This window comes from Streptomyces sp. NPDC025721 (assembly GCF_055558595.1).
In genome coordinates, this window is record NZ_JBVHMF010000009.1 from 57,672 (window position 1) to 171,241 (window position 113,570).

Annotated in this window: 96 protein-coding genes and 1 tRNA gene (2 of these 97 cut by a window edge); 40 read left to right on the forward strand and 57 right to left on the reverse strand. The window is 71.5% G+C overall.

Features of this window, described 5'->3' with window-relative positions:
• A protein-coding gene (locus ACZ4EF_RS15265) for a hypothetical protein (RefSeq protein WP_467504806.1) crosses the window boundary here: on the reverse strand, positions 1-30 show its 5' portion. 1,173 nt of this gene lie to the left of the window's left edge; 30 of the gene's 1,203 nt are visible here — the first part of the coding sequence; its start codon is at positions 28-30; the stop codon falls past the left edge of the window.
• Positions 31-51: 21 nt separating this feature from the next.
• Positions 52-1,134 (reverse strand): phosphatase PAP2 family protein, encoded by a 1,083-nt coding sequence (locus ACZ4EF_RS15270; protein ID WP_467346955.1) that lies wholly within the window; start codon positions 1,132-1,134, stop codon positions 52-54.
• Between the two features lie 325 nt (positions 1,135-1,459).
• On the opposite strand from ACZ4EF_RS15270, the gene ACZ4EF_RS15275 reads away from it, so the two are divergent.
• Both ACZ4EF_RS15275 and ACZ4EF_RS15280 read left to right on the forward strand, forming a co-directional pair.
• The gene (locus ACZ4EF_RS15275) at positions 1,460-2,149 is read left to right on the forward strand and encodes a TetR/AcrR family transcriptional regulator (RefSeq protein ID WP_355343253.1); all 690 of its coding nucleotides are present in this window, start codon (positions 1,460-1,462) and stop codon (positions 2,147-2,149) included.
• A gap of 86 nt (positions 2,150-2,235) precedes the next feature.
• Positions 2,236-2,829 (forward strand): histidine phosphatase family protein, encoded by a 594-nt coding sequence (locus ACZ4EF_RS15280; RefSeq protein ID WP_391047011.1) that lies wholly within the window; start codon positions 2,236-2,238, stop codon positions 2,827-2,829.
• A gap of 64 nt (positions 2,830-2,893) precedes the next feature.
• On the opposite strand, the gene ACZ4EF_RS15285 is transcribed toward ACZ4EF_RS15280, so the two are convergent.
• The 4 genes from ACZ4EF_RS15285 to ACZ4EF_RS15300 all read right to left on the reverse strand — a co-directional run bounded on the left by ACZ4EF_RS15285 (position 2,894) and on the right by ACZ4EF_RS15300 (position 9,320).
• Complete coding sequence (locus ACZ4EF_RS15285) at positions 2,894-4,177, reverse strand: alpha/beta hydrolase (protein ID WP_467504809.1); 1,284 nt, start codon at positions 4,175-4,177, stop codon at positions 2,894-2,896.
• Between the two features lie 281 nt (positions 4,178-4,458).
• Positions 4,459-5,103, reverse strand: a complete 645-nt coding sequence (locus ACZ4EF_RS15290; protein ID WP_467504811.1) for a response regulator — start codon at positions 5,101-5,103, stop codon at positions 4,459-4,461.
• Entirely contained in the window at positions 5,100-7,085 is a 1,986-nt protein-coding gene (locus tag ACZ4EF_RS15295) for an ATP-binding protein (RefSeq protein ID WP_467504813.1), read from the reverse strand. The genes ACZ4EF_RS15290 and ACZ4EF_RS15295 overlap by 4 nt, the downstream gene beginning before the upstream one ends.
• Before the next feature lie 843 nt (positions 7,086-7,928).
• Positions 7,929-9,320 (reverse strand): tetratricopeptide repeat protein, encoded by a 1,392-nt coding sequence (locus ACZ4EF_RS15300; protein ID WP_467504815.1) that lies wholly within the window; start codon positions 9,318-9,320, stop codon positions 7,929-7,931.
• Between the two features lie 219 nt (positions 9,321-9,539).
• Here ACZ4EF_RS15300 and ACZ4EF_RS15305 point away from each other — a divergent pair, with 219 nt between their 5' ends.
• Together ACZ4EF_RS15305 and ACZ4EF_RS15310 are read left to right on the forward strand one after the other, a co-directional pair.
• Positions 9,540-10,007, forward strand: coding sequence for a hypothetical protein (locus tag ACZ4EF_RS15305; protein ID WP_391117175.1), 468 nt, complete (start codon positions 9,540-9,542; stop codon positions 10,005-10,007).
• A gap of 85 nt (positions 10,008-10,092) precedes the next feature.
• Positions 10,093-10,962 (forward strand): spermidine synthase, encoded by an 870-nt coding sequence (locus ACZ4EF_RS15310; protein ID WP_391117173.1) that lies wholly within the window; start codon positions 10,093-10,095, stop codon positions 10,960-10,962.
• A 34-nt stretch (positions 10,963-10,996) separates the two neighbouring features.
• Here the strand turns inward: ACZ4EF_RS15310 and ACZ4EF_RS15315 are convergent, their stop codons facing one another.
• Positions 10,997-11,539, reverse strand: a complete 543-nt coding sequence (locus tag ACZ4EF_RS15315) for a hypothetical protein (protein WP_355336930.1) — start codon at positions 11,537-11,539, stop codon at positions 10,997-10,999.
• A gap of 261 nt (positions 11,540-11,800) precedes the next feature.
• On the opposite strand from ACZ4EF_RS15315, the gene ACZ4EF_RS15320 reads away from it, so the two are divergent.
• The 3 genes from ACZ4EF_RS15320 to ACZ4EF_RS15330 all read left to right on the forward strand — a co-directional run bounded on the left by ACZ4EF_RS15320 (position 11,801) and on the right by ACZ4EF_RS15330 (position 15,628).
• Entirely contained in the window at positions 11,801-12,538 is a 738-nt protein-coding gene (locus ACZ4EF_RS15320; RefSeq protein ID WP_355336932.1) for a response regulator transcription factor, read from the forward strand.
• Positions 12,535-13,902 (forward strand): sensor histidine kinase, encoded by a 1,368-nt coding sequence (locus tag ACZ4EF_RS15325; protein WP_467504818.1) that lies wholly within the window; start codon positions 12,535-12,537, stop codon positions 13,900-13,902. Before ACZ4EF_RS15320 ends, ACZ4EF_RS15325 begins: the two co-directional genes overlap by 4 nt.
• Positions 13,903-14,158: 256 nt before the next feature.
• On the forward strand, positions 14,159-15,628 hold the full coding sequence (locus tag ACZ4EF_RS15330) for a cellulose binding domain-containing protein (protein ID WP_467504820.1): 1,470 nt from the start codon (positions 14,159-14,161) through the stop codon (positions 15,626-15,628).
• 117 nt (positions 15,629-15,745) lie between these two features.
• On the opposite strand, the gene ACZ4EF_RS15335 is transcribed toward ACZ4EF_RS15330, so the two are convergent.
• The 4 genes from ACZ4EF_RS15335 to ACZ4EF_RS15350 all read right to left on the reverse strand — a co-directional run bounded on the left by ACZ4EF_RS15335 (position 15,746) and on the right by ACZ4EF_RS15350 (position 20,790).
• Positions 15,746-17,227 (reverse strand): glycoside hydrolase family 1 protein, encoded by a 1,482-nt coding sequence (locus tag ACZ4EF_RS15335; protein ID WP_355336938.1) that lies wholly within the window; start codon positions 17,225-17,227, stop codon positions 15,746-15,748.
• A 101-nt stretch (positions 17,228-17,328) separates the two neighbouring features.
• The gene (locus ACZ4EF_RS15340; RefSeq protein ID WP_355336940.1) at positions 17,329-18,264 is read right to left on the reverse strand and encodes a carbohydrate ABC transporter permease; all 936 of its coding nucleotides are present in this window, start codon (positions 18,262-18,264) and stop codon (positions 17,329-17,331) included.
• Between the two features lie 4 nt (positions 18,265-18,268).
• Complete coding sequence (locus ACZ4EF_RS15345; RefSeq protein WP_355336942.1) at positions 18,269-19,273, reverse strand: carbohydrate ABC transporter permease; 1,005 nt, start codon at positions 19,271-19,273, stop codon at positions 18,269-18,271.
• 170 nt (positions 19,274-19,443) lie between these two features.
• Positions 19,444-20,790, reverse strand: coding sequence for an ABC transporter substrate-binding protein (locus ACZ4EF_RS15350; protein ID WP_391163913.1), 1,347 nt, complete (start codon positions 20,788-20,790; stop codon positions 19,444-19,446).
• Between the two features lie 297 nt (positions 20,791-21,087).
• Between ACZ4EF_RS15350 and ACZ4EF_RS15355 the strand changes: the two genes are divergently transcribed.
• Together ACZ4EF_RS15355 and ACZ4EF_RS15360 are read left to right on the forward strand one after the other, a co-directional pair.
• Positions 21,088-22,134 carry a LacI family DNA-binding transcriptional regulator gene (locus ACZ4EF_RS15355; protein ID WP_467504955.1) on the forward strand — a complete coding sequence of 349 codons (1,047 nt, stop codon included), beginning with the start codon at positions 21,088-21,090 and terminating at the stop codon, positions 22,132-22,134.
• Between the two features lie 759 nt (positions 22,135-22,893).
• Positions 22,894-23,862: a protein kinase family protein gene (locus tag ACZ4EF_RS15360; RefSeq protein WP_467504823.1), complete on the forward strand. Its 969-nt coding sequence runs from the start codon at positions 22,894-22,896 to the stop codon at positions 23,860-23,862.
• Here the strand turns inward: ACZ4EF_RS15360 and ACZ4EF_RS15365 are convergent.
• From ACZ4EF_RS15365 to ACZ4EF_RS15375, 3 genes are all read right to left on the reverse strand, one after another.
• On the reverse strand, positions 23,832-24,266 hold the full coding sequence (locus ACZ4EF_RS15365; RefSeq protein ID WP_467504825.1) for a hypothetical protein: 435 nt from the start codon (positions 24,264-24,266) through the stop codon (positions 23,832-23,834). The two genes, ACZ4EF_RS15360 and ACZ4EF_RS15365, sit on opposite strands and share 31 nt — an antisense overlap.
• 69 nt (positions 24,267-24,335) lie before the next feature.
• Positions 24,336-24,608 carry a hypothetical protein gene (locus ACZ4EF_RS15370; protein WP_467504827.1) on the reverse strand — a complete coding sequence of 91 codons (273 nt, stop codon included), beginning with the start codon at positions 24,606-24,608 and terminating at the stop codon, positions 24,336-24,338.
• A gap of 151 nt (positions 24,609-24,759) precedes the next feature.
• Positions 24,760-26,016, reverse strand: coding sequence for a class I SAM-dependent methyltransferase (locus tag ACZ4EF_RS15375; protein ID WP_467504829.1), 1,257 nt, complete (start codon positions 26,014-26,016; stop codon positions 24,760-24,762).
• Between the two features lie 237 nt (positions 26,017-26,253).
• Here ACZ4EF_RS15375 and ACZ4EF_RS15380 point away from each other — a divergent pair, with 237 nt between their 5' ends.
• Positions 26,254-26,958 (forward strand): alpha/beta fold hydrolase, encoded by a 705-nt coding sequence (locus ACZ4EF_RS15380; RefSeq protein ID WP_355336952.1) that lies wholly within the window; start codon positions 26,254-26,256, stop codon positions 26,956-26,958.
• 66 nt (positions 26,959-27,024) lie between these two features.
• Here ACZ4EF_RS15380 and ACZ4EF_RS15385 read toward each other — a convergent pair whose 3' ends face one another.
• Positions 27,025-27,861, reverse strand: a complete 837-nt coding sequence (locus tag ACZ4EF_RS15385; protein WP_467504831.1) for a TetR/AcrR family transcriptional regulator — start codon at positions 27,859-27,861, stop codon at positions 27,025-27,027.
• Between the two features lie 220 nt (positions 27,862-28,081).
• Here ACZ4EF_RS15385 and ACZ4EF_RS15390 point away from each other — a divergent pair, with 220 nt between their 5' ends.
• The 4 genes from ACZ4EF_RS15390 (at position 28,082) to ACZ4EF_RS15405 (ending at position 33,446) form a co-directional block, all read left to right on the forward strand.
• Positions 28,082-30,397, forward strand: coding sequence for an MMPL family transporter (locus ACZ4EF_RS15390; protein WP_467504833.1), 2,316 nt, complete (start codon positions 28,082-28,084; stop codon positions 30,395-30,397).
• Positions 30,398-30,779: 382 nt separating this feature from the next.
• The gene (locus ACZ4EF_RS15395; protein ID WP_355336956.1) at positions 30,780-32,180 is read left to right on the forward strand and encodes a glycoside hydrolase family 16 protein; all 1,401 of its coding nucleotides are present in this window, start codon (positions 30,780-30,782) and stop codon (positions 32,178-32,180) included.
• 189 nt (positions 32,181-32,369) lie between these two features.
• The gene (locus ACZ4EF_RS15400; RefSeq protein ID WP_355336958.1) at positions 32,370-33,104 is read left to right on the forward strand and encodes a D-Ala-D-Ala carboxypeptidase family metallohydrolase; all 735 of its coding nucleotides are present in this window, start codon (positions 32,370-32,372) and stop codon (positions 33,102-33,104) included.
• 159 nt (positions 33,105-33,263) lie between these two features.
• Positions 33,264-33,446 carry a hypothetical protein gene (locus ACZ4EF_RS15405; RefSeq protein WP_467504835.1) on the forward strand — a complete coding sequence of 61 codons (183 nt, stop codon included), beginning with the start codon at positions 33,264-33,266 and terminating at the stop codon, positions 33,444-33,446.
• A gap of 76 nt (positions 33,447-33,522) precedes the next feature.
• Here the strand turns inward: ACZ4EF_RS15405 and ACZ4EF_RS15410 are convergent, their stop codons facing one another.
• From ACZ4EF_RS15410 to ACZ4EF_RS15420, 3 genes are all read right to left on the reverse strand, one after another.
• Positions 33,523-34,272 (reverse strand): VOC family protein, encoded by a 750-nt coding sequence (locus ACZ4EF_RS15410; RefSeq protein WP_467504837.1) that lies wholly within the window; start codon positions 34,270-34,272, stop codon positions 33,523-33,525.
• 142 nt (positions 34,273-34,414) lie between these two features.
• Positions 34,415-34,588, reverse strand: a complete 174-nt coding sequence (locus ACZ4EF_RS15415) for a nuclear transport factor 2 family protein (protein WP_467504839.1) — start codon at positions 34,586-34,588, stop codon at positions 34,415-34,417.
• A 9-nt stretch (positions 34,589-34,597) separates the two neighbouring features.
• Positions 34,598-35,341 carry an alpha/beta fold hydrolase gene (locus ACZ4EF_RS15420; RefSeq protein ID WP_467504841.1) on the reverse strand — a complete coding sequence of 248 codons (744 nt, stop codon included), beginning with the start codon at positions 35,339-35,341 and terminating at the stop codon, positions 34,598-34,600.
• 123 nt (positions 35,342-35,464) lie between these two features.
• Here ACZ4EF_RS15420 and ACZ4EF_RS15425 point away from each other — a divergent pair, with 123 nt between their 5' ends.
• Positions 35,465-36,286: an AraC family transcriptional regulator gene (locus ACZ4EF_RS15425; RefSeq protein ID WP_467504843.1), complete on the forward strand. Its 822-nt coding sequence runs from the start codon at positions 35,465-35,467 to the stop codon at positions 36,284-36,286.
• Between the two features lie 125 nt (positions 36,287-36,411).
• Here ACZ4EF_RS15425 and ACZ4EF_RS15430 read toward each other — a convergent pair whose 3' ends face one another.
• Positions 36,412-36,801 carry an RDD family protein gene (locus ACZ4EF_RS15430; RefSeq protein WP_467504957.1) on the reverse strand — a complete coding sequence of 130 codons (390 nt, stop codon included), beginning with the start codon at positions 36,799-36,801 and terminating at the stop codon, positions 36,412-36,414.
• A gap of 267 nt (positions 36,802-37,068) precedes the next feature.
• Here ACZ4EF_RS15430 and ACZ4EF_RS15435 point away from each other — a divergent pair, with 267 nt between their 5' ends.
• Entirely contained in the window at positions 37,069-37,275 is a 207-nt protein-coding gene (locus tag ACZ4EF_RS15435) for a hypothetical protein (protein ID WP_467504845.1), read from the forward strand.
• A gap of 1,141 nt (positions 37,276-38,416) precedes the next feature.
• Here ACZ4EF_RS15435 and ACZ4EF_RS15440 read toward each other — a convergent pair.
• The 4 genes from ACZ4EF_RS15440 to ACZ4EF_RS15455 all read right to left on the reverse strand — a co-directional run bounded on the left by ACZ4EF_RS15440 (position 38,417) and on the right by ACZ4EF_RS15455 (position 44,601).
• A complete protein-coding gene (locus tag ACZ4EF_RS15440; RefSeq protein ID WP_467504847.1) occupies positions 38,417-39,013 on the reverse strand; it encodes a sigma-70 family RNA polymerase sigma factor in 597 nt (198 codons plus the stop codon).
• 333 nt (positions 39,014-39,346) lie between these two features.
• Positions 39,347-40,501: a S1 family peptidase gene (locus tag ACZ4EF_RS15445; RefSeq protein WP_391046940.1), complete on the reverse strand. Its 1,155-nt coding sequence runs from the start codon at positions 40,499-40,501 to the stop codon at positions 39,347-39,349.
• 441 nt (positions 40,502-40,942) lie between these two features.
• Complete coding sequence (locus tag ACZ4EF_RS15450; protein WP_391046937.1) at positions 40,943-42,742, reverse strand: discoidin domain-containing protein; 1,800 nt, start codon at positions 42,740-42,742, stop codon at positions 40,943-40,945.
• 299 nt (positions 42,743-43,041) lie between these two features.
• Positions 43,042-44,601 carry a cellulose binding domain-containing protein gene (locus ACZ4EF_RS15455; RefSeq protein WP_467504849.1) on the reverse strand — a complete coding sequence of 520 codons (1,560 nt, stop codon included), beginning with the start codon at positions 44,599-44,601 and terminating at the stop codon, positions 43,042-43,044.
• A gap of 264 nt (positions 44,602-44,865) precedes the next feature.
• On the opposite strand from ACZ4EF_RS15455, the gene ACZ4EF_RS15460 reads away from it, so the two are divergent.
• Positions 44,866-47,793: a glycoside hydrolase family 48 protein gene (locus tag ACZ4EF_RS15460; RefSeq protein WP_467504851.1), complete on the forward strand. Its 2,928-nt coding sequence runs from the start codon at positions 44,866-44,868 to the stop codon at positions 47,791-47,793.
• A gap of 78 nt (positions 47,794-47,871) precedes the next feature.
• On the opposite strand, the gene ACZ4EF_RS15465 is transcribed toward ACZ4EF_RS15460, so the two are convergent.
• The 3 genes from ACZ4EF_RS15465 to ACZ4EF_RS15475 all read right to left on the reverse strand — a co-directional run bounded on the left by ACZ4EF_RS15465 (position 47,872) and on the right by ACZ4EF_RS15475 (position 49,990).
• Positions 47,872-47,947: transfer RNA gene (locus ACZ4EF_RS15465), tRNA-His, on the reverse strand.
• Positions 47,948-48,083: 136 nt separating this feature from the next.
• Entirely contained in the window at positions 48,084-48,686 is a 603-nt protein-coding gene (gene orn / locus ACZ4EF_RS15470) for an oligoribonuclease (RefSeq protein ID WP_355336979.1), read from the reverse strand.
• A 5-nt stretch (positions 48,687-48,691) separates the two neighbouring features.
• Positions 48,692-49,990: a helix-turn-helix domain-containing protein gene (locus tag ACZ4EF_RS15475; protein WP_355336981.1), complete on the reverse strand. Its 1,299-nt coding sequence runs from the start codon at positions 49,988-49,990 to the stop codon at positions 48,692-48,694.
• Positions 49,991-50,821: 831 nt separating this feature from the next.
• Here ACZ4EF_RS15475 and ACZ4EF_RS15480 point away from each other — a divergent pair.
• The gene (locus tag ACZ4EF_RS15480; protein ID WP_355336983.1) at positions 50,822-51,343 is read left to right on the forward strand and encodes a universal stress protein; all 522 of its coding nucleotides are present in this window, start codon (positions 50,822-50,824) and stop codon (positions 51,341-51,343) included.
• Between the two features lie 161 nt (positions 51,344-51,504).
• Here ACZ4EF_RS15480 and glmS read toward each other — a convergent pair whose 3' ends face one another.
• From glmS to ACZ4EF_RS15530, 10 genes are all read right to left on the reverse strand, one after another.
• Entirely contained in the window at positions 51,505-53,319 is a 1,815-nt protein-coding gene (gene glmS / locus ACZ4EF_RS15485) for a glutamine--fructose-6-phosphate transaminase (isomerizing) (protein ID WP_355336985.1), read from the reverse strand.
• Positions 53,320-53,487: 168 nt separating this feature from the next.
• On the reverse strand, positions 53,488-53,763 hold the full coding sequence (locus tag ACZ4EF_RS15490; protein ID WP_188280294.1) for a hypothetical protein: 276 nt from the start codon (positions 53,761-53,763) through the stop codon (positions 53,488-53,490).
• 150 nt (positions 53,764-53,913) lie between these two features.
• Positions 53,914-55,818, reverse strand: a complete 1,905-nt coding sequence (locus tag ACZ4EF_RS15495) for an IucA/IucC family protein (RefSeq protein ID WP_467504854.1) — start codon at positions 55,816-55,818, stop codon at positions 53,914-53,916.
• Positions 55,815-56,408, reverse strand: coding sequence for a GNAT family N-acetyltransferase (locus ACZ4EF_RS15500; protein WP_467504856.1), 594 nt, complete (start codon positions 56,406-56,408; stop codon positions 55,815-55,817). Before ACZ4EF_RS15500 ends, ACZ4EF_RS15495 begins: the two co-directional genes overlap by 4 nt.
• Positions 56,405-57,751, reverse strand: coding sequence for a lysine N(6)-hydroxylase/L-ornithine N(5)-oxygenase family protein (locus ACZ4EF_RS15505; protein ID WP_467504858.1), 1,347 nt, complete (start codon positions 57,749-57,751; stop codon positions 56,405-56,407). Before ACZ4EF_RS15505 ends, ACZ4EF_RS15500 begins: the two co-directional genes overlap by 4 nt.
• Complete coding sequence (locus tag ACZ4EF_RS15510; protein WP_391160516.1) at positions 57,735-59,183, reverse strand: pyridoxal phosphate-dependent decarboxylase family protein; 1,449 nt, start codon at positions 59,181-59,183, stop codon at positions 57,735-57,737. Before ACZ4EF_RS15510 ends, ACZ4EF_RS15505 begins: the two co-directional genes overlap by 17 nt.
• A 112-nt stretch (positions 59,184-59,295) precedes the next feature.
• Positions 59,296-60,462, reverse strand: coding sequence for an acyl-CoA dehydrogenase family protein (locus ACZ4EF_RS15515; protein ID WP_355336996.1), 1,167 nt, complete (start codon positions 60,460-60,462; stop codon positions 59,296-59,298).
• A 2-nt stretch (positions 60,463-60,464) separates the two neighbouring features.
• Positions 60,465-61,403, reverse strand: a complete 939-nt coding sequence (locus ACZ4EF_RS15520) for a hydroxymethylglutaryl-CoA lyase (RefSeq protein WP_467504959.1) — start codon at positions 61,401-61,403, stop codon at positions 60,465-60,467.
• Between the two features lie 101 nt (positions 61,404-61,504).
• Entirely contained in the window at positions 61,505-63,625 is a 2,121-nt protein-coding gene (locus tag ACZ4EF_RS15525) for an acetyl/propionyl/methylcrotonyl-CoA carboxylase subunit alpha (RefSeq protein WP_467504961.1), read from the reverse strand.
• Between the two features lie 47 nt (positions 63,626-63,672).
• Positions 63,673-65,301 (reverse strand): carboxyl transferase domain-containing protein, encoded by a 1,629-nt coding sequence (locus tag ACZ4EF_RS15530; RefSeq protein ID WP_355336998.1) that lies wholly within the window; start codon positions 65,299-65,301, stop codon positions 63,673-63,675.
• An 84-nt stretch (positions 65,302-65,385) separates the two neighbouring features.
• Here ACZ4EF_RS15530 and ACZ4EF_RS15535 point away from each other — a divergent pair, with 84 nt between their 5' ends.
• The 3 genes from ACZ4EF_RS15535 (at position 65,386) to ACZ4EF_RS15545 (ending at position 68,168) form a co-directional block, all read left to right on the forward strand.
• Positions 65,386-66,006, forward strand: coding sequence for an SACE_7040 family transcriptional regulator (locus ACZ4EF_RS15535; protein WP_355337000.1), 621 nt, complete (start codon positions 65,386-65,388; stop codon positions 66,004-66,006).
• Positions 66,007-66,073: 67 nt separating this feature from the next.
• Positions 66,074-67,231 carry an acyl-CoA dehydrogenase family protein gene (locus ACZ4EF_RS15540; RefSeq protein WP_355337002.1) on the forward strand — a complete coding sequence of 386 codons (1,158 nt, stop codon included), beginning with the start codon at positions 66,074-66,076 and terminating at the stop codon, positions 67,229-67,231.
• Between the two features lie 52 nt (positions 67,232-67,283).
• On the forward strand, positions 67,284-68,168 hold the full coding sequence (locus ACZ4EF_RS15545; RefSeq protein WP_391160509.1) for an acyl-CoA thioesterase: 885 nt from the start codon (positions 67,284-67,286) through the stop codon (positions 68,166-68,168).
• 111 nt (positions 68,169-68,279) lie between these two features.
• Here ACZ4EF_RS15545 and ACZ4EF_RS15550 read toward each other — a convergent pair whose 3' ends face one another.
• The 3 genes from ACZ4EF_RS15550 to ACZ4EF_RS15560 all read right to left on the reverse strand — a co-directional run bounded on the left by ACZ4EF_RS15550 (position 68,280) and on the right by ACZ4EF_RS15560 (position 71,182).
• The gene (locus ACZ4EF_RS15550; protein ID WP_467504861.1) at positions 68,280-69,581 is read right to left on the reverse strand and encodes a sensor histidine kinase; all 1,302 of its coding nucleotides are present in this window, start codon (positions 69,579-69,581) and stop codon (positions 68,280-68,282) included.
• A 2-nt stretch (positions 69,582-69,583) separates the two neighbouring features.
• Entirely contained in the window at positions 69,584-70,273 is a 690-nt protein-coding gene (locus ACZ4EF_RS15555) for a response regulator transcription factor (protein WP_355337008.1), read from the reverse strand.
• Between the two features lie 90 nt (positions 70,274-70,363).
• Positions 70,364-71,182: a phosphatase gene (locus ACZ4EF_RS15560; protein ID WP_355337010.1), complete on the reverse strand. Its 819-nt coding sequence runs from the start codon at positions 71,180-71,182 to the stop codon at positions 70,364-70,366.
• A 172-nt stretch (positions 71,183-71,354) separates the two neighbouring features.
• On the opposite strand from ACZ4EF_RS15560, the gene speB reads away from it, so the two are divergent.
• Both speB and ACZ4EF_RS15570 read left to right on the forward strand, forming a co-directional pair.
• Complete coding sequence (speB, locus tag ACZ4EF_RS15565) at positions 71,355-72,314, forward strand: agmatinase (RefSeq protein WP_467504864.1); 960 nt, start codon at positions 71,355-71,357, stop codon at positions 72,312-72,314.
• Positions 72,315-72,603: 289 nt separating this feature from the next.
• Positions 72,604-76,482 (forward strand): ABC transporter ATP-binding protein, encoded by a 3,879-nt coding sequence (locus tag ACZ4EF_RS15570; protein WP_467504963.1) that lies wholly within the window; start codon positions 72,604-72,606, stop codon positions 76,480-76,482.
• Between the two features lie 97 nt (positions 76,483-76,579).
• On the opposite strand, the gene ACZ4EF_RS15575 is transcribed toward ACZ4EF_RS15570, so the two are convergent.
• From ACZ4EF_RS15575 to ACZ4EF_RS15600, 6 genes are all read right to left on the reverse strand, one after another.
• A complete protein-coding gene (locus ACZ4EF_RS15575; protein WP_467504866.1) occupies positions 76,580-77,302 on the reverse strand; it encodes a hypothetical protein in 723 nt (240 codons plus the stop codon).
• A gap of 7 nt (positions 77,303-77,309) precedes the next feature.
• Positions 77,310-78,233, reverse strand: coding sequence for a LysR family transcriptional regulator (locus ACZ4EF_RS15580; protein WP_467504868.1), 924 nt, complete (start codon positions 78,231-78,233; stop codon positions 77,310-77,312).
• Between the two features lie 5 nt (positions 78,234-78,238).
• The gene (locus ACZ4EF_RS15585; protein ID WP_188280311.1) at positions 78,239-79,036 is read right to left on the reverse strand and encodes a sugar phosphate isomerase/epimerase family protein; all 798 of its coding nucleotides are present in this window, start codon (positions 79,034-79,036) and stop codon (positions 78,239-78,241) included.
• Positions 79,037-79,121: 85 nt separating this feature from the next.
• Complete coding sequence (locus tag ACZ4EF_RS15590) at positions 79,122-79,832, reverse strand: VWA domain-containing protein (protein ID WP_355337020.1); 711 nt, start codon at positions 79,830-79,832, stop codon at positions 79,122-79,124.
• A 54-nt stretch (positions 79,833-79,886) separates the two neighbouring features.
• Positions 79,887-80,852, reverse strand: coding sequence for a bifunctional helix-turn-helix transcriptional regulator/GNAT family N-acetyltransferase (locus tag ACZ4EF_RS15595; RefSeq protein ID WP_467504870.1), 966 nt, complete (start codon positions 80,850-80,852; stop codon positions 79,887-79,889).
• 86 nt (positions 80,853-80,938) lie between these two features.
• Positions 80,939-82,024 (reverse strand): LacI family DNA-binding transcriptional regulator, encoded by a 1,086-nt coding sequence (locus ACZ4EF_RS15600; protein ID WP_391160492.1) that lies wholly within the window; start codon positions 82,022-82,024, stop codon positions 80,939-80,941.
• A 269-nt stretch (positions 82,025-82,293) separates the two neighbouring features.
• Between ACZ4EF_RS15600 and ACZ4EF_RS15605 the strand changes: the two genes are divergently transcribed.
• From ACZ4EF_RS15605 to ACZ4EF_RS15615, 3 genes are all read left to right on the forward strand, one after another.
• Positions 82,294-83,445, forward strand: coding sequence for a Gfo/Idh/MocA family protein (locus ACZ4EF_RS15605; protein WP_355337026.1), 1,152 nt, complete (start codon positions 82,294-82,296; stop codon positions 83,443-83,445).
• Entirely contained in the window at positions 83,442-84,596 is a 1,155-nt protein-coding gene (locus tag ACZ4EF_RS15610; protein WP_467504873.1) for a dihydrodipicolinate synthase family protein, read from the forward strand. Before ACZ4EF_RS15605 ends, ACZ4EF_RS15610 begins: the two co-directional genes overlap by 4 nt.
• Before the next feature lie 65 nt (positions 84,597-84,661).
• A complete protein-coding gene (locus tag ACZ4EF_RS15615; RefSeq protein ID WP_467504965.1) occupies positions 84,662-85,495 on the forward strand; it encodes a sugar phosphate isomerase/epimerase family protein in 834 nt (277 codons plus the stop codon).
• 229 nt (positions 85,496-85,724) lie between these two features.
• On the opposite strand, the gene ACZ4EF_RS15620 is transcribed toward ACZ4EF_RS15615, so the two are convergent.
• Positions 85,725-86,153, reverse strand: a complete 429-nt coding sequence (locus ACZ4EF_RS15620) for a DUF937 domain-containing protein (protein ID WP_355337030.1) — start codon at positions 86,151-86,153, stop codon at positions 85,725-85,727.
• Between the two features lie 206 nt (positions 86,154-86,359).
• Between ACZ4EF_RS15620 and recD2 the strand changes: the two genes are divergently transcribed.
• The 4 genes from recD2 to ACZ4EF_RS15640 all read left to right on the forward strand — a co-directional run bounded on the left by recD2 (position 86,360) and on the right by ACZ4EF_RS15640 (position 92,306).
• Positions 86,360-88,579, forward strand: a complete 2,220-nt coding sequence (recD2, locus tag ACZ4EF_RS15625) for an SF1B family DNA helicase RecD2 (RefSeq protein ID WP_401304746.1) — start codon at positions 86,360-86,362, stop codon at positions 88,577-88,579.
• 124 nt (positions 88,580-88,703) lie between these two features.
• Positions 88,704-89,993 carry a citrate synthase gene (locus tag ACZ4EF_RS15630; protein WP_188280320.1) on the forward strand — a complete coding sequence of 430 codons (1,290 nt, stop codon included), beginning with the start codon at positions 88,704-88,706 and terminating at the stop codon, positions 89,991-89,993.
• 425 nt (positions 89,994-90,418) lie between these two features.
• The gene (locus ACZ4EF_RS15635; protein WP_355337035.1) at positions 90,419-91,165 is read left to right on the forward strand and encodes an SDR family NAD(P)-dependent oxidoreductase; all 747 of its coding nucleotides are present in this window, start codon (positions 90,419-90,421) and stop codon (positions 91,163-91,165) included.
• 259 nt (positions 91,166-91,424) lie between these two features.
• Entirely contained in the window at positions 91,425-92,306 is an 882-nt protein-coding gene (locus ACZ4EF_RS15640; RefSeq protein WP_467504877.1) for a DedA family protein, read from the forward strand.
• A 27-nt stretch (positions 92,307-92,333) separates the two neighbouring features.
• Here the strand turns inward: ACZ4EF_RS15640 and ACZ4EF_RS15645 are convergent, their stop codons facing one another.
• The gene (locus ACZ4EF_RS15645; RefSeq protein ID WP_467504879.1) at positions 92,334-93,068 is read right to left on the reverse strand and encodes a TetR/AcrR family transcriptional regulator; all 735 of its coding nucleotides are present in this window, start codon (positions 93,066-93,068) and stop codon (positions 92,334-92,336) included.
• A gap of 115 nt (positions 93,069-93,183) precedes the next feature.
• On the opposite strand from ACZ4EF_RS15645, the gene ACZ4EF_RS15650 reads away from it, so the two are divergent.
• Positions 93,184-95,406 carry an MMPL family transporter gene (locus ACZ4EF_RS15650; protein ID WP_467504881.1) on the forward strand — a complete coding sequence of 741 codons (2,223 nt, stop codon included), beginning with the start codon at positions 93,184-93,186 and terminating at the stop codon, positions 95,404-95,406.
• 3 nt (positions 95,407-95,409) lie between these two features.
• Here the strand turns inward: ACZ4EF_RS15650 and ACZ4EF_RS15655 are convergent, their stop codons facing one another.
• Complete coding sequence (locus ACZ4EF_RS15655; RefSeq protein ID WP_188280324.1) at positions 95,410-95,613, reverse strand: helix-turn-helix transcriptional regulator; 204 nt, start codon at positions 95,611-95,613, stop codon at positions 95,410-95,412.
• Positions 95,614-95,907: 294 nt separating this feature from the next.
• On the opposite strand from ACZ4EF_RS15655, the gene ACZ4EF_RS15660 reads away from it, so the two are divergent.
• The 3 genes from ACZ4EF_RS15660 to ACZ4EF_RS15670 are packed head-to-tail and all read left to right on the forward strand — an operon-like array spanning position 95,908 to position 98,652.
• Positions 95,908-96,492, forward strand: coding sequence for a sigma-70 family RNA polymerase sigma factor (locus ACZ4EF_RS15660; protein ID WP_188280325.1), 585 nt, complete (start codon positions 95,908-95,910; stop codon positions 96,490-96,492).
• The gene (locus ACZ4EF_RS15665) at positions 96,489-97,259 is read left to right on the forward strand and encodes an anti-sigma factor (protein ID WP_401853550.1); all 771 of its coding nucleotides are present in this window, start codon (positions 96,489-96,491) and stop codon (positions 97,257-97,259) included. The genes ACZ4EF_RS15660 and ACZ4EF_RS15665 overlap by 4 nt, the downstream gene beginning before the upstream one ends.
• A complete protein-coding gene (locus tag ACZ4EF_RS15670; RefSeq protein ID WP_467504883.1) occupies positions 97,252-98,652 on the forward strand; it encodes a cryptochrome/photolyase family protein in 1,401 nt (466 codons plus the stop codon). Before ACZ4EF_RS15665 ends, ACZ4EF_RS15670 begins: the two co-directional genes overlap by 8 nt.
• A gap of 109 nt (positions 98,653-98,761) precedes the next feature.
• Here the strand turns inward: ACZ4EF_RS15670 and ACZ4EF_RS15675 are convergent, their stop codons facing one another.
• The 5 genes from ACZ4EF_RS15675 to ACZ4EF_RS15695 all read right to left on the reverse strand — a co-directional run bounded on the left by ACZ4EF_RS15675 (position 98,762) and on the right by ACZ4EF_RS15695 (position 103,322).
• The gene (locus tag ACZ4EF_RS15675; RefSeq protein ID WP_467504885.1) at positions 98,762-99,604 is read right to left on the reverse strand and encodes a DUF1295 domain-containing protein; all 843 of its coding nucleotides are present in this window, start codon (positions 99,602-99,604) and stop codon (positions 98,762-98,764) included.
• Positions 99,601-100,932, reverse strand: a complete 1,332-nt coding sequence (locus ACZ4EF_RS15680) for a class I SAM-dependent methyltransferase (protein ID WP_401853662.1) — start codon at positions 100,930-100,932, stop codon at positions 99,601-99,603. Before ACZ4EF_RS15680 ends, ACZ4EF_RS15675 begins: the two co-directional genes overlap by 4 nt.
• A 53-nt stretch (positions 100,933-100,985) precedes the next feature.
• A complete protein-coding gene (locus tag ACZ4EF_RS15685) occupies positions 100,986-101,711 on the reverse strand; it encodes a DUF1365 domain-containing protein (protein WP_355337236.1) in 726 nt (241 codons plus the stop codon).
• A gap of 62 nt (positions 101,712-101,773) precedes the next feature.
• On the reverse strand, positions 101,774-103,138 hold the full coding sequence (locus ACZ4EF_RS15690; protein WP_467504887.1) for an NAD(P)/FAD-dependent oxidoreductase: 1,365 nt from the start codon (positions 103,136-103,138) through the stop codon (positions 101,774-101,776).
• A 13-nt stretch (positions 103,139-103,151) separates the two neighbouring features.
• On the reverse strand, positions 103,152-103,322 hold the full coding sequence (locus ACZ4EF_RS15695; protein WP_355337051.1) for a hypothetical protein: 171 nt from the start codon (positions 103,320-103,322) through the stop codon (positions 103,152-103,154).
• 167 nt (positions 103,323-103,489) lie between these two features.
• Here ACZ4EF_RS15695 and ACZ4EF_RS15700 point away from each other — a divergent pair, with 167 nt between their 5' ends.
• Positions 103,490-105,169 carry a sulfite oxidase gene (locus ACZ4EF_RS15700; RefSeq protein WP_467504968.1) on the forward strand — a complete coding sequence of 560 codons (1,680 nt, stop codon included), beginning with the start codon at positions 103,490-103,492 and terminating at the stop codon, positions 105,167-105,169.
• Between the two features lie 164 nt (positions 105,170-105,333).
• Entirely contained in the window at positions 105,334-105,999 is a 666-nt protein-coding gene (locus tag ACZ4EF_RS15705; protein WP_391046862.1) for a fasciclin domain-containing protein, read from the forward strand.
• Between the two features lie 24 nt (positions 106,000-106,023).
• On the opposite strand, the gene ACZ4EF_RS15710 is transcribed toward ACZ4EF_RS15705, so the two are convergent.
• The 4 genes from ACZ4EF_RS15710 to ACZ4EF_RS15725 form a co-directional block, all read right to left on the reverse strand.
• Positions 106,024-106,869, reverse strand: a complete 846-nt coding sequence (locus tag ACZ4EF_RS15710; protein ID WP_467504889.1) for a class II fructose-bisphosphate aldolase — start codon at positions 106,867-106,869, stop codon at positions 106,024-106,026.
• A 101-nt stretch (positions 106,870-106,970) separates the two neighbouring features.
• Entirely contained in the window at positions 106,971-107,912 is a 942-nt protein-coding gene (locus tag ACZ4EF_RS15715; RefSeq protein ID WP_401715628.1) for an SIS domain-containing protein, read from the reverse strand.
• Between the two features lie 395 nt (positions 107,913-108,307).
• Positions 108,308-108,520 (reverse strand): MerR family transcriptional regulator, encoded by a 213-nt coding sequence (locus ACZ4EF_RS15720; protein WP_188280336.1) that lies wholly within the window; start codon positions 108,518-108,520, stop codon positions 108,308-108,310.
• Positions 108,517-109,092, reverse strand: a complete 576-nt coding sequence (locus ACZ4EF_RS15725; RefSeq protein WP_355337059.1) for a hypothetical protein — start codon at positions 109,090-109,092, stop codon at positions 108,517-108,519. Before ACZ4EF_RS15725 ends, ACZ4EF_RS15720 begins: the two co-directional genes overlap by 4 nt.
• A 1,577-nt stretch (positions 109,093-110,669) precedes the next feature.
• Here ACZ4EF_RS15725 and fabD point away from each other — a divergent pair.
• The 4 genes from fabD to ACZ4EF_RS15745 form a co-directional block, all read left to right on the forward strand.
• Positions 110,670-111,626: an ACP S-malonyltransferase gene (fabD, locus tag ACZ4EF_RS15730; protein WP_391046853.1), complete on the forward strand. Its 957-nt coding sequence runs from the start codon at positions 110,670-110,672 to the stop codon at positions 111,624-111,626.
• A 78-nt stretch (positions 111,627-111,704) separates the two neighbouring features.
• The gene (locus ACZ4EF_RS15735; protein ID WP_355337063.1) at positions 111,705-112,502 is read left to right on the forward strand and encodes a response regulator transcription factor; all 798 of its coding nucleotides are present in this window, start codon (positions 111,705-111,707) and stop codon (positions 112,500-112,502) included.
• On the forward strand, positions 112,499-113,419 hold the full coding sequence (locus ACZ4EF_RS15740; RefSeq protein ID WP_391160462.1) for a hypothetical protein: 921 nt from the start codon (positions 112,499-112,501) through the stop codon (positions 113,417-113,419). Before ACZ4EF_RS15735 ends, ACZ4EF_RS15740 begins: the two co-directional genes overlap by 4 nt.
• Positions 113,420-113,481: 62 nt before the next feature.
• Positions 113,482-113,570, forward strand: the start of a protein-coding gene (locus tag ACZ4EF_RS15745; protein ID WP_355337067.1) for a TcmI family type II polyketide cyclase. It continues 241 nt past the right edge of the window; the window shows 89 of its 330 coding nt (coding positions 1-89); the start codon lies at positions 113,482-113,484; its stop codon lies beyond the right edge, outside the window.

Consider the following 113,570-nt stretch of genomic DNA (forward strand, 5'->3'; position numbering starts at 1 on the left):
CAGCGAGTGGTGGTGGTGCGTAGTGCTCACCCGCGAAAGTGTGGCACTCGGCTACGACATCCGGCTCTGTCCGGCGTGTTCGCCCGCCGCACGCGGGTCGTCGGCGTCGTCCGGCCCGTCCGCGCCGGGCGGTACGGACACGGTCCGCGGCTTCGGTACGGAGGCGCCGCCGCCGGGCGCCGGAATGCTCGCGGCGACACCGCTGACACCCGTGGCATGCGTGCCGTTGGACACCTGCGTGCCGTTGGACACGTGCGTGCCGTTGGAGACCTGCGCGGTATTGGCGACGTGCGCGGTGACCACCGCGGACGACGCACCGGACACCGGCTCCGTCTCCTCGGCCGTCGGCCTGCCCAGGGCTTCCTTCACGCGCGCCAGCAGCCGGTCGGCGACCCGCAGCGCGGGCTTCGCCAGCAGATAGCCCAGGCCCATCACGGCGACACCGGCCACCGCGTCCAGCAGATAGTGGTTGGCGGTGCCCATCACGACACACGCCGTCGTCACCGGGTAGAGCACGCCCAGGGTGCGCACCACCCTGTTCCGCCCGTAGCGCCACAGGATGATCCCGCACCACAGCGACCAGCCCACGTGGAGGCTGGGCATCGCCGCGTACTGGTTGGTGAGATGTCCCATACCGCGCGGCGCGCTCGCGTCGGTGCCCCACCAGCCGTAGGAGCCGTACTGCGCCATCGTGTCGATGAAGCCGTGCCCGCCGCCGATCAGCCGCGGCGGCGCGGTGGGCGCCACGGTGAAGCCGACCAGACCGATCAGCGTCGAGATCATCAGCCACGTGCGCGCCACCCGGTAGTGCGTCGGGCGGCGGCGCCACAGCCAGATCAGGATGCTCGGCGTCACCACATAGTGCAGCGACGCGTACGCGAAGTCCGCGGGCACGCCCAGGAAGGCGTGCTGCGTGAAGAGCTTGTTGAACCAGCGCTCCGGATCGATGTGCAGGAGCTGCTCGAAGTGCAGGATGTCCGCGCCGTGTTCGACGGCGTCGTCCACATCCCCCCTGACCAGCAGGCGGGCGCCGGAGTAGAGCGCGTAAATCACCGCGATGAGCGGCAGCTCGGTCCACCAGCGCAGCTTCCCCCGGTAGGCGGCGGCGCGCGGCGCGGTGGCGGTGATCGTCATGCGGGCGTCTCTCCAGGTTCTCCGAAGGCCGCGGGCGGGCGGTCATGGTCTTGGCGCGTACCCTCTACCGTACGACGTACGCTAAACGCCACGTACACCGGCCCAGAACTACGGAAGAAACTCCGACATCGTACGGTGTTCAACGTTCCGTAGCAGGGGTATGTGCAGTCGAGGACGCCCGGTCCGCTCTCCGGGTTGCCTTCCTCGGCGTATTCCTCGACGTGTTGGCGACGTTCCGGCCTCGGCGTACCCCGTCGCACGAGGCACCCCAGCGTGACTGTTGTACGACTGAAGTACGACTGAGTACGAGAAACAAGAGAATCGGATGTCCGTCACCCAGCCGGTCCGCTCCCCACGGCGCCGTGCTCCCCGCAACTCGCTCAACCCCGACCGTATCCTCGACGCCGCGATCACCCTCCTCGACCGCGAGGGCGCCGAGGCGTTCACCATGCGCGCGCTCGCCCAGGAACTCGGCGTCGGCACCATGGCGGTCTACTCCCACTTCCGGGGCAAGGACGAGATCAGCGACGCCGTGGCACAGCGTCTGATGGACACGATAGAGCTTCCGCCCACCGGCACGGGCGACCCGCGAGGTGAGCTGCGGGAGGTCTGCCGCGGCGTCTACGGGCTCTTCACCGAGCACCCCTCCGCGCTCCAGCTCCTCACCATCAGGCCGCTGCGCGGCGACGACGCCATAGCCGTCATCGACCGCATGCTCGACCTGCTCAGGCGCGCCGGGCTCGGCCGCGCCGACGCGGCCCACGCGCACGTGGCCCTCATGCAGTACACCGTCGGCTCCGCCCTGTGGAACACCCGGCGGGCCCGCGCCCTGTGCGAGGACGGGGTACGCGACCGGGTCCGCGCCAAGATCGACGCCCTGCCGCCCGACGTCTACCCCGCCCTCGTCAGCCTCGCGCCCGAACTCCTCTGCGCCCAGGACCAGGGGTCCGCGCAGTACGAATTCGGCCTCGAAGGGCTGCTGGAGGGTCTGCTCGGCGGCGGCCAGGGGCTCTGAGGGCGGGGACGGCGGGGCCGTGAGGGCGGGGACGGCGGGGCCGTGAGCGATGATGGGGGCCCGTTTCCTAGGAAAGGCACCGCCGCATGGCTCCGCGCATTCTTCTGGTCAGACACGGCCAGACGGAATGGTCCCTGTCCGGGCGGCACACCGGCCGTACCGACATCCCCCTCACCGAGGAGGGGCGGCGCACCGCCCGGATCCTCGGGGAGCGGCTCGCGCGCGGGCCCTGGAACGGACTTCCCGACGTCGAGGTCCGCACGAGTCCGCTGCTGCGGGCCGCCGAGACCTGTGACCTCACCGGTTTCGGCGGCGCCGCCAAGGAGTGGGACGCGCTGGTCGAGTGGGACTACGGCGACTACGAGGGCCTGACGCCCGCCCAGCTCCAGGACCTGCGGCCCGGCTTCACCATCTGGCGCGACGGCGTGCCGGGCGGCGAGGCGCTGGCCGAGGTCGCCGCGCGCGCCGACCAGGTCGTCTCCTGGGCGCGGTCCGCCGAGCGCGACGTCCTCGTCTTCGCCCACGGGCACTTCCTGCGCGTCCTCGGGGCCCGCTGGCTCGACCTCGCCCCGTCCTTCGCCGGCGCCCTCCGCCTCGACCCCGCCTCCCTGTCCATCCTCGGCTGGGCCTACGGCGCCCCGGCGATCGAACGGTGGAACGACACCGGTCACTTGGCGTGAGGCTTTGACCGCGCCCTGACCGCGCCCCGCGCCGTCCCCGCGCCGTCCCCTCCGCGTCCTCGGCTCAGGAGGCGGGCGTCGGCAGGGGGCGGTCCAGGAGGAAGGACCGCAGGAGGGCGGTGTAGAGGGCGGGCTGGTCGTGGGAGATGGCGTGGCCCGCGTCCTTGACGCGCACGAGGCGGGAGTCCGGGAGGGTCTGCCGGTACTCCTCGGTCACGGCGGGCTTGATGAAGTCGCAGCTTCCCCGCATGACCAGGGACGGAACGCGGATCGCGCGCAGCCTCGGGCGCGGGTCGGGGAGCTGCTCGAAGTCCTTGACGGTCATCTGGTTGCTGTAGAAGCCCTGGGGGTTGGCGTGCGCCTCCGAGGCCGCGGCGTCCGCGCAGGAGGTGGTGTCCTTGCCGAGCAGGGCCACCTCGTGCATCCAGTGGTCGAGTTCGCCGTCGCCCACCAGGGCGTGGGCGGCGCGCGCGTTGATCTGGAGCAGCAGACTGGCGGCGATCAGCCGCGGCTTGCTGTCCAGCCGGTCACGGGCCGCCCGCTGGGCCGGTGTCAGGTGGTCCCAGGGGTCCCCCGCCGCGGAGCCGGGGAATTCGTGGCCCCACAGCGCGCCGGGCGAGGTGAACACGGCCTTGGCGACGTGCGTGCCGTGCGCCAGCAGGTACTGGGCGGCCAGCGAACCGCCCCACGACTGGCCGACGACGATGATCCGGTCCGCCCCGATCGTGCGGCGGATCGCGTCGAGGTCCGCGACCTGGCGCGCCACCGTGTACCCGGTGACGTCGGAGAGCCGGGTGGAGCGTCCGGCGCCCACCTGGTCGTACGCGTAGACGTCGAAGCCGTCCGCGGCCAACTCCCGGCCGCCGGTGGGGATGCCCTCCGACGGGGTGCCGGGGCCGCCGTGCAGGAAGACGACCGGGGTCGGCCTCGGAGTGCCGACGGCGGGTGCGTGCACATAGGCGATCCGTGAACCGGTCGGCAGATTCCAGAATCTGACGTCCGCCGGGACCGGGGCCGAGGCGGAGGTCGGCATCGGGCGGAAGACCGTACCGGCGGCGAGCGCGCAGACGCCGAGGAGCAGGACGCCGGTGAGGACGCAGGTCGCCCGCAGGCCGCCCTTGCCGAGCAGGGCGAACGCCCCTCGGCCGAGCGCCGCGGCCGTCCCCGCGGCGACCACCAGGCCGCACAGGGCGAGCAACGGGACATTCGCGGTCGCGAACGCCGCCGCGAAGAAACCGGCCGTCGCGGTGACGGGCGTCAGCGCCACGGTGACGACGAGGAGGACGCCGCCGAATATGCGGCGGGCGAGCGGGGGAAGCGCGGGAAGCGGGGGAAGTCTCAGTGCCATGTCGCCGAGGCTAGGTACGCGCGGGTCACCCGGTCGTCGTGCGCCCGGACGACCGGCGTCCGGCGAAATCCGCTGGTCGGCGGGGTCCCGACCCCCGCCGCGCGGCGGGGGGCCCGACCGGGCGCGGCGGCTCAGATCTGTCTCGTACGGGGGGCGGGGCGGCGGATTCAGCCGGCTCCGGGGCGGGTCAGACCTGTCTCGTACGGGGGCGGGGGGCGGCGGATTCAGCCGGCTCCGGGGCGGGGCAGATCTGTCTCGTACGGGGGGCGGGGGTCGCGGATTCAGCCGGCTCCGGGGCGGACCAGACCCGTCTCGTACGCGGCGATCGTCGCCTGGACCCGGTCGCGTACGCCCAGCTTGCCGAGGACCACGGCGACATGGTCCTTGACGGTGGCCGGGCTGATGCCCAGGACGGCGGCGATCTCGGCGTTGGCCAGGCCGCGCGCCACGTGCCGCAGGACCTCGGTCTCGCGCGGGGTGAGGCGCGCCAGCCGCGCCGGGTCGGCGGGGACGGGCCCGGCGGCGTACCGCTCGATCAGCCGTCCGGTCACCGCGGGGTCGAGCAGGGCGGCCCCGCCGGCCACCACCCGCACGGCGTCCACGACCCGTTCCGGCTCGGCGTCCTTGAGCAGGAAGCCGACGGCCCCGGCGCGCAGCGCGGCGAACACGTACTCGTCGAGGTCGAAGCTGGTGAGCACGATGACACGGGTGGCGGGGGCGCCCGCGACGATCCGGGCCGTGGCGGCCAGACCGCCGGTGCCGGGCATCCTGATGTCCATCAGCGTGACGTCCGGGCGCAGTTCGAGGGCGAGCGCCACCGCCGACTCCCCGTCGTCGGCCTGGCCGACGACCGACAGGCCGGGCTCCGCGTCGACGATCGCCGCGATGCCCGCGCGTACGACCGCCTGGTCGTCGGCGACCGTCACCCTGATCGTGATGGGAACACCTCCGGCAGCCACACGCGCACCGCGTCGTCGTCGGTCCTGGTGAGCGTACCGCCCACCGCGTCGGCAACCGCCCGTACCCGGCGCAGGGCGCCGGGGCCGCCGGGCGGCGGCGCGGTGAGTTCGACACCCGCGTCCAGGCGCAGCACGGTGAGGGTCACGCCCTCGGCGAGCAGCAGCGCCGCGACCCGGTACGCGGCCACCCCCACGACGACGGTCACCGCCCGGTGCGGCCCCCGGTAGCGGACGGTCGCGCCGTACCGGCCCGCCAGCGCGGCGATCCCCGCCACCGTGGGCGGCGGAGTGCTCACGCCGTCCCGGCCGCGCAGGTCACGCAGGAGTTCGCGGAGCGCGCCCAGGGCCGCGCGCGCCTCGTCGAGAACGGTGTCGAGCCGTCCCGCGTCGGCCGCGTCCGCCACATTCGCCGCGTATTGCCGGGCGGTACGCAGCAGGCCCGCCGCGATCAGGCGGCGCTGGTCGCGTACGGCGGCGTCGGCGTCCCGTTCGAGCCGTTCCCGCCCCCGCGCCGCCACCGCCCCGCGCCGCTCCCGCCGCCGGGCGGTGGCCAGACCCAGCCACCACAGCGCGAACGACGGCACCGCCAGCAGCCCGGTCAGCGCCGCCCAGGCCGCCGTCCTGCTGCCGGTGATGCCGTCCGCGCTGGCCAGCGCGAGACCGCCGGTCACGGCCACCGCCACCGGCGCCATCAGCCCGCGCCGCACCGCCAGATACGCGCCCGCGCTGAAGACGAACGTCAGCTCGACCCACCAATAGACCAGGAAAATGTCACTGACCGGCGGCCGGGTCCACCCGGCCCTGTCGCACCCCCACCACAGCACCAGCGCCGACAGCACCGCCACCAGCCCCGCCCCCGGCGCCCGCGACCGCCACCCCAACGGCACCGCGTGCAGCCCGGACAGCACCACCACCGGCACGCTCGGCAGCAGCCCGCGAAACGAGTCGGGCACGTCGTCCGAGAGCAGGCTCGCGCCGAGCGACAGCGCGACGGCCAGGACGACCAGCGCCCAGTCGAGCGCGGTGGGTCCCCGCCACAGGGGGCGGCGGCGGTCGGGTGTCCCGCCGGGCGTCCGGCCGGACGCGGCTTGTGCGACCGGGAGTTCGGCCCGCACCGTCCAGCCGGGGCCGTCCGGACCGTAACGGAGCGTGCCCCCGGCGGCGGCCACGGTCGTCCGCAGACCGGCCAGGCCGTGGCCCGTGCCGAGGCGGGGTTCGAGCGCCGTGCCGCCGCTGTCGCCGACCGTGACCGTGACCACGCCGGGGGCGGCCTCGACGGCGATACGGATCGCCGAACCGCGGGCGTAGCGCGCCGCGTTGGTCAGGGCCTCGCGCACGACGCGGTACGCGAGGGCGGCGGTCGGCGCGGGGACCGCCGCGGCGGTGCACTCGTACTGGGCGCCGGCCTCGGCGGCGAGGGCCGCGACGGCGTCGAGGTCCGCCGCCCTTTCGTCCTCGTGGTCGGTGAGGACGTCGAGTTCCGCGATCGCCTGGCGGGCGGCGGTGCCCGCGTGGCGCAGCGCGGCCGCCGTGCGCTCGGGGTCGGCGAGGCGGTGCGCCGCCGCGGCGGAGACCACGATCGCCGTCAGGCGCTGGGCGGCCACGTCGTGCAACTCGACCGCGAGCCGGTCGCGTTCCGCGAGGGCCGCGAAGCGGGGGATCTGGGGTGCGCCGGTACGGTACGCGGCCAGGGCCGAGCGCTCGGCGCGCCTGCGTTTCCGCGAGCGGCCCAGTGCCCACGCGACGGCCGCGGCGCCTGCCGCCACGAGGGCGGTGCCCGCGACGTTCCACGGCCTCAGGCCGGCCGCGGCGGCGGTGGCGGTGGCCATCGCGACGGCGCCGGCCGCGGCGGCGGCGGCGAGGCCGGCGGTGCGGTGGCTGGCGAGCAGGTGCAGCGTCAGCAGCGCCGCGGTGGACGCGGCGACTCCTGCGACGGTTCCACCGTCCACCGCCCCTCACCCCCTTCCCGCACCCTAACGAACCCGCCTCCGCCCTTCGTTGTCCTGCTTCCTTTTCCCGCCCGCCCACCCGTGCGGGTGTTTTCTTCGTCTGCGGGTGCCGCTTGTGCCTGGGTCGGTGCCGGGCCGGGGCACCTCCTCGAAATCCGTATCACCTGGCCTTCGCGAATCCGGTACCCGGCCGTCAACGTATTTCTGCGGGGGCACCCCGGCCCGTCCCCTCCTCGCTCGTCGGCGTCCGCCTGCCGGTGGGGGTGGCCGGGAGGGGGGTGGGTGGGTTCGGGTGCGTCGGCGTCCGCCTGCCGGTGGGGGTGGCCGGGAGGGGGTGGGTGGGGCCGGGTACGTCGGCGGCTGACGGTCCGCTGTGGTGGTGGTGGAGGGGGTGGGTGGGAGCCCGGGTCCTGCGCGCCCGACTGTCCGGCGGGGTGGGCAGGGGTGGTGTTGGGTGCTTGGGGGAGGGCCGAGGTCTTGCGGCTTGCTGGGAGGGGGCACCGGCGCAGGGCGGCCCGCCGAAAAAGGCCCCCTAACCTCCCCGGCAACCCCCACCGGACCGTCGGACGCCGACGTACCGGGAGGGGACGGGCCGGGGCGCCCCCGCAGAAATGCGGTGACAAGAAGGGTGCCGGATACGCGGGGCCAGGTAGCCGCATTTCGAGGAGGTGCCCCGGACCGGCACCGACCCAGGCACAAGCGGCACCCGCAGACGACAAAACACCCGCACGGGTGGGCGGGCGGGCAAAGACAAAGGGCAAGAGGGCTAGCGGCCAGGCGGGCGGCAGGCGAGCACGGGACGCTGTCCCTCGTCTACGACCGGGTCCGCTGAGGTGCCGCGTGCTACGCCACCAGCATCGCGCGGATGCGGGAGGAGCGGACCTGTCCGAGGAGGCGCAGCGCGCGCGAGCGCGCCGCCTGGGCCTCCTCGGGCTGGCCGGACGCGGCCAGATTGAGGGCGAGTTCGGCCTCGTACAGGGCGATGTTCCGGGTGAAGTGCGGGTCCTGGAGGCGCACGGCCTCGCGGGCGGCGGCAGCGGCGCGGGAGTGGGCGCCGAGGGCGGACCATGCCTGGGCGGCGAGGCCGGAGAGTTCGGCTTCGCCGAAGAACGTCATCCAGGCGGGGTCGGCGTCGCGCGGGCCGGAGGCGAAGAGGGAGTGGGCGCGGGAGAGGGCGAGTTCGCAGCCGCGCCGGTCGCCGAGCCCGGCGCGTCCCCCGGCCTCGCGCAGGGCGAGCAGGGAGAGCAGCCGGGGGGAGCCGAAGAAGCGGGCGAGGAGCTGGGCGGCCTGGGCGGCGCGGACGGCCTCGCGGGGGCGCCCGGCGTCGCGGGCGAGGAAGGCGGTGTTGCAGAAGGCGTGGGCCTCCAAGGCGGAGTCCCCGGCCATCCGGGCGGTGGCCAGCGCCTCGGCGTAGTACGAGCGGGCCTCGGTGAGCCGCCCGGAGTCGTGGGCCAACCAGCCGACGGAGATGGCCAGTTCACCGGCGCCGGAGGCGAGCCCGGCGGCGACGGCGGGCCCGTGGCTGCTCTCGTCCAGGAGCCGGTAGGCCGTGCGCAGGGCGTCCCCGGCGTCGTCGTAGAGGCCGTCGGCGCCGTGCCGGTCGTCGTGCAGCCGGATCTGCCGGACGGACTCGTGGACGGCGCGTACCTCGGAGGAACCGGCGCGGCCGGTCGTACGGCCTCGGTCCCGGCCGCCCTGCGCGGGCACCAGCGTGCTGGCGAGGGCGGCGGAGCCGCCGGTCATGAATGCGCGACGCAGCACGTCGCTCTCCTCGTACGTCGGATCGGGAAGGCCGGCGGAAGCCGTGGGGCCGGTAGGGCCGGTGGGGCTGGTAGGGCTGGTGGGGCCGGTGGGGGAGGGCAGGACGGAGAGGGCGGGCGGACCGGCGGCGGCGCCGGACTCGGGGGAGCGGCGGGCGCGGCCCCGTACCGCCCGGCGGGGCGCGAAGCCCATGTCCGCCGAGGTCAGGTCGGGGAACAGATGGCGGAAGACCCGCTGGTAGGCGTAGTTGGGGCAGCGGATCTCCCCGCTCTCCAGCCGCCCGATGTACCGCGCGTCGCAGCTCACGTGCTCGCCGATCTCGCGGGCGGCGCGCCGTACCGCCGCCGCGAATTCGCCCGGCGACCGGTCGCCGCGCAACTGACGGAAGGCGGTGTTGGGCGTGTACGGGGAAGCGGACGCGGCGGCGGACGACCCGGTGGCGCGGGGGAGAGGGGGCAGGGGGAACGACGTCATGACGGACTCCCGGACGGACGGTGCCGCTCGGCGGCGGGGACGACCGTACCGGGGAATCGTGCCCGCGAAATACTCAATTTGCCTACAAAACGGATATCTCACGCGCTATCCGCCATGAAACGCCACCCCTTACGGCGTCATTCACGCGTAGCCGTTGACGCCGGGGCGCGTTGATACGGGTGTGGTGCCGATCCCATCGTGAGCGTGAGGAGAGTTGCCTTGTTGGACACCAGCGGGTCACACACGTCGGGTCCGAGCACGGAGAGCAGCCAACTGCCGCCGCCGTGCGACCTGGTCACCGTGCCGACCAGGCAGGGTCTGGAAGCGGTCGACATCCTGCGGCTGAGCAGCGGAGTCGGTCCCGTACTGCACGACAACTCCGGGCACAGCCTCGGCTTCCTCGTCCCGCCCGGCACCGCGGACTGCTGGGACGTCCCCGGCAGCTCGTGTACCAGCACCGACGGCCGCGGTCTGGTCATCGGTGACGAGCCGCCCGTCGAGGACACCGGCTGGCTGGTGCCGCCGCACACCGACACGGTCGTCACCGACCCGGCCGTACTGCGCGCGGCCCTCGGCATGGCGGCCCGCACCATCGAGCTGGCCGACGGCTTCTGCCCCTCCGCGGACCACCACCGCCCGGCCGAGTCGGCCCTGCGGACCGCGGACGCGACCCCGGGGTACCGCTAGGGCCTGTCCAGCGGATCACGCACGGCCCCTCCGGCCTCCCCGCCCCTGACCCGCCCGGCCGCCGGCCGTCCCCGATAATCGGGGGATGGCAGGCAAGCGGCAGAGCGGCGGCAGGGCGCGTACCCCGGACACGGTCGAGGCACAGGTGGGCGGCGGACTCGCCGCGCTCGTGCCCGACCGGGCGCGCCCCGGCGGCTGGACGCTGCTGATCGACGGCGCCCCGCAGTCGCATGTGGACCTCGCGGACCCCGCGCACCTGGACTTCTCCTACCAGCGCAGGCTCGGCCACCTGATCGACCTGGCCGCGCCGCCCGGCCGCCCGTTGCAGGTCCTGCACCTGGGCGGGGGCGCCCTCACGCTGGCCCGCTACACCGCGCACACCCGGCCGCGCTCCACCCAGCAGGTCGTGGAACTGGACACCGCGCTGGTCGAGTTGGTCCGCGCCGAACTGCCCTGGGACCGCGGCTGGCGGATCAAGGTACGCGGCGGCGACGCCCGCGCGGGACTGGCCAAACTGCCCGACGGCTGGGCCGACCTGGTCATCGCCGACGTCTTCGGCGGCGCCCGCACCCCCGCCCACCTCACCAGCGCCGAATTCCTCACCGAGGTCCGCCGGGTGCTGCGGCCCGACGGGCACTACGCCGCCAACCTCGCCGACGGCGGGCGGCTGGACTTCCTGCGCGCGCAGATCGCCACCGTACGGGCCGCCTTCGCCGAGGTCTGCCTGGCCGCGGACCCCGCCGTGCTGCGCGGCAAGAGATTCGGCAATCTCATCCTCTACGCCGCCGACCACCCGCTGCCGGTCGCCGAACTGACCCGCAGGGTCGCCACCGACCCGCACCCCGGCCGGGTCGAACACGGCCGCGAGCTGGCGGACTTCGCGGGCGGCGCGCCCGTCGTCACGGACGCCACGGCCGCCGACTCCCCGGCGCCACCGCCCGGCGTCTTCACGTAAGCCCGCGGCCTGCCCCGTAGCGGCGGGCCGGGCGTCAGTCCTCGAAGGCCTGGACCGTCGGCGCGTGGCCGTTCCAGGTGCAGAAGACGGAGGACGAGCCGCTGCCGGAGGTCTCGGTGAAGGTCACCCGCAGCCAGCCGTCCTGCGTCCAGACCTGCATCTGCCAGCCCGGATTGGGCGTCGCGGAGACCAGCGACGCCGAGTCGGGGCCCAGGTCGAGGGCGACCCGGCCGCCCTCCACGGTGTAGCTGTGCACATGGCCGGTGTCGCCGCTCGCCGTGGCGGTCGCCTTCGGTGTGCCCGGCGGCGTCTTCGGCGGCACCTTGGCCTTGCCGGTGACCGGGGGCGGGGCTGTCGCCCTGGTGTGCGTGGCGGTCGGCGTCGCGGGCGGCGTCGGCTTCGGGCGGTGCGTGGAGGACACGACCGGCGGGTCCCCGTCCGAGATCGGCAGGGCGCGCGGCGGGTCGTACGCCGTGCGCAGCACCGAGTGCACGCCGAACCACGACAAGGTCACGGCCGCCGCGGTCGCCAGCGCCCAGGCGCCGACATGGAACAGTCCTCTGTGCACGCGCGCCATACTGCCGCACCCGCCCGCCGCCCGGAACACGTACCGGAACGCCCGGCTCAGCGTCCGCCTCAACGCCCGGCTCAGCGTCCGGCTCAACACCGGATTCGGCACCGTGCCCAGCGGCTGGCCGAAGCACCGCCGTCCGCGAGGCCGCCCGCCCCGCCGCGCGTCCGATGCGCCCCTTTACGCACCCCCGTCCGCACCCCGTACGCACCTCGGATCGTCGGGCGGGCCGGTGCCCGGTCCCCCGGATGGGCTAGGTTGCGGCGCATGGCAAGTGTGCTCGTGGTCGAGGACGACCAGTTCGTGCGGTCCGCCCTCATTCGGCACCTCACCGAGGCGTCCCACACGGTACGCAGCGTGGGGACGGCTCTTGAGGCGTTGCGGGAGGTCGCGCAGGTCGGCTTCGACGTGGTCATCCTCGACCTCGGACTGCCCGACCTCGACGGGTCCGAGGCGCTGAAGATGCTGCGCGGCCTCAGCGACGTACCGGTGATCATCGCGACCGCGCGGGACGACGAGGCCGAGGTCGTACGGCTGCTCAACGCCGGGGCCGACGACTACCTGATCAAGCCGTTCTCCGTCGAGCACCTGTCGGCGCGGCTCTCCGCCGTCCTGCGGCGCGCCCGCAGCCGGTCCGCCGCGCCCACCGCGGACGCCCTGATCCACGTCGGCGGCCTGCACATCGACGTACGCCGCCGACAAGCGGTCCTGGACGGCGCCGTCCTCGACCTGACCCGCCGCGAATTCGACCTGCTGGCCTTCCTCGCCGCCCGGCCCGGCGTCGTCGTCGCCCGCCGCGAACTGCTCGCCGAGGTCTGGCAGCAGTCGTACGGCGACGACCAGACCATCGACGTCCACCTGTCGTGGCTGCGCCGCAAGCTCGGCGAGACCGCGGCCAGTCCGCGCTATCTGCACACCCTGCGCGGCGTCGGCGTCAAACTCGAACCGCCCGCCGCCCTGCCGCCCACCGCGATACCGGCCGCCCCCGCGGCGCCGCCGTCATGAGATGGGCGCTGATCAAGGTGAGCCTGGCGGTGACGGCGATGGTCGTCATCGCCTTCGCCGTACCGCTCGGCCTGGTCGTCAAGGAACTGGCCCGCGACCGCGCGCTCACCAACGCCGAACGCCAGGCCGCCGCGATCGGCCCCGCCCTGGCCATCACCACCGACCGGGGTGAGCTGGAACGCGCCATCGCCAGCACCCAGGCGGGCGCCGAGTCCCGGATCGCGCTGCGCATACCGGCCACCGCGCAGTCCCCGGCCGTCGGCATCGGCACCCCGCACGCCACCGACGCCGCGCTGCACACCGCCTCGGCGTACGGCGAGGCCGCGACCGTACGCGTCCCCGGCGGATACGCGCTGCTCCAGCCGACCGCCGTCAGCTCGGGGACGGTCGCGGTCGTCGAGGTGTTCGTGCCCGACGACGACATCAACCGCGGTGTCCCCACCGCCTGGCTGGTGCTGGCCGCCGTCGGAATCGGCCTGATCGTCGGCTCGGTCGCCATCGCCGACCGGCTCGGCACCCGCATGGTCCGCCCCGCCGTCCGGCTCGCGGGCGCCGCGCAGCGCCTCGGCGAAGGCGACCTGGCGGTACGGGTTCCCGAGGCCGGTCCCAGCGAACTGCGGTCCGCCGCCGCCGCGTTCAACGCCATGGCCGACCAGGTGGTCGAACTCCTCGCCAGCGAGAGGGAGTTGGCGGCCGATCTGTCGCACCGGCTGCGCACCCCGCTCACCGTGCTGCGGCTCAACACCGCGTCCCTCGGCGAGGGTCCGGCCGCCGACCAGACCCGCGCGGCCGTCGCCCAGCTCGAACGCGAGGTCGACCAGATCATCCGCGCCGCCCGCGAACAGCGCGGCGCCCACACCGCGACCGGCGCCGCCGGGTGCGACGCCGCCGAGGTCATCCGCGAACGGATGGCCTTCTGGTCCGCGCTCGCCGAGGACGAGGGCCGCGAGGTCCGCTCCGCGGGGGCCGACCGGCCGGTACGGGTCCCCGTCGCCCGCGCCGAACTGGCCGCCGCCCTCGACGCCATGCTCGGCAACGTCTTCCGCCACACCCCGGAGGGCACCGCCTTCGCCGTCGACGTCCACCGCGGCGACGACGCCGTCATCGTCCTCGTCTCCGACGCCGGACCCGGCGTCGCCGACCCGGCCGCCGCCCTGCGCCGCGGCCACGGCGCGGGCGGCCAGGGCTCCACCGGCCTCGGCCTCGACATCGTCCGCCGCGTCGCCGAATCCACCGGCGGCGACCTCGCCGTCGGCCGCAGCGTCCTCGGCGGCGCCGAGATCCGCCTCTGGCTCGCCCTCTCCCCCCACACCACCACCCCCCACCCCACCCACCGCCGCACCCCCCTCAACCGCCACCGCTGAGCCCGCAGCGCGCCCGGCGCGTGTGCCGGAAGCCAGGATTCAGCCCGTCCGGCGTCTGTGGGGGCACCTCCCCGCGCTGGCTGGGGGCGACGAGCCCCGCCGGCGATGAGGCCCCACCTTTAACGGCTCCCTTGCGCCGCCTTAAGCGCGCCATAAGAACCCCGTCCGCAGCCCGGACCAGCCAATTTGTCCCCTCTCCGCGCGCTAGCGTGCCAACGCGTCCCCCTCCCCCCACCCCCAAGAGGCAGGCTCGAACATGGCAACAACGCACCGCCGTCGCCCCAGCCGGAAGGTCCAACTGATAGGCGGCCTCACCGCCGTCGCCGCCGTAGCCGGAGGCGCCTTCGCACTGGCGGGATCGGCGAGTGCCGCGTCGGTCGGGGCGGTGTACTCCAAGACCAGCGGGTGGGACGGCGGTTACACCGGCCAGTACGAGATCACGAACTCCGCGAGCAGCGCCCTCACCGGCTGGACGCTGAAGTTCGACCTGCCTGCGGGAACGAAGATCAGCTCGCTGTGGAACGGCAGTTACCAGGTGTCGGGCCAGACGGTCACCGTCACCGCGGAGAGCTGGAACGGCACGATCGCCCCCGGCGGCAAAGTCGACGTCGGCTTCGTGACGAGCGCGTCCGGCGCGGCGGGCGACCCCGTCAACTGCCTGATCAACAACGCGAAGTGCTCGGTCTCCGACGGCCCCACGCAGACCCCGACGGGCCACCCGACGCAGACCGCGACCCCCACGGCGACCCCGACCCAGAAGCCCACGCAGACCCCCACCCAGAGCCCGACGCCCACCGCCACCCCGACCTCGGGCGGCGGCGGCACCACGGCGTCCAGCGGCTTCGCCCCCTACGTCGACACCTCTCTCTACCCGGCGTACGACCTCGTCGCCGCGTCGAAGGCCAACGGCGTCAAGGAGTTCAACCTCGCCTTCCTCGTGTCCGGCGGCGGCTGCGTCCCCAAGTGGGGCGGCGTCACCGACCTGGGCGGTGACGCGGTGGCCGCGCAGATCGGCGCGCTGCGGGCGGCCGGCGGCGACGTACGCGTATCGTTCGGCGGCGCCAACGGTACGGAGCTGGCCTCGGCGTGCTCCTCGGCGTCGGACCTGGCGGCGGCGTACGGCAAGGCCATCGACCAGTTCAAGCTCACGAAGGTCGACTTCGACGTGGAGGGCGGCGCGCTGCCGGACACCGCGGCCAACACCCGCCGCGCGCAGGCCATCGCCCAACTCCAGAAGAGCCACAGCGGACTCGAGGTCTCGTACACGCTGCCCGCGATGCCGACCGGGCTCACGCAGGACGGCATCAATCTGCTGAGCAACGCCAAGAGCAACGGGGTGGACATCCACGCCGTCAACATCATGGCGATGGACTACGGTTCCTCGTTCAGCGGCGACATGGGCCAGTACGCGATCGACGGCGCGACCGCCACGCAGGCGCAGGTCAAGAGCGTGCTCGGGATCTCCGACGCCGCCGCGTGGAAGAAGATCGCGGTGACGCCGATGATCGGCGTCAACGACGTCGCCACCGAGATCTTCACCGTCGAGGACGCCACGCAGTTGGTGACCTTCGCCAAGTCCAAGGGCCTGGCGTGGCTGTCGATGTGGTCCGCGACCCGCGACAAGCAGTGCGCGGGCGGCGCGCAGAGCTGGGCCGACGCCTCGTGCAGCTCGATCGTGCAGAGCGCGGGCGCCTTCTCCAAGGCGTTCGCCGCGTACACCGGCTGACGGCACGTCACCTGTGAACGCCCCCTGAACCGTGCCTCTCCCACCCCCACGGGAGAGGAGCGCGGAGCGGTACGGACAGCACCCTCGAGCTGTCCGTACCGCTCCTTTTCCGTTCCCTCAGGAAGCCCCGTCCTCCTCCGCGACTCCCTGAAGGACGTTCTCGCGGGCGACGGCCGCGTACCAGTGGGCGCTCTGCTTGGGGATGCGGCGCTGTGTGCCGAAGTCGACGTAGACCGCGCCGAACCGCTTGCTGTAGCCGTACGCCCACTCGAAGTTGTCCATCAGCGACCACAGGAAGTAGCCGCGTACGTCCACGCCGTCGGCGATCGTGCGGTGGATCGCCGCCAGGTGGCTGCGCAGATACGCGATCCGCTCCGGGTCGTTGACCGTGCCCTCGGGCGAGATGTAGTCGTCGTAGGCGGCGCCGTTCTCGGTGACCATCATCGGCAGCCCCGGGTGCTCGCGCGCCACCCGGTGGATCAGGTCGTACAGACCGGTGGCGTCCACCGCCCAGCGCATCGCGGTGGTCTCGCCGGGCGGCAGGTGGAAGGCGACGTGCTCGGAGCCGGGCCACGGCGAGTGGTCGCTGGCGCCGTGCCCGTCGTTGCGGGGCACGTCGGGTCCGTCGGCGCGCTGCTTGCCGTCCGAAACCAGCGTCGGCGTGTAGTAGTTGATGCCCAGCAGGTCGATCGGCCGGGAGATCTCCGCGAGGTCGCCCTCCCGTACCAGCGACTCCCAGTCCACCAAGTGGGCGGTGTCCGCGAGGAGATCGGCCGGGTAGTCGCCGCCGAGGATCGGGCCGAGGAAGACCCGGTTGCCGACCGCGTCGATCCGGCGGGCCGCGTCGAGGTCGCCCGGTGAGGTGGTCAGCGGGCGGATCTGGTGCAGATTGAGGGTGATCGAGGTCTGCGCGGCGGCGGGCAGCGCGGAGCGCAGGGCCCCGATCGCCTTGCCGTGCGCGAGGTTGAGGTGGTGGACGGCCCGCAGCGCCGACTCCGGCTCGGTGCGGCCCGGCGCGTGCACGCCGGAGCCGTAGCCGAGGAAGGCCGAGCACCAGGGCTCGTTGAGGGTCGTCCAGTACGGCACCCGGTCGCCGATCGCGCCGGCCACCAGCGCCGCGTAGTCGGCGAACCGCTCGGCGGTGTCCCGTACCGTCCAGCCGCCGACGTCCTCCAGATCCTGCGGGAGGTCCCAGTGGTAGAGGGTGGCCACCGGCGTGATGCCGCGGTCGAGCAGCTCGTCGGTGAGCGAGCGGTAGAAGTCGAGGCCGCGCTGGACGGCCGGGCCGCGCCCGGTCGGCTGCACGCGCGACCAGGAGACGGAGAACCGGTACGCGCCCAGGCCCAGGTCGGACATGAGCGCGACGTCGTCGCGGAAGCGGTGGTAGTGGTCGGCCGCGATGTCACCCGTGTCCCCGTTGTGGACGCGGCCGGGCGTGTGGCTGAAGGTGTCCCAGATCGAAGGGGTGCGGCCGTCCTCGGCCGCGGCGCCCTCGATCTGGTAGGCGGCGGTGGCCGCCCCCCAGACGAAGCCGGGGGGAAAGCGGAGCGAGGCCGAGACATTGGCGCTCTCGGCGCTCTCGGAGCGGACAGCGGTCATAACGGGGGACTCCAGGGGAATCAGGGGTAAGCGGGGGAGGGGGCCAACAGGACGCTGCTCAGGGGGAGTTCAGGGGAGGCACGGGGGAGTTCACGAAGGGTTCAGCTCTTGACGGCACCTGCCGTGATGCCGCCGACGATGTGCTTGCCGAGGACCGCGAAGACCAGCAGCAGCGGCAGCGTGGCGACCAGCGCGCCCGTCACCACGATCGAGTGGTCGATGGTGTGGTCACCGGAACCCAGACCGGCCAGCGCGACCTGAACCGTCGGGTTCTGCTGGTTGAGCGCGATGAACGGCCAGAAGAAGTCGTTCCACGACTGCACGAACACCAGCATTCCCAGCACGGCCATCGCGGGCCGCGCCACCGGGAACACCACGTGCCAGATGATCCGCAGGCTGTGCGCGCCGTCCACCCGCGCCGCCTCGACCAGTTCGATCGGCAGCGCCTCGGACAGGAACTGCCGCATGAAGAACACGCCGAAGGCGGCCACCAGCGACGGCAGGATGACGGACTGGATGTGCCCGACCCAGCCCAGGTTGGTGATGATCTGGTAGAGCGGGATCACGCTGAGCTGCGGCGGGATCGTCATCGTCGCGACCACCAGCATCAGCAGCGCGTTACGGCCGCGGAACTGGAGCTTGGCGAAGGCGAATCCGGCGAGCGTCGCGAACATCACTGTGCTGAACGACACGAAGCCCGCCACGATCGTGGAGTTGATCAGCGCTTTGCCCATGTCGACCTGGTCCCACACGATGTGCAGGTTGTCGATCAGATGGCTGCCGGGCAGCAGCGGCATCGGCGGCGTGACGATCTCGGCGTCCGTGCGCGACGCCGCCACCACCGTCCAGTACAGCGGGAACAGCGAGATCAGCGCCGCGACGACGAGAATCACGTACGCGACCGGGCCCGCGTGCTCCTGCTTGCCCGCCCCGCTCCTGCGCAGGAACCGGCGACGCGGGGGCTTGGGCGGCGGTACGGCGGCGGACCGCCGCGACGGCGCGGCCCCGAACGCTTGCGTTTCGGTTGTCTGTGCCATGAGGTCAGCCCCCGAGCTTCCGGCGGTTGGCCCGCACGATCAACAGTTGGACGGCGCCGATGAGCAGCAGGATCAGCAGCATCACCCAGGCCACGGCGGAGGCCTGGCCCAGCGCGCCGGTCGCCCAGCCCTTCTCGTACATGTAGAGGCTCAGCGTCTGGTACTGATGCGCGGAGCCGCCGCTGACGCCGACTCCGCCGCCGTAGATCAGCGGCTCACCGAAGAGCTGTGTGGCGCCGATCGTCGAGACCACGATGGTGAAGAGAATCGTCGGCCGGATCGAGGGGATCGTGACGCTGATGAACTGCCGCCAGCGCGAGGCCCCGTCGAGCGCCGCCGCCTCGTACAGGTCGGACGGCACGGCCTGCATCGCGGCCAGGTAGATCAGCGCGTTGTAGCCGGTCCAGCGCCAGGTCACGATCGCCGAAATGGCGATCTGCGCGGGCCACTTGGACGACTGCCAGTCGAGGTTGTGCACCCCGAAGTGGGCGAGGATCTGGTTGACCATCCCGTAGTCGGGATTGAAGAGCTGGACGAAGACCAGCGACGCCGCCGCGATCGAGGTGGCGTACGGCGCGAGCACCGCGACCCGGAAGAAGCCGCGCGCCCTGAGCTTGAAGTTCAGCAGGTGCGCGAGGCCGAGCGCCATCAGGAGCTGCGGCACGGTCGAGATCACCGCGAGCGAGAAGGTGTTGCGCAGCGCGTTCCAGAAGAACTCGCTGTCCCACAGGCGGGTGTAGTTCCGGAAACCGACCCAACTGGCGTCGCCGCCGAGCTGCACCTGGTTGAAGGAGAGGTAGCCGGTGTAGATCAGCGGAAAGAGGCCGAAGGCCGCGAAGCAGATGAAGAACGGGGCGATGTACGCGTACGGCGACGCCTTGGTGTCCAGCCGGTACAGCCTGGAACGCCAGCCCGGGGGGCGGTGGGCGCCCTTGCCGGGCGAGCGGGGGGCGGCGGGCCGGGACGACGGAGGACTGCCGTCGGACGTCGCCCTGACGGAGGTGGCCACGAGTGGCGTCCTTCCCGTAGGGGTTCGGGCGAGGGTTGTGCGGTGACTGGAGGAGGGCCGCGGTCGTCCGGGGTGGTCCGGCCGCGGATGCGGGGGCGGTACGAGGTGCGGGGAGACGAGGTGCGGGCCGCCCGGCAGGTGGGAGACACTGCCGGGCGGCCCCGTCCGCGCTACTGGTCGATCTTGTCCTTGACCAGCGCCTTCACGTTCGACCACGCCTTTTCGGCCGAGGTGCCGTGCTGCTCCATGTCGAGGATTCCGTTGTCGGTGATGAAGGTCTTCACCTGACCGTCGTACTGGCCGATGGGCGCGGGCTGGATGCTCTCCGCGGTGGCCGAGTAGATCTTGCCGACGGGGGTGTCACCGAAGTACGGGTTCGTCGCGTTCTGCACGGCCGGGTCGGCGAGACCCGCCTTGGTCGACGGGATGTTGCCGTTCTTCGCGAAGACCTTCGCCTGCTGGGCGGGCGCGGTCAGCCAGGCGGCCAGCGCGGTCGCCTCCGCTATGTGCTTGCCGGCCTTGGGCACCGACAGGAACGAACCGCCCCAGTTGCCGGCCTGCGGCGGCGCGGCGATGTCCCACTTGCCCTGGTTGGCGGGGCCGGCCGAGTCCTTGATGATGCCGATCATCCAGCTCGGGCAGGCCACGGTCGCGAACTTGGAGTTCTTGAACGCCGCGTTCCAGGTGTTGGCGTCGAACTGCCGCAGCTTGTCGGTCAGTCCGTCCTTGACGGCCTCGGTCGCCAGGTCCCACGCCGTCTTCACACCGGGGCTGGTGTCGTAGATCAGCTTGCCGGACGCGTCGGAGTACTGCGTGGTCTGGCTGGAGACCACCGCGTTGAACAGGCCGCTGCCGGAGTCGGTGAAGGCCACACCCGAGGGCGCATTCGCCTTGAACTCCTTGCCGACGGCCAGGAACTTCGACCAGTCACCGGCCCACTTGGCCGCGACCGCCTCGCGGTCGTCGGGCAGACCCGCGGCCTTGAAGAGGTCCTTGCGGTAGCAGACCGCCATCGGGCCGATGTCGGTGCCCAGGCCGATCACCGAACCGTCGGTGGTGGTGGCCTGCTTCTCCTTGTAGTCCAGCCAGTCGCCGACGTTGACGCCCTTGGCCTTGCCCAGGTCCACGAACTTCGACGCCAGCGTCGGGCCGGTGGCCTCGGCGATGTAGCCGATCTCGATGGCCTGGATGTCGGAGAGGCCGCTGCCCTGGGAGAGGTGGAGCTTCAGGGCGTCCCAGTACTGCTGCCCGTCGGCGACGTTGTCCTCGACGATCGTGATGTTGGGGTGCAGCTTGTGGTACTCGGAGAAGAGGGCCGCGCCCGTCTTGTCGTCGTAGCCGAACGATCCGAAGTCACCGACGTGCAGCGTGATCTTCTCGGTCGAGGAGGCGGTGCTCCCGTTGCCCGAGTCCTTGCTCTTGCTGTCGCTGCTGCATCCGGTGATCAGGGTCGCGCAGGTCGCGAGACCCGCGACCGCGATGACTGCGGCCTTGCGGGTTCTGCCGGAAGTGCGCATTCCACTCTCCTTGTCAGGGTGGGTCTGGCGTGCGGTGGTGCGAGTGAGGGTGTGGGAGCGCTCCCACTAAGCTTGCCGGAACAATCCGGCCTCGGAGGGGTCAGTGTCAAGATGTGAAGTCGATTTCGTTGCCGGAACGTGTCCGGACCGGACCGATGGTCACTTCTTGAACGGATCGGACGCCGCGGGGCGGGTACGGTGAACACAGCGTGGGAGCGCTCTCAAGAGATCCTGCTGTCCAGAGCGGGCCGGGCGCTAAGGTGGCGCGACAGTGGAGCACAGGAGGCGGAAGTGGCCATGAACGGGCGGCACAGCGGACGGCCCACCCTGGAAGAGGTGGCTGTACGCGCCGGGGTGGGACGCGGCACGGTCTCGCGCGTCATCAACGGGTCGCCGCGGGTCAGCGACCGCGCGAAGGCCGCGGTCGAGGCCGCCATCGCCGAACTGGGGTACGTGCCCAACCGCGCGGCCCGCGCGCTGGCCGGAAATCGCACCGACGCGATCGCTCTGGTCATCCCCGAGCCGGAGACGCGGCTCTTCGCCGAGCCGTACTTCTCCGACATCATCCGGGGGATCGGGGCGGAGCTGGCCGACACCGACATGCAGCTCCTGCTCACGCTGATCCGTACGCCCAAGGAGCGGGCCCGTTTCGGCCAGTACCTGGCCGCGCACCGCGTGGACGGCGTCCTGCTGGTCTCCGTCCACGAGGACGATCCGCTGCCCGACCTTCTCGAACAGCTCGACATGCCCGCCGTTCTGAACGGGCGGCGCAGTGACCTGGAATCCGTCTCGTACGTGGACGCCGACAACGTCGGCGGCGCGCGTGCCGCCGTCGCCCACCTCTTCGCCCGCGGGCGGCGGGCCGTCGCGACGATCACCGGGCCGCCGGACATGTACGTGGCCCGCTGTCGCCTCGACGGGTATCGGCAGGCCGTGGAGGCGGCGGGGATTTCCGCCGGGGGTTCCTCGGGGGGCTCCTCGGGCTCGGAGCTCGTCGCCCGGGGCGACTTCACCGAGGAGGGCGGGCGGCGGGCCATGCGCGAGCTGCTCGCGCGGCGGCCGGACATCGACGCCGTTTTCGCCGCCTCCGACCTCATGGCGGCCGGCGCGCGGCAGGTGCTGCGCGAGTCGGGGCGGATTGTGCCGACCGATGTCGCGCTCGTCGGTTTCGAGGACTCGGCCATCGCGCGCCACATGGATCCGGCGCTCACCAGTGTTCGGCAGCCGACGGAGGAGATGGGGCGCACGATGGCGCGGGTGCTTCTGGAGGAGATCGCTGAGCGGGATTCGGTGCGACGCCATGTCGTTCTGGCCACTGAGCTCATTCAACGCGACTCTGTTTAGGGCTCGTTGTCTTGTCTTGCCCGCCCGCCCACCCGTGCGGGTGTTTTCTTCGTCTGCGGGTGCCGCTTGTGCCTGGTCGGTGCCGGTCCGGGGCACCTCCTCGAAATGCGGCTACCTGGCCTTTGCTTATTCGGCACCCTTCTTGTCACCGCATTTCTGCGGGGGCACCCCGGCCCGTCCCCTCCCGGTCCGTCGGCGTCCGACGGTCCGGTTGGGGTTGCCGGGGAGGGTAGGGGGTTCTTTCGGCGGGCCGCCCTGCGCCGGTGCCCCTCCCGGTGAGTCGGAATGCTCGGGCCCTTCCTCCAAGAGCCCAACGAAGCCCCTGCCACCCCCCCCACTCCCCAGCACCCGCACCCCCGCCCACTCCGGCTGGACGTCGGTGGCTCGGGTCCCGGGCTCCCACCCACCCCCTGCGCCCACCCCGCCGGAGGGTCGGCGCCGCAGTGCCCACCCCCCGCCCACCCCCCTCCACCCACCCCGCCGGGAGGCCGGGTGGCGCAGGGCCCGCACCCCCTCCCACCCCCTCCCCCCCCAGCCACAGCGGACAGGCGGGCGCCGGCGGACCGGAGGGGACGGTGCGGGGTGCCCCCGCAGGGGGACGAACGGAAAGGGGCTGGACGTTTTCGAAGTGGGTGCACGTTCGTCGCCCGAGGAGGTGCCCCGGGCCGGGACCGACCAGGCACAAGCGGCACCCGCAGACGAAGAAAGCACCCGCACGGGTGGGCGGGTGGGAAAGACAGGACGGAGGAAGAACAGGACGTGAAGAAGCGGACCGCGGTTTACGGGGAAGTGGCGACAGAGCTGGCGCTGAGAAGTGACGCGGAACTGCGCGAGCTCGTGGAAAGGGGGGAACCCCTCGGAGAAGGCATCGGCGGACAGACCTCAAAGGTGCTCCTCGCGGGAACCCCCGTCTTCGTGAAGGAGATCCGCCTCACCGACCTCGAAAGGCGCCCGGAGAACACCCACTCGACGGCGAACGTCTTCGACCTCCCGGCGTTCTGCCACTACGGCATCGCCACCCCCGGCTTCGGCGCCTGGCGCGAACTGGCCGTCCATGCCATGACGACGAACTGGGTCCTGGCGGGAGAGCACGACGGCTTCCCCATGACGTATCACTGGCGGGTGCTGCCGAGCACGAGAAGGCCCCTGCCGAAGGAGCTGGCCGACGTGGAGGCGGCGGTGGCGTACTGGGGCGGCAGCCCCGGAATGAGGCGCCGCATCGAGGGTGTGCGGGACGCGACGGCGAGCGCGGTGGTCTTCATGGAGTACATCCCGCAGAATTTGCAGAATTGGCTGCGGAACCGTCTCGCGGAGGCGGACGAGGCGACGACGGAACGCGTCTGCGAGTGGATCGAGCGCGAGCTGCTGGACGGCGCGGATTTCATGAACGACCGCGAACTGCTGCATTTCGACGCGCACTTCGAGAATATCCTGACCGACGGCCACCGCCTGTACTTCGCGGATTACGGCCTGGCGGTGTCGACCAGGTTCGAACTGTCGTCGGCGGAGGCCGAGTTCTACGAGCGGCACCGGACGTACGACCGCGATTACATCCGTACGCACTTGGTGCGCTGGCTGGAGCGCAATACGGGGAAGGTCCCGGCGCCGGTGCTGGCCCGGCACGGGCAGTTGGCCGAGGAGATGGGGGAGTGGCACAGGGCGTTGCAGACGGAGAGCAGGGAGACGCCGTATCCGGTTCAGTCGGCGGGCCGCCATCTGACGCGGTAGTCGACGCCGTCGGGGCGGTAGCGGGGGCCGGGGGTGGAGCGCCACTGGGCGGTCAGGACGCGCGGCTCGGCGGGGGTGTCGCGGTGGGGGAGGAGCAGCGCGGTGAGTTCGTCGTAACGGGCGTCGACGCCGCCCGTGCCGGGGTGGGTGTCGGGCTCGGCCGTACCGGCCTCGTAGCGGGCGTGCCAGGCCGCGAAGAGGGCCCACCGCTCGCGCTCCAGGGCGAGTTGGGCGGCGCCGACGGGCCACACGGCGTAGGTGTCCTCGTGCACGAGCCGGAAGTAGTGCGGCTCCCCTTCGACCTCGGCGAGGCCGAAAATCGGGGCGTCGTATCGGTCCAATTCGGCAAAGACCCGCTCGAATCCCTCGCCGATCAGCTCCTGTTCATCCCAGATCTCGGCCATGAACGGAGGCTACGACCTCGGGCCGCCGAGGCGCGTACGTTTCTTGAACGCGGGCCCTCGTACGCGCTCTCAGAACGCGCTGCCGACGCCGTTCACCGCCGTCACAGGCGGCGCCACACCGGCACTCCCGGCGCGGCGCGGGAGGGCGACGACAGCACCACGTGGGGCGGGGACGGCTGCGTCCGGGACGTCGGGCAGCTCCCACTCCGGTACGGCGAGGTGGTGGTGAGAGTGCTCCTGGCGGTGGCCGGAGGACGCGGCGGGGCGGTCGCACCAGGCGATGAGGAGTTCGCCGTGGACGTCGGCGGCCGCCCGCACCCGGTCGCGTACGTACGCGTACAACTCGCCGAGCGTGATCAGCCCGTCGCGGTCGCCGTCCGCCTCGCCCGTCCGCAGGCCGTGGGCCAGTGCGTGGGTGAGGCCCGCCGTGCACCGGATACGTTCAGGAACACGCTCCTTGAGACGTTTCGGGACCGCGTTCGCCGGGATCGGTTCAGGCCGCGTCCTCGGGCGCGGGCGGGCGGCAGGCGAGGATCTGGTCGACGCCCATGCGGTTCTCCCCGAAGGACAGGGCGCTGCCGATGAGGTAGAGCCGCCACACGCGGGCGGTCTCCTCGCCGACGAGGGCGACGAATTCGGCCCAGCGGTCCTCCAGCGTGCGGTGCCAGGCCAGGATGGTGCGGACGTAGTGCTCGCGCATCGCGGTGACGGACCGCACTTCGAGACCGGCCTGTTCGAGCAGGCCGACGGTCTCGCCGAGCGGGCGCATGTGCATGTCGGCGGCGATGTAGGTCTCGATGAAGGCGCCGCCGCCCGGCGCGTTCCGGCCGCGTGACATCTGCTGGACCATCACCCGGCCGCCCGGCCTGAGCCGGTCGTGCAGGGCCGCGGCGAAGGCCGGGTACTCGGCGTCGCCGACGTGCTCGCCCATCTCGATGGTGGCCACGGCGTCGTAGCCGCCGCCCCGGATGTCGCGGTAGTCGCGGCACTCCACGTCGACCAGGTCGCTGAGCCCGCGCGCCTTCACCTCCTGTCGTACGTACGCCGCTTGCTCGGCCGCGAGGGTGACGGCGGTGACGCGGGCGCCGTACCGCTCGGCGGCGTGCAGGGTCAACGAGCCCCAGCCGCAGCCGATGTCGAGCAGCCGGGCCTCGGGCCCGAGCCCCAACCGCGCGCAGATTAGGTCGAGTTTGTCGCGCTGCGCGTCGGCGGACGTGTAGTCGGGGGCGTCGCTGGTCCACCAACCGCAGGAGTACGCCATCGTCTCGTCGAGCAGCAGCGCGTAGAAGTCGTTCGACAGGTCGTAGTGGTGGTGGATCGCGGCCCGGTCGCGGTCCTTGCTGTGCAGGCGTCCGCTCAGCCGCGCCGGAGCCCCCGGCGGCGCGGGGCGCGGCCCGATCGCGCCGATCCGTACCGCCGCCGCCAGCGCGCGCGCCCGGTCGGCCGCCGACAGCCGGGCGGGCCGCAGCTTCTGCTGCCGGATGGCCGCCCACACCGTGCGCAGCGCCTCCCCGACATCGCCCTCGACGTCGATCTCCCCGGCCACGTACGCCTCCGCGAGGCCCAGCTCGCCGGGCTGCCAGACCAGCCGCCGCAGCGCCCGCCGCCGCCGTACGACCACCAGCGGTCCGTCGCCCGAGCCCAGCTCGCTCCCGTCCCACAGCCGCACCCGCAGCGGCGGTTCCCCGCCGAGCGCCTGGTCCAGGTGGGGGCGCAGCCGGTCGGCCGCGGTGGGTGTCACGGAGGGCATGGACGCGCTCGCTTTCCGCGGTGCCGGCCGGTGAGGCGGCGGCTCCGCTCTGCTGTTCCGGGCTGTTCCGGGCTGTGCCGGTCGGGGCTCTCACCCTGTATTCGGCGCGGTACGGCGTACGGATTGGCGCGGGTGCCGCCCGTCTGCCGGGGGCTGTCGCACGGCTGTCGTACGGATGTCGCGCGGCGGCGTGCGGGCCTCGGCGGGATTGTCGTACCCCTCGGATACGTTGCCGTCATGGCTGAATTCGTACTGGTCGCGGGGGCGTGGCTCGGCGCGTGGGCGTGGGACGAGGTGGTGCCCGAGCTGCGGGCGGCCGGGCACGGCGTCCATCCGCTGACGCTGTCGGGGCTCGCCGAGAAGCGGGGCGCCGCGCCGGACGCCGGGCAGCGGACGCATGTCGAGGACATCGTGGCCGAGGTGGAGCGGCTCGATTCGCGGGACGTGGTCCTGGTCGGGCACAGCTACTCGGGGATTCCGGTTGGCCAGGCCGCCGGGCGGATCGGCGACCGGCTGGCCCGTATGGTCCTGGTCGACTCCGAAGTGCCGGTCGAGGGCGGGTCGTTCGCGTCCGGCTGGTGGGAGGGGCAGGCCAGATTCGAGGCGATCCTGGCCGAGGGGGACGGCTTCTGGCCGCCGCCCGCCGCCGGGGAGTTCGAGGGCCAGGGCCTGACCGACGAGCAGATCGCCCGGCTCGTCGCGGGCGCGACCCCGCATCCGGCTGCCTCGCTCACCGAGCCCGCCGCGCTGTCCCGCCCGCTCGCCGACCTCCCGACGACGTATATCAAGTGCCTTCTGGACGGCCCGGAGCCGAACAGCGACGTGGCCGCGCTCCTGGACGGCAAGCGGTGGCGGCTGGTGGAGATGAACACCGGGCACTGGCCGATGTTCTCCGAGCCGCGCCAGCTCGCCGCGATCCTGGGGGCCGAGACCGCCCCCTGATCCCTGCCGGGCGCGTGTGGGCCTCGGGCCCGCGCGGGTGTCGGGCCCACTCGCTCCCGGGCCGTCCTACGTCTGCGGCACCCTCACGTCCGCCGGGATACGGCGGCGGACGTCCGCGAGCAGATTCCGCATCGCCATGCGGAAGACCTCGGCCTGGTGCTCGCCGAGGAACGAGGTGTGCCCGAAGACCTCCAGGACCACCTGCCCGTGCAGGCGGCCCCACGCCTCCATGAGGAGAGCGACCGCCGGCGGGGGCAGCTCTCCCGGGCCCTCCGGCGGCAGCCGGTCCAGGTGCGCCAGGAGCCGGGGCGAGAGCGCGGGGACGTCGGCCGCCGCGAGCTGCGCGGTGCTGAAGCTGTCGAACAGTTCGCGCTGGAAGAGCACGCTCATCCGGCGGTTGGCCTGGGTGGTGATGCCGTCGTGCGGGGCCGCGTACCCCCGCAGCGGTGTCCCGTAGAGGAGTTGGTACCGCTCGGGGTGGGCGATGGCCCAGTGGCGGTAGCCCTCGGCCGCGACCACCAGGCGCGGCAGATCCGGCCAGTCCGCCGCCGCTCGGTCGAGCGCGGAACGTACGGCGGCGGTCAGGTCGTCGTACGCCTTGGTGACGAGCACGGTGACGAGGGCGTCCCGGCTCGGGAAGTAGTGGTAGAGCGCCTGGACGGTCATGCCCAGGCCGCGGGCTATCGCGCGCATCGACAGGCCCTCGGGGCCGTTCTCCCCGATCAGGTGTTCGGCGGCGTCCAGGATCTCCTGCGTCGCCGCCGCGCGCCGCCGTTCACGCAGAGAGGGCGCGGAGGGCGGGGAGGGCGGGGAGGGCGGGGACGACGGTGTCGTCCGTGGTGTCGGCGGTGTTGTCGGCGTGGAGACGTCCGGTGGCGCTGGCGGGTGTTCCTCGGCGGGCATGCGCCCACCCTACGACGGCTTCCTTGGCGTGTATCCGGAATTTGAACACTGTCAGGTAAATCTCGCACTGCCAAAGTCTGTTGTGTGCTGTCTACGTTCGTCACGGCGACGTCACTCCCGTCGCATCCGCCGCACGGCGCGACTCCGCGGGCCCCGCACACCCGCGACTGCGCCGGTACGCGCGTCCAGAAGGCCCGCAAATCCGCAGAGGAGATCTCGCGTGTTCGAACGCATAGCCGAACTGGCGATCCGCCGGTCCCGGCTGGTACTCATCGTCGCCATCGTGGCGACGGCCGTCATGGGTGCCGTGGGTGCTGGCGCCTTCACCAAGCTACTGGGCGGCGGCTTCGACGATCCAGCTTCCCAGTCCACCCGGGCACGCGACCTCATCGACAAGAGATTCGGCGGCGAGACGAATCTGGTGCTGCTCGTCCGCACCGCGGACGGCCGTATCGCCGACGGCCGCGTGGACGCCCCGGCGGCCGAGCGGAACGGGCGGGCCCTGGTCGCCGAGCTGAAGAGCGAGAAGACGCTGGCGAACGTCGTCTCGTACTGGGACACGCGGAGCACCGAACTGCGGTCCAAGGACGGCCGCGAGGCCATGGTGCTCGCCCACGTCAAGGGCGACCCGACGCAGCAGCAGAAGAACGCCGAGAAGCTCCTCGACCACTTCGGCGGTACGTACAAGGACGCGCTCACGGTCCGGGCCGGCGGTGTGGCCGCCGTCGGCAACGACATGGCGACGCAGGTCGTCAAGGACCTCGAACTGGCCGAGCTGATCGCGATCCCGCTGACCCTCGTCCTGCTGCTGTTCGTCTTCGGCAGCGCGGTGGCCGCCCTGCTGCCGCTGGCCATCGCGGTCATCGCCATCCTCGGCTCGTTCGCCGAGCTGTCCCTGCTCGCGGACGTCACCAGCGTCTCGAACACGGCGACCAATCTCACCACGGCCCTCGGCCTCGGACTGGGCATCGACTACGGCCTGTTGATGATCAGCCGGTTCAGGGAGCAGCTCGCGACGGGCGCGAGCGTGGACGACGCCGTCCGCCGGACCGTCCACACCGCGGGCCGCACCGTCGCGTTCTCCGCGGCGACCGTGGCCGCCGCGCTCGCCGCGCTCCTGGTCTTCCCGCAGTACTTCCTGCGCTCGTTCGGCTTCGCGGGCGTCGGGGTCGTCGCCATCGCGGCCGTCAGCGCGCTGTTCGTCATGCCGCCGCTGCTCGTCGTCCTGGGCCACCGGGTCAACAGCGGGCGGATGCCCTGGATGAAGGCCGCGAGCGCCGCGAACGACACGAAGGCCGTGAATTCCGCGAGCGCCGCGAGCGCCACGACTTCCGCCAGCTCCACGGATTCCGCCGACTCCACCGCCCGCGTCTCCGTGTGGGCGCGGCTGGCCCGTACCTCCATGCGGCGGCCCGCGCTCACCGCGCTGCCCGTGCTCGTGGTCCTGCTGGCGGCGGCGAGCCCCCTGCTGGGCATCGTCTTCGGCACCCCGGACGAGCGCGTGCTGCCCAAGGACGCCGAGAGCCGCCAGGTCTCCGCGACGCTCAGGAGCGATTTCACCGGCAGCGACGACTCCGCCCTCCAGATCGTCTTCGGCCAGGCCGTGGACAAGGGCCCCCTGGGGTCGTACGCGCAGCGGCTGTCGCAGCTCAAGGGCGTCGTACGGGTCGAGACCAGCACCGGGACCTACGCCGACGGGCAGGCTTCCGCCGCCGGGCCGGGCAGCGCCAACCTCGGCCGCCCAGACGGGCAGCGGATCAGCGTGACCAGCTCCCTGACGCCGAGGTCGGACGCGGCCCAGGACCTGGTCGGCGCGGTACGGGACCTCGCGCCGCCCGCCGGAACGCACCCGCTGGTCGGCGGCACCGACGCCGAACTGGTCGATACCCGGCACTCCATCGGCGGCCAACTCCCGCTCGCCATCGGCCTAGTCGTCCTCACCACCTTCATCCTGCTCTTCCTGTTCACCGGCAGCGTCGTGCAGCCGCTGCGCGCCCTGCTGCTCAACGCGATCACCCTGGTGGCGACCCTCGGCGTCATGACGTGGATCTTCCAGGACGGCCATCTCTCCTCCCTGCTCGGCTTCACCGCGCAGCCGATGGAGATGTCGATGACCGTGCTGATGTTCTGCATCGTCTTCGGACTCTCGATGGACTACGAGGTCTTCGTCACCAGCCGGATCAAGGAGCTCCACGACCAGGGCGAGGACACCGAGTCGGCCGTCGTCAACGGCCTCGGGCACACCGGGCGCATCGTCACCGCGGCGGCCTGCCTGCTGGCCGTGAGCTTCTTCGCCTTCGGCACGGCCAAGCTCAGCTTCATGCAGATGTTCGGCCTCGGCAGCGGACTGGCCATCCTCATCGACGCCGTGGCCATCCGCGGTGTCCTCGTCCCCGCCGCGATGCGCCTGCTCGGCGGATCGGCCTGGTACGCGCCGGGCTTCCTGCGCAGATTCCACGACCGGTTCGGGCTCAGCGAGGGCGAGCCGGCCTCCGGTCCCGACCTGGACCGCGAGCCGGTCGCCTCGCAGAGGTGATCGAGCGGGCCCCGCGGCCCCGGTGCCTCTGACGGCCTCCGCCCTCCCCGGGCGGGGGCCGTGACGCGTGCCCGGCGCCGTCCGCCGCCGCCCCCCACCCGGCGGATCTGTGTGCGATGCCTTGACGCCCCCGCCGTTCCGCCCGACACTCCATTCGCACGCAGCTCTGAGAGCGCTCTCAGGATTCCCGACATGTCATGCCCGCATCAGGCAGATCGAGTACGGCATCACGGGCGGCGGGTCGCGCACGAGCAGGACGGACCACGCGCCACGCACCACGCAGGACGGACCACGCGCCACGCACCACGCACCACGGCTCACGCTCAGCGCCCCGCCCCCACGGCAGCTGTCCCCCCCCACGACCGAAAGGCAGCACCTGCCCATGACGACATCCCCTCCATCGGCCGCCCGCCGCTTCGTCAGCGGACGTCCCACGGCCGTGCTCAGCGCCCTGCTCCTCCTCGTGACCGGCATCACCGGCCTTGTGCTGTCCGGCGGTTCGGCGTCGGCGGCCGTTCCCGGACCCGCGGCGGGCTGGACGACCGTGTTCAGCGACGACTTCAACGGGGCGGCGGGCAGCGGCCTCAACCGGTCCAACTGGCTCTACGACATCGGCACGAGCTACCCCGGCGGCGCGGGCAACTGGGGCACCGGCGAGATCGAGACCTCCACCGACTCGACGCAGAACGTCTACCAGGACGGCTCCGGCCACATGGTGATCAAGCCGGTCAAGGACGCCTCGGGGCACTGGACTTCGGGCCGCGTGGAGACCCAGCGCACGGACTTCGCGGCCCCCGCGGGCGGTCAGCTCGAAATCAGCGCCTCGATCCAGCAGCCCAACCCCCAGAGCGGGCTCGGCTATTGGCCCGCCTTCTGGGCGATGGGCGCCGCCGCCCGCCCGGTCAGCGCCACCAACTGGCCCAGCATCGGCGAGATCGACATCATGGAGGACGTCAACGCCCTCAGTAAGCACTCCACCACCTTCCACTGCGGGCAGTGGGCGGGCGAGTGCCACGACCCCGACGGCATCACCAGCGACCTCCAGCCGTGCGCCGGTTGCCAGACCGGCTTCCACAAGTACTCGGCCGTCATCGACCGCACCAACACCTCCGCCGAGCAGCTCCGCTTCTACCTCGACGGCAATCTGACCTACACCGTCAACGAGAACCAGGTCTCCGTCGCCACCTGGCAGGCCGCCGTCGACCACGGCTTCTTCGCCATCTTCGACGTCGCCATCGGCGGCTCGTACCCCAACAAGGTCTGCGGCTGCACCTCCCCGTCCGCCGACATCAGCTCCGGCGCGGGCATGAGCGTCGACTGGTTCGCCGTGTACCAGACGACCGGCGGCAGCAGCGGCACGGTCGGCGGCACGAACAACGGCGGTACGTCGTCCGGTACGAGCACGGGTACGAGCTCCGGTACGAGTTCCGGCACCAGCTCCGGTACGAGTTCCGGTACGAGTTCCGGCACCAGCTCCGGTTCGAGCGCGGGCAGCACGGGCGGCAGCACCACCACGCCCGACTACACCGCCGGTGTCACCTCCACCAGTTCCACGCAGGCCCGCATCTCCTTCACCCCGACCACCCCGGCCGCCTACGTCGACGTCCACTACCTCGTCAACGGCGCGGGTCAGCAGAATTTCCGCATGACCAACTCCTCCGGCACCTGGACCCAGACCGTCAACGGCCTCTCCACCGGCAGCGTTCTCACGTACTGGTTCACGTACGAGAAGAACGGCCCCCAGTACGACTCCCCGCACTACACGTTCACCCAGGGGTCCTGACCCTCGGCCCGCGTGCCTGCTTCGGCGGGGCCTGCTTCGGCGGGGCCGCCCGGACACCGTGTCCGCGCGGCCCCGCCGGCGTTCGCGGGCGAGGTGCGCCAGGCGAATATGCCAGGTCAAGGAGTGGTTGACGCGCATAGACAAGGTCGGGCAGTCTCATGAGTCCGTGAACCCCCCATGGGAGGCGTGATGTTGAGACGGTACGTCCGTGCATTACTCGCTATTGTCATGTTTGCGTCAGCTATCCTCGTCGGAACCGCCGTGACGGCGGGCAGCGCCCATGCGGCCGGCTGCTACTCCTGGGGCCGCACCCTCAGCCAGGGCGCGAGCGGTGAGGATGTCCGCCAGCTCCAGATCCGGATCGCCGGATACCCCGGCTACGGCGCGGTGCTGGCGACCGACGGCCAGTTCGGGCCGGCGACCAAGTCCGCCGTCGTGCGTTTCCAGCAGGCGTACGGCCTCACGGCGGACGGCATCGCCGGGCCGCAGACCTTCGCGAAGATCGGCGCGCTCCAGGACACCGACTGCACCCCGATCCACTTCACCTTCGGCGAGATGAACCGCTGCAACACCACCTGGGCGGGCGGCGCGGTCAGTGCGGCCACCGCCCGTGACAACGCCCTGCGGCTCATGTGGAAGCTGGAGGCGCTGCGCCACGCGCTGGGCGACCAGCCGCTCAACACGAGCAGCGGCTTCCGCTCAGCCTCGTGCAACAGCGCCGTCGGCGGGGCCTCGAACAGCAACCACATGTACGGCCGGGCCGTCGACCTGATCGGCTCGCCGAGCTACTGCCGCATCGTGCAGGAGGCCCGCTACCACGGCTTCAACGAGATCCTCGGCCCCGGCTACCCGGGCCACAGCACCCACGCCCACCTCGGCGACCAGAGCTCCCGCTACTGGAGCGCCTCTTCCTGCGGAATCTGACCCCCGCGCCCCGTGGCCGACGCACCCCCTCCACCTCGGCCACGGGGTTCCGCACCGCCCGGATCCGGCGGCGGCGTTCCGGGCCGAGCAGGAGCGCGAACTCTCCGAGGACGACCACGGGTTCGGGACGATGACGAAGAGGGGCCGTTCACGGGCCCCTTGGCCGACGCGGAGGTCCGCGCCTGGTGCCCCGGCGGCCGTCCCACCGAGGCCGAGTGGACCGCCGCGCTGTCGGACCGCGGCGACCTCTACCCCGACCGCGCGGCGGGCAACCGCACCGTCCTCTACCACGCCGACGGCAGGCCGGTCTCGATCGGCTACTGGGGCGTCACGGCGGACTGACCGCGGCGGGGTGCGGCGGGGCGGGGGCCGGGCCGGGGCAGGCTCGGGCAGGACGGCTTCATCCGGGCAGGACGGCCTATCCGGGCCTCCGGACGGAGAACTCGTTGCCGTCGGGGTCGAGGAGCAGGACGTGGGCTCCGCCGTCGGTCTCCGCGGCCTCGGGGCGCGTGGCGCCCAGGGCGAGGAGGCGGTCGACCTCGGCGGAGCGGTCGGCGCCGGCGGGGAGGGCCAGTTCGAAGAAGAGGCGGTTGGTGCCGGTCTTGGGGGCGACCGGCGGGCCGCCCCAGGTGATCTTCGTACCGCCCTCGGGGGACTGGATCGCGGTCTCCTCGTCCTGGTCCCAGACCAGGGGCCACCGCAGGGCCTCGCTCCAGAAGTAGCCGACCTCGCGGGTGCCGTCGCAGGCCAGGGCGCCGATGACGCCGGTGTCGGCGAGGAATGTGTTGCCGGGCTCGATGACGCAGAATTCGTTGCCGTCAGGATCGGCGAGCACGACATGTCCCTCTTCGGGGAGTTGGCCGATGTCGATGTGCTGTCCGCCCAGTTCCAGCGCCCTGGCCACCGTCTGCCGCTGGTCCTCGGCGGAGGCGCTCGTCAGGTCGAAGTGCGCTTGATTCTGGCGGGTCTTGGGCTCCTGGCTCGGCAGGAAGCGGATACGGAAGCCGCCGGTCGCCCCGTCCGCGGCGGGCGGCACGATCGCGACACCGCCCTGCGCGTCCTCTTCCTCACCGGGGTTCACCTCCCAGCCCAGCACCCCGGACCAGAACCTCGCCAGCCCCGTCGGCCGCGTCGCGTTGAAGCAGATCGCGAACAGTTCACTGCTCATACCCCGTACCTCTCCGATCCCTCGACGTCCGAGCCGCACCCTAGACACGCCCGTCCGGCCCCCGCACCCGAGTTTCCGCCCCGGGCGGCGACGCCGCGCCCCGGCCCGAAGGACCCCCACCGGCCCACCGGCCCACCGCGTGTCAGGGACTCAGGTGCTCGTGCAGCATCTTCCACGCCCCGTCCCGCTTCACGATCACGTTCGTGCCCCGCCCCTCCCCTGACCGGGGCTGCATCACGCGTGCGATGTCGTGGCTGTTGTTGGCCTGCTCATACCGCGCCATGAACGCCGTGAGCTCGGCTGCGGGATGCGACACGCGCCGGGCTCAGGCGCTCGGGTGGGCGGTGGCAACGGTGTCGGCGGCGGTGTGCGCGTCGGCGTTGGCGTCGGCGTCGGCGTCGGCGTCGGCGAGGAGGATCGCGGCGACGGCGTCCGGGGCCTCGTGCATGGCGTCGTGGCCGGTCGGGAGGTCGTGCACCCGCCAGGCGGGGTCGGCCTGGAGGCGGGCGCGGAGGCCGGCGAAGGGTGTCCGGTTCTCCCAGCCCGAGCAGTAGACGAACTCGCGGCGGGGGACGCGGGCGACCGCGCCGGTCAGCCGGACCGTCTGGAGGAAGGCGGCGAGGGGATGGGGGCGGCGGCGGGGATCGCCGCCGTCCGGCGGCCGGACGGAGTAGCCGGTGGCCGCGGCGCCGGCGGCGAACACCTCCCGGAAGTGGTCGTTCGTCGACGACCAGCACGAATCACCGTCGCGCGGTACGTAGGCGTCGAGGTGCACCAGCCGGGAGATCCGGCCCTCCGCGCGGTCGGCCGCGGCGGCGACCACCATCCCGGCGTAGCTGTGGCCGACCAGCGTCGCGCCGGTGACGCTGTTGCGGTCCAGGCACCGCAGCACGTCGTCGGCGTGCGTGTCGAGACCGGCGGTCGCGACCGTCGCGCTGTCGTCGTCCAGCCGCAGACCGGTCAGGGTCAGGGCGTGCACGGTGTGCCCGGCGCCCTCCAGCAGCGGGACCACCGCCTCGAACGACCAGGAGCCCTTCCACGCGCCGGGTACGAGGACGAACGTCGCCATGTGCTTCTCCTTCTCCGGGTGACACGCGGCCCGGTCGGGCGCTCGGCGCGCCGCGGGACCACTGCGTACAGAGCCAGTCTCACGGGGGCAGGCGGTGGCGTGGTACCGCTACGATGCCAAGTCATGCCCGTTCGCCGCCAACCTCGCCCGGCCGCCGGTGTGACGTCCCATGTGTGGCCGTCCGGCGGGCGCCACCTCTGGCCGTCCGGCGAGGCGAGCGAGGTGCGGTCGCACCCACGCGGGCACCTGGTGTACGCGGCCAGCGGCGTCCTGGCGGTCCACACCGAGCGCGGCACCTCGATCGTGCCCGCCGACCGGGTCGCCTGGACCCCGGCGGGGTTCACGCACCACCACCGCGCCCACGGCGTCACCGACATGCGGATCGTCTTCCTCACGCCGTCCCTCGCCCGGCTCCTGCCCGGCCACCCCGCCGTGTTCCTCGCCTCCGGCCTCGCCCGCGAGGTCCTGCTCGCCCTGACCGGACCCCGCGCGCACGACGCCGACGTGCCCGCGCACAGCCCCGCCGCGCGCGCCCGCCTCCTGCGCGTCCTCGTCGACGACCTCCAGGAAGCGCACGAACAGCCCCTGCACCTGCCGGAGCCCGCGGACGACCGGCTGCGAGCCGTCGCCCGGATTCTCTACGAGAACCCGGCGGACAACTCCACGCTGGCCGAACTCGGCAGGACGATCGGCGCCAGCCCCCGCACCCTCAGCCGGCTCTTCCACGACGAACTCGCCATGACCTTCTACGAGTGGCGCACCCAACTGCGCATCCACCACGCCCTCGTGCTCCTCGCCGACGGCCACGACACCCTCCGCACCGCCGCCGCCTGCGGATGGGCCAACCCCAGCGGCTTCATCGCCGCCTTCACCGCCGTCCTCGGCACCACCCCCGGCCGCTACCGGACCAACCGCCCCGCCCCCAGGCCGCCTTCGGCGTCGTGAAGCGGAGACTCGTCATCGAGACCAAGGTCGTCGCCACGGCTCGATTCCGGCCCCGGCTCGTCACTCAGGCCCGGCGTCGCGCCCACGGCGGCATCACCGTGGCCCCGCTGTCGCGCCTGCGGCTGTCAGGGCTTGATGACGACGGAGCGCACGATCTTGTCGGCGAAGGTCTGCCGCTTTTCGTCCCACAGCGGCCACAGATAGCCGAGCCCGCAGCAGACGGCGTCGAGGATGTGCAGGAGCCAGCGGCCGAAGACCCTCCCGACGCCGAGGACTTGCCCGTCGGCCTCGCGTAGGAGGTGGATGCCGACCACCTTCTTTCCGGGGGTCTGCCCGGTGGTGCCCGCCACGTAGCTCAGGCCGATGGCAATCAGGAGGACGAGAAGCGCGCCCCACTGGGCGGCTGCCGGCGTGCTGCCCAGCGCGTACCAGACGATGCGTTCGGGCACGTACATGATGATGCCGTCGATCAGTGCCGCCGCTACCCGTCGGCCCCACGACGCCAGTGGCGGCATCCCGCCCACCGGCACCTGCCCGTACACAGTCTGATCCGTAGGCCCCCCACGGGGATATGCAGATCATGCCCACGAGTGATCGCCCCCTCCGAATGGAAGGACTCCCTCCGGATATGCCCGTGGTCTCCATCGTCCGCTCACCCGCCAGAAGACCCCTTTATGCACCCTTGACCTGAGCATGTACATCACATGTAAGATCTGCGAACTTGTGGGAATTATGTGGCTCCGGGTGGGGACTTTGGGGCTGGGGCGGGGGAGAGCTCTGTGGTGAGCACACATGCGCGCAGGTCGTTGATTGCTGCCGTGGCGGCGGTAATGGTGACGGGCGGCCTCGCGCCGTTGGGTGCGGGCGGGCAGGCGTTCGCCGCTCCTCCTTCGCAGACAGCGGAGAAGTCCCCGCAGGGAAAGGCCGCTTCGGCCCTCACCGAGGACGCCGCGACCGACGCGGGCACCCGCTTCCCGGTGTTCAGATGAGTAATTGGACTCCGGTGGTGTACCGAGGGGACGGGGCATGGATTGGAATCATGCCTGACGGCCGTATTGGGGTCGGGGTGGAATCGGAAGGGCGAGCTGCGCTTGTGAGCTCCGGTTTCGTTCCCATGTGGCCCTACCTGGAGCGTGATCTGCCCGAATCCCTGGCTGAATATGCCCGCTCGTGGGAGCAGCTCAGTCGGGGCGGCGTATCGACTCCCGAGAGGCTAATTGAGCTGACGGTCGAGTCGGCGTGGAGGTCTGGCCGTTCGTATTGGATGCAACTGGCTGCTCCGTGGGTCATTGAAATGTCTCGCCGAGAGGATTTCGATCAAGACGTCGTCCGAGGGATTCTCCGTGAGATGGAAACCTCTGAGGTGTTGTCCGTGCAGGTTCGGGATCAAGCGCGGTGCGCAATTGAATAGAATTTCCCTGTGAACGGCTCATCGGATTTCACTCTCACGGGAATTCTGTAGCGTGGAACTGCTGCTCGGCGGGGTTGCGGGGGGCGTGGCCGAGGAGGCCGGCGCCGGCGAGTTGGCCGCTCGACATGGTGTGAGTCGCTACGAGGTTACCGACAGGTGGCGACAGTGGTGATTGGAGCAGCCCATTGGATTCTCCGTCAACGGGCCTGAAGTACATTTGGCCCTTGCAGACACTTCGTCACGTCTGACGTGAGCTCTGCCACCCGTCGATGTGCCCGTTGCTCGACGACCCCCTCGCGTCGGGCAACGGGCACGTTCGGGATACGGATCAGCGCCCCCGCGTGCCGCCGACCGGTACCCATTCCCCCTGGTGTTCCCCCGGGTGTTCCCGTGGTGCGCCGGCGACGTCCTCCCCGGTCGTCGGCGCGTCCGCCGTGGCCCCCGCCACGATCCGGACTGCCTCCGCGGTCGCCATGAGTCCCCCGTACACCTCATGCCAACCGGTCGTGCCCCCAACGCCCTTGCCCCCCTCGGGCTCGGGCGGGTCGTTCATCGTGCGGTCACTCTCGTTCAGGTATGCCAGCATCCTTTCGTGCGGTGAATCCCCTCGATTCGGTTTCGACACGTGCATCCTCCCTGTCTCCCCCTGTTCTTCGTGTCGGGATTAGATCCCGACTCGGGACCACGGTGAAAGTGATCCGTGGTCCCGAGAAGCAGACCTATTCCGCGCGCCATTCCTCCTCCGGGCCGATGCCTAAGGCCAGTCGGGTGGCCTTCTTCAGGTCCTTGCTGACGGTCGCGGGCGAGACGCCCAGGTGGGCGGCGATCTCGACCCCGCTCAGGCCCCATACATGGGTCAATTCCCATATGGTGTACGGGCGTTCGTGGCCGATCGCGGCTCGTACGGCGGCGAGGAGCTCGATGAACTCCAGTGAGGCCGTGAGATGGTCCGCGGCGGGGCGGCCGGGAACGGCGGGCCACGGGACGCCTTCGGGGAGTTCCCCGGTCGGGTCCTCGTAGCGCGTACCGAGCCGGTTGTAGTGCGACTTGAGCTTGTTGCGGGCGACCACCGTCGCGAAGACGATCACCGGCTTCTCGAAGACGGTGCCCTTGCGGTACTTCAGGATGACGGCGATGCACGCCTCCTGCGTGATGTCCTCGGCGAGGACCGCGTCCCGGGTCAGTCGCCTGACCGCCCTGAGCAGGCGGGGATGTACCTCCTTCAGTTCTGCCTCGATGAGCCCTTCCAGCTCCTCCGACAGCCGTTTCGGCGGCGGTACGGCGCTCGTCGTCATGGCCCCCGAGCCTTGTCCCATGTCCTCCGCTCCATTCGATCTGCGGGTCGCCCCGCGTTGCCGGACATGGAGTAGGACGCGCGAGGCGCCGGATTCTTTCCACCGCCCCCGAAGGGGCTGGGCTTCAAGAATCCGGCGCCTCACACGCCCCTAGAGGCATGGACACACGACATGCGACCGACTCCGCCGACCCGGCCGAAGTCCTCGCCGACTTCGCACCAGGCGCAGCTGTCACGCATCACCTGTCACGTATCACCTGTCACACATCACCTGTCACACATCACCTGTCACACATCACCTGTCACGCATCACCTGTCACGCATCACCGGGACCGCGACGGGGTCCCGTATCCGGTCAGGCGGTGACCAGGGTCAGCCCGTAGCGGCTCAGGATCGGGTTGACCGGCTGGAACCAGGTCTGGCCGCCGCTGGCGCAGTTGCCCCAGCCGCCGGAGGTGACGCCCTGGGCCTGGTCGCCGGTGATGAACGAGCCGCCGGAGTCGCCCGGTTCGGCGCAGACGTTGGTGCCGGTCAGGCTGTAGACCGCGCCCTGGGCGTAGTTGACGGTGTCGCCCTGGGACAGGACGGTGCCGCAGTGCCAGTGGGTGGTGGAGCCGGAGCGGCAGATGGAGGAGCCGACCGGGGCGACGTTGGAGCCGCGGACCAGGACGTCGCTGACGGTGCCCCAGCCGAGGACGACCGGGACGGTCCACCAGCCGTTGCCGATGGAGATGTAGGAGTAGTCGTTGCCGGGGAAGGTGGAGCCGACGAAGGTGCCCATCGCCGAGCCGTCCCAGCCGGCCACGGAGCTGCCCGGTGTGCCGCAGTGCCCGGCGCTGACGAAGCCGCCGACCACCGAGAAGCCTATGGAGCAGCGGGTGTTGCCGTTGATGTAGTACGGGTCACCGCCGACGGTCCCGGCCGAGAAGGTGCGGGGCGCGGGGGAGTTGTCGGCCTTGACGGTCAGCAGCCCGGCGGCGCGGGCGGGCGCGAGGAAGGCCGCCACGTCCGCGCGGTTCTCCGCCCCCGCCTGTACGTCGGCGACGACACGGTTGGTCGTGACGTCGACGCGCCAGCTCCGCACCGCGGCGGGCGCACCGGCCGACGACTTGGCCGCGGTGTCGAGCCCGGCCTTGGCCGAGTCCAGCGCGGCCGCGGTGTGCGCGACCTTCACCGTCGAAGCGCCGGTCGCGCGTACGGCCTCGGTCGCGGCGCTGTCGGTCACCCCCACCACCAGCTTGCCGGAGGCGGCGTCGAACCACTCGCCGCCGAACGCCTTTCCGGCCGCGCGCCGGGCGGTGGGCGCCAGCGTGGTCGCCGTCGCCTCGGCCTTCAGCCGCGCGGTCGCCTGCGTCTGGGTCAGCCCCAGGTCCCGCTGCATGGCGCTCACCAGCCCCGGCGACAACGGCTCGGAGGCCGACGCCGAGGTCACCGGCGCCAGCCCCAACGCCCCTACTCCCAAAGCCACTACGGCGGACAGACACCAGCCCGTACGAGTCATACGTCGCATCGACGCGCTCCTTTGCACCTTCTCGCGAGCGAGAAATCGTGGGGGGACAACACACTCGAACAGCGCCCGGCAGTCCAGCGCGCCTCCACCGCACGAGAGCGCTCTCACCACCGGCCGTCCCCCACCATCAAACGATGTCGAGCACATGTCAACACCGCCTCACGCGTAACACCCGTTTCGTCCATGGATATCCGGAGGTAAAACGTCCGCCATGGCGAGATATCCGAGTCGCAAAGAAGCCGGACCCGCGCGCCGCCGGACCCGGACCCGCCACGGGCCTCGGACGCGCCGCCGGACCCCGACCCGCCGCCGGACCCGGACGCGCGTCCGGACCCGGACATGCCGCCGGGGGCGGCCGGCGGCCATGAACGGCCGCCGCCCGCCCCCGGCTTGTGGGGGGAGGAGAAAAGAACGGTGAGAAGGAAGGAGCGGCAGCGGGTGCTACCAGCCCACCGCGATCTCCATCCACTGCGGGTTCTGGAGCGAGGCGTACGCGGCCTGCCCGGCCACGTCGTCGTACGGGAACCCGTAGGCGAGGTGGTTGATCGCGTGGTCGTGCCAGAACTTGGCGTACCAGTTGGCCGGGTCGCCGCCCGTGTAGAACTTGGTCGGGTCCTCCCACTGGCTGGACGGGAGGTTGGCGGTGTGCCGGTTGAGCGCGGCGCACATGCCGGGGTTGCCCGCCAGCGAGCCCGCGCAGCCGAAGATGTTGGACGTGGGCTCGTTGACACCGACCGAATTGGCGTACGCCGTGAAGTAGTTGGCGTTCGCGCCGCCCGCGCGGAAGCTCGGGTCGCTGCCCGGCGCGATGATCCGGTACGGGGCCTGGGTCTGGGCCAGCACCTTGAACTGCTGCGGTACGGCGGCCTGGAACTGCGCGAAGGTCGCCTCCCGGCTCTGGTTGAACAGGTCCTGGCTGTCACCGAGCTGGACGTCCTGGCCGTCGTGCGTGTGCAGCCGGATGGCCAGCGGCAGGCCCCAGGCGTCGACCCGGGTGGTGTTCCCGTTGAAGACGTTGGCGCCGATGGTGAACTCGATGAAGTCGTAGTACTGGCTGTTCGGCGAGCCGAGGTAGAAGTACATCCGGCCCGAGGAGTTCGCCGGCATGTCGAAGTACGGCTGCTCGGCGATCGAGTGGACCGTGCCGTTGAAGCTCCAGTACACCTGGCTGTCCGGGTACTGGCCGTTGGTCCGGTTGAGGATCTTCAGTTCCATCACATTGTGCGCGGCCGGAATGTCGTCCGTCGTGCCCCAGAAGCTGTCACTGGGCGGTGTGGTGGGGGGAGTCGTGGTGCCGCCGCCGGTGGTGTTGACGGTCAGCTCCCACAGCGAGTAGCCGTACGCGGTGGCGCGGGCGGTGCCGTTGACCCGCAGGTAGCGGCCGGTGCCGGTGACGTTGAGCGCCTGGACGCCGCCGGTCCCGGTGGTGGTGGAGTAGATGTTCGTCCAGCCGCCGGTACCGCTGTCGGACACCTGGATCTGGAAGCCGGTGGCGTACGCCGCCTCCCAGTTGAGGCCGACCTTGCAGATGGTCTGCGAGGAGCCGAGGTCGACCTGGAGCCACTGCGGGTCGCCGAAGGCGCTGGACCAGCGGGTGCCGGTGTTGCCGTCGACCGCCGCCGAGGCGGGGGTGGTCGCGTTCTCGGTGGAGGACGCGGTGGCCGGGTGGTTCAGCGCGGCGTTGGCCGTGCCGCAGGCGGCGGGCGGCGTCGTACCGCCGTTGCCGTACACCTGGAACTCCCACAGGGAGTAGCCGTACTGGGTGGCGCGGACCGTGCCGTACACCCGGACATAGCGCCCGGAACCGTTTACGGTCAGCGTCTGGTTGCCGCCCGTTCCGGTCGTGGTGGAGTAGATGTCGGTCCAGGTCGTGCCGTTGGCCGACGTCTGGATCTTGAAGGATTTCGCGTACGCCGCCTCCCAGTTGAGGGCGACGGAGGTGATCGTCTGCGAGGAGCCGAGGTCGACCTGGAGCCACTGCGGATCGGCGGCGGCGCTCGACCAGCGGGTGCCGGTGTTGCCGTCCACGGCGGCCGACGCGGGGGTGCCCGCGTTCTCCGTCGAGGACGCGGTGGCCGGCTTGCCCTGGGAGAGCAGGGTGTCCGCCGCGCGGGCCGGGGACTGGGTCCAGACGAGCGCCAGGCTCGCCAGCAGGGCCGCGAGGACGGTGAAGATCAGAACCGGCCGGCGCCCGCCGCGCCATGGCCGTTGGCGCACCGACAGGGTAGTGCTGCCTGACATGTGTTCTCCTCAACCGGGTGGGGGTCCGTGATGGAGGCCGGAGGGAGCCGGAGTGCATTGAGAGCGCTCTCCCGGCGAGGTGATGTTTACAAGCGCCGAACAGCCGCGTCAATGAGTTGTTCAATAATGGTCAGTTGGCCCCGTGCCCGATTTCGAGAACCGAACGCGAGCGGACGCCGAACCCGCAGCTCACACCCCGCGCGCCGTCGTTCGCGCCTCGCACTCCCGCGCGGCGCGAAGGAGCGGCCCCGCACACGCCATCCATGCGCGGGACCGCTCCGGCTCGTCACGTCACCGGGCTACCCCAGCGACGCCAGGTGATCGCGCAGCCCGATCCCGTACGCCGTCGGCGTCCCGTCGTACGCCGAGATCAGCGACGGTCCCGAGGAGCAGTCCCAGGTGTTCCAGGTCCACCCCAGGTACGACAGCTTGTGCGCGTCCAGCCAGTTCATGAACTGGTCGATGAAGCCGTGCGAGCAGGTGTTCTCGCCGATCTCACCGGCCACCAGCGGGACCTGCGCCGCGACCGGCGCGACCTGCGAGTCCCAGCAGGCCGCCGAGGAGCAGGTGTTGAAGTTGTAGACGTGGAGCGAGGCGCCCAGATTGCCCGTCGGGTCCGTGGGCTTGTGCGCCAGCCAGCCGGTCAGGTCGTTGGAGTACGCCAGACCGCCCGCCAGGATCACGTTCTGCGCGCCGGTGCCGCGTACGGCGTTGATCATCGACTGCATGCCGGCCACCTGGTAGCCGATCCCCGGGCAGGTGCCGCCGTCCCGCCAGCAGGTCCACGCCTGCTCGGTGGTGGAGGTGGCGCGGTCCGGGTAGGGCTCGTTGAACAGGTCGAAGACCACCGAGGTGTTGTTCTTGAACGCGTTGGCCACGCCGGTCCAGAACGGGATCGCGTACTGCGCGTCCGGCATCGGCTTCTGGCAGGTCGCGTTGACGTCCGAGCAGCCCGCCGAGTTGCCGGTGTACGTGCCGTGGCTCCAGTGCAGTTCCACGATCGGCGTGATGCCGTGCGCGACCAGCCGGTTGACCCAGCCGGTGATCGCCGAGACGTAGTTGGCGCCGCCGTACGCGGCGGGCACGTACGAAAGGCCCTGCCAGCAGTCCTCGTTGAGCGGGACGCGGACCGCCGTGACGTGCCAGCTCTTGATCGCGTCGATCGCCGCGTCGTCCACCGGGCCGTCGAAGACGCCGTAGCCCTGCGCGCACATGAACTCGGTGCCGGAGCGGTTGACGCCGTGCAGCACGACGTTCTTGCCGGTGGAGTCGACGAGCTGGTTGCCGGAGACGTGCAGCTTGGGCGGCGCGGTGTCACCACCGGGCGGAGTCGTCGGCGGCGTTGTCGGGGGAGTGGTCGGGGGTGTCGTGGGCGGTGTGGTCGGTGGTATCGTGGGCGGGGTCGTCGGGGGCGTGGTGGGCGGCGTCGTGCCGTTCACATTGCACGTGGTCCCGTTGAGTTTGAAGACCGTCGGCGCCGGGTTGGAGCCCGACCAGTTGGCCAGGAATCCGGCGCTCACCGAACCGCCCGTGGCGATCGTCCCGTTGTACGACATCGAGGCGACGCTGACGGTCTTGCCGGACTGGGTCCAGGTGCCGTTCCAGCCCTGGGTGACCTTCTGGCTGCCGGGGAAGTCGAAGCTCAGATTCCAACTGGTCGTGGCGGCGGCGTTGTTGGTGATCACCACATCGCCCTGGAATCCGGCGTCCCACTGGCTGGTCACCGAGTAGGCCACCGAACAGGCGGGGGCGGCACCCGACGCGGTCGCGCCGAGCGCGGCGGGTAGTAGCGCGGCGGCGGTCGCGGCCGTCGTGACGGCCGCGATCCCGAATGCCGCGGTGCGCGTGGGTCGTCGCATGTGCGACTCCTCGTAAGTGGGGGGATCGAGAAGTGGACGCGCTCCCACTGGTCCGCCGCAGACCATAGCGGCAAGTCGGCGAGGGCGGTAGGGGTTCGGTGACGACCGTGTCGACTTCTGTAGCGACTCCCCGGTGATAGCGGCATGAACATGCCGTTCTGCTTCACCTCTTGACAGTGCGCTCACAGCGCCTTGATTGTGGGAGCGCTCCCACTGGTTCAGATGTTTCCATCCCCCCACAGAACCGCGAGGAGGGCTTCTCGCATGCCCAGAGGAAGACCGTTCAGCAAGCGGATCCGCAGGCTGGTGACGGCTTTCGCCGTCGCGCTGTCCCTGCCGCTCGCCCTGACCGTGGCAGGCGGCGGAACCGTCGCCCACGCGGACACTCTCCAGTGCAGCGTCGACTACTCGGCCAACGACTGGGGTTCGGGCTTCACCGCCAACGCCACCATCACCAACCGCGGTACGGCCGCGATCGACGGCTGGACACTGACGTACGCCTACGCCGGCAACCAGACGCTCCAGAGCGGCTGGAACGGCACCTGGTCGCAGACCGGGAAGAACGTCACCGTCAAATCGCTCGACTGGAACAAGACGATCGCGCCGAACGCCGGTGTGACCACGAGCGCCAACTTCAACTACAGCGGCACGAACGCGGCGCCGACCGCTTTCGCCGTCAACGGCACCGTATGCGGGGGCGCTCACCAGCCACCGCTCACCGTGCTCACCAGCCCGTCGGCCGGGGCCACGTACACCGCCGGCGCCAGCATCCCGCTGGCGGCCACCGCGGTCGCGGCGGACTCGGCGACCGTCAGCAAGGTGGAGTTCTGGAGCGACACCACGCTGCTGGGCACCGACACCACCTCGCCCTACACCTTCACCTGGCCCGCGGTCGCGGCCGGTGACTACTCGGTCTACGCCAAGGCGTACGACAGCCTGGGCGCGTCCGGCGAATCGACCCCGGTGGGCGTGCACGTGGCCGCCGGGCCCTCGATCGTCGCCTCGCCCACGCAGGTCTCGGTCACGCAGGGCGGCACCGGCACCTTCGGTGTCAAGCTGTCCGGCGCGCCGTCGGCCAATGTCACGGTCGCCGTCGCGCGCACCTCGGGGAACACCTCGCTGACCGTGAAGTCCGGCGCCAGCCTGACCTTCACCCCCGCCAACTGGAGCACGGCGCAGACGGTCACCGTCGCCGCCGCGGCCACCGGCAGCGGAGCGGCGACCTTCTCCGCGACCGCCACCGGTTTCGCCAAGGCCGACGTCACGGTGACGGAGGTGACGGGCACCAGCGGCACGTACGACTCCCGCTTCCTGAACCTCTACGGCAAGATCACCGACCCGGCCAACGGCTACTTCTCCCCGCAGGGCATCCCCTACCACTCGGTGGAGACCCTGATCGTGGAGGCGCCGGACTACGGGCACGAGACGACGTCGGAGGCGTACTCGTACCTGATCTGGCTCCAGGCGATGTACGGCCGGATCACCCAGGACTGGAGCAAGTTCAACGGGGCCTGGGCGCTGATGGAGAAGTACATGATCCCCACCTCCGCCGACCAGCCCACGAACAGCTTCTACGACCCGAGCAAGCCCGCCACGTACGCGCCGGAGCACCCGCTGCCCTCGGACTACCCGTCCAAGCTCGACACGAGCGTCCCGGTCGGTCAGGACCCGATCGCGAACGAGCTGAAGTCGGCGTACGGCACGTCCGACATCTACGGCATGCACTGGCTCCAGGACGTGGACAACACCTACGGGTTCGGTGACACGCCCGGCGGCGGCTGCGAGCTGGGCCCGACGGCGGCCGGTCCCTCGTACATCAACACCTTCCAGCGCGGCGCGCAGGAGTCGGTGTGGGAGACGGTGCCGCAGCCGACCTGCGACGCCTTCAAGTACGGCGGCACCAACGGCTATCTGGACCTGTTCACCGGCGACTCGTCGTACGCCAAGCAGTGGAAGTACACCGACGCCCCGGACGCCGACGCGCGCGCGATCCAGGCCGCCTACTGGGCGGACACCTGGGCCAAGGCGCAGGGCAAGGGCGCCGATGTGGCGACCACGGTCGCCAAGGCCGGAAAGATGGGCGACTACCTGCGGTACTCGTTCTTCGACAAGTACTTCAAGAAGATCGGCAACTGCACGAGTCCGTCCTGCCCGGCGGGCACCGGCAAGGACAGCGAGCACTACCTGCTGTCCTGGTACTACGCCTGGGGCGGTTCCAGCGGTACGGGCGGCGGCTGGTCCTGGCGGATCGGTGACGGCGCCTCGCACTTCGGCTACCAGAACCCGCTGGCGGCCTACGCGTTGACCACCGACCCGGCGATGGCCCCCAAGTCGGCCACCGGCAAGCAGGACTGGTCGACCAGCCTCACCCGGCAGTTGGAGTTCTACACCTGGCTCCAGTCCAAGGAGGGCGGCATCGCGGGCGGTGCCACCAATAGCTGGGACGGCGCCTACGCCCAGCCCCCGGCCGGCACGCCGACCTTCTACGGGATGGCGTACGACTGGGAGCCCGTCTACCACGACCCGCCGTCGAACCAGTGGTTCGGCATGCAGGCGTGGTCGATGGAGCGCGTCGCCGAGTACTACCAGCAGACCGGTGACGCCAAGGCCAAGGCGGTGCTCGACAAGTGGGTGACCTGGGCGATCTCCCAGACCACCATCAACCCCGACGGCACCTTCAAGATCCCGTCCGACCTGGCCTGGACCGGCGCTCCCGACACCTGGAACGCCGCCTCGCCGGGCGCCAACGCCAACCTGCACGTCACGGTCACGTCCTACGGCAACGACCTCGGTGTCGCCGCCGCCCTGGCCAAGACCCTGTCGTACTACGGCGCCAAGTCCGGGAACGCCGCCGCCAAGACCACGGCCAAGGCGCTGCTGGACGGCATGTGGAGCAACAACCAGGACGCCCTGGGCATCGCGGTGCCGGAGACCCGTACGGACTTCTCCCGCTTCAACGACCCGGTCTACGTCCCGTCCACCTTCTCCGGCGCCATGCCGAACGGCGACAAGATCAACTCCAGCTCGACCTTCCTGGAGCTGCGTTCCTTCTACAAGAACGACCCCAACTGGTCCAAGATCGCCACCTACCTCGGCGGAGGAGCCGCCCCGACCTTCACCTACCACCGCTTCTGGGCCCAGGCGGACATCGCGCTGGCGATGGGCTCGTACGCGCTGCTCTTCAACGAGTGAGGCGGCGTACGACCACCCCTGATGTGACGTGAGTCACGCGAGAGGCCCGGTCCGCTTCCGCGGGCCGGGCCTCTCGTATGGGGTGAGTGACGGGACTTGAACCCGCGGCCACCTGGACCACAACCAGGTGCTCTACCAACTGAGCTACACCCACCATGTCCGGCGCTTTCAGGCGCCGACCTGAAGAAGTGTACAGGGTGCGGGGGCGTGCTCGCGCATCCCTTTTGGCGAGCTTTCGCGGCCGCTTCCCGCGGCCTTTCCTGGCCGCTCAGCAGGGCCTTCCGGCCGCGCTACTCCGCCGGCAGGACGTGCTTGGCCGCGATGGCCCGCACGGTGTCGGTGTCCGGCCCCGGCTGGGGGACGAAGACCGCCTCGCGGTAGTAGCGCAGCTCCGCGATCGACTCGCGGATGTCGGCCAGCGCCCGGTGGTTGCCGTTCTTCTCCGGGCTGTTGAAGTACGCGCGCGGGTACCAGCGGCGGGCCAGCTCCTTGATCGAGGAGACGTCCACGATCCGGTAGTGCAGGTGCTGTTCCAGGGTCCCCATGTCGCGCGCGAGGAAGCCGCGGTCGGTGGAGACCGAATTCCCGCACAGCGGCGCCTTGCGCGGCTCGGCCACATGCTCGCGCACGTACCCCAGCACGATCTTCTCGGCCTCTTCGAGCGTGATCCCGCCGGGCAGCTCCTCCAGCAGACCGGAGGAGGTGTGCATCTCCCGCACGATGTCCGGCATGGTCACGAGCGCCTCGTCGGGCGGCCGGATGACCACGTCCACCCCGTCCCCGAGCACATTCAGCTCGGAGTCCGTGACGAGCGCGGCCACCTCGATCAGCGCGTCGTGGGCCAGCGACAGCCCGGTCATCTCACAGTCGATCCACACCATCCGGTCGTTCATACGCCTCACCCTACGGGGCGATCCCGTGAGCCGGGCAGTGCGGCGCCCAGGCTGCGTGGGGCGCGCAGCCGCCCCCGGGACGCGCTCTCGGCCGCCTCGGCCCTGCTGCCGGGCTGCTCGGGCACACGGGCGGCGACATAGGCGTCACTGTCCGTCTTGCCGGGGGCGGCCAGGATCTGGGAGACCGGGCCGCGCCGGGGCGGCGGCAGGTCGGGTGCGGGCGGCGTGCGGTCCGGCTCGTCCTGCGGCCTGCGGGCGCGGTAGGCCGCCCGGTAGGACGCGGGGGAGGAGCCGAGCTGCCGCCGGAAGTGCCCGCGCAGCGCGACGGGCGAGCGGAAGCCGCAGCGGCCCGCCACCTCGTCGACCGAGTAGTCCGACGTCTCCAGCAGCCGCTGCGCCTGGAGCACCCGTTGGGTGATCAGCCACTGCAACGGCGCGCTGCCGGTGAGCGAGCGGAACCGCCGGTCGAACGTCCGACGGCTCATGTACGCGCGCGCGGCCAGCGCCTCGACGTCGAACTGCTCGTGAAGATGCTCCAGCGCCCAGGCGACGACCTCGGCCAGCGGGTCGGCGCCGATCTCCTCGGGTAAAGACCGGTCGAGGTGTCGCTGACCGGTCTGCCAGTCCGCCCGGCGGGGCGGTACGACCAGGCGTCTGGCCAGCGCCGCCGCGGCCTCGCCGCCGTGGTCGGTGCGCACCACGTGCAGGCACAGGTCGATCCCGGCGGCGGTCCCCGCGGAGGTGAGGACGTCGCCGTCGTCCACGAACAGTTCCCTGGGGTCCACGTGCACCGAGGGATACCGTTTGGCGAGCGTGGGCGCGTACATCCAGTGTGTGGTGGCCGGGCGGCCGTCCAGCAGCCCGGCGGCGGCCAGCACGAAGGCGCCGGTGCACAGTCCGATGATCCGGGCACCCTCCTCGTGGGCGCGGCGGATCGCGTCCAGCGCCTCGGGCGGCGGTGCCTGGGAGATCGAGCGCCAGGTGGGCACGACGACCGTGCCGGCCCTGGAGAGTGCCTCCAGGCCGTAGGGCGCGGTCAGTTCGAGTCCGCCGGTGGTCCGCAGCGGGCCGTCCTCCCCGGCGCAGACCAGCAGCCGGTAGCGGGGCACGCCCGCGTCCTGCCGGTCTATGCCGAAGACCGAGAGCGGTATGGAGCTCTCGAAGATCGGTCCGCCGCTGAAGAGCAGCACGGCGACGACTTCCGGTCGGCGTCGCGCGGAAAGTTTACGAATGGCGCGAGGCGATGCCGATGGTGCTTGCGACGGACTGTCCGCCGCCGTAACGGAACTGGACTCCTGGCTCATGGAGCTCAAGCCCCCCTCGAATCGACGCGTCGTCCCCTCGGTCCTGCATGTTTTCCCCCATGAGGCCACCCATGATCAAATCTACTGTGTCAGGTGGGGCGTTAGTGACTAGTTCACCATCTGACGCTAAGTCGACAAGACAACGTGGCGTAAAGCATTCGATCACGAAGCGTTTCACTCGCTGAGCCCGCTGGGAAGTACGCCTCCCGCCACACGGGCCACCAAACGCCCCCTCCGCGTCTTTGGGCATCGTAGAACCGCAGGTGGTGGGGGTGTTAATGATCCGGAAGCCCAATCGGCGCGCAGGGAAGAGAAGTTGGCCGAAAAACGTCGTTCGGCGGGCCGGTGTGCGTAAAGGGCGCCGGGTAGTGCGCCCACCGCGTGCGGGGAGCGGTGCGCGGCGCGCGGCCGGCCGGCGCGCCTGCCGGAGCCCGAACACGTCGTTCACGTGCGCCGGAGGTGTCCTGCGCACCGGTCCGAGGTCCCTCCGGCGGGGTTCCGAGGCGTTCCGGAAGAGCCACGGACGGGTGATCCCGATGCGCCCCCACGGTGCGCCGGTGCGCTGAACCGTGCCGCCGGTTGGCGTGATGGCGTTGCACTCTGGGCCCGGCTCCGGCATTCTTCCGGAAACTCCGGGTACCTGCCGGGTACGACAGGGCTGTGGAGCCCCGGCAAGCCTGTGCAGGCGGTCTCCGCGGCCGTACTCTGGAGTCAGTGGGACGGGAAGTGGCGAACTGGCCGAAACCGGCTGGTTCCGGCGGCCCGCCCCGCGCGCACCGTCCTTGTCCGCCGCTCGGCGCGTCAGCGCCGCCCTCGCCGAGAATCCGCATCATGGCCGGTCATGAGTTTCCCGAGCCCGCCGACGGCAGGCCGCTCGCCGAGTCGGCGGCGCTGCCCGAGCAGGCTCCAGCGCTGCGGCACGCCTGCGATCCTGCCTTCCGGCACGGGGTCGTGGTGGGCTTCGACGGTTCCCTCTCCAGCGAGCGCGCCCTGTCCTACGCCATCGGCATGGCCCGCAGGACGCACTCCGCGCTGATCATCGTGCATGTCGCCAACCGGCTTCCGGCCACCGTGTGGGCGGGCTGCGAACCGCCGGTCTTCGTGGACGTGCCCGACCACCGCACCGAAGTCCTCGGCCTCGAACTGGCCTGCGCGGACCACCTCGCCGAGATCTCCTGGGTGTTGGTGGAGCGCGGCGGCGACATCTGCCATGAGTTGGAGGAGGTCGGCCGGGAGTACGAGGCCGACGCCATCGTGGTGGGCGGGACGCACGGCCTGGTCGGCCGGATCTTCGGCTCGGTCGCCGGGCGGCTCGCGCGGCGGGCGCAGCGGCCCGTGGTGGTCATTCCGTAGGGCGCGGAGGGTCGCGGCGGGTCGCGGAGGGTCGCGGAGGGTCGTGGCGGGCGGTCGCACGTTCCGTGCGGGATCGTCCCGTACGGACATTTACGAAGGCCCCCGCCGGGCTGGCGGGGGCCTTCGCCGTATGCGCGACCGGCGACGAGCCGATCGCTCGGCTACTCGACGGTCACGGACTTCGCCAGGTTACGCGGCTTGTCGATGTCCCGGCCCAGCGCGAGGGCCGTGTGGTACGCGAAGAGCTGGAGCGGGATGCCCATCAGGATCGGGTCCAGCTCGTTCTCGTTCTTCGGTACGACGATGGTGTCGTCGGCCTTTTCCTGCGGCTGGTGCGCCACCGCGAGGATGCGCCCGCTGCGGGCCTTGATCTCCTCCAGGGCCGCCCGGTTCTTCTCTAGCAGGTCGTCGTCCGGCACGATCGCGACCGTCGGCATGGACGGGTCGATCAGGGCCAGCGGCCCGTGCTTCAGCTCCGAGGCCGGGTACGCCTCCGCGTGGATGTACGAGACCTCCTTGAGCTTCAGCGACGCCTCGCGGGCCACCGGGTAGCCGCGTACCCGCCCGATGAACAGCATCGACTTGGCGTCCGCGTACCGCCTGGCCAGCGCCTTGATCTCCGGCTCGGTCTTCAGGATCTCGTCGATCTGGCCGGGCAGCCGGCGCAGGCCCTCGATGATCCGCTTGCCGTCGGCCACCGACAGGTCGCGGATCCGGCCCAGGTGCAGGGCGAGCAGCGCGAAGGCGACCACGGTGTTGGTGAAGCACTTGGTGGACACCACGCAGACCTCGGGCCCGGCGTGCACATAGGTGCCGCCGTCCGCCTCGCGGGCGATGGCCGAACCGACCACGTTGACCACGCCCAGCACCCGCGCGCCCTTGCGCTTGAGCTCCTGGACGGCGGCCAGCACGTCGTACGTCTCGCCGGACTGGGAGACCGCGACATAGAGGGTGTCGGGGTCGACCACCGGGTTGCGGTAGCGGAATTCCGAGGCGGGCTCGGCGTCCGCGGGGATACGGGCCAGCTCCTCGATCAGCCCGGCGCCGATCTGCCCCGCGTGGTAGCTGGTACCGCAGCCGAGGATCTTGATCCGGCGCACCCGGCGGGCCTCGCCCGGCTCCAGGTTCAGGCCGCCCAGGTGCACGGTGGAGAACCGGTCGTCGATCCGGCCGCGCAGCACGCGGTCGACCGCCTCCGCCTGCTCGGAGATCTCCTTGTGCATGTACGTGTCGTGGCCGCCCATGTCGTACGACTCGGCCTCCCACTCCACGGTGGTCGGCGTCGCCGTGGTCAGCGAGCCCTCGGTGGTGTACGTGCGGAAGTCGTCGGCCTTGAGGGTGGCCATCTCGCCGTCCTGCAAGGTGACGACCTGGCGGGTGTGGGCGACGAGCGCGGCGACGTCGGAGGCGACGAACATCTCCTTCTCGCCGATGCCGAGGACGACGGGGGAGCCGTTGCGGGCCACGACGATGCGGTCGGCGAAGTCGCGGTGCAGGACGGCGAGGCCGTAGGTGCCCTCGACCGAGCGCAGCGCCTCGCGGACCTTCTCCTCCAGGGTCTCCGCCTGGGCCCGGCCGATCAGGTGGGCCAGTACCTCGGTGTCGGTCTCCGAGGCGAAGGTGACGCCGTCGGCGGAGAGCTTGGCGCGCAGCTCGGACGCGTTGTCGATGATCCCGTTGTGGACGATCGCGACCTTGCTGTCCCCGTCGAGGTGCGGGTGCGCGTTGTGGTCGCTCGGGGCGCCGTGGGTGGCCCAGCGGGTGTGCGCGATGCCGGTGGTGCCCGCGAAGCGCTTGGGGATGCGGGCTTCCAGCTCGCGCACCCGGCCCTTGGCCTTCACGGTCCTCAGCTCGCCGGACTTTCCGGTGATCACGACGCCCGCGGAGTCGTAACCCCGGTACTCCAGCCGCTGCAACCCTTCGAGGAGCAGCGGTGCCACGTCACGCCTGCCGATGTATCCGACGATTCCGCACATATGGTCGTCCCTCGTCCCTGTGTCTGTCCGTGTTCTGTTCTGTTCTTTTCGGCCCCCGGGTGCCCTGTCCCGGTGGCCGACGGTGCTCGGCCGGTCAGCCGCTCAGCCGCTCGACCGCATTGTCGGCTCGGTCGCTCGGTCGCTCGGCCGCATCGTTGGCTCGGTCGCTCAGCCGTAGACGATGCGGCGGAGCTGGCGCTGCGAGAGGGCCGAGGGGGCCACCGCGCGGTGCGGCAGCTCCTCGGCGATCCGCTCGAAGATGTCCGCGTTGACCAGGCCCTTGGCCTGGAGTTCGCGGTGTCTCCTGCGGACGAACTCCTCCGTCGTCTCGTCGAAGTACGCCAGCACGTCCAGCACCACCCGGCTCGCCTCGCCGCGGTGCAGCGGCGTGGAGCGCACCAGGTGGTCGATCAGGTCCTCGTAGGACGTCCGGCGTTCGAGCACCCGTCGATACTGATGTGATCATCTGCGCTTTGCAAGAATCCTGCCCGATTTCGGGCAGGGAAAGCGGCCAAGGGGGTGAAAATTCGGCCGTTACGGACGAAGACGGCACTGCTGCGGGCGCGGACGGCCCGGTCGGCCCGGTTGGCCCGGTTACGGGTGCGGCCGGTGGGCCGCCAGGGGGTTGGGGAGGGTGCCCGCGAACTGGAGGGCGGCCGACGGGTCGGCGAGGTCGATCATCTGCTGGTTGTCACGGAGCTGGAGCCGGTTGAGGCAGGACAGGGTGAATTCCGGCGCGAAGAGGTCGTACCGCTTGAACCGGTCGGCGAGGTCGGGGTGGGCGGCCTGGTAGTCGGCGACGCACTCGGCGACCGTCCGCCAGAACACCGTTTCGTCCAGGATCTTCCCGGTGTGGAGGATCGCGCTGAGGAAGCGGAAGAAGCAGTCGAAGACATCGGTGAAGACGGCGAGCACCCGCTCGTCCTCCGGGACCTCGGCCCTGATCCGCTCCACCTCGGGCGGCAGCGGCGTCTCCGGGTCCATGATCACGATCTCCTCCGCGATGTCCTTGAACACCGCCCGCCGCACCGTCCCGGTCTCGTCCAGCACCAGGATCACGTTCTCGCCGTGCGGCATGAAGGCCAGTCCGTAGGCGTAGAGGCTGTGCAGCACCGGGACGAGATACGCGTCCAGGTAGCGCCGCAGCCAGGTCTCGGCGGGGAGGCCGGAGCGGGCGATGAGGGCGCCCGCGAAGGAGGTGCCCGCGTCCGTGCCGGTGCCTGTATCCGTACCCGTGCTCGTGCTCGTGTCGGCGTCGGTGTGCAGCAGCGACGCCATCGTGGCCAGGTGGTGGCCCGGCTCCAGGTCCGCGACCGGGCTCTCCCGCCACAGCGCGGCCAGCATCTTCCGGTACGGGGAACCGTACGCCGTGGCCGCCTCGTACTGCCGGTGGTGGTAACCGATCGCCGCCCGCTCGCGGATGATCGAGAAGCGGGCGGCGGTGAAGGTGGGGTCGGCGGCGATCAGTTCGGCGAGCCAGTCGTTGATCGCCGGGGTGGCCGCCATGTACGCGGCGGACAGGCCGCGCATGAAGCCCATGTTGAGGACGGACAGCGCCGTCTTCACATAGTGCCTGGTCGGGACGGTGGTGTTGAAGAACGTACGGACCGACTGCTGCGCCAGATACGCGTCGTCGCCGGGGCCGAGGCAGACCAGGTGCTGCCGGGCGACCTCGCCCGCGAAGGTGACCGAGAGCTTGTTCCACCACTGCCAGGGGTGGACCGGGATCAGCAGATACGCGGCCGGGTCGAGGCCCCGGCCGGTCAGCGCGGCGGCGAAGCGCCGGAGCTGCTCCCGGCCCAGTTCGGCGGTGAGGAAGTCCTCGTAGTCGATGCCCGCGCCCGCGCTGAAGGTGGTGCGGTCGCGGCGCGCGGCCAGCCAGATCAGCCGGACGGGGGAGGCGGCCTCGGGCGCGTACCGCGGGTGGTCGTCCGCGCCGAAGCCGAGCCGGCCGCTGTTGGCGACGAAGCAGGGGTGGCCCTCGGTCATCCCGGTCTCGATGGCCTGGAATCCGGCGCGGGTCAGCTCCGCCGCGCTCACCGGCGCGCGGTCGCGGGCGGCGAGCCTGAAGGCGGCGGCGGAGAGGGTCGCGCTGATCTCCTCCAGGTAGACCGGCAGGACGCTGTCGCTGATGGCGAGGGTGGTGCGCAGTTCGGTGATGAAGTCGAGCGCGTCGAGGGGGAGTTCGGCCTCCTGCCGGTGGCGGGTGACGCTCGCCGGGTCGATCCGCCAGTGGTCGAGGGCCAGGCGGCGGGCGGCGAAACGGTACGTCGTGGCGCCGTCGTCGCTGCGGACGAGGTAGCTGTCGTGGTCCTTCTGACCGTGCCGGGCGTCCGGGGCGTGCCGTGCGTCTGGGGCGTGCTGGGCGTCCTGGCCGTCCTGGCTCGCGGGCTCCGGGGTGAGCAGGCGTTCGTGGGTGAATTCGGCGAGGGCCTTGGCCACCAGGTGGCGGGTGGCCCGCTCCCACAGCTCCGGGGTGAGGTGGTCGACGTCGGTCATCGGGTGGCCTCGAAGCGCTCGCGGGTGCAGATGCTCAAGAAGGCGTCCTTCTCCGGCTTCTTGATCCGCTCGATGATCTCGAAGCCGACCGTCTCGTTGAGTACGTGCACCGCCGTGTTGCGGACGTCGGGCTCCACGATCACCCTGCGGGTCGCGGGATCGGCGAAGAGTTCGGCCATCACGGCCCTGATCACCGCGCGGGTGAAGCCGTGCACGGGGGTGTCGCAGGGCGCGACCAGGAAGTGCATGCCGACGTCACCGGGCCGCGCCGGGTAGAGCCCGACGAGTTCGACCCGCGCGGGGTCGTACCGTTCCATCAGGAAGACGGGCCGTCCGTCCTGGAGGCCGAGGAACGCCGCCTCGTACGGGGCCTGCGCGATCTCGGTGTACGCGCGCTCGACGTCGTAACGGCTCGCGTCGCCCATCAGCCAGAAACCGGCTTTCGGGTGCGTCACCCAGGTGTGCAGCAGGTCGGCGTCGGCGAGGGGGTCGACCGGGCGGAAGGTGAAGTCGAGGTCTGTGCCGGTGCTGCCCGCGCTGTGCGCGGTGCTTGCGGTGCTTGCGCCGCTCACGCTGTTCGTGCTGCTCATGCGGTGAACTCCTGGAAGGCGATGGCCTGTTCCACGCGGTAGTGCTCGCGGCCGAGCAGCTCCCGGATGATGCGGGAGTTGCGGTAGGCCGCCATGCCGAGGTCGGGGGAGACGAAGCCGTGCGTGTGCAGTTCGGCGTTCTGCACGTAGATCGCGCGCTCGGTGACGTCGATGGCGTAGTCGCGGGTGACGTCGTAACGGCCCTGCTCGTCCCAGCGGATGCGGTCCCGGACGGGGGCGAGGAATTCCGGCACCTGGTAGCGGTAGCCGGTGGCGAGGACCAGGCCCTCGGTGTCGATCGTGAACTCCCCGCCCTGCTCGCGTTGGCACAGTCCGAGGGTGTACGTGCCGCTGTCGGCGTCGTACCGCGCGCTGTCGAGCGAGGTGTTGGTGAGCAGCCGGGTCGGGACCTTGCCGCGCCGGTTCTTCAGATAGAGCAGGTCGAAGATGTCATTGATCAGCTCCGAATTGATCCCCTTGTAGAGGTTCTTCTGCGAGACGTTCAGCGAGTCGCGGACCGGGGACGGCAGGGAATGGAAGTAGTCGACGTATTCGGGCGACGTCATTTCCAGCGTGAGCTTGGTGTATTCGAGCGGGAAGAAGCGCGGCGAGCGGGTCACCCAGTTCAGCGCGTAACCGTGCGCGTCGATGTCCTGGAGCAGGTCGTGGTAGATCTCGGCGGCGCTCTGCCCGCTGCCGACGATCGTGATGCTGCGCTTGCGCTGGAGGTCGCTCTTGGCCGCCAGATAGCGGGAGTTGTGGATGAGGTCGCCGCCGAGCCCTTCGCAGGCGGCGGGGACGTACGGCGGTGTGCCGGTGCCGAGGACCAGTCGGCGCGTACGGTGCGCCGCGCCGCTCGCGGTCCGTACGACGTAGGTCCCGCCGTGCGTGTCCTCGTGCGTGCCGTCGTGCGTTGCGCCGTCCTCGTAGGTCACCTCGGTGACCGTCTGTCCGAAGCGGATCGACGGGATGCGGGCTGCGGCCCAGCGGCAGTAGTCGTTGTACTCCTCGCGCAGCGGATAGAAGCTCTCGCGTATGTAGAAGGAGTACAACCGCCCCGATTCCTTGAGGTAGTTGAGGAAGCTGAAGGGCGAGGTGGGGTCGGCGAGGGTCACCAGGTCCGACATGAACGGCGTCTGGAGGGTGCTGCCCTCCAGGAACATGCCGGAGTGCCAGTCGAAGTCCGGTTTGGCCTCCAGGAAGAGCCCGTTGAGGTCGTCGATCGGCTCGGTCAGGCAGGCCAGGCCCAGATTGAACGGGCCGAGGCCGATCGCGATGAAGTCGAACTCCGGTTCCGGCGCGGCGGGTTCGGATGCCGAGTCCGGGTCACGAGGCGTGGACAAGTGCGTCTCCCAGGTACTGGTCCGCGTGCTCGGCGAGCAGGTCGAGGACGGTGGCGATGTCGGCGGGGGTGGTGCGCGGGTTGAGCAGGGTGAACTTCAGGTAGTGGCTGCCGCGTACCTTCGTGCCCGCCACGACGGCCTCGCCCGAGGCGAACAGCGCCTTGCGGGCGTGCAGGTTGGCGCGGTCGATCAGCGCCGGGCTGGTGACGGCGGCCGGGATCCAGCGGAAGACCAGCGTGGACAGGGTCGGCGGGGCGACCACTTCGAAGCGCGGGTCGGCGTCGAGCAGCTTCCAGCCCTCGGCGGCCAGGTCCACGACCTCGTCGAAGAGCTGGCCGACGCCGTCGGCGCCCATCACGCGCAGCGTCATCCACAGCTTGAGGGCGTCGAACCGCCGTGTGGTCTGGAGCGACTTGTCCACCTGGTTGGGGATGCGCTCGGTGGTGGTGCGGCGCGGGTTGAGGTAGTCGGCGTAGTACGTGGCGTGCCGCAGCGTGGTGCGGTCGCGGACCAGGAGGGCGCTCGAACTGACGGGCTGGAAGAAGGACTTGTGGTAGTCGACGGTCACCGAGTCGGCGCGCTCGATGCCGTCGAGCAGGTGGCGGCGGGTGGGGGAGACCAGCAGGCCGCAGCCGTACGCGGCGTCCACGTGCAGCCACACGCCGTGGCGCTCGCACAGGTCGGCGATGGCGGGCAGCGGGTCGATGGAGCCGAAGTCGGTGGTGCCCGCGGTGGCGACGACGGCCATCGGGGTCAGGCCCTCGCGGGCGCAGCGGTCCAACTCGCGGGCGAGCGCGAGGCTCTGCATCCGCTTGTTCTGGTCGCAGGGGACGGAGATGACGGCGTCGGCGCCGAGGCCGAGCAGCTTCGCGGACTTCTGGACGCTGAAGTGGCCGCACTCGGAGGCGAGGATGCGCAGCCGCGAGGAGGCGGCGCCGCGGGTGACGGCTTCCTCACGGGCGAGCAGCAGCGCCTGGAGGTTGGACTGGGTGCCGCCGCTGGTGAAGACGCCGTCGGCCGCCGGGCCGAGGCCCGCGCGCTCGGCCGTCCAGTCGATCATGCGGCGCTCGATGAGGGTGGCGCCGGCGCTCTGGTCCCAGGTGTCGAGGGAGGAGTTGACGGCGCTGAGCACGGCCTCGGCGGCGACGGCCGGTATGACGACCGGGCAGTTGAGGTGCGCGAGGTAGCGGGGGTGGTGGAAGTAGACGGCGTCGCGCAGATAGACCGCTTCGAGTTCGTCCAGCGCGGCGGCGGTGTCGCCGAGCGGCTGGGCGAGGTCGATCGCGTCGATCCGGGGCGCGAGGGCTTCCGGGGTGATACCGGTGAAAGGCCGGTCGGTCGCGGCGAGGGTGGCCGCCACCCGCTCGACTCCCTGGGAGACGGAGCGCAGATAGTGCTCCGTCGTGGCGTCGTTGAGCAGGTGTGAGCGCATGGGCAGACCTCTCGTTGAGCGGCTGAGTTAGGTTAGCCTAACCTAACTCACCGCTTCAACGGTCCTGTGTCCCAGTTGTCTCAGGGATCACTCTTCCCCGCAGGCGGGTGTTCTAGCCCACGAGCCCCAACTCCCGTGCGATCAGCATGCGCTGCACCTCGCTGGTGCCTTCGCCGATCTCCAGGATTTTGGAGTCCCGCCACATACGGGCCACCGGATATTCGTTCATGAAGCCGTAGCCGCCGTGGATCTGTGTGGCCTCACGGGCGTTGGTGACCGCGATCTCGGAGGAGTAGAGCTTGGCCAGTGCCGCCTCCTTCTTGAACTCGTCGCCGTGCACCAGCCGCGACGCCGCGTCCCGCCACGCCAGCCGCGCCGTGTGGGCCCGCATCTCCATGTCCGCGATCTTGAACTGGATCGCCTGGTTGTCACCGATCGGACGCCCGAAGGCGTGCCGGGTCTTGGCGTACGACAGCGACTCGTCCACACAGCCCTGCGCCAGACCGGTGGACAGGGCCGAGATCGCGATCCGCCCCTCGTCCAGGATGCGCAGGAACTGCGCGTAGCCCCGGCCCTCCTCGCCCAGCAGATTCGCCGCGGGCACCCGGCAGTCGGCGAAGGACAGCTCGCGGGTGTCCGACGCGTTCCACCCGACCTTGCTGTACTTCTTCGACACCGTGAAGCCGGGCGTCCCCGACGGCACGATGATCGAGGAGATCCGCGGCCTGCCGTCGTCCTTGCGGCCGGTCACCGCCGTCACCGTGACCAGCCCGGTGATGTCGGTGCCCGAGTTGGTGATGAAGCACTTGGTGCCGTTGATCACCCACTCGTCGGTCGCCTCGTCCAGCCGCGCGGTGGTACGGGTGCCGCCCGCGTCGGAACCGCACTCCGGCTCCGTCAGCCCGAACGCGCCCAGCATCTCGCCCGAGCAGAGCTTCGGCAGCCAAGTGCGCTTCTGCTCCTCGGTGCCGAACCTGAACACCGGCATCGCGCCCAGCGACACCCCGGCCTCCAGGGTGATCGCCACCGAGGAGTCCACGCGGGCCAGCTCCTCCAGCGCGATGCACAGCGCGAAGTAGTCGCCGCCCATCCCGCCGTACTCCTCGGGGAACGGCAGCCCGAACAGGCCCATCCGCCCCATCTCCCGCACGATCTCGTACGGGAACTCCTGCTGCTCGTAGAACTCGCCGATCTTCGGCGCGATCACGTCCTTGGCGAACTCCGCGACCGTGGCGCGCAGTTCCTCGTACTCGGCGGACAGACGGTGGTCGATCGACATGGCTACTGCTCCTGGTGGGTCAGGGCGCGGACGGTACGGGACGGGCTCGGCCGTCCCAGGTGCTCCGCCATCCACACGCTTGTGGCGCTGAGGCGGTCCAGATCGACCCCGGTGCGGATGCCGAGGCCGTGCAGCATCCAGACGAGGTCTTCGGTGGCGAGGTTTCCGGTGGCGCTCTTGGCGTACGGGCAGCCGCCGAGGCCGCCCGCGGAGGCGTCCACGACGGTGACGCCCCGCTGGAGCGCGGCCAGCGTGTTGGACAGCGCCTGGCCGTAGGTGTCGTGGAAGTGCACGGCGAGCTTGTCGACCGGGACGCCGTTGCCGCCGGAGCCGCCGGTCAGTTCGTCCAGCAGCGCCGTGACGTGGCCGGGCGTCGCCACCCCGATCGTGTCGCCGAGGCTCAGTTCGGTGCAGCCCAGTTCGTACAGCCGCCGGGCCGCGGCGGCGACCTGCCCGATCGGGACCGGGCCCTCCCAGGGGTCGCCGAAGCACATCGACAGATAGCCGCGGACGGTGGCGCCCGCGTCCCTGGCCCTGGTCACCACCGGGGCGAACATCGCCAGCGACTCCTCCACCGTCCGGTTGAGGTTGGCGCGGGCGAAGGACTCGGTGGCGCTGCCGAAGACCGCGATCTCCCGCACGCCCAGCTCCAGCGCCCGCTCCAGACCCCGCTCGTTCGGCACCAGCACCGGCAGCCGCACCGCCGGGTCCAGGTCCGCGAGCAGCGGCATCAGATCGGCCGCGTCGGCCAGTTGGGGCACCCACTTGGGGTGGACGAAGCTGGTCGCCTCGATCGTGCCGAGCCCGGCCGCGGCGAGCCGGTGCACGAACTCCGCCTTCACGGCGGTCGGCACGGTCGCCTTCTCGTTCTGCAATCCGTCCCGCGCGCCGACCTCGTGGATCCGCACGGCCGTCGGCAGCCCGGCCGCGGGTACGGCCATCGGCAGTCCGGCGGGCAGCGCGCCGCCGGTCGCGTCCGTCGTCGTACCCGCGGCGGCGCCGCTGGGTGTCCCGGACGCGGCCGGGCTCCGGTCGGCGGTGCTCATGACGCCTCCCCGGCAGTCGGCGCGGAAGCCGGCGCGGTGGTCTGACCGGCAGCGGGTGCGGTGGTCCGCGCGGCGGTCGGTCCGGCGGGCGGCTCGGGCGCTGTTCCGGCGGCTGCCGCGGGTGTTGCCGCCTCGGCCGGGTCCTGCGGGGCCGACGGGGTGACCACCGCAAGCACCTGGTCCATCGCCACGGTGCTGCCCGCGGTGACGTCGATCTCGGACACCGTCCCGTCGTGCGGGGCGGTGATCACGTGCTCCATCTTCATGGCCTCCACCACCAGCAGGCTCTGGCCCGCCACGACCTCGTCCCCCTTGCCGACCTTCACCACCGTGACCGTGCCGGGCATAGGCGCCGTCAGCGCACCGCCCCCGCCCCCGCCCGCGGCGCCGCGCAGGGCCGCGGCCACCGGGTCGTACGCCCGTACCCACCAGCCGTCGCCGTCCCGGCCCAGCCACTCGCCCGCGTGCCGGAAAGCGGTCACCGTGCCCTCGCGGTGGAGCAGCGCGCGGGGTCCGTCCAGCGTCAACCGGGCCGCCGTGGCCGGTCCTTCGCCGATCCGCACCAGGCCGTCGCGGACCCGTACCGTCACCGGTTCCCGGCCGGGAACCCGCAGGTGGTGCACCGTCCAGGCGGCCTCGCCGCCCAGCCGCCAGCCGCTCGGCACCGAGAACGGGTCGGTCCAGCCGCCCGCGTCCGGGGCCGGGGCCAGCGCGGCCTGCCGCAGCAGCGCCGCCGCCGCGTACACCTCGTCCGGCACGCCGGGCGGCAGCAGTTCGGCGGCGTCCCGGTCGATCAGCCCGGTGTCCAGCTCGCCCGCGACCACCGCCGGGTGGGCCAGCAGCCTGCGCAGGAAACCGGTGTTGGTGTCCAGGCCCAGCACGACGGTGTCCGCCAGCGCGGCCCGCAGCCGTCGCAGCGCCGTGGCCCGGTCGGGGCCGTAGGCGATCACCTTGGCCAGCATCGGGTCGTAGGCCGTGCCCACCTCCGTGCCGACCGCGAGACCCGAATCGACGCGCACTCCGGGGCCGGTCGGTTCGGCCAGCGCCACGACGGTGCCCGCGGACGGCAGGAAGTCCACCCGGCCGTCGCCCGCTCTGGCGGTCTCCGCGCAGATCCGCGCCTCCATGGCGTGGCCGGTCATGGCGATGGCCCGCTGTCCGAAGCCCAGCCGCTCGCCGCACGCCACCCGGAGCTGCCACTCGACCAGGTCGAGCCCGGTGACCAGCTCCGTCACCGGGTGCTCCACCTGGAGGCGAGTGTTCATCTCCATGAAGAAGTACGCGCCGGGGTCGGCGCCGGGGACGATGAACTCCACCGTGCCCGCGCCCGTGTAGCCGCACGAGCGGGCGGCCTGCACCGCGGCCTCGCCCATCGCCTGCCGGGTCGCCTCGTCGAGCAGGACCGAGGGGGCCTCCTCGATCACCTTCTGGTGCCGTCGTTGCAGCGAGCACTCGCGCTCGCCGAGGTGCACCACCGAGCCGTGGCCGTCGGCCAGGACCTGGATCTCGATGTGCCGCGGGCGGTCGATCCACCGCTCCACCAGCAGCGTGTCGTCGCCGAAGGAGCCGCGCGCCTCGCGCCGGGCCGCCGCGATCTCCTCGGCCAGCAGGGCCTCGTCGCGCACCAGCCGCATGCCCTTGCCGCCGCCGCCCGCCGAGGGCTTGAGCAGCACCGGCAGGCCGATCTCCCGTGCCGCGTCGGCCAGTTGGTCGTCGGTGAGCCCGCTGCCCGTGCTGCCGGGCACGACCGGGACGCCCGCGGCCCGGACCGTCTCCTTGGCGCGGATCTTGTCGCCCATCAGCTCGATGGCCTCGGCGGGCGGTCCGATGAAGACCAGGCCCGCCTCGGCGCAGGCGCGGGCGAAGGCCGCGTTCTCCGCCAGGAAGCCGTAGCCGGGGTGGACCGCCTGGGCACCCGTCTCGACGGCCGCCCGTACCTGCTCGGCGGCCGACAGATAGTTCTCGATCCGTACCGCGGTGTCCGCCTCGCGTACGTGCCGGGCGTCGGCGTCGGCGTCGGTGAAGACGGCGGCCGAGCGGACGCCCAGCTCCCGCAGGGTCCGCAGCACGCGGACGGCGATCTCGCCGCGGTTGGCGACCAGGACGGTGTCGAACATGGGGCTCGCGCTCCCGGCGGTTGCGGTGTTCATGGTCGGCACGCCCCTCACATCCGGAAGACGCCGTAGCCGGGCGCACCCGGATCGGCGGTCGGAAGGGGGGCGTTGGCGCAGGCGGTGAGGGCCAGGCCGAGGACGGTACGGGTCTCCAGCGGGTCGATCACACCGTCGTCCCAGAGCCTGGCGGTGGCGTAGTAGGCGTTGCCCTGCGTCTCGTACTGCTCGCGGACCGGGGCCTTGAACGCCTCCTCCGCCTCCTCGCTCCACTTCTCGCCCGCGGCGGCGAGCTGGTCGCGCTTGACGGTGGCCAGCACGGACGCGGCCTGCTCGCCGCCCATCACCGAGATCTTGGCGTTGGGCCACATCCACAGGAAGCGCGGGCTGTAGGCCCGGCCGCACATCGAGTAGTTGCCCGCGCCGTAGGAGCCGCCGATCACCACGGTCAGCTTGGGCACGCGCGCGCAGGCGACCGCCGTGACCATCTTCGCGCCGTGCTTGGCGATGCCGCCCGCCTCGTACTGGCGGCCGACCATGAAGCCGGAGATGTTCTGGAGGAACAGCAGCGGGATGCCGCGCTGGTCGCACAGCTCGATGAAGTGCGCGCCCTTGAGGGCGGATTCGGCGAACAGGATGCCGTTGTTGGCCACGATGCCGACCGGATGGCCCTGGATGTGGGCGAAACCGGTGACCAGCGTGGTGCCGTACTCCGCCTTGAACTCGGCGAAGCGGCTGCCGTCCACCAGCCGCGCGATGACCTCGCGGACGTCGTACGGGGTGCGGGAGTCGACCGGTACCGCACCGGTCAGCCCGGCCGGGTCCACGGCGGGCGGCTCCGCGGGCCGTACCGTCCACGGCGGGGCGCCGCGCGCGGGCAGGGTGGCGACGATGTCGCGGACGATGTCCAGCGCGTGGGCGTCGTCCTCGGCGAGGTGGTCGGTGACGCCGGAGACCCGGGAGTGCACCTCGCCGCCGCCCAGTTCCTCCGCGGTGACGACCTCGCCGGTGGCCGCCTTCACCAGCGGCGGGCCGCCGAGGAAGATCGTGCCCTGATTCCGTACGATCACCGCCTCGTCGCTCATCGCCGGGACGTAGGCGCCGCCCGCGGTGCACGAGCCCATGACGGCGGCGATCTGCGGGATGCCGCGCGCGGACATGGTGGCCTGGTTGTAGAAGATCCGGCCGAAGTGGTCGCGGTCGGGGAAGACCTCGTCCTGCCGGGGGAGGAAGGCGCCGCCGGAGTCGACCAGGTAGACGCACGGCAGCCGGTTGTCCAGGGCGATCTCCTGGGCGCGCAGATGCTTCTTGACCGTCATCGGGTAATAGGTGCCGCCCTTGACCGTGGCGTCATTGGCGACGACCACGACCTCACGCCCCGCGACCCGGCCGATCCCGGCGATCACCCCGGCGGCCGGTGCCTGCCCGTCGTACATCCCGTCCGCGGCCAGCGGCGCCAGCTCCAGGAAGGGTGAGCCGGGGTCGAGCAGCCCGTCCACCCGGTCTCTGGGCAGCAGCTTTCCGCGCGCGGTGTGGCGGGCGCGGGCTCTCTCGCCGCCGCCGAGCCGCGCGGCGGCCAGCTTGTCGCGCAGGTCCGCGGTCAATGCGGCATGAGCCTGCGCATTGGCCTGATACGCCTCTGACGCCGGATCTGCGGCGCTGGACAGGGCGGGTGCTGCCATGGTTCGGCCCCCCGGATGTTAGCGAGCGTTAACGTGATGACACCACGTTAACGCTCGCTAACTCGGTTGTCTAGACTCGATCTCATGAACCCGACGAAGACGGCGGAGAACCGTCGCGAGCAGATTCTCCGAGAGGCCGCCCGGCTCTTCGCCGAGCGCGGCTTCCACGGGGTCGGTGTCGACGAGATAGGCGCCGCGGTCGGCATCAGCGGCCCGGGTCTCTACCGGCATTTCGCGGGCAAGGACGCCATGCTCGCCGAGCTGCTGGTGGGCATCAGCGGCCGGCTGCTGACCGCGGGCAAGATGCGGGTCGCCGAGGCGACCGGGCCCGTCGAGGCGCTGGACGCGCTGGTCCGCGGCCATATCGACTTCGCGATCGACGACCGGCCGTTGATCACGCTGCACGACCGCGAGCTGGACCGGCTGCGCGACTCCGACCGCAAGCTGGTCCGCCAGCTCCAGCGACAGTACGTCGAGGAGTGGGTCGCGGTCGTGCGGCTGGTGCATCCGGGCGCCACCGAGCTGGAGGTGCGCGCGGCCGTGCACGCCGTCTTCGGTCTGCTCAACTCCACTCCGCACCTCGGCGAGCGCGGCGGACTGCCCGGCAGGACCGCGATGGCGGCCCTGCTGCACCGGCTCGCCCTCGGGGCGCTGGACGCGCTGGACGGTCTGGACAGCACGGCCGACTGGCGGGTAACTTACTGAGCGCTTGCTTAATGCTCGATTGTCGACCGCCCCGGCAGCGGACCCGGTCGCGGATGGGAGGCGCGCTGTGCGTCGTACGGTGTTCAACGAGGACCACGAAGCGTTCCGCGAGACGATACGTGCCTTCATCGAGGCCGAGGTCGTCCCCGTCCACGACGAGTGGCTGGCGGCTGGCCTGGTCCCGCGCGACTTCTACTACAAGCTCGGCGAGCTGGGCGTCTTCGGCATCGAGGTGCCCGAGGAGTTCGGCGGCGCGGGCGAGCACAGCTTCAAATTCCAGGCCGTCATCAGCGAGGAGTGCGCCCGCGCGGGCGTCAGCTTCGGCGGCAGCGGGGTCCACGTCGGCCTCTGCCTGCCCTACGTGATGGCCTACGCCACCGACGAGCAGAAGAAGCGCTGGCTGCCCGGCTTCGTCAGCGGCGAGACGATGTTCGCCATCGCCATGACAGAACCCGGCACCGGCTCCGACCTCGCGGGCATGAAGACGACGGCCAAGCTCTCCGCCGACGGCACGCATTACGTGCTCAACGGCGCCAAGACCTTCATCACCGGCGGCGTCCACGCCGACCGCGTCATCGTCTGCGCCCGCACCGCCCCCGCCACGCCCGAGGACCGCCGCGCGGGCATCTCCCTGTTCGTCGTGGACACCAAGGCCGACGGATACGCGGTCGGCCGCAAGCTCGACAAGCTCGGCCTGCGCACCTCCGACACCGCGGAACTCTCCTTCTCCGACGTCAAGGTCCCGCTCGAGGACCTGCTCGGCGAGGAGGGCAAGGGCTTCTCCTACCTCGGACAGAATCTCCCGCAGGAGCGGCTGGGCATCGCCGTCGGCGCGTACGCCCAGGCCGCCGCCGCGATCCGCTTCGCCCAGGCGTACGTCCAGGACCGGACCGTCTTCGGCCAGACCGTCGCGTCCTTCCAGAACACCAAGTTCGAACTCGCCGCCTGCAAGGCCGAGGTGGACGCCGCGCAGGCCGTCGTCGACCGCGCCCTCGAAGCGCACGACAAGAAGGAGCTGTCGGCCGCGGACGCCGCCTCCGCCAAGCTCTTCTGCACCGAGGTCGCCGCCCGCGTCATCGACCGCTGCCTCCAGCTCCACGGCGGCTACGGCTACATGAACGAGTACCCGATCGCCCGCCTGTACGCCGACAACCGCGTCAACCGGATCTACGGCGGCACGAGCGAGGTCATGAAGTCCATCATCGCCAAGTCGATGGGCCTGTGACCGTAGACCCATCCGTGAGAAAGCCGGCGGACGCGTGAATGCCGAAAGACCCGTGAACGACTCCCGGGATCCGCTCCAGTCCCTGCTCGATCTGCTCGACCTGGAGCGGATCGAGCGGGACATCTTCCGCGGTGTCAGCCGGTCGGCCGTGGTGCCCCGGGTCTTCGGCGGCCAGGTCGCCGCACAGGCCCTGGTCGCCGCGGGCCGCACGGCGCCCGAAGACCGCGGCGCGCACTCGCTGCACGCCTATTTCCTGCGGCCCGGCGACCCCGGCGCGCCGATCGTCTACCAGGTCGACCGGATCCGCGACGGCCGCTCCTTCACCACCCGGCGGGTCGTCGCGATCCAGCACGGCCAGCCGATCTTCCACCTCTCGGCGTCCTTCCAGGTCCACGAGGAGGGCCTGGAACACCAGGAGCCGATGCCGTACGCGCCCGACCCGGAGACGCTGCCGACGGCCGAGGAGATGCTGCCCGTACACGCCGCGCGGTTCCCCGACCCCACGGTGGTCGACCGGATACTTGAGACCCGCGCGGCCGTCGACCTGCGTTACGTCGAGGACCCGCCGTTCCTCACCGCGGGTGTCATCCGCGAACCGCGCTCCCAGGTCTGGTTCCGCGCCCGCGGCAAACTGGCCGACGACCCGCTGCTCCACGTCTGCCTCGCCACCTATGTGTCGGACATGACGCTGCTCGACTCGGTCCTGCTCGCCCACGGCCGCGGCGGCTGGACCGTCGGCGACGTGGTCGGCGCGAGCCTGGACCACGCCATGTGGTTCCACCGGCCCTTCCGGGCCGACGAATGGCTGCTCTACGACCAGCAGAGCCCGTCCGCCTCCGGCGGTCGCGGCCTCGGCACCGCCCGGATCTACACCCGCGACGGGCAGCTCGCCGTCTCGGTGATCCAGGAGGGCCTGGTGCGGGTGCCGCGCGACTGACGCTCACCCTTTCGGGTGAGCGCGGATCTCCGCTCCCGGATACCAGACACGCGGGGCATTCCGGCGCGGTGGCTCCCGAGGCGCGCCCCGGCTCTGATCGGGCGGCTCCGCCTACGCCGCCTCGACCGCCGGTCCGACCGGCAGCGTCGCCCGTACGAGAAAGCCCCCGGTCGCCGCGGGCGACGCGATGAATTCGCCGCCGAGCTGCACCGCCCGCTCGCGCAGCCCGGCGAGACCGTGGCCGCCCGAGGGCAGGGCCGGTCCCGGCGCCGCCGGCGCGGGTCCGTTGCGCACCTCCACCACCAGCACGTCGCCGCTGTGCCGCACCAGGACGTGGGTTTCCGCGCCTGGCGCGTGCTTGCGGATGTTGGTGAGCGCTTCCTGCACGATGCGGTACGCGGCGTGCTGGACGTCCGAGGGCAGGCGGGCGGTGTCGGCCGGGGCCATGGTGCCGGGCAGTTCGCCGTGCGTGCCGGGTCCCGCGGCGGCGACCAGCGCGGGTATGCCCGCGAGGCCGGGGCCCGCGTCCAGCGGCTGCCCCGACGTCACCGGCAGCCGCAGCAGCCCCACCATCCGGCGCAGCTCGTCCAGCGCGTCCCGGCTCAGCTCGCGCACCGCCCCGGCCGCCGCCCGCGCCTGCGGTCCCCGCGCGGTCGCCTCCAGGGCGCCGGACTGCACGGCGATCAGGCTGATGTGGTGCGCCACGGTGTCGTGCATCTCGCGGGCGAGCCGGGCCCGCTCCCGTACCACCGCCTGTTCCGCGGCCAGCTCTCGCTCCCGTTCCCTGCTGGCCGCCAGCTCCTCCAGCCGCCCGGCCAGCTCGCGCCGCGAGGCGGCGAACAGGCCCAGCGCGGTCGGCGCCAGGGCCAGCAGCGAGGACAGCATCACCGCGAGGATCGTGTCCGACAGCCCCCAGGGCGCCGGGGCGCGGAATGGCCAGGGCACGCAGGAGACCGTCGCCGCGAGCAGCGCGCAGCCACCGATCAGCAGGGCGCGGCGAGATATCACGCGCTCACCCGAACGGGTGAGCGTGGCCGATGAGGTAGCGGCCGTCGTCCCGGGTGGTAGGAGAGCCGCCGAGGCGAAGGACGTGGCGGGCGGCGTACCGGAGGGCGCGCTCTTCGAGGGCCGGGCCGGAGAAAACGGCCACCCTTGTGCGCGATGACGGTCGGGGCCGCCCGCGGCGATCTCGTAGAGCGCGCCCATCGGCGAGAACCAGATGTAGCCGAGCGAGAGCGCGGGCAGGGTCGCGGCGAAGGCGATCAGCGGGAAGCGGTGCCGGAACAGCAGCGCCAGCGTGCCCAGGGCCGCGAAGGCGAACGAGACCGGGCCGCCGAAGGAGCGCGTCGCCCACACCTCGGTCGCGGAGAGGGCGAACAGCGCGGCGTCCGGCAGGGCGACACGTGGCTTCACGATCACTTCGGCACCCGTACCAGCCCGGCCTGGTGCGCGACGACGGCGGCGGCCACCCGGTTGGGCGCGGCCAGCTTCCGCAGCACCGCGCGCACATGGTCCTTGACCGTGCCGACCGAGATCCCCAGCTCGGCCGCTATCCGGGCGTTCGGCAGCCCGGCCGCCAGCAGCCGCAGCACCTCGGTCTCGCGGTCGGTCAGCGGCGCCAGGGCCGCGGCGTGGGCGGACGCCTCGGGCGTACCGGGCCCCTTCGCGCCGTCGGAGCCGGGCGGACCGCCCAGGAAGCCGTCGACGACCGCGCGGCCCACGGTGGGGGTGAAGACGGTGCCGCCGCGCGCCATGACGCGTACCGCGTCGATCAGGGTGCCGACCGCGGTGTCCTTGAGCAGGAAGCCGGTGGCGCCCGCCGCCATCGCCGCGCGCAGATGGGCGCTGGTGTCGAAGGCGGTCAGCATGGCGACGGCGGGCGGCGAGGGCAGTGCCCGCAGGGCGCGCAGGACGGTCAGTCCGTCGTCGGGTGGCGGCATCACCGCGTCCAGCAGGACGAGGCCGGGACGCGTCGCGGTCACCGTCCCGACGGCGTCGTGCCCGTCGCAGTCCGCGACCACCCGGATGTCGCCGGAGGATTCGAGGATGCTTCGCAGGGCGGCCCTGACCAGTGCTTCGTCATCGACGATCACGACCTGGACCACTGCGCCTGCCTTCCTCGCCCCCTCTTGACCCTGATGTTCCTTTTGTTCCTTCATTGATGGTAGCGAGCGTAGCGACGGACAGGGACCGCGTCAGTTCCGCGCGGCCTGACCTGCGGCGGTCAGATCGGCGGTCGCCAGCAGATACGCGGTCAGCGGCGCGTAGTGCTGCGGCGGCACATTGTCGTCCAGCGGGACGGTCACCAGCAGGCTGCCCTCCGCCTCGCCGACGAAAAGCGCCGGGTCGTTGCAGTCCGCGAAGCCGACCGTGTCGATGCCGCGCTCACCCGCGTACCCCGCCCAGCCGTGGTCGGCGATCACCAGATCGGGCAGCGGCTCGCCGTCGCGCTCCAGCGCGTCCAGGATCTCCCGCATCGGGTCGGGCGAGTGGGTGTGCACCAGACCGCCCGCCCGGTGGACCATGGAAACGGACGCCAGGTGCCGGATCTCACCGCCGTCCGCGTACAGGCGCTCCGACGGGGTGATCAGCGTGCAGCCCGCCTCGCGCAGCGCGGCGGCCAGCTCCCAGTGGACGGCGAACAGACCCGCCGGGTGACCGGTCGCCACCAGCACCCTGGAGCCGTTTTCCGCCGCCTTGTGCAGCACATCGGCCATCCGGTCGAGCGCGTCGATCGTCAGCTCGGGATCGATGGTGTCCTGCCCGTGCCGGTGCCCGGGATCGGCGACGACACCGCACCGCTCGGCCATCAGCTCCAGCACCGCCGCCTGGTCGTCCCAGCGGTCACCCAGCTCCAGGCCGAACCAGTAGTAGCGATTTCCCTCGGCCAGCGCCCGGAAGTGGTCGAGGTTGTTCTCGCGGCTGGTCGCCACGTCGCCGGCTATCCGGGTGCTGGTCAGATGGGCGACGAGGGCCTGGCGGGTGGGTGCTGCGGCAGCTGGATCCATGGGCATGCGCACATTGTCCCGCTCCGCCGCTCGGACGTGCGTCCGGCCGGGGATCGACGCCGAGGCGTAATCGGAACCCCCGATTGGAGGAAACGTACATTCCGGTGGCTTCCGGCGGCCACGTAGGGTCGGCCTCGCCCCTCAGGCGGGCGATCCCCAACGAAAGAGGCAGCCACCCATGAGCAGCGCAGAGCCGCGCGGCCCCGTCGATTCCTCGCGTATCCCGCGCTACGCGGGACCGGCCACCTTCGCGCGCCTGCCGCGCCTGGACGAGGTCGGCGCCGCCGACGTCGCGGTCGTCGGCGTGCCCTTCGACTCCGGCGTCTCCTACCGGCCCGGCGCGAGGTTCGGCGGCAACGCGATCCGCGAGGCGTCACGGCTGCTGCGCCCGTACAACCCGGCGCAGGACGCGTCGCCCTTCGCGCTCGCCCAGGTCGCGGACGCGGGCGACATCGCCGCCAACCCGTTCGACATCAACGAGGCCGTGGAGACCGTCCAGGCCGCGGCGGACGGCCTGCTGGGCACCGGTGCCCGGCTGATGACGCTCGGCGGCGACCACACCATCGCGCTGCCCCTGCTGCGCGCCGTCGCGCGCAAGCACGGCCCGGTGGCGCTGCTGCACTTCGACGCGCACCTGGACACCTGGGACACCTACTTCGGCGCCGAGTACACCCACGGCACGCCCTTCCGGCGCGCGGTCGAGGAGGGCATTCTCGACACGTCGGCGCTGTCGCACGTCGGCACGCGCGGCCCGCTGTACGGCAGGAAGGACCTGGACGACGACGAGAAGATGGGCTTCGGGATCGTGACGTCCGCCGACGTCATGCGGCGCGGTGTCGACGAGGTCGCGCAGCAGCTCAGGGAGCGTGTCGGGAACCGTCCGCTGTACATCTCGGTCGACATCGACGTGCTCGACCCGGCACACGCGCCCGGCACCGGCACCCCGGAGGCCGGCGGGCTCACCTCCCGCGAACTGCTGGAGATCCTGCGGGGCCTGGCCGACTGCCACCTGGTGTCGGCCGATGTCGTCGAGGTCGCCCCGGCCTACGACCACGCCGAGATCACCTCGGTCGCGGCCTCGCACACCGCCTACGAGCTGACGACGATCATGTCCCGGCAGGTCGCCGCGGCCCGCTGACGGCCCCTCCAGGGCAGCCCCGCGGGCCTGTCCGCGGCCCCTCGGCGGCCTGGCCGGCGTCGCCCCGGGGACTACGACCAAGGTCGCACCGCCCCGCGACCTTGGTCTCCCAATTGTTGCGGGAGGATGAAACGCGCACGCCGGAGCGTTGCAGCCTCCGGCGGCAACGGGTGGACGGACGGGCTGGAGGACGCGGGTGGCAAGGTCGTTGACCAGGGCGAGGACGACGAAGGAAGGTCCTGTCCCCGGTGAGGGGGCGGCGGCGCGGACGCCGAAGGAGCGGGGCTGGCTGTGGCGGCTGACCACGTACTGCTGGCGCTACCGCCGCAATGTGCTGCTCGCGATGGGCGCGTCACTCGGCGGCATGGCGGTGACCGCGCTGGTCCCGCTGGTGCCGAAGCTGATCATCGACGACGTGATCGTCAAGCACGACAAGCCGCTCGCGCCCTGGGCGTTCACCTTGATCGCGGCGGCCGTCGTCGTCTATGTGCTCACCTATGTGCGGCGCTACTACGGCGGACGGCTCGCCCTGGACGTCCAGTACGACCTGCGCAATGAGATGTTCCGCTCGATCATGCGCCTGGACGGCCGCCGCCAGGACGAGTTGAGCACCGGCCAGGTCGTCGGCCGCGCCACCAGCGACCTTCAGCTCATCCAGGGTCTGCTCTTCATGCTGCCGATGATGATCGGCAATCTGCTGCTGTTCGTGCTCTCGCTCGTGGTGATGCTCACGCTGTCGCCGCTGCTCACCCTGGTCGCGCTCGCGGTCGCCCCTGCTCTGTGGTTTATCGCCGACCGGTCGCGTAAGCGGCTGTTTCCCGCGACCTGGTACGCGCAAGGTCAGGCGGCGGCCGTCGCGGGCATCGTCGACGGCTCGGTCACCGGTGTGCGCGTGGTGAAGGGCTTCGGCCAGGAGCAGCAGGAGATGGACAAGCTGGAGACGGTCAGCCGCAAGCTGTTCGCTGGCCGCCTCCGCACCATCCGTCTCACCGCCCGCTACAGCCCCGCGCTCCAGGCGGTGCCCTCCCTCGGCCAGATCGGCATGCTGGCGCTCGGCGGCTGGATGGCGACCCGCGGCCAGATCACCCTCGGCACCTTCGTGGCCTTCTCCACCTACCTGGCGCAGCTCACCGGCCCGGTCCGGATGCTGACGATGATGCTCACCGTCGGCCAGCAGGCGCGGGCCGGGGTCGAGCGGGTCTACGAACTGATCGACACCGAGCCCACGCTGACCGACGGCACCAGGACGCTGCCCGCGGACGCCCCCGCCACCGTCGACTTCGACCACGTCACCTTCGGCTACACCGAGGACCGGCCGGTCCTCGACGGCTTCGACCTGCGCGTCGAGCCCGGCGAGACCGTCGCCGTCGTCGGCTCCTCGGGCTCCGGCAAGTCCACGGTCTCGCTGCTGCTGCCGCGGCTGTACGACGTGACCGGCGGCGCCGTACGCGTCGGCGGCGTGGACGTACGGGAGCTGACCTTCGAATCGCTGCGGTCCGCGATCGGCATGGTCCCCGAGGACAGCTTCCTGTTCTCCGACAGCGTGCGGGCGAACATCCTCTACGGCCACCCGGACGCCACGGAGGAGGAGATGCTCGCCGCCACCCGCGCCGCGCAGGCGGACGGCTTCATCTCCGACCTGCCCGACGGCTACGACACGGTCGTCGGCGAGCAGGGCCTGACCCTGTCCGGCGGCCAGCGCCAGCGCGTCGCCCTGGCCCGCGCGATCCTCACCGACCCCCGGCTGCTGCTGCTCGACGACGCCACCTCGGCGGTCGACGCCCGGGTGGAGGCGGAGATCTTCGACGCGCTGCGCGAGGTGATGCGCGGCCGTACGACGCTGCTGATCGCCCACCGCCGCTCCACGCTGGCGCTCGCCGACCGGATCGCCGTACTGGACGCGGGACGCCTGGCGGACGTCGGCACGCACGAGGAGTTGCAGGAGCGCTGCCCGCTCTACCGCGCGCTGCTCACCGACCCGGACGCGCTCGGCGCCGACGTGGTCGACCTCGACCCGGCGGGGCGGATCGAGTGGGAGGCGGCGCAGACGGACATGGCCGCGGCGCAGGCCGAACTGGCGGGTGCGCGGACCGAGGGCTGTACGGACGGCCTCGACGGCTTCGAGTGCCCGCTCGACGAGGACGACCTGGCGCGGGGCGACGGCGCTTGTCCCGAGGCTGTGACTCCGGGGGCGGTGACTCCGGAGCTGTGGCCTGCCGACCGGCGCGCCGCGGCCGAGGACGACGACCGGCGGAGCGCCGGCGCGGGCGCCTCCGGGCCGCCGCGGGTCGCCCCCGCCCAGGGCGGCATGGCGGGCGCGCTGGCGGGCATGCCCGCCACTCCCGACCTGCTCGCCAAGGTCGCCGCGCTGCCGCCCGCCCTGGACACCCCGGAGGTCGACGAGGACCGGGCGCGGACCGCCGAGGAGAAGTTCGGCCTCGGCAGCCTGCTGCGCGGCTTCCGCACCCCGCTGCTGCTCAGCCTGGCGCTGGTGGCCGTGGACGCCATCGCGGGACTGCTGCTGCCGGTGCTGATCCGGCACGGCATCGACGCGGGCGTCCGGCAGGCGGCGCTCGGCGCGGTCTGGGTGGCGTCGCTGCTCGGCCTGGTCCTGGTGATCGCGCAGTGGGCGGCGGAGTGGGGCTCGACCCGGCTGACCGGCCGCACCGGCGAACGCGTCCTCTACACCCTGCGCGTGAAGATCTTCGCGCACCTGCACCGGCTCGGCCTCGACTACTACGAGCGCGAGCTGACCGGCCGCATCATGACGCGGATGACCACGGACGTGGACGCGCTGTCGACGTTCCTCCAGACCGGGCTGGTCACGGCGCTGGTCAGCGTCCTCACCTTCCTCGGCATCCTGGTGGCGCTGCTCGCCATCGACGTCCAGCTCGCCCTGATGGTCTTCGCCACGCTGCCGATCCTGATCGTCGCCACCTGGGTCTTCCGCCGTAAGTCGGTGAAGGCGTACGAGCTGGCGCGCGAGCGGATCGCCGTCGTCAACGCCGACCTCCAAGAGCACGTCGCGGGTCTGCGGATCGTGCAGGCGTTCCGGGGGGAGCGGCGCGGGGCGGAACGATTCGCCGAACGCGGTGACGACTACCGGACGGCGCGGGTGCGCGGCCAGTTCCTGATCTCCGTCTACTTCCCCTTCGTTCAGCTGCTGTCCAGCGTGGCGGCGGCGCTCGTCCTGATCGTGGGCGCGCACCGGATCAGCGCGGGGACGCTCACGGCGGGCGCGCTGGTGGCGTATCTGCTCTACATCGACCTGTTCTTCTCGCCCGTGCAGCAGCTCTCGCAGGTCTTCGACGGCTACCAGCAGGCGTCGGTGTCGCTCGGCCGGATCCGTGAGCTGCTGCACGAGCCGACCGCCACCCCGGCCGCCGCCCGGCCGCGTGAGGTCGGAAGGCTGCGCGGCGAGATCGCCTTCCGCGACCTGCACTTCAGGTACGGCGGCGAGGGGGCCGAGGGCGCGGAGGCGCTCAGCGGCGTGAATCTGCGCATCCCCGCCGGACAGACCGTCGCCTTCGTCGGCGAGACCGGCGCGGGCAAGTCCACCCTGGTCAAGATGGTCGCGCGGTTCTACGACCCGACCGACGGCGCGGTGCTGGTCGACGGCACCGACATCCGCGAACTCGACCTCACCGCCTACCGGCAGCGCCTCGGCGTCGTCCCCCAGGAGCCGTACCTCTTCGCGGGCACGGTGCGCGACGCCATCGCGTACGGACGGATGGGCGCGACCGACGCGGAGGTCGAGGCGGCGGCGCGGGCCGTCGGCGCGCACGCGATGATCGCGACGCTGGAGGGCGGCTATCTCCACCAGGTCGCCGAGCGGGGCCGCAATCTGTCGGCGGGACAGCGGCAGTTGATCGCCCTGGCCCGCGCCGAACTGGTCGACCCCGCCGTCCTGCTTCTCGACGAGGCGACCGCGGCCCTCGACCTGGCCACCGAAGCCCTCGTCAACCAGGCCGCCGACCGGCTCGCCACCCGGCGTACGACGCTGGTCGTCGCGCACCGGCTGAGCACGGCGGCCCGTGCGGACCGGGTCGTCGTCCTCGACCACGGGCGGGTCATCGAGGACGGCACCCACGCGGCCCTGCTGGCCCGCGACGGCCGCTACGCCGAGCTGTGGCGCACCTTCACGGGCGAGGTACGCGCGGTGGCGTGACGGGAGGACCCGTCGCCCGTGCGACGGAACCGGCGGGTCCCGCCTTCCTGGCCGGCCGCCCTTCTGCCCTTCTGGGCTCCTGGCGTCCCGCCTTCGGTCAGCCGAAGGCGGGTCGCGCCGGGATCCGGTCCTTCGGCACCTCGAACACCACCGTCACGCGGAAGTCCGTCAGGCACTCCGCCGTCGGCGTCGGCTGCTCGACGCGCAGCTTCAGCGAGTTGCCCGCCACGCCGAGCGTCGCCGACGTGGCCGCGCTGCACCCGGTCGACTCGGTCCAGCCGACCAGCACGTACCGCCCGAAGTCCGTCGCCGCCCCGCCCGCCGAGATCTCCGCCGCCGTCTTCCCGTCGTTGTGCGCCACGGTGGTGGCGAAACGGGCCAACTCGCCCCGGTCGCGCAGCACCTCGTGCGTCCCCGCGACGGCCCGCACCGACGACGAGAAGTACACGACGCGACTGGCGATCGACCCCGTCCCCGGCGTCGCCCCGCCCGTGGTGGGGCCACCGGTCGTCGGCGTCGCGGTCGTCGGCTCGGTGGTCGTCGGCGACGCGGTGGCCGTGTCGCCGCTCGGCGTCACGGGCCCGGTTGTGCTGGACGGCGCGCCGTCCGCCGCGTCCGAGGTGCCGCTCCCGCAGGCGACGGCACCCAAGGTCAGCGAAACGGCCAGTGCCACGGCCCAGGCCGCTCCGCGCTGATTCACCTTCACGGTCAGCATGCCGGTGTGACGGTCCCCGACCCCGCCCGGTTCCGCGATGGCCTCAGGGGCATGGTCACCGCCCGGCTGCGGGCGCGGCGGACGGTGCGGAAATCGTGGGCGCATGCCCCGATCATCCGTCCTCGGCGGCCGATCCGGGCCCAGCCGCCCAATGCGACCTCAACGTGTCGACCGCCGCGACGATCGAGGGCCTGCGCGCGGCCCCCGCCCGCCACAGCGCGTACAGCCGCCGCACCGGAGCGGGCTCCAGCGGTACGACCGCGACGCCCTCGGGCACCGGCCCCCGCCCCAGCCTCGGCACCAACGCGATACCGAGCCCCGCCCCCACCAGCGCCAACTGCGTCCCGTACTCGCCGACCTGGAAGGCCATGTCCGGCTCCGTCCCGGCCTCCCGCAACGTCCGCACCAGCCAGTCGTGGCACACCGACCCCGGCGGCTGGCAGATCCACCGCTCGTGCGCCACATCCGCCCGCGTCAGCGACGCCCGCTCGGCCAACCGGTGCCCGGCAGGGACCAGTACGTCGCACCGGTCGTCCCCGATGACCGCCCGCTCCAAGCCAGGCGGCGCGGGCAGCGGCGCGATGTCCCAGTCGTGCGCCACGGCCAGGTCCACCGCCCCGCGCGCCACCAGGTCCACCGACAGATGCGCGTCCACCTCCAGCAGCCGGAGCTCCAACGCGGGGTGCGCCGCGGTCAGTTCCGCCAGCACTCCGGGCAGCAGCCCGCAGGCCGCCGTCGGGAACGCCGCCAGCGTCAGTCGTCCCGTGGGCCGTCCGCGCTGCTCCTCCAGCGTGACCTCGGCCGCCTCCACGATCGACATCAGCCGCTGCGCGGTCTCCACCAGCAGATGCGCCGCGTCCGTGAGCGCCACCCCGCGCCCGTGCCGCTCCAGCAGCACGGACCTGGTCTCCCGCTCCAGCTTGGAGATCTGCTGCGAGACCGCCGACGGCGTGTAGCCGAGCGCTTCGGCCGCCGCGCCCACCGACCCGTGGACGTGCACCGCGTGCAGCGCCCTCAGCCGCGCCAGATCGAGCATGCCGTTCAGGCCGAGTCGGCCAGCAACCGGGACAGGTGCTCGCGCGCCGGGCCGAGCAGCCCCGCCAACTCCGGCACCTGCGGATACCAGCGCTTCTCGTACTCCCAGCACAGCCAGCCGTCCCAGTCCGCCCGGCTCAGCACCTCGACGGTCTCCGCCAGCGGCAGCACCCCGGCCCCCAGCGCCAGCGGCGTGGTGTCCGCCGCCGAGGCGATGTCCTTGACCTGGACATAGCCCAGGTACGGGGCCAGTGCCGGATAGGTCGTGGACGGCTGCTCTCCCGCCAGCCAGGTGTGCATCACGTCCCAGATCGTGCCGACCCCCTGGTGTCCGACCAGGCCCAGGATCCGCGCCACATCGGCGCCGCCGCGGTGCGAGTCATGGGTCTCCAGCAGCACCCGCACCCCGAGGTCGGCGGCGACCGGCGCCACCGCGGCGAGCCGGCGCGCGGCGACCGCGTCCGCCTCCTGCGACTCGGTGTCGCCTCCGCCGGGGAACACCCGCACGTAGGAGGCCCCCAGATCGGCCGCGAGGGTCATCGCCGCGCCGATCTCGTCGAGCACCGGCTGGTCGTCCCCGGGCGCGGCCACCTTGGCGTAGGCGGCCACGGTGAGGATCTCGACCCCGGCCTTGCCGAACTGCTCCACCACGTCGGCGCGTTCACCGGCCGAGAGACCGGGGTGGACCGGTTCCTCGTCACTGGCACGCAATTCGACGCCGTGGAAGCCGTTTTCCGTCGCGAGCCGCACCACCTGCTCGATGGGCAGGGCCGGGACGCCGAGAGTGGAGAAGGCGAGTTTCATTCGCCGGACACTAGGCACCGCTTCCTGCCGGGTCAACCGCGTTCGGCCCCGCCCGACCCGTGTTCAGCCCCTGCTCGGCACCTGTTCAGCCGCCGACGATGCCCTGCGCGCGGGCCGCCGCCAGCCAGTCGGGGAACTCCGCCATGAGCTGGTCGTACAGCACCGCGTCGGATATCGATCGCGGGTCCTTGCCCGCGGGGAAGAACCCCGCGTTGTCCACCACCCGTTTGGCGGGTACCGGCAGTTCGTCCAGCCGCCGCAGGAAGCGGAATTCGTCGTCCCCGAATCCCACGAACTGCCAGAAGATCGGCAGCTTCGCCGCCTTGCACAGCACCTCGATGGTCGCGCCCTTGTTGATCGGCCCGCCGTCGGTCTGGAACACCACGAACGCGGGCGCCGTCGACCCCGACCGCTGATAGTGCTCGATGACCGCTTCCATGGCAGCCGCGTAATTGGTGCGACCCATATGGCCGTACGCCTCATTGAGCTTGTTGATCCGGCCGCCGTACCGCGTCAGCGACACCTCGTCCACACCGTCGACCTCGGTGGAGAAGAATACGACGGGGACGATGCCGTCGTCGTCGAAATGCGCGGCCAGGCCGAGTGTCTGCTCGGCGAGATGCTGGACGGTGCCGTCGTTGTAGAACTCCCGCATGCTGCCCGAGCGGTCGAGCACCAGATAGACCGCGGCGCTTTCGCCCGACAGCCGGTGCTTGTCCAGGCTGACGGCCGCCTGCTTGTAGAGGCTGACCAGACCGGGCGCGGTCTGCTCCACCTTCTGCATCGAAATCGCCATGGAATCCCCCTGTACCGTGTCTGCGATGTCGTGTCGGCCCCGCGGCGCTGTCCCCTACAGCGCCAAGTGCCAGTCCTGCCCCATGAGTTCGCGGCCGAAGCTGTGATGCCGCTGCTCCGCGACGAGTTCGAATCCCGCGCGCTGATAGATCGTTCGGGCGCCGGCCAGTATGTCATTGGTCCACAGGACCAGATCGGTGTAGCCGGCGGAGCGGGCGAAGGCGATGCATTCGTCCACCAACAACTTGCCTATGCCGTGCCCCCGGGCGGCCGGATCGACCAGCAGCAGCCGTAGCCGCGCGGTGCCCGGCTCCTTGTCGCGTACACAGAAGACGCAGCCCGCCCGCCGTCCGTCGAGTTCGGCGATCCACACCGCGTCGCGCTCCGGATCGCGATGGGCGGCGAAGTCCGCGACGATCTGGGCGACCAGCGCCTCGTACTCCTCGTTCCACCCGAACTCCGTCGCGTAGACCTCCGCGTTGCGCTCGATGGACCACCCCAGATCGCCGGGGCGCGCGCCGCGCAGCACGACCCGCGACGCGGACGGCTCGCCGCCGGTGGCCGGGGCACGGCCGTCGCCACCGCTGTCGCCGCTGACGGTGTTGTCGCGCAGTATTTCCCGAACCGTCCGCATCGCCTCGGACAGCCGCGGTCGGTCCTGCGGACGTATGCGGTCCACCAGCGAGCCGACGGCTTCCTCCGACCGCTCCTCCAGCAGCGACGCGGCCTGCCTCCCGTGCGTGGTCAGCTCTATCCGCTGCCGCCTGGCGTCCTGTTCTGACGGGCCGCGGGTGACCAGTTGCCGTTCTTCGAATTTGGCCAGCATCCGGCTGAGATGGCCCGCGTCCAGCGACAACTCCACCCGCAGGTCGGCCGCGTCGGTCCGCGGGGCGTGCGCCAGCTCGTACAGCACGCGCGCCTCGGTGAGGGTGAACGGTGTGTGCAGGTGGCGGCTGTAGTCGAGCGCGCCGATCAGGTTGGTGTAGAAGCGGTTGAATTCGCGGATCTCCCGGACGGCCATGATCAATCCCCCATTTCCTTTGCCTGAGTCAAAGGTAGGCGGATGCGGGGCCGGGCGGAAGACCCCTCCGAAACCTGTGGATAACTTCAGTCGGACCGGCCCGACGGCGGCGCGGTCGACCCGCGGACCATGAGTTCCGTACGGATCGTGGCGACCCCGCCCGGCGGCGGGGACAGCCGCCCCATCACCAATCGCCCGGCTCGCGCGCCCGCCTCCTGCAAGGGAATGCGGACCGTCGTCAGGGCCGGGGAGACATCGGCGCTGAACGGCAGATCGTCGAATCCGGCGACCGACACGTCACCGGGAATGCTCAGCCCCTGGTCCCGCAGCGCCGCGCACACGCCGAGCGCGACCGTGTCGTTCGCGGCCACGATCGCGGTCAGACCCGCGTCCCGCCGCAGCAGTTCGAGCGCGGCGTCGTAACCCGACGCCCGGTCGTACGTCCCGTGCACCGTCAGCCGCTCCGCGTACGCCTCCGGATCCGAGGTGATCCGGGTGCCGCTCGCGGCCAGGGCCGCACGGTGGCCCTCCAGCCGGTGCCGGGAGGTGCTGCGCTCGACCGGCCCCGTCACGTAACCGATTCTGCGGTGGCCCAGGGACAGCAGGTGCTCGGTCAGCCGCCGCGCGCCGCCGCGGTTGTCGAAGGCGACGGTGGCCGCGACGAGCCCGCTGTCCGGCAGGGTCAGCGGGGGACGGCCGCACAGCACGACATTGGCGCCGGACGCGGCGAGCCGGGTGAGCCGCGCGGTGACCGCCGCCGTGTGCTCCGCGCTCTCCACGGCGCCCCCGGTGAGGACCACGCCCGCCGCGCGCTGGCGTTCGAGCAGCGTGAGATAGGTGAGTTCGGCCTCGGGGGATCCACCGGTGTTGCACACGACGGCGAGCTTGCCGCCGCCCGGCGCCGCGCCCGCGCTGATCTCGGCCTGGACGGCGCTCGCGATGAGCCCGAAGAAGGGGTCGGCGACATCGTTGACGAGGACGCCGACCAGGTCGGAGGTGGCGGCGGCGAGGGCCCGCGCCTGGCCGTTGACGACATAGTCCAGTTCGGCGACGGCGCGCCTGACCCGCTCCCGAGTGCTTCCCGCGACCGGGTAGTTGCCGTTCAGAACACGGGATACGGTCGCCGACGACACTCCGGCGCGCGCCGCCACATCGGCCAGAGTCACTGCCATCTCGGTCCGGTCCTTCTGCAGGGGGCGGTGGGCGCGAGGGGCGCCGTGAGGTGCGCGTTCCCGCTCGCAGGGGCACATGGTCTCACTTCGTGGACGCGAGGGGGAGCGGTGGCGCATGTGAGAGAAAGCGCTTCCATTCACCACCAGGAGACTCTTGTCGAACGCAGGCCGTAGAAGCTAGCGTAAACGAGCAGAAAGCGCTTGCTATCGCCTTGCTGGTGACCGTGGGCGCGTTCCCTGCATCCGGCAGCGATGAGAGGACTTGTCACGTGACACGCAGGACAGTGCGGATCGCCATGAACGGCGTCACCGGGCGGATGGGATACCGGCAGCACCTGGTCCGCTCCATCCTGAGCCTGCGTGAGCAGGGCGGACTCGACCTCGGCGACGGCACCACGCTGTGGCCCGAGCCGATCCTGCTGGGCCGGCGCGAGCACGCGCTGCGGGCCATGGCCGAGCGGCACGGCATCGAGCACTGGTCGACCGACCTCGACGCCGTCCTCGCCGACCCCTCCGTCGACATCTACTTCGACTCGCAGGTGACCGCGGCCCGCGAGACCGCGCTGAAGGCGGCCATCGCCGCGGGCAAGCACATCTACTGCGAGAAGCCCACCGCCACCTCACTCGACGGAGCGCTGGAACTCGCCCGGCTCGCCACATCCGCGGGCGTCAAGCACGGCGTCGTGCAGGACAAGCTCTTCCTGCCGGGCCTGCTGAAGCTCAAGCGGCTCATCGACGGCGGCTTCTTCGGCCGGATCCTGTCCATCCGCGGCGAATTCGGCTACTGGGTCTTCGAAGGCGACTGGCAGAGCGCCCAACGCCCCTCCTGGAACTACCGCTCGGAGGACGGCGGCGGCATCGTGGCCGACATGTTCCCGCACTGGGAGTACCTGCTGCACGAGCTGTTCGGCCGGGTCCGTACCGTCCAGGCGCTGGCCACCACCCACATCCCGCAGCGCTGGGACGAGAAGGACAAGCCGTACGACGCCACCGCGGACGACGCCGCCTACGGTGTCTTCGAACTCGAGGGCGGCGCCGTCGCACAGATCAACTCCTCCTGGGCGGTGCGCGTCAACCGCGACGAATTGGTGGAGTTCCAGGTCGACGGCACGCACGGCTCTGCGGTCGCCGGACTGCGCAACTGCCGCGTCCAGCACCGTTCCGCCACGCCGAAGCCGGTGTGGAATCCGGACCTGCCCGCCACCGAGTCCTTCAGGGACCAGTGGCAGGAGGTCCCGGACAACGGCGACTTCGACAACGGATTCAAGGTCCAGTGGGAGCTGTTCCTGCGGCACGTCGCGCTCGACGAGCCCTGGCAGTGGGACCTGCTGGCCGGTGCCCGGGGCGTCCAGCTCGCCGAACTCGGCCTGGCCTCCTCCGCGCAGGGCCGCCGCTTCGAGGTTCCGGAGCTGGCCCTGTGAGCATCCTGCTGCCGGACGCGTCCGGTGAAACGCGCACCTATGTGCCGCGTTCGGAATCCGTCACCTATAGCGCGGATCTTCCGCTGCGCAGCCGTGTCGTGTACTCCGCCGCCCATGTCGTGGCCGACCCGCTGCGGACGGCGGCGGACGAGCCCGCGGCCGTCGACTGGGACGCCACTCTCGCCTTCCGCCGCCATCTGTGGTCGCACGGGCTGGGCGTGGCCGAGGCCATGGACACCGCGCAGCGCGGCATGGGGCTCGACTGGGCGGGCGCGGCGGAGCTGATCCGCAGGTCGGCGGCCGAGGCGCGCGCCGTCGGCGGCCGGATCGCCTGCGGTGTCGGCACCGACCAGCTCACCGGTCCCGCCGCCACACTGGACGAGGTCGCCGCCGCCTACGAGGAGCAGTTGGCGCTCGTCGAGGCGACCGGTGCGCAGGCCGTCCTCATGGCGTCCCGCGCCCTCGCCGCGGTCGCGAAGGGCCCTGAGGACTATCTGGAGGTGTACGGGCGGCTGCTGCGTCAGGCCGGTGACCCGGTGATCCTGCACTGGCTCGGCCCGATGTTCGACCCGGCGCTCGCCGGGTACTGGGGCAGCGACGATCTGGACGCGGCGACCGACACCTTCCTCGACGTCATCAAGGCCCACCCGGACAAGATCGACGGCGTGAAGATCTCGCTGCTCGACGCGCGGCGCGAGGTCGAACTGCGCCGCCGCCTGCCGCAGGGCGTGCGCTGCTACACCGGCGACGACTTCAACTACCCCGAGCTGATCGAGGGCGACGAACAGGGCTTCAGCCACGCGCTGCTCGGCATCTTCGACCCGCTCGCGCCCCTGGCGTCGGCTGCCGTCAGCGCCCTCGACACCGGGGACGCCGCCAGTTTCCGCCGCGTCCTCGACCCCACCGTCGAGTTGTCCCGGCACCTGTTCCAGACACCGACACGCTTCTACAAGACCGGTGTCGTCCTGCTCGCCTGGCTGGCCGGTCACCAGTCGCACTTCAGCATGGTCGGCGGTCTCCAGTCGGCCCGTTCCCTGCCGCATCTCGCCCGCGCCTACGAACTGGCCGACCGGATCGGCCTGTTCCCCGACCCCGGACTCGCCGAGGCTCGGATGCGCGGCCTGCTCGCCGTATACGGAGTGGACGCATGACCGTACCGACGCCGCCCGACCCCGAGTCCTCCGCATCCGCCTCTCACGACGACGTGCACAGCGACGTGACCGGTGACCTCTCGCGGTTGAGCATCAACCAGGAGACCGTCAAGCAGTGGTCGCTGCCCGAGCTGGCCAAGGGGTGCGTGGCGGCCGGGATCGGCTCGGTGGGGCTGTGGCGGGCGCCGGTGCGGGAGTACGGCGTCGAGCGTGCAGCGGACCTGATGCGGGACAGCGGGCTCACCGTGACATCGCTGTGCCGCGGCGGATTCTTCACCGCGACCGACCCGGCGGAGCGGGCGACCGCGCTGGACGACAACCGCGCGGCGATCGACGAGGCGGCGACGCTGGGAACGGCCACCTTGGTGCTGGTTTCCGGCGGCCTGCCCGCGGGCGACCGCGACATCGCCGCCGCCAGGGAGCGGGTCGCCGACGCGATCGGCGAGCTGGCGCCCTACGCGGGGGAGCGCGGGGTACGGCTCGCGATCGAGCCCCTGCACCCGATGTACGCCTCCGACCGGTGTGTGGTCTCCACGCTCGGCCAGGCGCTGGACATCGCCGAGCGCTTCCCCGCGGACCAGGTGGGTGTCGTGGTCGACACCTATCACCTGTGGTGGGACGACATGGTGCCTACGCAGATCGTCCGGGCCGGAGCGGGCGGCAGGATCGCCTCCTTCCAGGTCGCCGACTGGGTGACGCCGCTGCCGGAGGGGGTGCTGCTGGGGCGGGGACAGCTCGGTGACGGCTGCGTCGACCTGCGGGGACTGCGTGAGCAGGTGGACGCGACGGGCTTTCGCGGGCCGGTCGAGGTGGAGATCTTCAACCCCGCGCTGTGGGCCAGGGACGGCGCTGAACTGGTCGCCGAGATCGCCGATCGGTACCTCCGGCACGTTCTCTGAAAAAAACTTGAGAGATTACGCATCCGTCGTACAACCCTTCCGGGGGGTCGGTGGTCTTACTGGGCATCAAGGCTCCTGGGAGGGGTTTCACGGAGCCGAGAGGGAAATGCGCCCGAGGGGGGCTTCGGGGGTAGCAGGGGGGAAACGAAAGAGGTCCGGCCTTGTGCCGGACCTCTTTCGTATCTCTGTGCGGACGCTGTGACCGCCGGGGCGGCTCGCCGCGTCCGCCTCACTTCGCCCGGCGGGCCCGCTTGGCCAGCACCGTCGCCACCACGGGAATGAGCGTCTCCAGCGCCCCCGTGACCGCCGCCACCGGAAGACCCGTCCGCTTCGACACCGCGCGGGCCGTCGGCGCGGTCGCCTTGCGCAGCACCGTGGTGAGCAGACCGCCGCCCACGCCCGTGCCGAGCCCCGCGAAACCGGCGACCCCGGTGAGCGGCTCCGGTTCCGAGGCGGCCTGCTCCAGCGCCTGGCTCAACTCCGCGGTCCCGCCCGGTGTCACCGCCTCGTCCGTGACCACACCGGTCAGCGAACCGACCGAGGCGCCCACGACCTGCCGAGCCGCGTCCGTGTCCGTGCCGAGCCGATCGGCCATCTCCTGAAGCCGCTCGTCACCCAGCTCGGTCAGGACTTCGTCCTGCAGCGGTCGGTCGCTCATGTGCCGCACGCTACGCGGGCGCGCGAGCGGCGGCCCCCGGAGTTCGGCCGAACGCGTGAAGGGCCGCAGCCGGGTGGCCCGAGCGGCGTTGTCCACAGGGGGAGTTGCCGCCGGAGAGTTATCCACAGGGCGGCAACGGGGTGTCCGAGCCAACCGGTACCTTCGGAACAGATCACCAACCGGAGGGCCGGGAAGGGAGGCCGGGCATGGGCGAGTCGGGGCTGGCCGTGCTGGACGGCGTCCTGGAACGGATCACGTACGCCAACGAGGACACCGGGTACACGGTCGCGCGGGTGGACACCGGCCGTGGCTCGGGGGATCTGCTGACGGTCGTCGGCGCGCTGCTGGGGGCGCAGCCGGGGGAGTCGCTGCGGATGCACGGCCGCTGGGGCTCGCATCCGCAGTACGGCAAGCAGTTCAGTGTCGAGAACTACACGACGGTGCTGCCGGCCACGATCCAGGGGATACGCCGCTACCTGGGATCGGGGCTGATCAAGGGCATCGGGCCGAGGATCGCGGAGCGGATCGTCGACCACTTCGGCACCGGCACGCTGGAGATCATCGAGGGCGAGCCGAAGCGGCTGATCGAGGTGCCGGGGCTTGGCCCCAAGCGCACCAAGCTGATCGCCGCCGCGTGGGAGGAGCAGAAGGCGATCAAGGAGGTGATGGTCTTCCTCCAGGGAGTGGGGGTGTCCACTTCCATCGCCGTGCGGATCTACAAGGGCTACGGGGACGCGTCGATCTCCGTGGTGAAGAACCAGCCGTACCGGCTGGCCGCCGAGGTCTGGGGGATCGGCTTCCTGACCGCGGACCGGATCGCGCAGGCGGTCGGGATACCCCACGACAGCCCGGAGCGGGTCAAGGCGGGATTGCAGTACGCCCTGTCGCAGGCCACTGACGGCGGCAACTGCTATCTGCCCGAGGAACGGCTGATCGCGGACTCGGTGAAGCTGCTCCAGGTCGACACGGGCCTGGTGATCGACTGCCTGGGCGAGCTGGCCGAGGAGGAGGGCGTCGTCCGGGAGAGCGTGCCCTCGCCGGACGGGCACGAGGAACAGGTGAAGGCCGTCTACCTGGTCCCCTTCCACCGGGCCGAGATATCGCTCGCCGCCCAGTTGCTGCGGCTGCTGCGCGGACCGGAGGACCGGCTGCCCGCCTTCCGGGACGTGGAGTGGGACAAGGCGCTGGCCTGGCTGGCGACCAGGACGGGGGCCGATCTCGCACCGGAACAGCAGGAGGCGGTACGGCTGGCGCTGACCGAGAAGGTCGCCGTGCTCACCGGCGGCCCCGGCTGCGGCAAGTCGTTCACCGTGCGCTCGGTGGTGGAGCTGGCGCGCGCGAAGAAGGCCAAGGTGGTGCTGGCCGCCCCGACCGGCCGCGCCGCCAAGCGGCTGGCCGAGCTGACCGGCGCCGAGGCCTCGACCGTGCACCGGCTGCTGGAGCTGAAGCCGGGCGGCGACGCGGCGTACGACAAGGACCGGCCGCTGGACGCGGATCTGGTGGTGGTCGACGAGGCGTCGATGCTCGACCTGCTGCTGGCGAACAAGCTGGTGAAGGCGGTGCCGCCGGGCGCGCACCTGCTGTTCGTCGGCGATGTGGACCAGTTGCCGAGCGTCGGCGCAGGTGAGGTGCTGCGTGACCTGCTCGCGGCGGACGGCCCCGTGCCCGCCGTGCGGCTCACACGTATCTTCCGGCAGGCCCAGCAGTCCGGGGTGGTGACCAACGCGCACCGGATCAACTCCGGTGTCCCGCCGCTCACTCAGGGCCTGCCCGACTTCTTCCTCTTCGCCGAGGAGGACTCGGAGGAGGTGGCCAGGCTGACCGTGGACGTGGTGGCCCGCCGCATCCCGGCCCGCTTCGGGCTCGACCCGCGCCGTGACGTCCAGGTGCTCGCGCCGATGCACCGGGGTCCCGCGGGCGCGGGCGTGCTCAACGGACTGCTCCAGCAGGCCGTCACCCCGGCGCGGCCCGACCTGCCCGAGCGCCGGTTCGGCGGCCGGACCTTCCGGGTCGGCGACAAGGTCACGCAGATCAGGAACAACTACGACAAGGGCGCGAACGGCGTCTTCAACGGCACGGTCGGCGTGGTCACCGCGCTGGACACCGTCGAGCAGCGCCTCACCGTGCACACCGACGAGGACGAGGAGATCCCGTACGACTTCGACGAGCTGGACGAGTTGGCCCACGCGTACGCGGTGACGATCCACCGCTCGCAGGGCAGCGAGTATCCGGCAGTGGTGATCCCTGTCACCACCAGTGCCTGGATGATGCTGCAGCGCAATCTGCTCTACACCGCTGTGACCAGGGCGAAGCGGCTCGTCGTGCTGGTCGGATCGCGTCGCGCCATCGGTCAGGCGGTGCGGACGGTGTCGGCGGGAAAGCGCTTCACGGCTCTCGACCACCGGCTGTCCAGGGGCGCAAAATAGGCACTGAGTGCCACCTTTCGGCCCGATGGCCGACCCCGAGTGCACACGCCAGTGCCAAATGGGGGACAGTGGACCTCGTCAGGGCACCTCGAAGAAGAGGCAACACCGTCGGTGAGGGAATGACGTGAGCGACAAGTCTGTAGTACTGCGGTATGGGGACGGCGAGTACAGCTACCCGGTGGTTGACAGCACCGTCGGTGACAACGGCTTCGACATCGGCAAGCTGCGCGCCGACACCGGGCTGGTCACCCTGGACAGCGGTTACGGCAACACTGCGGCCTACAAGTCCGCGATCACCTTCCTCGATGGTGAGGAAGGCATCCTGCGCTACCGCGGTTACCCGATCGAGCAGCTCGCCGAGCGCGGAAGCTTCCTGGAGACCGCCTACCTGCTGATCAACGGCGAACTGCCGACGGTCGACGAGCTGGCGGAGTTCAAGGGCGAGATCACCCAGCACACCCTTTTGCACGAGGACGTCAAACGGTTCTACGACGGCTTCCCCCGTGACGCCCACCCGATGGCGATGCTGTCGTCCGTGGTGAGCGCGCTGTCGACCTTCTACCAGGACAGCCACAACCCGTTCGATCCCGAGCAGCGCCACCTCTCCACGATCCGGCTGCTCGCCAAGCTGCCGACCATCGCGGCGTACGCGTACAAGAAGTCCGTCGGTCAGCCGGTGGTCTACCCGCGCAACGACCTCGGCTATGTCGAGAACTTCCTGCGCATGACGTTCTCCGTGCCGGCCGAGGAGTACGAGCTCGACCCGGTCGTAGTCAGCGCCCTCGACAAGCTTTTCATCCTGCACGCCGACCACGAGCAGAACTGTTCGACGTCGACGGTCCGGCTGGTCGGCTCCTCGCAGGCGAACCAGTTCGCCTCGATCTCGGCCGGTATCAGCGCGCTGTGGGGCCCCCTGCACGGTGGCGCCAACCAGTCGGTGCTGGAGATGCTGGAAGGCATCCAGGCCGACGGCGGCGACGTGGACGCCTTCATCCGCAAGGTGAAGAACAAGGAAGACGGTGTGAAGCTCATGGGCTTCGGACACCGCGTCTACAAGAACTTCGACCCCCGGGCGAAGATCATCAAGTCGGCCGCGCACGACGTCCTGTCGGCGCTCGGCAAGTCCGACGAGCTTCTGGACATCGCGCTCAAGCTCGAAGAGCACGCGCTCGGCGACGACTATTTCGTCTCGCGCAAGCTGTACCCGAACGTGGACTTCTACACCGGCCTGATCTACCGGGCCATGGGCTTCCCGACCAGCATGTTCACCGTGCTGTTCGCCATCGGGCGGCTGCCCGGCTGGATCGCCCAGTGGCACGAGATGATCAAGGAGCCCGGTTCCCGCATCGGCCGTCCGCGGCAGATCTACACGGGCGTTGAGATCCGCGACTACGTGCCCGTCGAGGGCCGCTGAACCACGGGCTGAGCCTGGCTCCACCACGCATGAAGAAGCGCCCCGCGCTGGATCCCCCCACGGGTCCGGCACGGGGCGCTCCCGTTCCCGGAACGGATCCCCCCACGGGTCCGACCGGGCGTCTTTCGGCGGCTGCGCCGTGCCGGGACGACTGCGGCCCGGGAGGGCCGCTCAAAGCTCCCCGGACATCGCCCCGGCGACGCATTCCCGGGCCGTCCCCCAAGACAGCCCGTTCCGCAGCCCCCCACCGGCTCCGCCGGGAGCGCGGTGCTCAAGACATAAGACCCACGAACCACCGTAATGGTTACGTTCCAAGCCCTGTGATCTACGTCTCTTCGAATGGGGGCGTTTTCGCAGGCTACCCCGCTCGCGGGCGGTATGGGGCGATCCCGTAGCGTGCTGTCTCCTCATGAGGGGCGGAGTACATGGCACAGAACGGGACAGCGGGCCGCAGCGTCGTCGTGACCGGCGGGGGTACGGGCATCGGTCGGGCGATCTCGATCCGCTTCGCCGAGGAGGGCCACCACGTCACGATCGTCGGCCGTCGCCGTGAGGTCCTGCACGCCACCGCGGAGGAGCTGCGCCGGGAACGCGGCCTGGACGTCACCCCGGTCGCCTGCGACCTGGCCGACCCCGACGACGTCGAGGCGGCGCTCCGGCACCTGCCCGAGCAGGTCGACGTCCTGGTGAACAACGCGGGCAGCCGGGAACTGGCGATCGGCGCGGGCCCGCACGGGGTGCTCGCCCGCTGGCGCGGCGACTTCGAGCGCAATGTGCTGACCGCGGTGCTGCTGACCGAATCGCTGCGGGACCGCTTCACCGACAGCGGCCGGGTGGTCACGGTCACCTCGGTGGCCGCGCTGCGCGGCGGCGGCTCCTACGGGGCCTCCAAGGCCGCCCTGCACGCCTGGAACCACTCGCTGGCCGCCCAGCTCGGCCCGCAGGGCGTTACGTGCAACATCGTGGCGCCCGGCACCGTGGCGGGCACCGAATTCTTCGGCTCGCGGCTCAATGACGCCGAGCTGACCCGGCGGGCCGGGCGCACGCTCGTGGGCCGCGTCGGCCACCCCGCCGACGTGGCGGCGGCCGTGCTCTTCCTCGCGTCCCCCGAGGCCGGCTTCATCACCGGCGAGATCCTTCAGTGCAACGGCGGCGAACTGCTCGGCCGGTGACCCGGTGACCCGGTGACCCGGTGACCCGGTGGTCCCTGTGCTCCGGAGGCCCTGTGCTCCGGTGGTCCAGTGCGCCGGGGGCATTCCGCGTTCCGTGACAGGCGCGCCCGTACTCCCTGAGGAGTAGCCCGACTGGACCCTCAGGATGAATTCTCCTGGGAGCCCCCGAGGAATCCCCTGATCCACGGGAAACCCCCTTGCCCCGTCCCACCGGCCGCTGTCAGTTTTGAAGCCCGGGGGCGGGAAGAGGGGCGGTGGAATGGACGTTGCACTGAACGTGTCGTCACTGGACTTCACCTCGGGTCTCGCTGAGTACCTGCGAGGTGGACACGTCTTCTGGGCATACGCGGTACTGGCCCTCACCACGGCCCCGCCACTCGTGCCCAACTCCGTGCTGCTCGTGACCGGCGGAGTGATGGCGGCCGAGGGACGGCTGGACATCGCCCTCGTGCTGCTGGTGGTGGCGGGCAGCGCGGTCCTCGGCGACATGCTGATCCACCGCACCGGCCGGGCGCTCAGCGGCCGTGTCCTGGCCCGCATGGAGCGCAACGAACGCCGGGCGGCGCTGCTCAGATGGGCCGCCCTGCGGATACAGCGGCACGGTGTGCCCTTTGTGATCGGCGTGCGCTTTCTGCCCAGCGGCCGAGTGATAGGCGGTCTCGCGGCGGGTGTCGTGCGCTATCCCGCCCGGCGTTACGCGGTGGGCGCGGGTGTCGCGGAGGCCGTCTGGGCCAGCTATTCCGTCGGAGCCGGTTATTTCAGCGGCAAAGCCGCTTCCAACTCGTTCTTCGCCCTCTGCCTGGGGCTCGGTATATCGATGCTCGTCGCCGGTATCGGCACGCTGGTGCAGTGGATCTCGCGGGCGCGTGAGCGCCGCGATCCCCGCCTGGTGGGGGAGCGCGAGGCGCCCCGGCCTCCCTCGATGGTGGTACGGGCGTCCTTCGCGGGTGACGCGGTGGCCGTACCGGGACCCTCCGGCGGTGGTGGTACGGGACCGGCCGGTGGCCTGCCCGCGGGACCAGGGGCAGCGGCCACCACCACATCGACATCCGTCACAGGCGCCACTGTCGCGCGCACAAGTCCGCCACCGGGCAAGGACCGGGGCGGATTTCCCTGTTTCTCGGCCGGTCGCGGCAAGTAGCCGTCGGCCGCGTCCCCGGACCCGGAGTCAGCGCGCGGCGGCGGTGTCCGTGCTGTTTTCTGGGCTCTTGCCCAGGGCGGCGCCCTTGCCCGGGGCGGCGGCTGCGTCGGGGGCGACGACCGTGCCCTGACCGGTGACCGCCCCGGTGCCCAGGTAGGGCGCCAGATAGCGGTAGAGCATCCCCTTCATCTCCCGCGCGTACGCGTCCCGTTCCTCGCCCTCGTGCTGGACGACGAGGTCGAGTCCTGCCTTGAACATCGCGAAGGACATCTGCGCCACAAGCGTGCGTTCCGCTGTGGACAGCGACGGCTGACGGACGCCGAGCAGTTCGGTGAGGCGCGCGAGCAGTGACGCGTGCAGCTCGTCGTGGCCCTCGGCGACCTTGCCGGGAGTGTCCGGGCCCTTGATCAGGGCGAGGAAGGCCGGGTTGGCGCAGTTGAACTCGATGAAGGGGCCTGCGACGGCGTCGATCATCTCGTCCAGCGGCAGCAGGGCGTTCTCGACGGTGAAGACCCGGCCGTGGGTGGCTTCCATCTCCTTGGCGAGCTGGCTGCCCAGCTCGACGGCGATGGCCTCCTTGTTCGGGAAGAACTGGTAGAGCGTGCCCGGCGACACCCCTGCCTCGCGGGCGATCGCGTTGGTGCTGGACGCCGTGTAGCCCAGCGCGCAGAACACGCTGGCGGCGGCCTGGAGGAGCTGTGTGACACGCCGCTCGCCGCGGGCCTGCCGACGGCGCGGCTGCCGCTCTTCCGCCTCGGACACGGTGACTCCCCAGGGGTATTGACAAACACGAGCGGTCACTCGCATTCTTGAAACGCGAGCGACAGTTCGCATTTGCGATTCTACGTCGCACTACGGGGAGAGGACACCTTTCGTCATGGCTGATGTCAACCACGACTCCGAGGTCGGGGGCTGGACGCGGGCCGTCACGGCCCGGCCCAGGCTGACGCTGCTGCTCGCCCTCCTCTTCACCGCGCTCGCGGTCGTCGCCGGGCGAGGCGTGGCCGACCGGCTGGCCAGCGGCGGCTGGGAAGCGCCCGACTCCGAGTCCTCGTACGCGACCGCGGCGCTCGCCGACCACTTCCCCGCCTCCCAGCCCAATCTGGTCCTGCTGGTCGACGCCAAGGGCGCGGGAGTCGACAGCCCCGCCGTGGCCGCGCAGGGGCAGGAGCTGGCCCGCAAGCTCGCCGCCGATCCGGCCGTCACCGGCGTCACCTCCTACTGGGGCACCCACGCGCCGGTGCTGCGCGCCAAGGACGACGGCTCGGCGATGATCACCGCCCGGCTCAAGGGCGACGACGACGCGGTGGCCACCGCCGTCAAACGGATCGCCCCCGCCTACCGCGGGGAGCACGGACCGGTCGACGTGAGCGTCGGCGGCTCGGCCGCCGTCCGGCACGAATTGCAGAGCACCATCCAGGACGACCTGGTCAAGGCCGAGATGATCGCCCTGCCCGTCACCCTGATACTGCTCGTCATGGTCTTCGGCAGCGCCATCGCCGCACTGCTGCCCCTGGGCGTCGGCATCATCGCGATCCTCGGCACCAACGCGGTGCTGCGCGCCATCACCTCGTTCACCGACGTCTCGGTCTTCGCGCAGAATCTCACCACCGCGCTCGGCCTCGGCCTCGCGATCGACTACGCCCTGTTCATCGTCCGCAGATTCCGCGAAGAGCTGGCGACCGGACTCACCCCGCGCGCGGCGGTCGGAGTGACCCTGCGCACCGCGGGCCGCACCGTCCTCTTCTCGGCCCTGACCGTCGCCGCATCGCTCGCCGCGATGCTCGTCTTCCCGCAGTACTTCCTGCGCTCCTTCGCCTACGCGGGGATCGCCGTGGTGCTGCTGGCCGCCGCCGCGGCGCTGATCGCGCTGCCCGCCTGCCTGGTCCTGCTCGGAGACCGGGTCAACGCGCTGGATCTGCGCAAGGCCCTGCGCCGCAGGCCCGCGAGCGACCCCGGCGCGGGATACGCCGCCTTCGCCCGGCTGGTGATGCGCCGGGCGCCGCTCTTCGCGATCGGCGCGGTCGCGGGCCTGCTGCTGCTCGGGCTGCCCTTCCTCCAGGTGCGCTTCGGCGCCGCGGACGACCGGCAGTTGCCCTCGGCGGCCGAGTCCCATGTGGTGCAGCAGCACATCCGCCAGGAGTTCCCCGGCAGTCCCGACGGCGCCATCACGGTGCTGGCCGAAGGCGCCGACCGGTCCCAACTGGCCGGATACGAGAAGCGGGTGGCCGCCCTGCCCGGCGTGGTCCGGGTCGAGGGGCCGGTCGTCGCCCGGGACTCAGGCGCCGCCTATATGACGGTGCTGTCCACGAGCGAGGCGGTGGACGCCGGCACCCAGCACCTGGTCGGCGCGATCCGCGCCGTGCCCACGGACTTCAAAGCCTCGGTGACCGGCCAGGCCGCCGTTCTGGTGGACACCAAGGACACCATCGGCCAACGGCTGCCATGGGCGGCCGGGATCATCGCCCTGGTCACCTTGCTGCTGGTCTTCCTGCTCACCGGCAGCGTGATCATCCCGCTCCAGGCGGTGCTGCTCAACGCGCTGAGTCTTACCGCGATGTTCGGCGCGGTGGTGTGGGTCTTCCAGGACGGTCATCTGTCCGGACTGCTGGGCTTCACGGCCACCGGCAGCATCGAGACGACCCTGCCGGTGCTGATGTTCTGCGTGGCCTTCGGACTCTCCATGGACTACGGGGTGTTCCTGCTCTCGCGGATCAAGGAGGAGTACGACCGGGGCGGCGACCACCAGGCGTCCATCGAGTTCGGGCTCAAGCGGACCGGCGGACTGATCACGGCGGCGGCGGTGATCCTGGCCGTGGTGATGGTCGCGATCGGCACCTCGCGGGTGGCCAACACCAAGATGCTGGGGCTCGGCATCGCGCTCGCGGTGCTCATGGACGCGATGGTGGTCCGCACCCTGCTGGTGCCCGCGGTGATGCGGCTGACCGGGCGGGCCACCTGGTGGGCGCCGCCGGTGCTGCGCCGCTTCCACGACCGGTTCGGCATATCGGAGGGCGGCGGCCAGGAGGCGCCGGAGGGCACGAAGGCCCCGCACTCCTCGCAGGAGCGGCGGGACCCCGAGCCGGCCACGCGGAACTGAGGCTCAGTCCGGATCCCGGCGGCCGCGGTTTCCCGGCCGCCGGGCACTCCAGGCCCTGACGGTATCGGCGTACCAGAAGGGCTTGCCGCCCTCGACGACATCGGGCGGCGGGAGATGCCCGTGCTTCCGGTAGGAGCGGACGGTGTCGACCTGTACGCGGATGTGCGCGGCGATCTCGGCGTACGACCACAGGGTCCGGTCGGTCATCCCAGGTACCTCCGTACGGCGGGGCTGCTGTTGATCAGCACCTTCGTCCGGCCAACGACAGGTGAGCGTCACCGCATGGGCTTGTTGATCTTCTGTGACACGGAACCCGCGTAACGGTGACAAATGTGGCGAACGGGTAACGACCGCGCACGTCGTCCGGACCGTGGCGGTGAAAGGGGGCACGATGGCGGGCTGAGACCGGAGGAAATCCGCGAGCGGGCAATCCGCCCACCCCTCGGCTCCGAATACCGGTCGGAGACTTGCGCGGGTGAGTCGGGACGGGATGGATCGCAGATGAGGGAAGCCGTACGGCTGGACGGCGTCGCAGGCGCCGGCCCCGACCTCCAGGAGCTGCTGGTCGCGGTCGCCCGCGGCGACGAGGCGGCGTTCGCCAGGGTCTACGACGCGGTGGCCGGGCCCGTGCTGGGGCTGGTGCGCTCGGTGCTGCGCGACCCCGCGCAGTCGGAGGAGGTCGCCCAGGAGGTGCTGGTCGAGGTCTGGCAGACCGCGACCCGCTTCCAGGCATCCCGCGGCAGCGCCATGACCTGGGTGATGACGCTGGCCCACCGTCGCGCGGTGGACCGGGTGCGTTCCGCGCAGGCGTCCTCCGACCGGGAACACAAGGCCGCGCTGCTTGAGCACACCCCCGCCTTCGACGAGGTCGCGGAACAGGTCGAGTCACGGCTGGAGCGCGAGCAGGTGCGACGCTGTATGCGGACGCTCACCGAATTGCAGCGCCAGTCGGTGACGCTCGCCTACTACCAGGGATTCACCTACCGGGAGGTCGCCGAGTTGCTCGCGGCTCCGCTGGGGACCGTCAAGACCCGACTGCGGGACGGACTCATCCGCCTGCGCGACTGCTTGGGAGTGAGCGCATGACGACCGCCGATCTGCATACCCTCACCGGTGCGTACGCGGTGCACGCGCTGCCCGACGGTGAGCGGGAGGAATTCGAACGGCACATCGCCGACTGCTCGGCCTGTGCGCAGGAGGTCCGTGAGCTGTCCGCGACGGCCACCCGGCTGGCGCTGGCCGCGTCGGTCGTGCCGCCGCCGCACATGCGTGAGCAGGTGTTGCGCCGGGTCGCCGCCGTGCGGCAGGAGCCGCCGGTCGTCACGCGGCAGGAGCGGCGCGGTCTCGCCGGATGGATGGCCGGGGCGCGGCGGCTGCCGCGTTACGCGCTGGCCGCGTGCATGGCGGGAGTGGTCGGGCTCGGCGGGGTGGCCGTCTGGCAGCACCAGGCCGCCGACGACGCGAGGCAGCGCGCGAATCAGGCCGAGCAGCGGGCGGGCGAGCTCTCCCAGGTGCTCTCGGCGCCCGACGCGGCGAGCACCACACGGAAGCTCAGCACCGGCACGACCGCGACCGTGGTGGTCTCCCGGAGCCTGGGCAAGGCCGCTTTCCTGGCCGCCGGTATGCCGACGCCGGCGGCCGGGAAGACGTACGAGCTGTGGTTCGACGACGGCGGGAAGATGCGGCCGGCGGGTCTGATGGACCCGTCAGCCACCGACCAGGCCGTGGTGCTGGACGGGCGGATCGACAACGCCTCCGGGGTGGGCGTGACGGTCGAACCGGCCGGCGGCTCGCAGCAGCCGACGAGTGCCCCGCTGGCGCTGGTGACGTTCCCGGCGGCGGCCCGTGCCTGAGACGTCGCGGACCGGGTCGTCCATCGCGCTGTTCACCGCGGACCTGCGGTTGCACGACAACCCCGTGCTGGCCGCGGCGGTGGCGGCGGCCGGGAGCGTGGTCCCGCTGTTCGTGGTGGACGAGGGCATCGCGCGGGCCGGATTCGCGGTGCCGAACAGGGCGGCGTTCCTCGCCGACTGCCTGGCCGACCTGGACGCGGGCCTGCGGGCGCGCGGCGGGCGGCTGGTCGTGCGGCGCGGCGACGTCGTCGAGGAGATCGTCCGGGCCGCCGGCGACAGCGGGGCGCGGCAGGTGCACATCGCGGCCGGGGTGAGCGGTTACGCCCTGCGCCGCGAGGACCGGCTGCGCAAGGCCCTGGCGGAGGCGGGCTGCGAGGTGGTGGTGCACGAGGCCGTGGTCACCGCGGCCCCGCCCGGTGCCGTCACGCCCGTGGGCCGCGACCACTTCGCCGTGTTCACACCGTACTTCCGGCGCTGGGGCGCCGAGCCCCAGCGCCGCGTGCTGGACGCGCCGCGCAAGGTCACCGTGCCCGAGGACGTGAAGTCCGCCGCGCTGCCCTCCGCCGCCGAGCTGACCGGGCCGGGCGGCGGGCAGCCGTCGCCGGGCCTGCCGCCCGGCGGGGAGACGGCGGGTCGCAAGCTGGCGGGCAGTTGGTGGCGTTCGGGCCTGGAGGGTTACGCGGACCAGCACGACGACCTGGCGGGTGACGCGACCTCCCGGCTCTCGCCGTATCTGCACTTCGGGTGCGTGTCCGCGACCGAGCTCGTGCACCGGGCGCGGTCGGTGAGCGGCCGGGGCGCGGAGGCGTTCATCCGGCAGCTCGCCTGGCGCGACTTCCACCATCAGGTGCTCGCCGCGCGGCCGGACGCGGCGCACCGCGACTACCGTTCCCGGCACGACCGTTGGCGCACCGCGCCCGAGGAGGTCACCGCCTGGCGCGAGGGCCGCACCGGCTACCCCATCGTGGACGCCGCGATGCGCCAACTGCTGCACGAGGGCTGGATGCACAACAGGGGCAGGCTGCTCGTGGCGAGTTTCCTGACCAAGACGCTGTACGTGGACTGGCGGATCGGCGCCCGGCACTTCCTGGACCTGCTGGTCGACGGCGACATCCCCAACAACCAGCTCAACTGGCAGTGGTCGGCGGGCACCGGCACCGACACCCGGCCCAACCGGGTGCTCAACCCGCTGCTCCAGGCGGCCCGTTTCGACCCGGACGGCGACTATGTGCGGCGCTGGGTTCCGGAACTGGCCGAGCTGGAGGGGGCGGCGGTGCACCAGCCGTGGAAGCTGTCGGGCCCGGAACGGGAGCGGTTCGACTACCCGGACCCGATCGTGGCCCTGAGCGAGGGGCACGCCCGCTTCTCGCGGGCCCGCGGCCTGGACGACTGACCGCGAACCCGCGAACCGACCGAGCCACCGAGCCCACCGAAACCGCCGAACCGAGCGGAGCCGACCCACTCACCACGACCGGTGCCCCCAGCGGCCCGGCTGCCGCCGACTACGCCCGCCCGTCAACACCGCCCTTTCGCGGCGGCCACGGGAAGAAACCACTCGTCCGGGCGACGTATTCGGCGTAGCCGGGCCGCTGCGCCATGTGCCGTTCCAGCAGCGGCTTCCCGCTGCCCCGCAGCAGCAGGAAGCTGATGGTCAGCGGGCCGAGCACGGCCAGTACGGCGGCGCCCGCCGCCGACGACCAGCGGGCGCCGTCGCACGCCAGCACGTACAGCCCCCACCAGACGCAGAAGTCGCCGAAGTAGTTGGGGTGCCGGGTCCAGCCCCACAGGCCGCGGTCCATCACCTGACCGCGGTGCGCGGGATCGGCCTTGAAGCGGGCGAGCTGGTGGTCGCCGACCGCCTCGAAGACCAGCCCGACCAGGCACAGCGCCGCGCCGACCGCCGCCGCCGGGCCGACGGACCCCGGCAGATAGCAGGCGACCTGCACCGGCAGCGACACCACGCACACCAGCAGACCCTGGAGGAGGTAGACGATCCGGAAGGCGTACCCGTTGCGGCGGTCGGCCGGGACCTTGGACAGCATCTTCTCGTAGCGCGGATCCTCGCCGTGGCCACGGCCGCGCCAGGCGATGTGCCCGGCCAGCCGCAGCCCCCACACCACGGTCAGGACCAGGACCAGCAGCCGCCGCCCGTCGTCACCGTGCCCCGAGGACAACCCGTACGACACGACGGCGACCGCCGCGAAGGCGGCGCCCCACGCCACGTCGACCACCCGGTGCATGCCCTTGGCCACCGCGACCGCGAAGGTCACCAGCATCACGGCGAGCGCCGCGCCCGCCGCCGCCGCGAGATTCACGCAGAATGCGCCCCACGGAAAGCCGTTCACCGGCCTGCCGCCGAGTCTTCCGCGTGCACGGCACCAGTCGGCCCCGATGCCCCGGTGGCCCCCACCGCCCCCTCCAGCACGAACTGCCGCACATCCAGGTACCCGGACCGGAAACCGGCCTCCGAGTAGGCCAGGTAGAACGTCCACAGCCGCCGGAAGACCGCGTCGAAGCCGAGCGCCGCCACCTCGTCCGCGCACCGCGCGAACCGCTCGCGCCACAGCCGCAGCGTCTCCGCGTAGTGCGGTCCGAACGCCTCGGCGCTGACGATCCGCAGCCCGGTGGCCTCGCCGCTCACCTCGGAGATGGCCTCGGCGGAGGGGATCATGCCGCCGGGGAAGACGTACTTGTGGATCCAGGTGAAGGTGGGAAGGCTCACCAGCATCCGGTCGTGCGGCATGGTGATCGCCTGGAGCGCGATCCGGCCGCCGGGCGCGAGCCGCCGCTCCAGGGTGCGGAAATACTCCGGCCAGAACTCGTGGCCGACCGCCTCGATCATCTCGACGCTGACCACCGCGTCGTACTCGCCCTCGACCTCGCGGTAGTCGCGCAGCAGCACCTCGACACGGTCCTGGAGCCCGGCGGCGCGGACCCGTTCCAGCGCCAGTTCACGCTGCTCGCGCGAGAGCGTCACGCTCACCACACGGGCGCCGCGCGATGCCGCGCGCACCGCCAGCTCGCCCCAGCCGGTGCCGATCTCCAGCAGCCGGGTGCCGGGACCGACCCCGGCCGCGTCCAGCAGCAGGTCGATCTTGCGGTGCTGGGCGGCGGGCAGCAGGTGCTCGTCGGCAGGGAAGCCGCGGAAGACCGCGGAGGAGTACGTCATCGTCTCGTCGAGGAAGAGCGAGAAGAGGTCGTTGGACAGGTCGTAGTGCCGGTGGATGTTGTCGCGCGCGCCCTCGCGGGTGTTGCGCTGCGCCTCCGGCCGCCGCCTGGCCCACGCACCGCGCAGCCGTTGCAGGGACGGCGGTACGAGGGTGGCGACGTTGTCGGCGAAGACCGTGAGCACACCGGTCAGGTCGTCCGCGTCCCACTCCCCGGCCATGTACGACTCGCCGAAGCCGATCAGGCCCTCGGCGCCGATCCGGCGGAAGAAGGACCGCGGGTCGTGCACCCGCATCAGCGGGCCGCCGAGCCCCAGCGTGCGGGCGCCCTCGCCCGCGTCGTCGCCGTCCGGGCCCGCCAGCCGCACCCGCAGCGGCAGCCGCTCCAGCGCCCTGCGGACGAGGAAGGCCGCGACGGCCGCGCGCGCGGCCGAACAGCGGGGCGCCGCCGCGACGTCCGGCCAGCGCTCGGCGTCGACCGCCGCGCGCACCCTGGACGTCGACACGGGCGAGACGGCGGCCCCGGCAGTCACCGGGGCGGCCGGAGTGGATGACACGGTCACCGCATTCCCTCCTGAACGTGATGGCTTGGCCGCGGCCGTACGGGCAGGCCGCGCAGATACAGCAGAACACCGTGGAATCTGATCCCCGCGGAGACGAGGAGCGTCGACCACGGATGGCGTACAGCGGCCCGGAGCAGTCCGGCCGTGGTGGCCGGGCGGCGGTCGCCGCTCACGGTCGCGGTGAAGGGGCGTTTTCCGTCCAGTTCCAGATGGACCGTCACGGAAAGGCGGTTTCCCGGCTCCGGCACTCGCATGCGGTAGTCGCCCTCCACCGGGAAGAACGGGGAGACGTACAGCTCCTTGGCGGTCGAGGCACGGCCCTCGGCGTCCGGCGCCAGCAGATAGCAGTGCCGCTCGCCATAGGTGTTGTGGACCTCCGCGACCACATGGCGGGGCGTGCCGTCACGCGCGTGGCACCAGTACAGGGTCAGCGGGTTGAAGACATGGCCGAGGACACGGGCGTGCGTGAGCATCAGCACGCGGCCGTCCGCGGGGGCCGCCCCCTGCGCGGCGAGGAACCGGTCGAGCCCCGCCCTGACCGTGGGCGCCGTACCGCCGAAGTGGTCCCGCGCCCGGAAACCGGCCAGCGGGCGCAGCGGCAGCGGCAGTCGGGGCATGTGGTCCACGTCGACCAGCCACATATAGGTGCGCATACGGAAGGAGTGCCGCACGGGGCGGTTACGGGCATGGGCGATCCGACAGTCGTACAGCGAAGGCGCCACCGCCTGCGGCTTCGCTTCCACTTTCGCCGGGTCGTGCGCCGTCCCGTCATGCACCGGAGCCGTCATGACCACTCCACCCCCAGCGCGCGCGCCGCCGCCACCCCGGAGGCGCAGCCGTCCTCGTGGAAACCCCAGCCGTGGTAGGCGCCCGCGTAGGCGACCACCGGCCCGTTCAGTTCGGGCAACCGTCGCTGCGCGGCCACCGACTCCGGCGTGTACTGCGGGTGTTCGTACGCCATCCGGTCCCGTACGGCGGAGGGGTCGACCCGGTCGGCGCCGTTGAGCGTCACCACATACGTGTCGGCGCCGTCCAGCCGCTGGAGCCGGTTCATGTCGTAGCTGACCAGGACGGCGTCGGCGTCCGAGGCGCAGGACGGCATCAGGTAGTTCCACGACGCGCGGGCGCCGGACGCGCGCGGCAGCACGCCGGTGTCGGTGTGCAGCAGCGCGGGATTGACGGTGTACGGGATCGCGCCCAGCACCTCGCGCTCGGCCGCGGTGGGCTCGGCGAGCAGGCTCAGCGCCTGGTGCGGGTGGACGGCGACGACCACCGCGTCGTAGCGCTCGGTGGTGCCGTCCTCGACGGTGACCTCGGCCCCGCCGGGGACGCGGCGCAGCGCGGTCACCCGGCTGGAGGTGTGCACGGCGGACACCTCCTTGCCCACCCGCTCGACGTACGTACGGGAGCCGCCGGTGATCGTGCGCCAGGTGGGGGAGTTTCCGACGCTGAGCAGGCCGTGGTGGTCGAGGAAGCGGAAGAGGTAGCGGGCCGGGAAGTCCAGCGCGGTCGCGGGGGAGCAGGACCAGACCGCGGAGACCAGCGGGGTCATGAAGTGCTGGACGAAGTAGGGGGAGTAGCGGCCGTCGGCGAGGAATTCCCGCAGCGTGCGGTCGGTGGCGGCAGCGCGAGCACCCGTGTCCGTATCCGAGCCCGTATCTGTGGAAGAACCCGAGCCCGCACCCGTATCCGCGGAAGAACCCGAACCCGCTTCGCCGCTCTCCGCGAGCAGCCGCCGCGCCCCGCGGTGGAAGGCCGTGACCTCGGTCAGCATCCGCAGATAGCGGCCCCGCAGCGCGTTGCGCGGCTGCGCGAAGAGCCCGCGCGGCCCGCGGGCCCCGGCGTACTCCAGGCCGCAGCCCTCGCACCGCACCGACATGCTCATCTCGGACTCCTGCGTGGCGACGTCCAGCTCGCGCAGCAGCCGCAGCAGATGCGGATAGGTGCGGGCGTTGTGCACGATGAAGCCGGTGTCGACGCTCAGGGACCGGCCGTCGGGGTCGGCCACGTCGTGGGTGTCCGCGTGCCCGCCGAGCCGGTCGTCCGCCTCGTACAGGGACACGTCACTCGCGCGGTGCAGCACATGGGCGGCGGTAAGGCCCGCCACTCCGCTGCCTATCACCGCGATCCGACGTCGTTCGGCCGTCATGCGATCCCCTCGGTCAGTGCTCGATGTCCGGTGACACCCCGTGGTGCCCGGTGGCGCCCCGTGCCCGGTCGGTGTCCGGCGCGGCCGGAACGGCGACCGGCACCGGTGCGCCCTCACTGATCATTCGTGGCCGCCGCCGCCGCGGATTGGTGCGGGAGCGGAACGTTCCGGCGGTGATCTTCACGGTCCCCACCTGCGGCGGAACCCGTCGGTCCGGGGGACGCGGAATCCCGTACCAATCCGCCGGGCGAGTGGCCACGAATGCGGGATGTGACCGACCAGGAGACCATCAGCCCCGGCAGTGCGCTGGAGCCTCATCAGCCACATGGCCCGAGCGCCGCCGGCTGGCTGCTGAGGGTCGTACTCGGCGCGCTGAGCGGCCTGTTGGCCGCTGCCGCGTCGCTCGGTTTCGCCGAACTCGTCGCCGTGGCCGCCCGTCCCGAGGCCAGTCCGGTGACGGCGGTCGGCGGCGCGGTCATCGACCGCACACCGGTGTCCCTGAAGGACTACGCGGTACGGAACTTCGGCACCAACGACAAACTGGTGCTGCAACTGGGCATCGTCGCGATCCTGGCCCTCTTCGCCTTCGTGCTCGGCGTGTTCGCGCTGCGCTTCCGGCGCACGGGCTGCGCGGGCGTGCTGGCCTTCGGCGTCATCGGGGCGGTCGCCGCCTGGAGCCGACCCGACTACCACCGGCTGGACGCGCTGCCGTCGATCGTCGGCGCGCTGCTCGGAGCGGCGGCGCTGTGGCTGCTGACGCGGCGGCTCACGCTCCGCGCCGCACCGGCCGCGCGCGTGCCGGAACAGGCCGCCGCGCCGGAGACACCGACCGCTCCGTCCGCCGTGGAGCGCGCCGCGGAGGACGACGACGACACCGTCGAGACCCCTCTGCCACGGACGGAAACGCCCGCCCCGGAGGCCGGGCCCACCTCCCGCCCCGCGTTCGACCGCCGTGGCTTCGTGCTGGCCGCTGCCGCCACGGCTGCCGCGTCCGCGGGTGCGGGAGCCCTGGGCCGTACCCTCAACAACCGTCGCGGCGCCGTCGCGGTGGCCTCACGGAAGGCCATCGCGCTGCCCGCCCCCGCCTCCCGCGCCGCGGCCGTCCCGCGCGGGGCGGACCTGGGAATCCCCGGCCTGAGCGCGTTCACCACGCCGAACGCGAAGTTCTACCGCGTCGACACCGCCCTGGTCGTGCCGAAGATCGACGCCACCACCTGGCGGCTGCGCATCCACGGCATGGGCGTGGGCAAGGAGTTGACGCTCTCCTACGACGACCTGCTGCGCCGTGACCTGATCGAGCGGGACATCACGCTGACCTGCGTGTCCAACCAGGTCGGCGGACTGTACGTCGGCAACGCCCGCTGGATCGGCGTCCGGCTGGCCGATCTGCTGCGCGAGGCGGGGGTACGTCCCCCGTCGCGCGGTGGCACGGCGGACCAGTTGGTGGCGCACTCGGTGGACGGCATGGCCATCGGCTCGCCGGTGGAGACCGTGCTCGACGGCCGTGACGCGATGCTCGCGCTCGGCATGAACGGCGAGCCGCTGCCCTTCGCCCACGGCTTCCCCGTCCGCATGCTGGTGCCCGGCCTGTACGGCTATGTGTCGGCCTGCAAGTGGCTTCGCGAACTCGAACTGACCACCTTCGACTCCTACGACGCCTACTGGGTCAAACGCAGCTGGTCGCGCGAGGCGCCGATCAAGACCGAGTCGCGGATCGACACCCCGAAGCCGTTCGCCAGTCCCAAGGCGGGCCGGGTGCCGGTGGCCGGGGTGGCGTGGGCGCAGCACCGGGGCATCGACCGGGTGCAGGTACGGGTCGACGGCGGCCGGTGGCAGACCGCCCGGCTCGCGGACGAGGACAGCACCGACACCTGGCGGCAGTGGCTGTGGGAGTGGGACGCCACGCCCGGCAGTCACACGCTGGAGGTCCGCGCGACGGACCGTGACGGCTACACGCAGACCGACCACCGCGTCGGCACCGTCCCGAACGGCGCGACCGGCTGGCACTCGGTGGTGGTCAGCGTCGACTGACCCGTCGGCGCGCCGACCATCCGACGACCTGTTCGCCTTCGAGCGGCCCGCCGCCCCCCCCGGGCCATCCGCCCCCCGGACCATCCGCCTCCCCAACTCCCCGCCACAGACGACTTTTCCGCACGCACATGTCGCATAGACCGCACATATAGAGGAGAAAAACCATGTTCAACCTCCGCGCCCGCCGCATCGCCGTCGCCGTGACGGCCGCCGCCGTCCTGCCGCTGGCCCTCAGCGCCTGTTCGAGCGACGACAACAAGAAGGACGACTCGGCGGCGGCGAGCCCGTCCACCTCGGCGAGCGATCCGGCGATGGCGCCCACCAGCGACGCGCCGAGTGACGCCTCGACGAAGGACGCGCCCTTCGGCCCCGGCTGCGCCACCGTGCCCAAGAACGGCGCGGGCAGCTTCGACGGCATGTCCAAGGACCCGGTGGCGACCGCCGCCTCGCACAACCCGGCGCTGTCGACGCTGGTCGCCGCCGTCCAGAAGGCCGGTCTCGTCGACACCCTGAACAACGCCCAGAACATCACCGTCTTCGCGCCGACCAACGACGCCTTCGCGAAGATCCCGAAGGCCGACCTCGACAAGGTCCTCGCCGACAAGGCGATGCTCACCAAGATCCTCACCTACCACGTGGTCGGCGAGCCGGTGAAGGCGCCCGAGGGCCTGTCCAAGGGCACCTACACCACGCTGGAGAAGGGCACCCTGACGACCTCGGGCTCCGGCGAGGCGTACAAGGTCAACGACACGGCGAACGTGGTCTGCGGCAACGTCACCACCGCCAACGCCACCGTGCAGATCATCGACACGGTGCTGATGCCCAAGTAGCCGTTGGGGACCAGGCGTTACGGATCACACCGGACGGCCCGCGACGACGCGCAGCAGGTGTTCCGCCACGGCGGACATCGCGTCGCGGGCCGGCCGCAGATAGCGCCGCGGGTCGACGACGGCCGGGTCCGCCGCCAGGTGCTCCCGTACCGCCCCGGTGAAGGCGATGTTCAGCGCCGTACCGATGTTGACCTTCACCATCCCGGCGGCGACGGCCCGCCGCAGCTCGTCGTCCGGCACACCGGACGAGCCGTGCAGCACCAGCGGTACGGGTACGGCCGTGCGCAGCGCGGCTATCAGTTCGTGGTCGAGGCGCGCGGAGCGGTCGGTCATCGCGTGCGAGCTGCCGACCGCGACGGCGAGTGCGTCCACCCCGGTCGCGGCGGTGAAGGCGGCGGCCTCGGCGGGGTCGGTCCGCACGCCGGGCGCGTGCGCCCCGTCCTTGCCCCCGACCTCGCCCAACTCGGCCTCGACCCAGGCGCCCTGGCCGTGCGCCCACTCCACCATCCGCGCGGTGGCCCGCAGATTCTCCTCGTACGGCAGCTTCGACGCGTCGAACATCACCGAGGACGCCCCGGCGGCCACGCCCGCCCGCAGCAGCTCCTCGCTCTCCACGTGGTCCAGGTGCAGGGCGACCGGCACCGCCGCGCCCCGCGCGACCGCCGCCGCCCCCGCCAGCACCGGCTCGACCCGGCCGCCGTGGAAGGCCACCGCGTTCTCGCTGATCTGGAGGATCACCGGCAGCCCGGCGGCCTGCGCGGCGGAGGTGATCGCCTCCGCGTGCTCCAGCGTGATCACATTGAACGCGGCGACCCCGTGGCCCGCGGCCCGGGCTGCGGTGACGAGTTCTGCGGTGGAGACGGCAGGCATGGGATTCCTCGGGGTACGTACGGCGGTGCCGGTTTCACGGGTGCGGGCGGGGGTACGGGCGGCGGTCCGCCGAACAGCGGAGCGCCGCGCGGGGGTTGGCGTCAGGCCAGGACGACGGAACGCGTCAGGTTGCGCGGCCGGTCCGGGTCGTACCCCTTGTTCTCCGCGATGGCCACCGCGAGCCGCTGGACCCGCACCAGGTCGGCCAGCGGGTCGAGCACGGGCGCGCCCGTACCGCCGACCGCGCTCGTGCCGCCGTCGGCGGGCGCGGCGGAACCGGCCTCGAGAAGGCCGCCCACGCCCGCGACGTTGTCCGCCAGGCCCTCGGGCAGGGCGCCGAAGGCCCACACCACGCGGCCGGGGCCGGTGATGCTGATCGGGCCGTGCCGGTACTCCATCGCCGGGTAGCTCTCGGTCCAGGCGCCCGCGGCCTCGCGCATCTTCAGCGCGGCCTCCTGCGCCAGGCCGTAGGTCCAGCCGGTGCCGAGGAAGGTGAACTGCTCGGCGGCCGTGACGGTGGTGGGCAGTTCCTGGGTGAGCGCCAGCCGCGCGTCGGCGACGGCCGCGGTCAGGTCGTGGCCGAGGTGGGCGCGCAGCAGCGCGAGCGCGGTGGTGGCGAACCGGGTCTGCACCACCGACTGTTCGTCGGCGAAGTCCAGCACCACGACCTCGTCGGCGGCCTCCATCACCGGGGTGTGCGGGTCGGCGGTGATCGCCGTGACCGCGACGCCCGCCGTACGCAGTCGCTCGCTCGCCCGCAGCACCTCGGTGGTGGTGCCGGAGCGGGTGATCGTCAGCACACGGTCGTAGCCGCGGCCGAACGGGAACTCCGAGGCCGCGAAGGCGTCGGTCTCGCCGTGGCCGCCCTGTTCGCGCAGCGCGGCGTAGGACTGGGCCATGAACCAGGAGGTGCCGCAGCCGATCACCGCCACCCGCTCGCCGTCGCGCGGCAGCTTTCCGGCCTCGGCGGGAGCGAGATCGGCCGCCCGCTGCCAGCACTCGGGCTGGGAGGCGGTCTCGGTGGTGGTGAGGGACGCGGACATCGGGGCTCCTCGTGCGGTGTGCGAGATACGGCGTGCGAGATGCGACGCGCGGTGCGGATGCGCGATCCTGCTCGAAACGAGCAGCTATCGAGCATAAATGTACACAGAGGAGAGGGCTGGCGGAAGGTCCCGGACTGCGCTAAGGGCGCACGCGGGCGGCGCGCCCCCTGTCCGGCGGCCGAATGAGGCGCGCGTCACACTTCCCGCACCGGATGTCACATCCCGTCGCGCGGTCCGGCTCTCTGGTACGAGGGCGTGAACGGCGGCCGGACCCGACGAAGGCCGAACGGTGAGAACGAGAAGAACGAGGAGGAAACCCTGCCCGAGAGAAAGCTCCGCACGACAGGCAGGGCTCTTCGTCCTCTGTCAATTGCTTTACGCGAGGCCCGAAGCGCTCACGTGGATTCCTTCAGAGCCGCCGCTTCCGTTTTCGCGGCCACACGTTCGAGTAGCTCGTCGAGATCGTATTGCGCGCGTCCGGGACTGCCGTAGCGGGTGATCTTGCCGCGGCTGGCCCATTTCCTGATCGTCGCCTCGGAGACTCCGGCGGCGAGTGCGGCGAGTTGAGTCGGAACAAGCCGACTTCTATTGCGCGGTGGCGGATTCATGCGGCGTCCTCCGGGCGCTGGGATTGTGCTGCCGCTCCCGCAGTGCCGCGCGCGAACTGCCGCGTCTGCTGAATCTGCCGGGATAGCAGAAGCCATTGGTGGGGCTGCCAACTGTGTCCTGCGGTACAGCTCACTTCTCGAGTGCGCCGGCCGTCGGGCGACGACGGCGCCGTGGTCATCGCCGCGCTGCAACCGGAATGGATGCATTGGCCGAGATCCATGCGCAACGCGGGCTGCGTGTAGGCGGACCGGCGCGCGCGGTGCGTTATCTCGGAGATCTCCTCCGCGAAGTCCGCGGCGGTCGGGTGCGCGAGCAGCCAGTTGAGGTGGACGACGAGGAAGTCGGCCATCTCCTCCGGCTGCCTGCGGACCGGCTTGCGGACGGCGCGCTCCTCGGCGACCATCGCCGCCCACGAGGCCAGGAACCCGACGATGCCGGACCGGGCGGTGATCGCCGCCTCGTCCAGCCGTATTCCGGTCGACTGCCTGCTGCCGCTGACCCGTTGGAGGGTCGGGTTGCGGCGCGGATGGAGCACCGACTCGCAGTCGTCGTAGATCTCCGGCAGCTCCATCAGATTCGCCTTGAGATCGTGGTAGCACGAGGTGCACAGACGCAGCCCCGGGGCCGCTGTGCGGCGCGGTCGCGACCCGTGCGGCACGTTGCCGCATTTTTGGCCCACACATGGAGATGAATTCATTTGGTCACCCGTTGGTCATGATGTCGGAAGGTGGCTGTCGCAGTGCGAACTCGTCGATCGACTCGATGACCGAGGGGAGTGCGCCCTGTTCAGGACATGCCGAAAGTCGTCGTCGGTGCAGGTGAGCGACGTCCCGTCGGAACATGGCCGTGCATCGGCTGCCTCCGACGGAATGGCGCACCGTCAGCGGCGACCGCTGGATCCGGAACCTGTCGACGTACTCCAGGCGCGAGGGAACTACTCAGCGGAACGCCTGGACCATCTCAACGCAGTGCTGAACGCAGTGCAGAACGGTCGGCGAGGGCCGGGCCGACCGGATATACCGCGAGCAGCGGTGCTCGCGGGCTCCACAGACCAGTGGGGCCCATGGGGCACGCCGGATCATGGAGGTGTGCGTCGTGAGTGGATCGCACCGGTACGGGATGATGTGGGGCGCGCGTGTGCCGTGGCGTCGCCTAAGCGGGACGTCATCGTCCGTGCCACGCGGGACGGGGCCCGCCGCGCCGTCGAATCAACGGCCGAATCGACCGTCGAGTCGCCGGAGCGTGCGCGGACCTGGCCGGCCTCCGCGTCCGAGCAGTGGCTCGGGCGGAGACGGATGACGGTGCCCTGGGCCGTGCCCGGGACCGTTCGTAAAGCTGGATCCCCGCCGGTCGCCCGAGGGTGACCTGGAGAAACGCTCCCGTGGCGCCATGAGGTGACCGGCTCATCCACCGTGCCTGAAGCACCCCGGCACGAGACCGAGGTTACCGGCGATCGGAAACGCCGTGGTGGCCGTGATGAGTCCAGTTGGGCCTGTCGCGTTAAATCCGTGTTCATAACGATCCGGAACCCCCGCTCCCGAGTCATGTACGGCTTACAGCATACGGATGTTCGCGTTTGGCAGGCGACGATACAGGCAAACGCAGGAGCCGTCCACACCTGATCTACCTGCGACGATCACGCTCCACGCGGCCCTGACCGGCGGCTCATTGACGAGAATGCCGCCTCGTAAAATGTGACTACACGCTAGCGTGACGCCGTCGTGAACCCGCGAACAATCACCATCTGACAGCGCGTCAGGCTCCATGGTCATTCGGGTCCGGAGTGTTCCGAAATGCTCGATGTTGAGGCGATGCTATGAGGATCATCGGACTTCATCGGTGTCACGCAAATTCGAGGGGCACTGCAACCATCTTTCCCGACCGCATACTCCCGACCCGTCGATGAACTGCGCAAACAGCCCGCTGACCAAGTGAAGTTGACATCGGCGGCAAGAGACTGTCACGATACTTCCGGCGGCCGAGGTATGCCCGGATCCGGGCAGCAGTGAGACCTCGGACGCCGCAATCACACTCAGATCACCGAGCCCCGCGTGCGCTGTGCAGCCGCGGGGCTTCGTCATGGGCGGCCACGCCGTCTCCGACCGCCCGCCACCGGCACCGCGAAAGGCCGAAAGGAGCCTGCGGCGCATGGACAGGATCGGTTTTGTCTTCCCCGGCCAGGGTTCGCAGAAGGTGGGAATGGGGCTCGACCTCGCCGGAGAGCATCCGGATCTGGTCGGCCCCTACTACCGCACCGCGGACGAGATTCTCGGCCTTCCACTGTCCCGGCTGTGCTGGGAGGGACCCGCCGAGGTCCTCCGGGACACCTCGATCACCCAGCCCGCGATCTTCCTGACCAGCCTGTGCACCTGGCAGAGCCTGCGTCCGCGCGGTCTCGCCCCCGACATCGTCGCGGGCCACAGCCTCGGCGAATACACCGCGCTGGTCGCCGCGGGCGTCCTCGAATGGACCGACGCCCTCCGACTCGTACGGCTGCGCGGCCAGTTGATGGCCGCGGTCAACGCACGCGTGCCCGGCGCCATGGCGGCCGTACTCGGCCTGCCGCTCGAGGACGTCGAGGCCATCTGCGCACAGGCCGCCACCGGCACCGGCCAGATCGTCGAGATCGCCAACGACAACGAACCGGCGCAGGCGGTCGTCTCGGGCCAGGCCGAAGCCGTCCAATGGGTGATGGCCGCCGCCAAGGACGCCGGCGCGCGCCGGGCGGTCCCCCTCGAAGTCGGCGCGCCTTTCCATTGCAGTCTCATGAGCGAGATCGAGGACGAATTCGCGGCGGCCCTGGACGCGGTGGAATTCCGCGATCCGGTGGTCGAGACGATCTCGTCCGTCACCGCGGCGCCGGTCACCACCGCCGCCGAGGCGCGTACCGCGCTCAAACGCCAGCTCACCGGCCGGGTCCGCTGGACCGAAACCGTGGCCGGAATGTCGGACGCGGGCGTGGACCGCTTCATCGAGATCGGACCCGGAAAGGTACTCGGCGGCCTGTGCCGCCGGATCGCCCCGGCAGCACGGGTGTTCGCGACATTCGATTCACGGCAGTGTGCCTCGACTCTCGATGCGCTCGCATTCGCGGCCGGAGGTTGACCGGAGACTCGCAAGCAGTCCAAGGAACCGATCAGGCCCAGGTCGCAGTCGGACCTGAGCGTCACAAAGGGCGGACCCATGAGCCGGATAGACCTTCTGAAGCCTCATATACCAGCCCCACGTGCGTCCGCAAACGTCAATCGCACCGAGATACGTACCGCATCGCCGGTACGGGGAGTGCCGGGGCCGTCCGTGAGCTGGCGGGTACTTGTGGTGGAACCTCATGCAGACGACGCCGAATCCCTGGTCAGGGGGTTACGGCGGCACGGACACGAGGTCGCGTCGGTCGGCACGGGCGGCGCGGCACTCCAGACGTACGAGGACGCGGACCTGGTCCTGCTCGACCTCGACCTGCCCGACCTGGACGGACTCGAGGTCTGCCGGAGCATCCGGTCGGTCTGCGACGTGGCGGTCATCGCCGTCACCGCGCGCGGCACCGAACTCGACCGGGTGCTCGGCCTCCAGGCAGGCGCCGACGACTACCTCGTCAAGCCGTACGGCTTCCGCGAGTTGATGGCCCGGATGGACGCGGTCATGCGCCGCGCCCGCCCGGAACCCGCCTCCGCGCGGGTCATCTCCTGCGGACCGCTGCGGATCGACGCCGGATCGCGCGAAGTGCGGCTCGGCGGACGGCATATAGATGTGACCCGTAAGGAATTCGACGTGCTCTACCTGCTGGCCTCGCACCCGGACATCGTCATCACCCGGAAGCGGCTCATGCAGCAGGTGTGGGGTGACTCGTGGTCCCGGCGGACCGTCGACACCCATGTCAGCAGCCTCCGGACGAAGCTGGGCGCCAAGGAGTGGATCGTCACCGTCCGCGGTGTCGGATTCCGGCTCGGTCTGGGGCTCGAACGGTCCGGGTCCTCCGCATGAGCCGCGCGGCCGTGCGGTGCGAAGGACACGAATGCGGTACGCGGCAGGCCGAGCCCCGCGACGGGGGCCGGCACCCCGGCCGTCCGGTCGGCGGGAACCGGCTGTGCGCCGCCTGCCACCGTCGGCTGACCACCGGCATCGGCATGCTCCCCGAGCTGTACCGGGACTGCGAGCGGGTGCTGGGCGGCGCCGCGGCCAAGGGGCTGCGCGAACGCACCAGCGGCGGCCCGCTGCCCGGCATGCCGTTCAACCCGGCGGCGGCCGAGACACGCGCCGCGATCCTCGGGGTGCTCGGCTCCTGGAGCGGCCTGATCGCCCAGCAGCGCGGGCTCGTACCGCCCGAGCGGTCCGTCGGCACCCTGTCGGTGTTCCTGCTGCGGCACGCCGACTGGCTGGCCGGGCACCCGGCCGTCGCCGAGGCCACCCGCGAGGTGGCCCGGCTGGTCAGCAGGGCCCGCCGCGTCGCCCACCCCGAGCAGATCCGCCGGATCGCGCTGGGCGACTGCGTCGAACCCGGCTGCGAGGGGCGGCTGTCCGCCGTCGTACGCGTCGGGGCGACGGCCGCGCACCCGGCCGTGCAGTGCGACGCCCAGGCCGGGCACACCTGGGCCGGGCACCAACTCACCCATCTGCGCCGCCTGATGCCCGCCGAGGACACGGCCCCGGGTACAGCGGCCGACACCTCCGCCGGCACTTCCGCCGGTCCCGCCGCCGTCACCCCCGCCGTCGCCGAGCGCTGGCTCACCGCCGCCGACATCTCGCGGCTGTGGAGCACCCCGGTCGGCACGGTCTACCGGCTGGCCAGCGAGCAGAGCTGGCGCCGCAGGCACGGCTCGGGCCGCACCTACTACTCGGAGGCCGACGCACACGCGTGCTTCAGCCGCCGCGCCGAGCGATCTGCCGAACGATCCCGCTAGGACGGCCTGTTTCGACGACCAGCGGACGACCCCTCCATCACTCCCATCACCAGGAGCGAACGATGCACAGCACGTTGATAGTCGCGCGCATGCTGCCGCAGTCCGCGGAGGACGTGGCCCGGATCTTCGGGGAATTCGACCAGACCGGGAT

What these genes read in the sequence shown, in the direction of transcription:
- ACZ4EF_RS15270 (WP_467346955.1), bottom strand. Translation starts at nt 1,134, where the DNA reads ATGACGATCACCGCCACCGCGCCGCGCGCCGCCGCCTACCGGGGGAAG.
- ACZ4EF_RS15275 (WP_355343253.1), top strand. Translation starts at nt 1,460, where the DNA reads ATGTCCGTCACCCAGCCGGTCCGCTCCCCACGGCGCCGTGCTCCCCGC.
- ACZ4EF_RS15280 (WP_391047011.1), top strand. Translation starts at nt 2,236, where the DNA reads ATGGCTCCGCGCATTCTTCTGGTCAGACACGGCCAGACGGAATGGTCC.
- ACZ4EF_RS15285 (WP_467504809.1), bottom strand. Translation starts at nt 4,177, where the DNA reads ATGGCACTGAGACTTCCCCCGCTTCCCGCGCTTCCCCCGCTCGCCCGC.
- ACZ4EF_RS15300 (WP_467504815.1), bottom strand. Translation starts at nt 9,320, where the DNA reads ATGACGTCGTTCCCCCTGCCCCCTCTCCCCCGCGCCACCGGGTCGTCC.
- ACZ4EF_RS15310 (WP_391117173.1), top strand. Translation starts at nt 10,093, where the DNA reads ATGGCAGGCAAGCGGCAGAGCGGCGGCAGGGCGCGTACCCCGGACACG.
- ACZ4EF_RS15315 (WP_355336930.1), bottom strand. Translation starts at nt 11,539, where the DNA reads ATGGCGCGCGTGCACAGAGGACTGTTCCATGTCGGCGCCTGGGCGCTG.
- ACZ4EF_RS15320 (WP_355336932.1), top strand. Translation starts at nt 11,801, where the DNA reads ATGGCAAGTGTGCTCGTGGTCGAGGACGACCAGTTCGTGCGGTCCGCC.
- ACZ4EF_RS15325 (WP_467504818.1), top strand. Translation starts at nt 12,535, where the DNA reads ATGAGATGGGCGCTGATCAAGGTGAGCCTGGCGGTGACGGCGATGGTC.
- ACZ4EF_RS15330 (WP_467504820.1), top strand. Translation starts at nt 14,159, where the DNA reads ATGGCAACAACGCACCGCCGTCGCCCCAGCCGGAAGGTCCAACTGATA.
- ACZ4EF_RS15335 (WP_355336938.1), bottom strand. Translation starts at nt 17,227, where the DNA reads ATGACCGCTGTCCGCTCCGAGAGCGCCGAGAGCGCCAATGTCTCGGCC.
- ACZ4EF_RS15340 (WP_355336940.1), bottom strand. Translation starts at nt 18,264, where the DNA reads ATGGCACAGACAACCGAAACGCAAGCGTTCGGGGCCGCGCCGTCGCGG.
- ACZ4EF_RS15350 (WP_391163913.1), bottom strand. Translation starts at nt 20,790, where the DNA reads ATGCGCACTTCCGGCAGAACCCGCAAGGCCGCAGTCATCGCGGTCGCG.
- ACZ4EF_RS15355 (WP_467504955.1), top strand. Translation starts at nt 21,088, where the DNA reads ATGAACGGGCGGCACAGCGGACGGCCCACCCTGGAAGAGGTGGCTGTA.
- ACZ4EF_RS15365 (WP_467504825.1), bottom strand. Translation starts at nt 24,266, where the DNA reads ATGGCCGAGATCTGGGATGAACAGGAGCTGATCGGCGAGGGATTCGAG.
- ACZ4EF_RS15375 (WP_467504829.1), bottom strand. Translation starts at nt 26,016, where the DNA reads ATGCCCTCCGTGACACCCACCGCGGCCGACCGGCTGCGCCCCCACCTG.
- ACZ4EF_RS15380 (WP_355336952.1), top strand. Translation starts at nt 26,254, where the DNA reads ATGGCTGAATTCGTACTGGTCGCGGGGGCGTGGCTCGGCGCGTGGGCG.
- ACZ4EF_RS15385 (WP_467504831.1), bottom strand. Translation starts at nt 27,861, where the DNA reads ATGCCCGCCGAGGAACACCCGCCAGCGCCACCGGACGTCTCCACGCCG.
- ACZ4EF_RS15395 (WP_355336956.1), top strand. Translation starts at nt 30,780, where the DNA reads ATGACGACATCCCCTCCATCGGCCGCCCGCCGCTTCGTCAGCGGACGT.
- ACZ4EF_RS15400 (WP_355336958.1), top strand. Translation starts at nt 32,370, where the DNA reads ATGTTGAGACGGTACGTCCGTGCATTACTCGCTATTGTCATGTTTGCG.
- ACZ4EF_RS15410 (WP_467504837.1), bottom strand. Translation starts at nt 34,272, where the DNA reads ATGAGCAGTGAACTGTTCGCGATCTGCTTCAACGCGACGCGGCCGACG.
- ACZ4EF_RS15420 (WP_467504841.1), bottom strand. Translation starts at nt 35,341, where the DNA reads ATGGCGACGTTCGTCCTCGTACCCGGCGCGTGGAAGGGCTCCTGGTCG.
- ACZ4EF_RS15425 (WP_467504843.1), top strand. Translation starts at nt 35,465, where the DNA reads ATGCCCGTTCGCCGCCAACCTCGCCCGGCCGCCGGTGTGACGTCCCAT.
- ACZ4EF_RS15430 (WP_467504957.1), bottom strand. Translation starts at nt 36,801, where the DNA reads ATGCCGCCACTGGCGTCGTGGGGCCGACGGGTAGCGGCGGCACTGATC.
- ACZ4EF_RS15440 (WP_467504847.1), bottom strand. Translation starts at nt 39,013, where the DNA reads ATGGGACAAGGCTCGGGGGCCATGACGACGAGCGCCGTACCGCCGCCG.
- ACZ4EF_RS15445 (WP_391046940.1), bottom strand. Translation starts at nt 40,501, where the DNA reads ATGCGACGTATGACTCGTACGGGCTGGTGTCTGTCCGCCGTAGTGGCT.
- ACZ4EF_RS15450 (WP_391046937.1), bottom strand. Translation starts at nt 42,742, where the DNA reads ATGTCAGGCAGCACTACCCTGTCGGTGCGCCAACGGCCATGGCGCGGC.
- ACZ4EF_RS15455 (WP_467504849.1), bottom strand. Translation starts at nt 44,601, where the DNA reads ATGCGACGACCCACGCGCACCGCGGCATTCGGGATCGCGGCCGTCACG.
- ACZ4EF_RS15460 (WP_467504851.1), top strand. Translation starts at nt 44,866, where the DNA reads ATGCCCAGAGGAAGACCGTTCAGCAAGCGGATCCGCAGGCTGGTGACG.
- orn (WP_355336979.1), bottom strand. Translation starts at nt 48,686, where the DNA reads ATGAACGACCGGATGGTGTGGATCGACTGTGAGATGACCGGGCTGTCG.
- ACZ4EF_RS15475 (WP_355336981.1), bottom strand. Translation starts at nt 49,990, where the DNA reads ATGAGCCAGGAGTCCAGTTCCGTTACGGCGGCGGACAGTCCGTCGCAA.
- ACZ4EF_RS15480 (WP_355336983.1), top strand. Translation starts at nt 50,822, where the DNA reads ATGGCCGGTCATGAGTTTCCCGAGCCCGCCGACGGCAGGCCGCTCGCC.
- glmS (WP_355336985.1), bottom strand. Translation starts at nt 53,319, where the DNA reads ATGTGCGGAATCGTCGGATACATCGGCAGGCGTGACGTGGCACCGCTG.
- ACZ4EF_RS15495 (WP_467504854.1), bottom strand. Translation starts at nt 55,818, where the DNA reads ATGACCGACGTCGACCACCTCACCCCGGAGCTGTGGGAGCGGGCCACC.
- ACZ4EF_RS15500 (WP_467504856.1), bottom strand. Translation starts at nt 56,408, where the DNA reads ATGAGCAGCACGAACAGCGTGAGCGGCGCAAGCACCGCAAGCACCGCG.
- ACZ4EF_RS15510 (WP_391160516.1), bottom strand. Translation starts at nt 59,183, where the DNA reads ATGCGCTCACACCTGCTCAACGACGCCACGACGGAGCACTATCTGCGC.
- ACZ4EF_RS15515 (WP_355336996.1), bottom strand. Translation starts at nt 60,462, where the DNA reads ATGTCGATCGACCACCGTCTGTCCGCCGAGTACGAGGAACTGCGCGCC.
- ACZ4EF_RS15520 (WP_467504959.1), bottom strand. Translation starts at nt 61,403, where the DNA reads ATGGCCGTACCCGCGGCCGGGCTGCCGACGGCCGTGCGGATCCACGAG.
- ACZ4EF_RS15525 (WP_467504961.1), bottom strand. Translation starts at nt 63,625, where the DNA reads ATGTTCGACACCGTCCTGGTCGCCAACCGCGGCGAGATCGCCGTCCGC.
- ACZ4EF_RS15530 (WP_355336998.1), bottom strand. Translation starts at nt 65,301, where the DNA reads ATGGCAGCACCCGCCCTGTCCAGCGCCGCAGATCCGGCGTCAGAGGCG.
- ACZ4EF_RS15535 (WP_355337000.1), top strand. Translation starts at nt 65,386, where the DNA reads ATGAACCCGACGAAGACGGCGGAGAACCGTCGCGAGCAGATTCTCCGA.
- ACZ4EF_RS15560 (WP_355337010.1), bottom strand. Translation starts at nt 71,182, where the DNA reads ATGCCCATGGATCCAGCTGCCGCAGCACCCACCCGCCAGGCCCTCGTC.
- speB (WP_467504864.1), top strand. Translation starts at nt 71,355, where the DNA reads ATGAGCAGCGCAGAGCCGCGCGGCCCCGTCGATTCCTCGCGTATCCCG.
- ACZ4EF_RS15575 (WP_467504866.1), bottom strand. Translation starts at nt 77,302, where the DNA reads ATGCGCCCACGATTTCCGCACCGTCCGCCGCGCCCGCAGCCGGGCGGT.
- ACZ4EF_RS15580 (WP_467504868.1), bottom strand. Translation starts at nt 78,233, where the DNA reads ATGCTCGATCTGGCGCGGCTGAGGGCGCTGCACGCGGTGCACGTCCAC.
- ACZ4EF_RS15585 (WP_188280311.1), bottom strand. Translation starts at nt 79,036, where the DNA reads ATGAAACTCGCCTTCTCCACTCTCGGCGTCCCGGCCCTGCCCATCGAG.
- ACZ4EF_RS15590 (WP_355337020.1), bottom strand. Translation starts at nt 79,832, where the DNA reads ATGGCGATTTCGATGCAGAAGGTGGAGCAGACCGCGCCCGGTCTGGTC.
- ACZ4EF_RS15595 (WP_467504870.1), bottom strand. Translation starts at nt 80,852, where the DNA reads ATGGCCGTCCGGGAGATCCGCGAATTCAACCGCTTCTACACCAACCTG.
- ACZ4EF_RS15600 (WP_391160492.1), bottom strand. Translation starts at nt 82,024, where the DNA reads ATGGCAGTGACTCTGGCCGATGTGGCGGCGCGCGCCGGAGTGTCGTCG.
- ACZ4EF_RS15620 (WP_355337030.1), bottom strand. Translation starts at nt 86,153, where the DNA reads ATGAGCGACCGACCGCTGCAGGACGAAGTCCTGACCGAGCTGGGTGAC.
- recD2 (WP_401304746.1), top strand. Translation starts at nt 86,360, where the DNA reads ATGGGCGAGTCGGGGCTGGCCGTGCTGGACGGCGTCCTGGAACGGATC.
- ACZ4EF_RS15635 (WP_355337035.1), top strand. Translation starts at nt 90,419, where the DNA reads ATGGCACAGAACGGGACAGCGGGCCGCAGCGTCGTCGTGACCGGCGGG.
- ACZ4EF_RS15640 (WP_467504877.1), top strand. Translation starts at nt 91,425, where the DNA reads ATGGACGTTGCACTGAACGTGTCGTCACTGGACTTCACCTCGGGTCTC.
- ACZ4EF_RS15650 (WP_467504881.1), top strand. Translation starts at nt 93,184, where the DNA reads ATGGCTGATGTCAACCACGACTCCGAGGTCGGGGGCTGGACGCGGGCC.
- ACZ4EF_RS15655 (WP_188280324.1), bottom strand. Translation starts at nt 95,613, where the DNA reads ATGACCGACCGGACCCTGTGGTCGTACGCCGAGATCGCCGCGCACATC.
- ACZ4EF_RS15660 (WP_188280325.1), top strand. Translation starts at nt 95,908, where the DNA reads ATGAGGGAAGCCGTACGGCTGGACGGCGTCGCAGGCGCCGGCCCCGAC.
- ACZ4EF_RS15665 (WP_401853550.1), top strand. Translation starts at nt 96,489, where the DNA reads ATGACGACCGCCGATCTGCATACCCTCACCGGTGCGTACGCGGTGCAC.
- ACZ4EF_RS15690 (WP_467504887.1), bottom strand. Translation starts at nt 103,138, where the DNA reads ATGACGGCCGAACGACGTCGGATCGCGGTGATAGGCAGCGGAGTGGCG.
- ACZ4EF_RS15705 (WP_391046862.1), top strand. Translation starts at nt 105,334, where the DNA reads ATGTTCAACCTCCGCGCCCGCCGCATCGCCGTCGCCGTGACGGCCGCC.
- ACZ4EF_RS15710 (WP_467504889.1), bottom strand. Translation starts at nt 106,869, where the DNA reads ATGCCTGCCGTCTCCACCGCAGAACTCGTCACCGCAGCCCGGGCCGCG.
- ACZ4EF_RS15715 (WP_401715628.1), bottom strand. Translation starts at nt 107,912, where the DNA reads ATGTCCGCGTCCCTCACCACCACCGAGACCGCCTCCCAGCCCGAGTGC.
- ACZ4EF_RS15720 (WP_188280336.1), bottom strand. Translation starts at nt 108,520, where the DNA reads ATGAATCCGCCACCGCGCAATAGAAGTCGGCTTGTTCCGACTCAACTC.
- ACZ4EF_RS15725 (WP_355337059.1), bottom strand. Translation starts at nt 109,092, where the DNA reads ATGGAGCTGCCGGAGATCTACGACGACTGCGAGTCGGTGCTCCATCCG.
- fabD (WP_391046853.1), top strand. Translation starts at nt 110,670, where the DNA reads ATGGACAGGATCGGTTTTGTCTTCCCCGGCCAGGGTTCGCAGAAGGTG.
- ACZ4EF_RS15735 (WP_355337063.1), top strand. Translation starts at nt 111,705, where the DNA reads ATGAGCCGGATAGACCTTCTGAAGCCTCATATACCAGCCCCACGTGCG.
- ACZ4EF_RS15740 (WP_391160462.1), top strand. Translation starts at nt 112,499, where the DNA reads ATGAGCCGCGCGGCCGTGCGGTGCGAAGGACACGAATGCGGTACGCGG.